The sequence below is a fragment of the Mammaliicoccus sp. G-M28 genome (genome assembly GCF_022386595.1).
Taxonomy (GTDB): domain Bacteria; phylum Bacillota; class Bacilli; order Staphylococcales; family Staphylococcaceae; genus Mammaliicoccus; species Mammaliicoccus fleurettii.
Genome location: NZ_JAJNIF010000002.1, coordinates 288,356 through 384,838, shown reverse-complemented (window position 1 = coordinate 384,838; position 96,483 = coordinate 288,356). Strand labels below are relative to the sequence as shown.

96 protein-coding genes and 2 pseudogenes are annotated in these 96,483 nt (G+C 31.7%); 67 read left to right on the top strand and 31 right to left on the bottom strand.

Features of this window, described 5'->3' with window-relative positions; genetic code table 11:
• On the top strand, positions 1-383 hold a 383-nt coding region (locus LQ609_RS03760; protein WP_239734339.1), incomplete at its 5' end, for a transposase.
• Positions 384-784: 401 nt separating this feature from the next.
• Here the strand turns inward: LQ609_RS03760 and LQ609_RS03755 are convergent.
• Entirely contained in the window at positions 785-1,684 is a 900-nt protein-coding gene (locus LQ609_RS03755) for an ABC transporter substrate-binding protein (RefSeq protein WP_078357288.1), read from the bottom strand.
• A 137-nt stretch (positions 1,685-1,821) separates the two neighbouring features.
• Here LQ609_RS03755 and LQ609_RS03750 point away from each other — a divergent pair, with 137 nt between their 5' ends.
• Positions 1,822-2,721 carry a DNA-3-methyladenine glycosylase family protein gene (locus LQ609_RS03750; RefSeq protein WP_239734338.1) on the top strand — a complete coding sequence of 300 codons (900 nt, stop codon included), beginning with the start codon at positions 1,822-1,824 and terminating at the stop codon, positions 2,719-2,721.
• 54 nt (positions 2,722-2,775) lie between these two features.
• Here the strand turns inward: LQ609_RS03750 and LQ609_RS03745 are convergent, their stop codons facing one another.
• Positions 2,776-3,192, bottom strand: coding sequence for an OsmC family protein (locus LQ609_RS03745; protein WP_239734337.1), 417 nt, complete (start codon positions 3,190-3,192; stop codon positions 2,776-2,778).
• Positions 3,193-3,421: 229 nt separating this feature from the next.
• On the opposite strand from LQ609_RS03745, the gene LQ609_RS03740 reads away from it, so the two are divergent.
• Together LQ609_RS03740 and LQ609_RS03735 are read left to right on the top strand one after the other, a co-directional pair.
• On the top strand, positions 3,422-4,474 hold the full coding sequence (locus tag LQ609_RS03740) for an ABC transporter permease (protein ID WP_107510068.1): 1,053 nt from the start codon (positions 3,422-3,424) through the stop codon (positions 4,472-4,474).
• A gap of 2 nt (positions 4,475-4,476) precedes the next feature.
• Entirely contained in the window at positions 4,477-5,154 is a 678-nt protein-coding gene (locus LQ609_RS03735) for an ABC transporter ATP-binding protein (RefSeq protein WP_239734336.1), read from the top strand.
• Between the two features lie 347 nt (positions 5,155-5,501).
• Here LQ609_RS03735 and nfsA read toward each other — a convergent pair whose 3' ends face one another.
• Positions 5,502-6,257: an oxygen-insensitive NADPH nitroreductase gene (gene nfsA / locus LQ609_RS03730; protein ID WP_208144099.1), complete on the bottom strand. Its 756-nt coding sequence runs from the start codon at positions 6,255-6,257 to the stop codon at positions 5,502-5,504.
• A gap of 95 nt (positions 6,258-6,352) precedes the next feature.
• Between nfsA and LQ609_RS12750 the strand changes: the two genes are divergently transcribed.
• From LQ609_RS12750 to LQ609_RS03705, 6 genes are all read left to right on the top strand, one after another.
• Positions 6,353-6,448: an HTH domain-containing protein gene (locus LQ609_RS12750; RefSeq protein ID WP_107510071.1), complete on the top strand. Its 96-nt coding sequence runs from the start codon at positions 6,353-6,355 to the stop codon at positions 6,446-6,448.
• A gap of 322 nt (positions 6,449-6,770) precedes the next feature.
• Positions 6,771-7,637 carry a LysR family transcriptional regulator gene (locus LQ609_RS03725; protein WP_239734335.1) on the top strand — a complete coding sequence of 289 codons (867 nt, stop codon included), beginning with the start codon at positions 6,771-6,773 and terminating at the stop codon, positions 7,635-7,637.
• Between the two features lie 126 nt (positions 7,638-7,763).
• Positions 7,764-9,257 (top strand): FAD-dependent tricarballylate dehydrogenase TcuA, encoded by a 1,494-nt coding sequence (tcuA, locus tag LQ609_RS03720; RefSeq protein WP_078357295.1) that lies wholly within the window; start codon positions 7,764-7,766, stop codon positions 9,255-9,257.
• 301 nt (positions 9,258-9,558) lie between these two features.
• A complete protein-coding gene (locus tag LQ609_RS03715; RefSeq protein WP_239734334.1) occupies positions 9,559-10,539 on the top strand; it encodes a tripartite tricarboxylate transporter substrate binding protein in 981 nt (326 codons plus the stop codon).
• A 13-nt stretch (positions 10,540-10,552) separates the two neighbouring features.
• Positions 10,553-10,996, top strand: a complete 444-nt coding sequence (locus LQ609_RS03710) for a tripartite tricarboxylate transporter TctB family protein (RefSeq protein WP_078357297.1) — start codon at positions 10,553-10,555, stop codon at positions 10,994-10,996.
• Between the two features lie 13 nt (positions 10,997-11,009).
• Positions 11,010-12,515, top strand: a complete 1,506-nt coding sequence (locus tag LQ609_RS03705) for a tripartite tricarboxylate transporter permease (RefSeq protein WP_078357298.1) — start codon at positions 11,010-11,012, stop codon at positions 12,513-12,515.
• A 135-nt stretch (positions 12,516-12,650) separates the two neighbouring features.
• On the opposite strand, the gene LQ609_RS03700 is transcribed toward LQ609_RS03705, so the two are convergent.
• Positions 12,651-13,223, bottom strand: a complete 573-nt coding sequence (locus LQ609_RS03700) for a flavin reductase family protein (RefSeq protein ID WP_078357299.1) — start codon at positions 13,221-13,223, stop codon at positions 12,651-12,653.
• Between the two features lie 113 nt (positions 13,224-13,336).
• Between LQ609_RS03700 and LQ609_RS03695 the strand changes: the two genes are divergently transcribed.
• The 3 genes and pseudogenes from LQ609_RS03695 to LQ609_RS12745 all read left to right on the top strand — a co-directional run.
• Positions 13,337-13,678: a winged helix-turn-helix transcriptional regulator gene (locus LQ609_RS03695; RefSeq protein WP_239734333.1), complete on the top strand. Its 342-nt coding sequence runs from the start codon at positions 13,337-13,339 to the stop codon at positions 13,676-13,678.
• Positions 13,679-13,779: 101 nt separating this feature from the next.
• Positions 13,780-14,511 (top strand): class I SAM-dependent methyltransferase, encoded by a 732-nt coding sequence (locus LQ609_RS03690; protein ID WP_239734332.1) that lies wholly within the window; start codon positions 13,780-13,782, stop codon positions 14,509-14,511.
• 29 nt (positions 14,512-14,540) lie between these two features.
• A pseudogene (locus LQ609_RS12745) lies at positions 14,541-14,624 on the top strand (recombinase family protein); the annotation flags it as partial.
• Positions 14,625-14,828: 204 nt separating this feature from the next.
• Here LQ609_RS12745 and LQ609_RS03685 read toward each other — a convergent pair.
• The 3 genes from LQ609_RS03685 to LQ609_RS03675 form a co-directional block, all read right to left on the bottom strand.
• Positions 14,829-14,924, bottom strand: coding sequence for a type I toxin-antitoxin system Fst family toxin (locus LQ609_RS03685; RefSeq protein ID WP_115337737.1), 96 nt, complete (start codon positions 14,922-14,924; stop codon positions 14,829-14,831).
• Between the two features lie 485 nt (positions 14,925-15,409).
• Complete coding sequence (locus LQ609_RS03680; RefSeq protein ID WP_107510030.1) at positions 15,410-15,505, bottom strand: type I toxin-antitoxin system Fst family toxin; 96 nt, start codon at positions 15,503-15,505, stop codon at positions 15,410-15,412.
• Positions 15,506-15,724: 219 nt separating this feature from the next.
• Complete coding sequence (locus LQ609_RS03675) at positions 15,725-17,008, bottom strand: homocysteine synthase (RefSeq protein ID WP_239734331.1); 1,284 nt, start codon at positions 17,006-17,008, stop codon at positions 15,725-15,727.
• A 189-nt stretch (positions 17,009-17,197) separates the two neighbouring features.
• Between LQ609_RS03675 and LQ609_RS03670 the strand changes: the two genes are divergently transcribed.
• From LQ609_RS03670 to LQ609_RS03645, 6 genes are all read left to right on the top strand, one after another.
• Positions 17,198-17,944 carry an amino acid ABC transporter ATP-binding protein gene (locus tag LQ609_RS03670; protein WP_078357309.1) on the top strand — a complete coding sequence of 249 codons (747 nt, stop codon included), beginning with the start codon at positions 17,198-17,200 and terminating at the stop codon, positions 17,942-17,944.
• Between the two features lie 10 nt (positions 17,945-17,954).
• Complete coding sequence (locus tag LQ609_RS03665; protein ID WP_078357310.1) at positions 17,955-18,782, top strand: transporter substrate-binding domain-containing protein; 828 nt, start codon at positions 17,955-17,957, stop codon at positions 18,780-18,782.
• 11 nt (positions 18,783-18,793) lie between these two features.
• Positions 18,794-19,489 carry an amino acid ABC transporter permease gene (locus LQ609_RS03660; protein WP_239734330.1) on the top strand — a complete coding sequence of 232 codons (696 nt, stop codon included), beginning with the start codon at positions 18,794-18,796 and terminating at the stop codon, positions 19,487-19,489.
• Between the two features lie 5 nt (positions 19,490-19,494).
• On the top strand, positions 19,495-20,199 hold the full coding sequence (locus LQ609_RS03655; RefSeq protein ID WP_411815217.1) for an amino acid ABC transporter permease: 705 nt from the start codon (positions 19,495-19,497) through the stop codon (positions 20,197-20,199).
• Between the two features lie 116 nt (positions 20,200-20,315).
• Positions 20,316-20,843 (top strand): GNAT family N-acetyltransferase, encoded by a 528-nt coding sequence (locus tag LQ609_RS03650; protein WP_107510027.1) that lies wholly within the window; start codon positions 20,316-20,318, stop codon positions 20,841-20,843.
• Between the two features lie 186 nt (positions 20,844-21,029).
• Positions 21,030-21,422, top strand: a complete 393-nt coding sequence (locus LQ609_RS03645; RefSeq protein ID WP_142242926.1) for a hypothetical protein — start codon at positions 21,030-21,032, stop codon at positions 21,420-21,422.
• 218 nt (positions 21,423-21,640) lie between these two features.
• Here LQ609_RS03645 and LQ609_RS03640 read toward each other — a convergent pair whose 3' ends face one another.
• On the bottom strand, positions 21,641-22,324 hold the full coding sequence (locus tag LQ609_RS03640) for a DUF1129 family protein (protein WP_078357314.1): 684 nt from the start codon (positions 22,322-22,324) through the stop codon (positions 21,641-21,643).
• Positions 22,325-22,464: 140 nt separating this feature from the next.
• Here LQ609_RS03640 and LQ609_RS03635 point away from each other — a divergent pair, with 140 nt between their 5' ends.
• The 10 genes from LQ609_RS03635 to LQ609_RS03590 all read left to right on the top strand — a co-directional run bounded on the left by LQ609_RS03635 (position 22,465) and on the right by LQ609_RS03590 (position 32,249).
• The gene (locus LQ609_RS03635; RefSeq protein ID WP_088368997.1) at positions 22,465-23,220 is read left to right on the top strand and encodes a sulfite exporter TauE/SafE family protein; all 756 of its coding nucleotides are present in this window, start codon (positions 22,465-22,467) and stop codon (positions 23,218-23,220) included.
• 12 nt (positions 23,221-23,232) lie between these two features.
• The gene (locus LQ609_RS03630; RefSeq protein WP_115337735.1) at positions 23,233-23,670 is read left to right on the top strand and encodes a GNAT family N-acetyltransferase; all 438 of its coding nucleotides are present in this window, start codon (positions 23,233-23,235) and stop codon (positions 23,668-23,670) included.
• Positions 23,671-23,688: 18 nt separating this feature from the next.
• Positions 23,689-25,731 (top strand): cation:proton antiporter, encoded by a 2,043-nt coding sequence (locus LQ609_RS03625; RefSeq protein ID WP_239734329.1) that lies wholly within the window; start codon positions 23,689-23,691, stop codon positions 25,729-25,731.
• A 70-nt stretch (positions 25,732-25,801) separates the two neighbouring features.
• Positions 25,802-26,650 carry an SA0632 family lipoprotein gene (locus tag LQ609_RS03620; RefSeq protein ID WP_078357318.1) on the top strand — a complete coding sequence of 283 codons (849 nt, stop codon included), beginning with the start codon at positions 25,802-25,804 and terminating at the stop codon, positions 26,648-26,650.
• Between the two features lie 68 nt (positions 26,651-26,718).
• Positions 26,719-27,012, top strand: a complete 294-nt coding sequence (locus LQ609_RS03615; RefSeq protein ID WP_078357319.1) for a hypothetical protein — start codon at positions 26,719-26,721, stop codon at positions 27,010-27,012.
• A gap of 64 nt (positions 27,013-27,076) precedes the next feature.
• Entirely contained in the window at positions 27,077-28,651 is a 1,575-nt protein-coding gene (locus LQ609_RS03610; protein ID WP_239734328.1) for a GldG family protein, read from the top strand.
• A gap of 653 nt (positions 28,652-29,304) precedes the next feature.
• Positions 29,305-30,825 carry an acetaldehyde dehydrogenase ExaC gene (exaC, locus tag LQ609_RS03605; protein ID WP_078357321.1) on the top strand — a complete coding sequence of 507 codons (1,521 nt, stop codon included), beginning with the start codon at positions 29,305-29,307 and terminating at the stop codon, positions 30,823-30,825.
• Entirely contained in the window at positions 30,826-31,158 is a 333-nt protein-coding gene (locus LQ609_RS03600) for a DUF779 domain-containing protein (RefSeq protein WP_078357322.1), read from the top strand. It begins immediately after the preceding gene.
• Between the two features lie 68 nt (positions 31,159-31,226).
• Complete coding sequence (locus LQ609_RS03595) at positions 31,227-31,766, top strand: GNAT family N-acetyltransferase (protein ID WP_239734327.1); 540 nt, start codon at positions 31,227-31,229, stop codon at positions 31,764-31,766.
• Between the two features lie 12 nt (positions 31,767-31,778).
• Positions 31,779-32,249, top strand: a complete 471-nt coding sequence (locus LQ609_RS03590; RefSeq protein WP_078357324.1) for a 2-thiouracil desulfurase family protein — start codon at positions 31,779-31,781, stop codon at positions 32,247-32,249.
• Here the strand turns inward: LQ609_RS03590 and LQ609_RS03585 are convergent.
• The gene (locus LQ609_RS03585) at positions 32,224-32,793 is read right to left on the bottom strand and encodes an LOG family protein (protein WP_078357325.1); all 570 of its coding nucleotides are present in this window, start codon (positions 32,791-32,793) and stop codon (positions 32,224-32,226) included. The two genes, LQ609_RS03590 and LQ609_RS03585, sit on opposite strands and share 26 nt — an antisense overlap.
• 77 nt (positions 32,794-32,870) lie before the next feature.
• Between LQ609_RS03585 and LQ609_RS03580 the strand changes: the two genes are divergently transcribed.
• Positions 32,871-33,125: a hypothetical protein gene (locus tag LQ609_RS03580; RefSeq protein ID WP_078357326.1), complete on the top strand. Its 255-nt coding sequence runs from the start codon at positions 32,871-32,873 to the stop codon at positions 33,123-33,125.
• Positions 33,126-33,231: 106 nt separating this feature from the next.
• On the opposite strand, the gene LQ609_RS03575 is transcribed toward LQ609_RS03580, so the two are convergent.
• The 3 genes and pseudogenes from LQ609_RS03575 to LQ609_RS03565 form a co-directional block, all read right to left on the bottom strand.
• Entirely contained in the window at positions 33,232-33,672 is a 441-nt protein-coding gene (locus tag LQ609_RS03575; protein ID WP_078357421.1) for a YaiI/YqxD family protein, read from the bottom strand.
• 254 nt (positions 33,673-33,926) lie between these two features.
• Positions 33,927-34,508 (bottom strand): annotated as a pseudogene (locus LQ609_RS03570) (hypothetical protein); the annotation flags it as partial.
• An 84-nt stretch (positions 34,509-34,592) separates the two neighbouring features.
• Positions 34,593-35,438 (bottom strand): undecaprenyl-diphosphate phosphatase, encoded by an 846-nt coding sequence (locus LQ609_RS03565; protein ID WP_208144091.1) that lies wholly within the window; start codon positions 35,436-35,438, stop codon positions 34,593-34,595.
• A gap of 160 nt (positions 35,439-35,598) precedes the next feature.
• Between LQ609_RS03565 and LQ609_RS03560 the strand changes: the two genes are divergently transcribed.
• Both LQ609_RS03560 and cydC read left to right on the top strand, forming a co-directional pair.
• A complete protein-coding gene (locus LQ609_RS03560; protein WP_239734326.1) occupies positions 35,599-37,212 on the top strand; it encodes an ABC transporter ATP-binding protein/permease in 1,614 nt (537 codons plus the stop codon).
• Positions 37,209-38,876 carry a thiol reductant ABC exporter subunit CydC gene (gene cydC / locus LQ609_RS03555; RefSeq protein ID WP_239734325.1) on the top strand — a complete coding sequence of 556 codons (1,668 nt, stop codon included), beginning with the start codon at positions 37,209-37,211 and terminating at the stop codon, positions 38,874-38,876. The genes LQ609_RS03560 and cydC overlap by 4 nt, the downstream gene beginning before the upstream one ends.
• Before the next feature lie 35 nt (positions 38,877-38,911).
• Here cydC and LQ609_RS03550 read toward each other — a convergent pair whose 3' ends face one another.
• Complete coding sequence (locus LQ609_RS03550; protein ID WP_239734324.1) at positions 38,912-39,358, bottom strand: MarR family winged helix-turn-helix transcriptional regulator; 447 nt, start codon at positions 39,356-39,358, stop codon at positions 38,912-38,914.
• Between the two features lie 202 nt (positions 39,359-39,560).
• Here LQ609_RS03550 and LQ609_RS03545 point away from each other — a divergent pair, with 202 nt between their 5' ends.
• A complete protein-coding gene (locus LQ609_RS03545; RefSeq protein ID WP_078357331.1) occupies positions 39,561-40,490 on the top strand; it encodes a CobW family GTP-binding protein in 930 nt (309 codons plus the stop codon).
• Positions 40,491-40,501: 11 nt separating this feature from the next.
• Entirely contained in the window at positions 40,502-41,410 is a 909-nt protein-coding gene (locus LQ609_RS03540) for an aldo/keto reductase (RefSeq protein WP_078357332.1), read from the top strand.
• Between the two features lie 537 nt (positions 41,411-41,947).
• On the opposite strand, the gene LQ609_RS03535 is transcribed toward LQ609_RS03540, so the two are convergent.
• The gene (locus tag LQ609_RS03535; protein ID WP_115337730.1) at positions 41,948-43,144 is read right to left on the bottom strand and encodes a M20 metallopeptidase family protein; all 1,197 of its coding nucleotides are present in this window, start codon (positions 43,142-43,144) and stop codon (positions 41,948-41,950) included.
• 175 nt (positions 43,145-43,319) lie between these two features.
• Here LQ609_RS03535 and LQ609_RS03530 point away from each other — a divergent pair, with 175 nt between their 5' ends.
• From LQ609_RS03530 to LQ609_RS03495, 8 genes are all read left to right on the top strand, one after another.
• Entirely contained in the window at positions 43,320-44,078 is a 759-nt protein-coding gene (locus tag LQ609_RS03530) for a DeoR/GlpR family DNA-binding transcription regulator (RefSeq protein WP_239734323.1), read from the top strand.
• On the top strand, positions 44,078-44,989 hold the full coding sequence (gene pfkB, locus LQ609_RS03525) for a 1-phosphofructokinase (RefSeq protein ID WP_239734322.1): 912 nt from the start codon (positions 44,078-44,080) through the stop codon (positions 44,987-44,989). Before LQ609_RS03530 ends, pfkB begins: the two co-directional genes overlap by 1 nt.
• An 18-nt stretch (positions 44,990-45,007) precedes the next feature.
• Complete coding sequence (locus LQ609_RS03520; protein ID WP_239734321.1) at positions 45,008-46,942, top strand: PTS fructose transporter subunit IIABC; 1,935 nt, start codon at positions 45,008-45,010, stop codon at positions 46,940-46,942.
• Positions 46,943-47,610: 668 nt separating this feature from the next.
• Positions 47,611-48,402 carry an alpha/beta fold hydrolase gene (locus tag LQ609_RS03515; protein WP_107509557.1) on the top strand — a complete coding sequence of 264 codons (792 nt, stop codon included), beginning with the start codon at positions 47,611-47,613 and terminating at the stop codon, positions 48,400-48,402.
• A gap of 193 nt (positions 48,403-48,595) precedes the next feature.
• The gene (locus LQ609_RS03510; RefSeq protein ID WP_239734320.1) at positions 48,596-49,942 is read left to right on the top strand and encodes a hemolysin family protein; all 1,347 of its coding nucleotides are present in this window, start codon (positions 48,596-48,598) and stop codon (positions 49,940-49,942) included.
• 153 nt (positions 49,943-50,095) lie between these two features.
• A complete protein-coding gene (locus LQ609_RS03505; RefSeq protein WP_078357339.1) occupies positions 50,096-50,818 on the top strand; it encodes a pseudouridine synthase in 723 nt (240 codons plus the stop codon).
• 13 nt (positions 50,819-50,831) lie between these two features.
• Positions 50,832-51,659, top strand: a complete 828-nt coding sequence (locus LQ609_RS03500) for an aldo/keto reductase (protein WP_239734319.1) — start codon at positions 50,832-50,834, stop codon at positions 51,657-51,659.
• An 84-nt stretch (positions 51,660-51,743) separates the two neighbouring features.
• Entirely contained in the window at positions 51,744-52,466 is a 723-nt protein-coding gene (locus tag LQ609_RS03495; protein WP_078357341.1) for a YwiC-like family protein, read from the top strand.
• Positions 52,467-52,559: 93 nt separating this feature from the next.
• Here the strand turns inward: LQ609_RS03495 and LQ609_RS03490 are convergent, their stop codons facing one another.
• A complete protein-coding gene (locus LQ609_RS03490) occupies positions 52,560-52,808 on the bottom strand; it encodes a GlsB/YeaQ/YmgE family stress response membrane protein (RefSeq protein ID WP_078357342.1) in 249 nt (82 codons plus the stop codon).
• Positions 52,809-52,856: 48 nt separating this feature from the next.
• Entirely contained in the window at positions 52,857-53,432 is a 576-nt protein-coding gene (locus tag LQ609_RS03485) for a hypothetical protein (RefSeq protein ID WP_239734318.1), read from the bottom strand.
• A 252-nt stretch (positions 53,433-53,684) separates the two neighbouring features.
• Between LQ609_RS03485 and LQ609_RS03480 the strand changes: the two genes are divergently transcribed.
• Both LQ609_RS03480 and LQ609_RS03475 read left to right on the top strand, forming a co-directional pair.
• Complete coding sequence (locus LQ609_RS03480) at positions 53,685-54,032, top strand: PadR family transcriptional regulator (RefSeq protein ID WP_078357344.1); 348 nt, start codon at positions 53,685-53,687, stop codon at positions 54,030-54,032.
• On the top strand, positions 54,016-54,684 hold the full coding sequence (locus LQ609_RS03475; RefSeq protein WP_078357345.1) for a DUF1129 family protein: 669 nt from the start codon (positions 54,016-54,018) through the stop codon (positions 54,682-54,684). The genes LQ609_RS03480 and LQ609_RS03475 overlap by 17 nt, the downstream gene beginning before the upstream one ends.
• Before the next feature lie 142 nt (positions 54,685-54,826).
• Here the strand turns inward: LQ609_RS03475 and queE are convergent, their stop codons facing one another.
• The 3 genes from queE to queC are packed head-to-tail and all read right to left on the bottom strand — an operon-like array spanning position 54,827 to position 56,629.
• Positions 54,827-55,537, bottom strand: coding sequence for a 7-carboxy-7-deazaguanine synthase QueE (gene queE / locus LQ609_RS03470; protein WP_078357346.1), 711 nt, complete (start codon positions 55,535-55,537; stop codon positions 54,827-54,829).
• Entirely contained in the window at positions 55,530-55,961 is a 432-nt protein-coding gene (gene queD / locus LQ609_RS03465) for a 6-carboxytetrahydropterin synthase QueD (RefSeq protein ID WP_078357347.1), read from the bottom strand. The genes queE and queD overlap by 8 nt, the downstream gene beginning before the upstream one ends.
• Positions 55,961-56,629 (bottom strand): 7-cyano-7-deazaguanine synthase QueC, encoded by a 669-nt coding sequence (gene queC, locus LQ609_RS03460; RefSeq protein ID WP_078357348.1) that lies wholly within the window; start codon positions 56,627-56,629, stop codon positions 55,961-55,963. Before queC ends, queD begins: the two co-directional genes overlap by 1 nt.
• A gap of 203 nt (positions 56,630-56,832) precedes the next feature.
• Between queC and LQ609_RS03455 the strand changes: the two genes are divergently transcribed.
• From LQ609_RS03455 to ltaS, 6 genes are all read left to right on the top strand, one after another.
• Positions 56,833-57,435, top strand: coding sequence for an anthranilate synthase component II (locus LQ609_RS03455; protein ID WP_107508999.1), 603 nt, complete (start codon positions 56,833-56,835; stop codon positions 57,433-57,435).
• Positions 57,413-59,161, top strand: a complete 1,749-nt coding sequence (pabB, locus tag LQ609_RS03450) for an aminodeoxychorismate synthase component I (RefSeq protein ID WP_239734317.1) — start codon at positions 57,413-57,415, stop codon at positions 59,159-59,161. The genes LQ609_RS03455 and pabB overlap by 23 nt, the downstream gene beginning before the upstream one ends.
• A 61-nt stretch (positions 59,162-59,222) precedes the next feature.
• Complete coding sequence (locus LQ609_RS03445) at positions 59,223-59,438, top strand: hypothetical protein (protein WP_078357351.1); 216 nt, start codon at positions 59,223-59,225, stop codon at positions 59,436-59,438.
• Between the two features lie 36 nt (positions 59,439-59,474).
• Positions 59,475-60,176 (top strand): carboxyltransferase domain-containing protein, encoded by a 702-nt coding sequence (locus LQ609_RS03440; protein WP_078357352.1) that lies wholly within the window; start codon positions 59,475-59,477, stop codon positions 60,174-60,176.
• Positions 60,167-61,171 (top strand): 5-oxoprolinase subunit C family protein, encoded by a 1,005-nt coding sequence (locus tag LQ609_RS03435; RefSeq protein WP_078357353.1) that lies wholly within the window; start codon positions 60,167-60,169, stop codon positions 61,169-61,171. The genes LQ609_RS03440 and LQ609_RS03435 overlap by 10 nt, the downstream gene beginning before the upstream one ends.
• 203 nt (positions 61,172-61,374) lie before the next feature.
• The gene (gene ltaS, locus LQ609_RS03430; RefSeq protein ID WP_115337719.1) at positions 61,375-63,315 is read left to right on the top strand and encodes a polyglycerol-phosphate lipoteichoic acid synthase LtaS; all 1,941 of its coding nucleotides are present in this window, start codon (positions 61,375-61,377) and stop codon (positions 63,313-63,315) included.
• Between the two features lie 673 nt (positions 63,316-63,988).
• On the opposite strand, the gene LQ609_RS03425 is transcribed toward ltaS, so the two are convergent.
• Positions 63,989-64,804 (bottom strand): ZIP family metal transporter, encoded by an 816-nt coding sequence (locus tag LQ609_RS03425; protein WP_078357355.1) that lies wholly within the window; start codon positions 64,802-64,804, stop codon positions 63,989-63,991.
• Between the two features lie 85 nt (positions 64,805-64,889).
• Between LQ609_RS03425 and LQ609_RS03420 the strand changes: the two genes are divergently transcribed.
• From LQ609_RS03420 to LQ609_RS03395, 6 genes are all read left to right on the top strand, one after another.
• On the top strand, positions 64,890-66,761 hold the full coding sequence (locus tag LQ609_RS03420) for an ABC-F family ATP-binding cassette domain-containing protein (RefSeq protein ID WP_107508994.1): 1,872 nt from the start codon (positions 64,890-64,892) through the stop codon (positions 66,759-66,761).
• A 22-nt stretch (positions 66,762-66,783) separates the two neighbouring features.
• The gene (gene recQ / locus LQ609_RS03415; RefSeq protein ID WP_078357357.1) at positions 66,784-68,562 is read left to right on the top strand and encodes a DNA helicase RecQ; all 1,779 of its coding nucleotides are present in this window, start codon (positions 66,784-66,786) and stop codon (positions 68,560-68,562) included.
• Positions 68,563-68,651: 89 nt separating this feature from the next.
• Positions 68,652-69,611 (top strand): ABC transporter ATP-binding protein, encoded by a 960-nt coding sequence (locus LQ609_RS03410; protein WP_078357358.1) that lies wholly within the window; start codon positions 68,652-68,654, stop codon positions 69,609-69,611.
• Positions 69,611-71,125 carry an ABC transporter permease/substrate-binding protein gene (locus LQ609_RS03405; RefSeq protein ID WP_119634286.1) on the top strand — a complete coding sequence of 505 codons (1,515 nt, stop codon included), beginning with the start codon at positions 69,611-69,613 and terminating at the stop codon, positions 71,123-71,125. Before LQ609_RS03410 ends, LQ609_RS03405 begins: the two co-directional genes overlap by 1 nt.
• Positions 71,126-71,232: 107 nt before the next feature.
• The gene (gene hisC, locus LQ609_RS03400) at positions 71,233-72,291 is read left to right on the top strand and encodes a histidinol-phosphate transaminase (RefSeq protein WP_078357360.1); all 1,059 of its coding nucleotides are present in this window, start codon (positions 71,233-71,235) and stop codon (positions 72,289-72,291) included.
• Positions 72,292-72,364: 73 nt separating this feature from the next.
• The gene (locus LQ609_RS03395; RefSeq protein ID WP_239734316.1) at positions 72,365-72,946 is read left to right on the top strand and encodes a 5' nucleotidase, NT5C type; all 582 of its coding nucleotides are present in this window, start codon (positions 72,365-72,367) and stop codon (positions 72,944-72,946) included.
• A 228-nt stretch (positions 72,947-73,174) separates the two neighbouring features.
• Here the strand turns inward: LQ609_RS03395 and LQ609_RS03390 are convergent, their stop codons facing one another.
• The 4 genes from LQ609_RS03390 to LQ609_RS03375 form a co-directional block, all read right to left on the bottom strand.
• The gene (locus LQ609_RS03390) at positions 73,175-74,680 is read right to left on the bottom strand and encodes a peptide MFS transporter (RefSeq protein WP_481817182.1); all 1,506 of its coding nucleotides are present in this window, start codon (positions 74,678-74,680) and stop codon (positions 73,175-73,177) included.
• 663 nt (positions 74,681-75,343) lie between these two features.
• Entirely contained in the window at positions 75,344-76,858 is a 1,515-nt protein-coding gene (locus tag LQ609_RS03385; RefSeq protein ID WP_078357363.1) for a peptide MFS transporter, read from the bottom strand.
• An 870-nt stretch (positions 76,859-77,728) separates the two neighbouring features.
• Positions 77,729-78,229, bottom strand: coding sequence for a preQ(1) synthase (gene queF / locus LQ609_RS03380; RefSeq protein ID WP_078357364.1), 501 nt, complete (start codon positions 78,227-78,229; stop codon positions 77,729-77,731).
• Positions 78,229-79,113: a DMT family transporter gene (locus tag LQ609_RS03375; protein WP_078357365.1), complete on the bottom strand. Its 885-nt coding sequence runs from the start codon at positions 79,111-79,113 to the stop codon at positions 78,229-78,231. The genes queF and LQ609_RS03375 overlap by 1 nt, the downstream gene beginning before the upstream one ends.
• A gap of 374 nt (positions 79,114-79,487) precedes the next feature.
• Between LQ609_RS03375 and nrdI the strand changes: the two genes are divergently transcribed.
• The 8 genes from nrdI to LQ609_RS03335 all read left to right on the top strand — a co-directional run bounded on the left by nrdI (position 79,488) and on the right by LQ609_RS03335 (position 87,994).
• Complete coding sequence (gene nrdI, locus LQ609_RS03370; RefSeq protein WP_078357366.1) at positions 79,488-79,886, top strand: class Ib ribonucleoside-diphosphate reductase assembly flavoprotein NrdI; 399 nt, start codon at positions 79,488-79,490, stop codon at positions 79,884-79,886.
• Positions 79,849-81,954, top strand: a complete 2,106-nt coding sequence (gene nrdE / locus LQ609_RS03365) for a class 1b ribonucleoside-diphosphate reductase subunit alpha (protein WP_115337712.1) — start codon at positions 79,849-79,851, stop codon at positions 81,952-81,954. The genes nrdI and nrdE overlap by 38 nt, the downstream gene beginning before the upstream one ends.
• 27 nt (positions 81,955-81,981) lie before the next feature.
• Positions 81,982-82,953 carry a class 1b ribonucleoside-diphosphate reductase subunit beta gene (nrdF, locus tag LQ609_RS03360; RefSeq protein ID WP_078357368.1) on the top strand — a complete coding sequence of 324 codons (972 nt, stop codon included), beginning with the start codon at positions 81,982-81,984 and terminating at the stop codon, positions 82,951-82,953.
• 618 nt (positions 82,954-83,571) lie between these two features.
• Entirely contained in the window at positions 83,572-83,988 is a 417-nt protein-coding gene (locus LQ609_RS03355) for a FixH family protein (protein WP_078357369.1), read from the top strand.
• A 136-nt stretch (positions 83,989-84,124) separates the two neighbouring features.
• Complete coding sequence (locus LQ609_RS03350; RefSeq protein WP_078357370.1) at positions 84,125-85,096, top strand: ABC transporter permease; 972 nt, start codon at positions 84,125-84,127, stop codon at positions 85,094-85,096.
• On the top strand, positions 85,086-86,051 hold the full coding sequence (locus LQ609_RS03345; RefSeq protein WP_239734314.1) for an iron chelate uptake ABC transporter family permease subunit: 966 nt from the start codon (positions 85,086-85,088) through the stop codon (positions 86,049-86,051). Before LQ609_RS03350 ends, LQ609_RS03345 begins: the two co-directional genes overlap by 11 nt.
• Complete coding sequence (locus LQ609_RS03340; RefSeq protein ID WP_078357372.1) at positions 86,048-86,848, top strand: iron ABC transporter ATP-binding protein; 801 nt, start codon at positions 86,048-86,050, stop codon at positions 86,846-86,848. The genes LQ609_RS03345 and LQ609_RS03340 overlap by 4 nt, the downstream gene beginning before the upstream one ends.
• 105 nt (positions 86,849-86,953) lie before the next feature.
• Positions 86,954-87,994: a ferrated catecholamine ABC transporter substrate-binding lipoprotein SstD gene (locus LQ609_RS03335; protein ID WP_078357373.1), complete on the top strand. Its 1,041-nt coding sequence runs from the start codon at positions 86,954-86,956 to the stop codon at positions 87,992-87,994.
• A 228-nt stretch (positions 87,995-88,222) separates the two neighbouring features.
• On the opposite strand, the gene murB is transcribed toward LQ609_RS03335, so the two are convergent.
• A complete protein-coding gene (gene murB / locus LQ609_RS03330) occupies positions 88,223-89,143 on the bottom strand; it encodes a UDP-N-acetylmuramate dehydrogenase (protein ID WP_078357374.1) in 921 nt (306 codons plus the stop codon).
• A gap of 70 nt (positions 89,144-89,213) precedes the next feature.
• Complete coding sequence (locus LQ609_RS03325; protein WP_078357375.1) at positions 89,214-89,735, bottom strand: GrpB family protein; 522 nt, start codon at positions 89,733-89,735, stop codon at positions 89,214-89,216.
• A 95-nt stretch (positions 89,736-89,830) separates the two neighbouring features.
• Here LQ609_RS03325 and LQ609_RS03320 point away from each other — a divergent pair, with 95 nt between their 5' ends.
• Positions 89,831-90,718, top strand: a complete 888-nt coding sequence (locus LQ609_RS03320; protein WP_078357376.1) for an EMYY motif lipoprotein — start codon at positions 89,831-89,833, stop codon at positions 90,716-90,718.
• A gap of 35 nt (positions 90,719-90,753) precedes the next feature.
• On the opposite strand, the gene LQ609_RS03315 is transcribed toward LQ609_RS03320, so the two are convergent.
• Positions 90,754-90,990 carry a hypothetical protein gene (locus tag LQ609_RS03315; protein ID WP_239700461.1) on the bottom strand — a complete coding sequence of 79 codons (237 nt, stop codon included), beginning with the start codon at positions 90,988-90,990 and terminating at the stop codon, positions 90,754-90,756.
• 164 nt (positions 90,991-91,154) lie between these two features.
• Between LQ609_RS03315 and ytxJ the strand changes: the two genes are divergently transcribed.
• Both ytxJ and LQ609_RS03305 read left to right on the top strand, forming a co-directional pair.
• The gene (gene ytxJ, locus LQ609_RS03310; protein WP_078357378.1) at positions 91,155-91,475 is read left to right on the top strand and encodes a bacillithiol system redox-active protein YtxJ; all 321 of its coding nucleotides are present in this window, start codon (positions 91,155-91,157) and stop codon (positions 91,473-91,475) included.
• Positions 91,476-91,577: 102 nt separating this feature from the next.
• Entirely contained in the window at positions 91,578-92,699 is a 1,122-nt protein-coding gene (locus tag LQ609_RS03305; protein ID WP_078357379.1) for a glycerate kinase, read from the top strand.
• A gap of 70 nt (positions 92,700-92,769) precedes the next feature.
• Here LQ609_RS03305 and pepT read toward each other — a convergent pair whose 3' ends face one another.
• From pepT to gdpS, 4 genes are all read right to left on the bottom strand, one after another.
• Positions 92,770-93,996 (bottom strand): peptidase T, encoded by a 1,227-nt coding sequence (gene pepT, locus LQ609_RS03300; RefSeq protein WP_239734313.1) that lies wholly within the window; start codon positions 93,994-93,996, stop codon positions 92,770-92,772.
• A 36-nt stretch (positions 93,997-94,032) separates the two neighbouring features.
• Positions 94,033-94,497: a threonine/serine exporter family protein gene (locus LQ609_RS03295; RefSeq protein WP_078357381.1), complete on the bottom strand. Its 465-nt coding sequence runs from the start codon at positions 94,495-94,497 to the stop codon at positions 94,033-94,035.
• 13 nt (positions 94,498-94,510) lie between these two features.
• Positions 94,511-95,278 (bottom strand): threonine/serine exporter family protein, encoded by a 768-nt coding sequence (locus LQ609_RS03290; RefSeq protein ID WP_078357382.1) that lies wholly within the window; start codon positions 95,276-95,278, stop codon positions 94,511-94,513.
• Between the two features lie 97 nt (positions 95,279-95,375).
• Entirely contained in the window at positions 95,376-96,446 is a 1,071-nt protein-coding gene (gdpS, locus tag LQ609_RS03285; protein WP_078357383.1) for a GGDEF domain-containing protein GdpS, read from the bottom strand.
• Positions 96,447-96,483: the final 37 nt, after the last annotated feature.

The following is a 96,483-nucleotide window of genomic DNA, read 5'->3' as shown; positions in this document are numbered from 1 at the left end:
TTGTTGAACGTTTCCCTAAGAAAAATTCTGAAGATGCAAAACTGTTACTTAAATCTATTTTTAAAGCACCTACTTATCAACATGCATTACAACTTAAAGAAGAACTGATAACTAAATATCAAAATAATCCAAAGTATTCAGAAGCACTCAATATATTAGATCAAGGCTTCGAAGATGCTGCTCAGTTCTATAGGTTCCCAGCACAACATCATAAAAGTTTACGTACGACTAATTCTATTGAGAACATCAATATGCAAGTTAGAAAAAGAGAGAAAGTCATTAAGACTTTCCCTAATTTAGACTCTGCTTTTAGATTAATTGGTGCTGTACTTATGGATATCCAAGAAAATTTTGATAGTTCAAAACGACCTTTTATTACTTAGAATTACTACTAATTTTTTTTTAAAATTAGTAGAGATTAACAAAATATATCAGCTAAAAACCAAGCAGATATATTTTGTTAATACCCTAGAAAAACCAAAGGTTGATTACATCTAAAGATATTACACAAAATTATGGACTTGACTTAAAACGCACGAAGACTCCAGAGATATCGTGCGATTCAGGTCAAATCAGGCTAAAATGCACGAAGACTCCAGAGATATCGTGCGATTCAGGCAAAATCAGTCTAAAACGCACGAAGACTCCAGAGATATCGTGCGATTCAGGCAAAATTCGGTCAAAACGCACGAAGACTCAGAAGATATCGTGCGATTCAACACATATCATATTAAATATAAAATAATGAGGCTAGGACACATTAAATGTCCTAGCCTCCTATTTATTATTTTGTTAGCATATTTTTTAAATACTCAGTTTGTTTCTCTATTGAAATTGGGTCTGAATACATAAATTCATTTTTTGGATAATAATAAACGTGATCTTCTTTAACTGCTTTTGTGTTTTTCCAAATGCTACCGTCGATTAATGAAGAGGTTGGTTTTTTACCGTCTTCAGTTGGTATGAGTAAATAATCACCTGTATATTTGCTGAAGTTTTCAAATGAAGTTGTTAACCAGCCTTCTTTTGGTATATCTTTTTCTGCGGCTGCTGGGTGTTTAAATCCAAAGCCTTGATAGATGACTTCTGAACCTCTGCCAAAGTTTTTACCTATTAAAGTTAATTCTTTTGGACCAACTTCCATAATCGAAACTGTGCTATCTTTACCGATTTCTTCTTTTACTGTTTTACCTTCTTTAGACATTAAGTCTTCTAATTCTTTTACTTGTTCTTTTGCTTTATCTTCTTTACCTAGTAATTTCCCGATTTCAACGTGCACTTCTTTAAATGTACGTTTACTATGATCAAATGGAACTGTAGGTGCTATTTTTTCGAATTTTTTAATTTGAGGATTTGCGTTATACGTGATGATTAAATCAGGTTTTAATTTTGTTACAGCTTCGATGTCTTCTGATCCAACGCGTTTAGCATCTTTATCGTCTACATATTTAGATTTAGGGAAATCAGCGTCTGTCCCAACTGGATCTACACCAAGCTTTTGGAAGCTACCTTGATCCGTTGTTAATACAACAACTCGTTTTGGCTTATCTGGAATTTCAACAGTTTTACCTTCGTCTGTTTTGTATTTATGTGTATTACTTTTTGATGAATCGTCATCTTTATTTCCACAAGCTGCTAAAATAAGTAACAATGTAGTGATTAATACGAATAATTTTTTTGACATATTTTTCTCTCCTAATTGGTAATTACTTGCAATTATAACATGTAATTTCTATGAATTGATTTTATGTTTTAAAATTTCTAATTTGTTTATTAAAAACATATGATTCATAATATGAGTAATTAAGGAAGTGATGCTTTATGGAAGAAATTAGAATTGAGTGTCCAGATATTTTCGACTATGAACAATGTTTAGCTTATTTAAAAAGGGACGAAAATGAAGTGCTCTTTGATATAGTGGATGACAAAATTTATCGTGCAATAAAGATTGATGATATTAAATTGTTGTTGTCTATTTCTTATGAACGCCACTATTTAATAGTAGAAATTTTAAATGATATATCTATCTCACCTGAAAATACAGAAAGGTTAGTAAATTTTATTGAAGAATGGTTTGATTTTTCTGCAGATTTATCTTTATTTTATCAATATGGTAGAAAAAATGAGATATTGGAACCTTTAATAAATGAATTATATGGATTGAGATTAATCAGAATACCTGACTTTTTTGAAGCTATTTCCTGGGGGATAATTGGACAGCAGATTAATTTAACTTTTGCTTATCAACTGAAGAAGAGATTAGTAGAAAGTTATGGTGAAAAAATGACGTTTGAAAATAAATCATATTATATTCACCCAACAGTTGATGTGATATCCAAAATTACTGTAAAAGAATTGATGGATTTAAAATTTTCTAGAAGAAAAGCTGAATATTTAATCGATGTAGCAAAGATAATCCATTCACAAATGTTAACTAAAGATATGCTATTGAAAATGGAAGATGAGGTAGAAATTGAAAAAACACTTGTTAATATTAGAGGCATTGGGCCGTGGACTGCACATTATGTCATGATGAGGTCAATAGGAGTTAAGAATGCTTTTCCTATTGGAGATGTTGGTTTACAAAATGCTTTGAAAGCTATATTAAATTTAGAGCAAAAGCCTTCAAAAGAACAAATGATTGCTCTGAATAAAGGATGGGAAATGTGGAGTTCTTACGCAACATTTTATATTTGGCGAGCACCATATATTAAAAAATAACAGTTTGGATAGGGAAATCGTTTAATAACGTAGATCCCAGTCCAAACTGTTTTTTTATAAAGTTTCCTCTTTACCATTAAATATAAGTTTCGGTTCAATTGTAGCTTTTAGTGAATGTGCAACTGTACAATACTTTTCTACACTTAATGTAATTGAGCGTTTTAATTTTTTTAAATCAACTTCGCCTTCAACATCAAAAATTAAATTTACATGTTTAACTGCACGAGATGTTATATCTTCTCTCTCATCATCTACTGTAATTTCCAATTTCGTAACATTGGCTAATCGTTCTTTCATAAGATTTGTAACATCTATACCCGTACATCCAGCTAAACCACTTAACATTAATTCAACTGGTGAAGGGCCATTGTCATCTCCACCAGATTCAGTAGGGGCATCAGAAACTATATTATGACCGAATTTTGATTGTGCTTTAAAAGTTTTCTTACCTTGCCATGTAGATTTAATCATAAAGATAACCTCCATATCATTCATATTTGCTTTAATTGTACCAACTTAAAGTAAGGCACACTAGTAAATTGTCTATAAATGAACATTAATTAAATCGCTTGTATTATATCTATCTTCAAAGTTTTTAACTTTTTATAAAGTTTTTTTGTTTTATGTCTTATTGTTCATATTCAGTTCACATTGGGTCGTTATTATAAGTTTATACATTAAGAGAGAGGAACGGATAAACATGAAATTAGCACTTAAAGAACTTACTTATTACAAATTTAAATACTTACTTGTAACTTTAATTCTATTCTTATTAGCATTTTTAGTATTATTTATTTCAGCATTAGCACAAGGGTTAGCGAAAGAGAACGTTTCAGGAATTGAACAATGGAATAAAAGTGAATATGTCATAGCGAGTGACGCAGACAATAATTTAAGCCAATCAAATATCACTGATAAATCAGATGAGGCAATTAACAATGTAGCAAAAGGTGACACAATCAAGACAGCAATGCAGAAAGTTGAAACAGATAGTGGTAAAACAGATTTAATGTTTACACAACTTACAGATAACATTAAACCTGATCCTTCAGAAGGTCACATACCGAAAAGTGACAATGAAGTATTACTAAACGAGAAATTGAAAGCTGAAGGATTTGAAGTAGGGGACAAAATTAAAATAGCAGATAAAGATCAATCATTTAAAATCTCTGGATTTGCTAACAATATCATGTTCTCACATACTTCAATGGCATACGTTAATGAAGATGGAATGAACGATTTAAAAGGTAATCACATTTCAGTTGTTGCTTACGATAGTTTAAGTGACAGCCAAAAAGATGAAATCAACAAATTAGATGACGTAAAAGTTATTTCACAAGATGATATGTTAAATTCAATTCCAAGTTATAATGCAGAACAACAACCATTAAACTTGATGATCGTATTCTTATTCGTAATTTCAGCAATCGTTATTACAGCATTCTTCTACGTAATGACAATTCAAAAAACTAGTCAATTCGGAATTTTAAAAGCAATCGGTACGAAAAATAAAAATTTAATATCTTCATTAATGCTTCAAATATTAATTATTACATTAATCGGAGTTGCATTAGCAATCGCAGTAATTTTAATTTTAGGTGGCGTGATGCCAGTAACAATGCCATTCTTCCTAAATACGAACTTGATGTTATTGATGGTTGCAGTATTCATTGTCGTTTCATTAATCGGAGCAGTATTATCACTTGTTAAAGTTATGAAAATTGAACCACTAGAAGCTATAGGAGGAGAATAATTATGGGATTAGTCGTTGAACATGTTACAAAATCATTCGGTGAAAAAGAAGCAAAAACTCAAGTATTAAATGATATTACATTTACAGCAGATAAAGGTGAATTAATCGTATTAAACGGTGCATCTGGATCAGGAAAATCAACATTATTATCAATCATCGGTGGACTTTTAGGTAAGAGTTCAGGAGAAATCACTTTAGATGATTTAGATTATGTGAATTTATCAGATAAAAAACTTACAGATATGAGATTAAACCAAATAGGATTTATCTTCCAATCATCACATTTAATACCTTATTTAAATGTAACAGACCAATTAACTTATGTAGGTCAAATGGCTGGAATGGGTAAAAAAGCTGCAAAAGAAAGAGCAGAAAAATTATTAACAGAAATAGGTTTATCACATAGATTGAAATCATATCCAAACGCATTATCAGGCGGGGAAAAGCAACGTGTAGCTATAATGAGAGCGTGGATGAACCAACCAAAAATGATTTTAGCAGATGAACCAACTGCAAGTTTAGATTCAAAACGAGCAAATGAAGTAGTTAAAATGATCAAAAATAATGTAAAAGAAAATAATTCAATCGGTATTATGATTACACATGATGAAAGAGTATTTGAATTTGCAGATAAAGTGATCAAATTAAGTGATGGCAGAATAGAAGATAAAACATCATAAAATAAAAAACACTAGTATTATAATGAAAAGAGGCGGAGACAAATAATTTGTCTCCGCCTCTTATTTTTAGTACTAAAATAGAATATGTTGAATGTGAAATCGCGCTAACGAGCAAGAAAATGTAAACAAGCACGTTAGAAAATCTAACGTGCAAGACTAGAAAAACAAGCTCGTTAGCGACTAAAAAGGCATTAGAAAAGTATAAAATAACACTAAATAAAGATGATTTAGTGTTCTAACGAGCAAGAAAATGTGAACAAGCACATTAAAAAATCTAACGTGCAAGACTAGAGAAACAAGCTCGTTAGCTTACTGTTAACCAATCAACTTAGCCAATTTATACGATATTATTTTTTCATAAACCCTTTAATATTCAATTTCTCTAATATATCTGGTCTTGTTTTTTGACTCATCATTTTTCTAATTTGTTCGGACCATGATTCAGATCGTTTGCCGTTAGAGCGTTGTTCATAATACTCTTTAATATCATTGTCATATTGTTTGATTTGTTCAAGTTGTTGTTCTTTGTCTGAGTTATATTGATTCTCATGAAAAACATGTTCGAAAGGTAATCGTTGTTTTGGTGAACCTTGTTCATCGTCACTTGGCACGCCTACAGCCATACCGAATAATGGGAAGACATGCTCAGGTAAGTCTAATATTTCACTTACACGACCAACATCATTTCGTAAAGAACCTAAAAATACAATTCCAAGACCCATATCTTCAGCAGTTAGTGCTACATTTTGTGCTGCTAATGCAACATCAATTGTGCCTACTAAAAGACCTTCCGCTGATTCAAAGCTTGTTTCCATATTTCCATTTGTTTCTTTATTAATTAAACTATGTCTATAATAATCAATTACATAAACGAATAAGTAGCCATTGTCTACAACATGTTGTTGTCCAGAAATTTCTTTTAAAGCTTTCTTAATTTCAGGGTCAGTAATACCGATAATAGAATACGCTTGTACATAGCTAGATGTAGAAGCCATTTGTCCAGCTTCGACTAATTTTTGGACAGTTTCTTTAGATAGAGGTTCATCTTTAAACTGGCGAATAGATCTATGTTGTTGAGTTAAATCATATACAGATTGTTTCATTACTTAGTTCTCCTTTTTGATACATATGATATATAAATGTTATCAAATTTATAAGAATTATTCATTTTAGCTGACTTATGATTAAAAAATAAAGGATTGGAAGCTGCAAGAGCAATAGGCTCAACGGCGAAGAAATTGCTAAACAAATAGGAGTTAGTAGATCTACAGTGTATCGGGTTATTAATCATTAAATCCTATTCTATTATGTACTTTTCATTCCAAATCACGATGATGTTATAATGTATGTAACGAAAATAAGTATACACTTATACACCAATCCACTCACTATTAACTTTTCTTTTTTAGGTGTATATATTAAGTAAAGTCAGCCGTTTCATTAATAATACTGAAATTTTAAACCTAGCTTTTACTTTTAAATTTTTATGTACTATTATATTAGCACTTTTTATACATAATGAAGTTATATGGTTTTTATGGATAATCCCTTTATCTATTTCTTCGTTATTTGATAATTTTATGGCACCACTTGTTTACGCGAAAGGGGAACTAACTATGGATTTTAGAGATTTAGAAATAATAAAAACGCTGAATGATGAAAGAAATATTACAAGGGCTGCGACAAAGTTATATGTATCTCAACCTTCGTTAAGTTACAAAATTAATACTATTGAACGAGAGCTTGGAGTGTCTTTAATAATACGTACTAAAAAAGGCATTAGATTTACTCCTCAAGGTCTTCATCTCGTTGAGTATGCTAAGAAAACTTTGAATGGATTCAATGAGATGAAGGATAATCTTCATAGCATAGATAACGAAAATGAGGGCGTAATCAGACTTGGTGTTTCTCATAATTTAGCGAGATATGATTTGCCTGAAATACTTAGTAGTTTTACGAATGATTTTAATAAAATTCAATTCAAAATTATTACTTCTTGGAGCCAATCTATTTATAAATTAATAGCATCTGATGAAGTTTCGCTTGCAATAGTAAGAGGAGATGTATCTTGGAAAGGCTATAAAATTCTATTAGATCAAGAACCTATATGTATAATCAGCAAAGATGAGATTGATATAGAAAACTTACCTTCAAAGTCAAGGATAGCTTTTAAGACTGATATAGGATTACAAAATACTATTGATAACTGGTGGAAAGAATCTTACAATGAGCCTCCGAATGAAGCGATGTTAATTGATAACATAGAGTCTTGTTTGAAGCTAGTAGAAAAAGGCATGGGTTATGCAATTGCTCCCAATATCGGTATCAGAGACCATGAAAATTTAAATATAATACCTATAAAAAACAAAAAGAATGAAATAATTTATAGGGATACTTGGTTATTATATAGGGAAGAAGTGGATTATCCATTAATGCAAAAGTTTATTAGACACATTAAATCATATTATAAGTATATTGATTAGTATAAGCAAAGTGTCATAAAAATATTTTATGATAGTGAATAGAATATATGTATTTCCTTTCTACTATTTTATTATGTAATCTAAATTTAAATACTTTTAGATTACTTTTTTTATGGAGGGATATTTTTGAAAAAATATGACGTAATTGTAGTTGGAACAGGAAATGCTGCACTAAGTTCAGCGATATCAGCAAAAGAGAATGGTAGTGAAGTGCTTGTATTAGAAAAAGCTCCCAAAGAAAAAAGAGGAGGAAATTCAATATTTACTGATGGAGCAATAAGGTTTGCTTACAATGATTTACAAGGAATCAATGAAGTTGTCACAGCACTATCAGAAAGTGATTTATCAAAAATACAAATGCCTGATTATAATACTGAAGACTTTTATGAAGATATTTTAAAAGTAACTAATGGTGAGAGTAATCCAGAATTAGCAAAATTTTTATCAAATGAATCATTTGAAACTATTTTATGGATGAAAAAACAAGGAGTAGAGTTTCAATTAAATGAAAATCAGTACTTTGAAATTAATGGAAATAGAAATTTTTGGGGTGGCTTGCCTATAAAGACAGTGGATAAAGGGATAGGATTAATGAACACTTTATTTGAAAGATCCCAAGAACTAGGTATCGATATTATATATAGTGCTGAAGTTAATAAAATAAAAATGGATCATAATAAAGTATCAGCAGTAACTTACCTGGATAATAATAAGCAAGGGGTAACTGTAAATACTGAGGCAATTATATTAGCATGTGGTAGTTTTGAAGCGAGTATAGAAAAAAGAGTTGAAAACTTAGGTGAAGAATGGGAAAAAGCAATTGTTAGAGGTACTGAATATAACACAGGTGACGGAATAGAAATAGCTACAGCAATTGGAGCTAAAAAAGCAGGTCACTATGATGGTTGTCATGCTCATACTACAGATTATAACGCTCCTAAGGTGGGTGATTTTTCAAAACCTGGTGATATTTATAAAAAATCATCTTATCCACTGGGCTTAATCATTAATAAAAATGGAGAAAGATTTGTAGATGAAGGTGCTGATTTTAGAAATTATACTTATGCAAAATATGGAAAAGAGACTTTGAGACAACCTGATCAAAAAGCTTTTCAAATTTTTGATTCTCAAGTCAGCCCTATGTTGAGAAAAGAATATAATTTAAAAGAAGCGACTAAGATTGTAGCGGACACTTTAGAAGAACTAGCTATAAAAATGGAGATAAATCCTGATAATTTTATTAAAATGATTGAGAAATATAATTCTAGTGTTCAAGATGGAGACTACAATCCAAGTGTGAAAGATGGTAAATCTACAAAAGGTATTAGCCCAGAAAAGACGAATTGGGCATTAAAATTTGACCAAGCACCTTATTATGCTTTCCCTATTACATGCGGCATTACTTTTGCTTTTGGAGGTATTTCTACAAATACTAAAGCTGAAGTTTTAGATGAACAAAACAATCCTATAGATGGATTATTTGTAGCAGGAGAAATGGTAGGGGGATTGTTTTATCATAATTATCCAGGAGGATCTGGTTTAATGTCAGGTTCAGTTTTTGGTAAAAGAGCTGGGAAATCAGCTGCTGAGTATGTACAAATGAACAAATTAGAAAATTGAGCATAGTTTTTTATATATTGTAAAAAAACAAGTTTTATTTTGCTTTGTAATAGCCCAATTGAATAGATGTTACAAATAAATATCCAATAGCGACAAGCGTGCATAATGAATTCTATAGAAGCATTTGCCCTTGATCGCTCTGGATGTTTTAATAAATAATCTAATTATATTAGCATACATAGCTAACATTTTACTATTATAAAAAATCACTGTATTTAATGACTGATTATGTTCTGGTTAACATTTTTAATAAAGTATCATACAAATATTTGTAAACGCTTTCAAAATAAGGGGTGGTTCGATGAAAAGATGGGGTATTTTAATCATCGTTTTTTCAATTATATTAGCAAGTTGTGGCAAAGGTAATAATTCAAAGGCGTCAAATAATCAATTTCCCAATGAAACGGTAGAAATTGTTGCACCGGCTTCACCTGGAGGCGGCTGGGATACAACAGCTCGTGCTATCCAAAAAATTATGATGGATGAAAACTTAACCAAGCAAAACGTCAATGTTATTAATAAACCTGGAGGTGGCGGAGAAATAGGTTGGCAATATTTAAAAACACGTTCACCGAACACTATATCTATTAATTCCAGTTTATTATTATCTAATAACGAATTAGGATTAAGTGATTTAAGTACAGATGATCTCACTCCTATTGCTATTTTAGCAACTGAATGGATTAGTTTAACAGCATCCAATAAATCTAACTTAAGTTCTGGTAAAGAAGTGATGGAAAAACTAAAAGATGATCCAGAATCTTTAACTATAGGTGTTGCACCAGGTTTAGGCAACAATGATCACTTAGCTTTTGTACAGGCAGCTAAGGCGTATGGCGTTGATGTAGATAAAATAGATTTCCTTGTATATAAAAGTGGTGGAGACTTACAAACCGCTTTATTAGGAGGACATGTAGATGTTGCCTCTACTTCTGTCTCTGAAGTAAAAGAACAACACCAGATTGGAAAGTTAAAAATATTGGCAGTGACTTCTGATGAACCTGTTGAAGGTATTGAAGAGGTACCTACATGGAAAGAACAGGGTGTTGATGTTGTCTTTCCACATTGGCGTGGTGTGATGGGGCCGAAAGATATGACACCAGAACAAATTGCCTATTGGGATAAAACTATGAAAAAAGTAGTGAAATCGAAAAGTTGGCAAAAAATAAGAAAGAATAATGATTGGCAAAACTTTTACAAAGACAGTAAAGAAAGTAAGGAATTTTTAGAAGATCAACGTAAGAAATATAAAGGATTAGTCAAAGATTCAGGAATGAAATAAAGGGGGAGTATAAATGTCACGACTTGTCTTTCCAATATTATTAATATTATTTGGCGTTATTTATTTAGTGTTGACTTTAAATATACCTAAATCAAATATTGGTAATCCAAATAGCCCAATGTATTTTCCAATGTTAGTTGGATTATTACTTCTTATAATGAGTATTGCTTATTTCTTTCAAGAATTTAAAAAACGTAACGAATCATTTATAGCATTTTCGCAATTACTAGAGAGAAAAACATTCATACGTATCATCTTAACAATTGTATTAACAGTAATATACGCTTTAATATTCGAACGTCTCGGTTTTTTAATTTCAACAATTGTGTTCTTAGGTGCCATTATGTTCTTAATTAATGGATATAAAAGATGGTTACAAAATATTTTAGTTACGGTGATTTTTTCTGGCATTGCATGGTACACATTTTCACAATTATTGGATGTCAGCTTACCTTAAGGAGGTAATTTAAATGGGAATTGATGCAGGAAGTTTTTTAGAAGGACTATCAACTGCGTTTCATCCAATGAATATATTATGGGTGCTTATTGGTGGTTTTCTAGGTACAGTGGTAGGTATGCTACCAGGATTAGGACCTGCGACTGCGGTTGCAGTACTCATACCTATGACATTTGGTATGGAACCAGTGAGCGCATTGATTTTAATGGTTTCAATTTATTATGGTGCCATGTACGGTGGATCGAGAAGCTCTATTTTATTAAATACGCCAGGTGATGGTTCAGCGATTGCAGCTACATTTGACGGTTACCCAATGACCAAAAATGGAGAGGCTGGTAAAGCACTAACGATCTCAGCCATAGCTTCATTAATTGGGGGTATTATTGCAGTATTTGGTTTTATTATATTGGCTAAGCCGTTGTCTGACTTTGCTTTAAAATTTGGTCCACAAGAATATTTTTTACTATTCTTATTTACACTTTCAGCAATTGTAACTTTATCGGCTGGGAAGATGGTCAAAGGCTTTATTGCTACAAGTATCGGTTTAATTATTAGTACAATAGGTGTTGATTTACAATCAAGTATTTATCGTTTCACTTTTGACAATCCTCACTTAAGTGAAGGTATCGACTTCTTAGTTGTTATCATTGGTGTATATGCAGTAGCAGAGGTATTATATAATTATTTGCATTTAGATGCATTGAAACCACCTAATGCTGATGTAGGATCAATGAAATTATCAAAAGAAGATTGGAAACGAACAAGAGGTACTATGTTTCGACAAAGTCCAGTTGGATTTCTAATCGGTGTTTTACCAGGAGCTGGTGGTGCTATTGCGGCAATGTTAAGCTATTCATCAGAAAAACAAATATCGAAAAATGGTAAGAATTTTGGGAACGGCCAAATAGAAGGCGTAGCTGCACCAGAAGCTTCTAATAATGCGGCTGCAGTAGGCGCTTTAATCCCCTTATTAACGATGGGCGTACCAGGATCAGGGACAACAGCTGTAATTTTAGGTGCGGTGGTTATGTTAGGCTTACAACCGGGACCTTTATTATTTGAAAACGAACCTGAAATGATATGGACACTCATTAACAGCATGTTTATCGGTAATTTATTTTTAGTTATTATAAACATTGCTTTAATAGGCTTATTACTAAAGATATTACGTACACCACCTAAAGTTTTATATCCAATTATTTTGGTGCTAGCGTTTATCGGTACATATACATTAGGATATAGTATAACTGATTTCTATATTTTAATTATTTTCGGCATTATTGGATTAGTTATGAAATTATTAGATTTTCCACTTGCACCTTTGATTTTGGCAGCAATTATAGGTTCAGATATGGAACAGAATTTTCGTAAAAGCTTAATAGTAAGTAATAATAATGTAGCAGATATATTTTTGGGATCCCCAATTAGTATCGTGTTATCATTGATGACTATTTTTGCATTGTTTTATCCACTGATTATACAATTATCTAAAAGAAAGAAAATGAAAAAAATAGGATAATTAGCATAGTATTCACTTATACACCAATCCCCTCATTACTCGCAGTAGTGAGGGGTTTTTTTTGACTAAGTTGCTTTTTATAATGAAATACGATTTGTAAGAGAACTATGAATATATAATATTTTCATTTATTCTTTAGTCTTTTCCTGGACCATGATTGAATTTTGTTCCTTTACCTATAGCATAAAATTGTCCTCCAGCTACGTAGTGTACGGTACGTAATTCATCAGGAGCATCATCAAAGATCCAATGACCATTGTTAAAGACACGATCGTCACTCCAAGCACCAACAATTTCGCCCATAAACAAGTCGTGTTCTTGTTCATTCTGCTCATTTGGCATTACTTTACATACAATCCAGCCAGCACTACCTTCAACTAATGGGATGTCAACGTCATCTTGATAAAATATAGAAAGGTTATCAAGTTTATTATCCATTTCTTTAGAGCTGTGTTCACCAACATATAAGACTGTTTCCATTTGTTTAACGGTTGGTATATGCACTACAAAATAACCACTCTGCTCAATAAGTTCACGTGTAAAAGCTTGTTTGCCAATATACGCCATAACTTTATAGTTTCCAACAAGGCCAACCCAAGCTGCCGCCATTACATTTTCAACGTTATCGTGCTTGGCAGAAATCATTGTTGTTGGTCCTACTTGTAATAAACGGTAAGCTTTAGATCTTTCAATAGGTTTAATTGCCATTATATATTCTCCTCTTTTATTTCAATTTATTTCTAATTGCTAGTATAATATGATGATATAAAAAAACTAGTATGCACTTTTTAGTAAGATACTATCAAAAAGGAGAGTATTGTATGAATTACTCTAAAACTACAAATGGACAAGTACTCAACAATAAAGGCTTTGATTATACGTTATCGCTTATAGGAGGGAAGTGGAAAATGCACATACTATTCTGTTTATTAACAGAAGAAATTATGCGTTATGGAGAACTGAAAAAATTACTTCAAGGCATTACTCACAAAATGTTGAGTAATCAATTAAAAGAGCTAGAGTTCGATGCACTTATTATCCGCCACGAGTACCCACAAGTCCCACCCAAAGTAGAATATTATTTATCAGAACGAGGTAAGTCATTAATGCCTGCGTTACAGGAACTTTGTAAATGGGGTTCAGAACATATAGAAGATGAATAATTAAGAGACTCCTTATTGAAAAAGGAGTCTGATATATATTGTGTGTCTTTTGTTATACTTATAAACACTATTAAGTATGCTAATAAGGAGGTATATTAAAAATGGATAATATTTATGATAACTCAGCATTTTTTGAAGGGTATAAGAATAAAAGGAATAGCCATTTAAGTTATAATGAGGTAGTGGAAATGCCTGAAATGAAACGCTTAATGCCTGACTTATTTGGAAAGCAAATACTTGATATTGGATGTGGGATGGGAAATCTTATAAACTACATGTTAACGTATAATCCAAACCATATAATAGGTGTCGAACAATCAAAAAACATGATAGATGAAAGCAGTAAGAAATTTAAAGATAAACCTGTGACATTATATCATGAGGATTTTATGAAACTTAATATAGATGAAACCTTTGATGTCATAGTGTCTTCACTAGTATTTCATTATATAGAAGACTTTAAAAAATGTTGTCAGAAATTAAATCAATTATTAAAAAGCGAAGGAACTCTTTTATTTACTATGGAACATCCAATACAAACCGCTACAATGGATCCAGAAGTTAGCAAAGAAGATGAAAACGGCATTTATTTGCGAATGGAACACTATTTTGATGAAACTATACGTTCTGCTAACTGGATAGGACAAGACGTCTTCAAATACCATCATACGATTGAGACTATTTTCAATAGTTTAATAAATAGTGGCTTTGAAATCGAATGTATTAAGGACCTTGGACAATCAGAAGAAGTATTTAAATACTATGATGAAGAACGTATCAACAAGTTAAAACAGTTTCCTCCGTTTATATTAATTAAAGCGAAAAAGAAATAAAGTAGCACTTATTTTCATTTTTTATGGATATTAAAGATATGAATGTATCGGTCAAAGATACAATGGGCGAGAAGTTCTTTACTATGATGAGTGCAATTGCAGAACTGGAAGCTGCAAGAGGAATCAAAAGAGACAGGAGTTAGTAAGTTTACAGTGTATAGGGTTATTAATCATTAAATCTTATTCTATTATGTACTTTGCATTCGAAACCACTATGATGTTATAATGTATTTAACAAGAATATCTGCATTTGATGCACCAAACCCCTCACTACTGAGAATAGTGAGGGGTTTTTTGGTGTGACTTGGTCGCCTATTTTACTTATCGCCACGTTTGCGAAGCCAATACGCAAAGAATGCGACAATGCAACCACTTGCTGTCGTGGTCATGATGTGAACAAGAATATCTATCATTTTCTGCACCTCCTCTCTACGTCAAATAGACGCCTGAGAGATAGGCGATATCATTATTATATCATCTGTAAATACACAAGCATATGCACTTTTGATAAGGCTTATGTATGTTAATTATTTTGTTTTTTATAAGGAATTTATAGATCGATTTTTAGTATCTAAAGTGGTATTAGAGTCCTTTTTACTCTTAGGTTAGAATTTCAAAAATCTGTATGAGATAATAACTAAATATAAATAGAAGCAATCAATATTATTCTTCACTCTAAAATAAATAACCCGTTAAGTATATTTAATAAAAGTGACAGAAGTCAGTAGGTCTAAGTACAAAGGATTATTAATAATTATATCCTATTCTATTATGTACTTTGCATTCCAAACCACTATGATGTTATAATACACATAACAAGGAACTAGCATAGATACACCAATCCCCTCACTACTCCCAATAGTGAGGGGATTTTTGTTGGTGTGACTAGTCGCCTATTTTACTTATCATCGCGTTTGCGTAGCCAATGCGTGAATAACGCGATAATACAACCACTGATGACTGCAATCGTGATCTGAACAAGGATTTCTAGCATAGATTAACACCTCCTCTCTACGTCAAATAGACGCCTGAGAGATAGGCGACATCAGTATTATATCATCTGTAAATACACAAGCATATGTACTTCTCACATTCTTGTATATCTTACCAACAGCATAAATAAGAAAATAAAAAAGTAGTGAAGATTATCTGCTGTCGTAGATTTCTTCACTACTTTTTTTAGTATATTTTCAGACGTATTCGCCAACAAATATTATTTAATTTTATTTAAAGCTTGTTCTAAGTCTTTGATAATATCATCACTTGATTCTGTTCCTACTGAAAGACGGACTAAATCTTTTGTTACGCCTGATGCAACTTGTTCTTCTTCGGACAGTTGTTGGTGGGTTGTGCTTGCTGGATGTATTACAAGTGATTTAGAGTCTCCTACATTTGCTAATAATGAGAATAGTGATAGGGCTTCTACAAAGTCTGGAATTGCTTCGGAATCGCCTTTAACTCCAAATGTTAGTATTGCTCCTTGTCCTTTTGGTAAATACTTCTTAGCGAGTTTATGATATTGATTTGATTCAAGTCCTGGATAGTTCACCCAGCTTACTTTATCATGTGATTCTAAAAATTCTGCTACTTTTTGAGCATTTTCAGAGTGACGTTCTATTCTTAAATGTAATGTTTCAAGACCTATTAAGAATTGTTGGGCATTAAATGGTGATAGTGCTGGTCCGAGGTCTCTTAGTAGTTGAACACGTGCTTTCGTAATATAAGCAGCTGGACCTACGTCATTAACGTAAGAAACGCCATGATAACTTGGGTCAGGGTCTACTAATCCTGGGAATTTACCGTTATCCCAATTGAATTTACCACTATCTACAATTACGCCACCGATAGACGTTCCGTGACCACCAATGAATTTAGTTGCTGAATGTACAACAATATCTGCACCATATTTAATTGGTTGTAGTAGGTGAGGTGAAGCAAATGTATTATCTACTATTAAAGGAATGCCATTTTTATGTGCTACTTCAGCGACACCTTCAATATCCAGTACATCAATACGTGGATTACCGATAGTTTCAGCGAAGATCAGTTTAGTATTGTCATTAATTGCAGCTTCGAAATTTGCTGGATCATCTGGATCTACAAAATGTACTTTAATGCCAAATTTCTTTAATGTAACTGCAAATAAATTATATGTACCACCATATAAATTAGTAGATGCAACAACTTCAGAGCCACTTTCGGCAATGTTTAAAATACTTAATGTAATGGCAGCTTGTCCACTACCTACACTTAATGCAGCTAAACCTTCTTCTAATAATGCGATACGTTTTTCAAAGACATCATTAGTCGGATTCATAATTCGAGAATATATATTACCTTCTTCAGCTAAGGCGAATAAGTTTTTAGCATGTTCAGTTGATTTAAATGTAAATGACGTAGTTTGATGAATAGGAACGGCTGTTGAACCAGTAACTGGATCAGGTACTTGACCACCGTGAATTGCAAGCGTTTCTTTATTCCAATTTTCTTGTGTCATTAATAAATACCTCCTTAAGTTATATATGTCATTATAGTCAGACAATTTTAAAAATTCAATCTAATCCGAGTAAAAAGATAAGAAAATTTTATAAAAGGCGTGAATTAGGGATTTTAAATTAAAACCGACTTTACTTATAGGAATAGTTGTGATAAATTCAACTTAATATTTTGTTCGGGAGTGAATGACTTGATAACAGTTGAAGGGTTACACCATAAGTTTGGGGATAATGAAATTTTGAAAGATATTAATTTTGAACAAGAAAAAGGGACAGTTACAGCAATTATAGGACCAAGTGGTTCAGGAAAAACCACTTTATTAAGAAGTTTAAATATGCTCGAAACACCATATAAAGGTGTAATTGAATTGGGAGATACGTTATTTAATATTGAAAATTTTAATAAAAATGATGTAGCAAAATTAAGAAAACAGTCGGCTATGGTATTTCAGCAATATAATTTATTTAAAAATCGTACAATTTTAGAAAATATTACTGAAGGTTTGATCTATGGACAAGGCATGAGTAAGAAAGAAGCAAATGCTAAAGGTATGGAATATTTAGACAAAGTTTCACTAAAAGATAAGGCAAATGCATACCCAGTACAATTATCAGGTGGGCAGCAACAACGTGTAGGTATCGTAAGAGCATTAAGTATTGAACCAGAAGTGCTTTTATTAGATGAACCAACTTCAGCATTGGACCCTGAATCTGTACAAGGCGTGCTAAATATTATTCAAGAAATTGCTAGTGAAGGTAGAACGATGGTTATCGTGACACACGAAATACAGTTTGCTAAAGAAGTTTCAGACCAAGTCATATTCATGGATAATGGAGAAATTATTGAAAGCGGTAGTCCTGAGGATGTAATTGATAATCCATCATCGGAACGTACAAGAAAATTTTTAAGTCGTTTAACTTCAACAGTTGGGGCATAGGAGGTATGAAATGAAGTATATCAAATTTCTAATTGTAAGTGCATTAATCATTTCATTATCTGGTTGTGGTCAAATTTCTAAAGAAAATAATGATAAAAAAGTTATAAAAGTAGCATTATCAGCTGAAGTAAATCCGCCGTTTTTATATACAGACAGTGATAACAATCCAGTTGGCTATGATATGGATTATATGAAAGCTCTTGAAAAGAAGTTGCCACAGTATGATTTTCAATATGAATTTGGTGAAGAGGAATCAAACGTCGTCGGAATTGGTGTAGGTAAATTTGATATGGGGATCAATTGGTTCTTCAAAACGCCAGAACGTGAAGAAAAATTTTTATATCAAAAAGAACCTTACGTATATTCTTTAACGACTCTAATTGTACATAATGATACAAATGATATTGAGACATTGGATGATTTACATAATAAGAGACTTACACCTATGGCTCCAAGTGGTGGGCTTTATTCTATTCTTTCTGGGTATAACAAGTCTCATAAACAACAGATAGATATTGATGAAATTCAAAAAGTATCTAATGGTGAAAATTTTAAAATGATTGAATCAAAACGTCGAGATGCAATGTTCTTAAATTTAACAACATATCAAGCGATTCAAAAAGAATTAAATGCTGATGTTAAAGTAGGTGGCGTTGTTTCAAAAGAATCTATTCATATCTTATATAACAATAAAAATACGCAATTACAAAAAGATATTGATAAAGCGACTAAAGAATTAAAAGAAGATGGTACGCTTGTGAAATTATCTAAAAAATGGTTTGGATTTAATGTATTTGAAGACAGAGATTCATTAAATGACATTAAAGATAGATTATAAGGAGGAGAAAAATGGGAACGACAACTTGGCCAGATTTGTTTATGCAAATTTTAGATAAATTACCAATTACGCTATTCATCATTATTATTTCTCTTCTATTTGCTTTAATTTTAGGGCTGGTTTTAGCAGTTATAAGAATAAAAGAAATACCGATATTAACTCAAGTTGTGAAACTGTATGTTTCTTTCGTGAGAAGTACACCGCTTATTTTGCAATTATTTTTAGTTTATTTTGCATTGCCGATTGTCTTGCAATGGATTTACATTGAAATTAATCATTTTAGTCGTCTATTTTTTGTCATATTAACCTTCACTCTGCATACAGGTTCATACTTATCTGAAGTGATGAGAGCTGGGTATAATTCAGTTGATAAAGGACAGATTGAAGCAGGAAAAACAGTTGGTTTACGTGATAGAACAATATTGACGAGAATTATTATTCCTCAAGGATTTAGAAATAGTTTACCAAACATCGGTAATCAAGTAATAGAACTGATTAAGGATACTTCACTTGCATTTACTATCGGACTTATTGACATGATGGGGCAAGTTAACTTAATTATAGGGAATAATTACGGTTTAGGAATGTTTCCTGTATATGTGGCGATATGTATTATTTACTGGGTTATTTGTATATTAGTAGAATTTATCGTCATGCTTTTAGAGAAAAAATATAATATACCATATCAAACTGAACAAATGAGGTGAATAAATTGTCTATAGATTTTCCTTTTATGTATGAACATGTTGGAGATATATTAAAAGGTGTTCCAACAACATTATTAATTGCAGTTATAAGTATGGTGTTTGGTTTAGTAATAGGTACTATATTTGCGTTAATTCGAAAAAGAAAGATACCTGTTATCAATCAAGTTATAGTTGTATTTGTGTCATTCTTTAGATCAACACCTCTCATTGTTCAGTTGTTTGCATTTTACTATGGTACGCCTGTACTAATAGAATGGTTGAATAAAGTTTGGCAATTGAGTTTAGACCCTGATGGCGTCAGTTCATTAACAATCGTTCTCTTTGTATTCACATTACATTCAGCAGCATACTTAACAGAAGTTATGCGAAGTGGATTGAAAAGTGTAGACGATTCGCAAATAGAAGCGGCTATAACAGTTGGTCTAAGAAGACAACATATCTTGATGAGAATTGTAATTCCACAAGCACTAGGATATGCGATACCGAATTTAGGGAATCAATTTATAGCTTTAATAAAGGGAACAGCAATTGCATTTGTTGTTCAAGTAACAGAAATATTAGCGATTAGCCAAATTATAGCTAATGACGGTTATAGATTTGTCGAAGTGTATATCATCGCAAGTGTAATATATTGGATTATGGCGCTGTTTTTCGAATGGGTTTTCGGAAAAATGGAAGCAAGAGTTGGGAAATACTTATATCAAACATAAAAAAACGAGGTCAGCATTACGTTTGTGCGAAAATAGTAATGTAGGACCTCCTTTTTTTATAAATTTTTTCATTTGATGTGTATACTAATATTATAAATATAAGTTGGAGGTACATCATGATTGAAATTCGACCAGTTAAAATAGAAGATGCAAATGAACTTTTAGAAATAGATATTAGAAATAGAGAACTATTTGAAACATATTCAGCAGCAGATAGAAAAGACTCAGATTATCAACTATATAATTATAGAAAAAATATAGAAAAATACTTACAAGATATGAAAAATGACGATGGTTACCATTACGTAATCATACAAAAAGAAGAAAATAAAATAATAGGTACGATCGACTTATTCGCAGTGGTTAGACATAATATCCAAAGTTGCATGATGGGATATGCATTAGACGAAGCATATAGTGGGCAAGGAATTACGACAATCGCTGCAAAAAAAGTAATCAAAATAGCATTTAATGAGCTAGGATTTCATAGAGTAGAAGCAGGCGCACAACCAACAAATGTAGGATCAGTAAGAGTATTAGAAAAAGCAGGAATGATAAGAGAAGGACTAAACAGATCAAACGTTAGAGTCAAAGGAGAATGGAAAGACCATTATTTATACGCAATCGTAAATGAGAACTTTTAAGGATGTGGAATAGTATTGTGGATGGTGTTATCAGGATTAATAATCTATTTAGTATTATTTTTATATTCTAAATATCTCATTAAAAATGAGAAATTCATGCTTATTCACTTAATGTTTACCTTGATTTTTATATGTTTTAGTCAAGTATCCATTATATATTTTGAAAATTTAAATGGACAATTGAATGTGTATACTTTAGTACTTGGTTTGTTATTTATATTTATGATGAGTGTATCTATGTTCTTACAAGTGATATGTGATATTTTATTAGCTACACAACTTGTAAGAAATGAAATAGTAGATAAAATATTCAAAATTGTATCAGACCCTATTGAAGTTATGAGTCATATAGTGAAATCAATTTGGTTGTTGAGTTTGGGAATGTTAATGATTCAAAATCATTATTATATTTTAGGAGTTATAACATTAATATGGGGATTATTGATAATTTATTACTTCAATATTTTAATTAACTATTATACTAAACAAAATAAAGGAATAAGACCTAATACAGTATTTATAAATGTAGAAACTTTATTGATTTTTACTATTTTGTTTATAGGTATATTAGTGATATAAAGTTTTCAGGCCGATAAAAATAATTATCGACCCGAAAACGCAAAATACAGGCCGATAAAAATAATTATCGACCCGAAAACGCGAAATACAGGCCGATAAAAAAATTTAGCGACCCGAAAACGCGAAATACGGACCGATAAAATAAAATAACGGTCCAGAAATGCGAAATACGGACCGATAAAATAAATTATCGGTCCGTATTTTTCCTATTTTCCTCTCTACCTTGTATCGGGTTGGTCGATTTTTCTATGATGGTCTATATAAAGTCCTAGTGGTGTGAGTATGAGTGCGATAATGATGTATGCCCAATTGGATGTATAAATTTTTGGTCCTAGTTGCAAGTAAAATCCTGGTAAGTAGAATGCTAATATTGTTAGTACGAATGTGCCTGATATTAAAATATTCGTTATTGTTGTGGTCCAATTTGATTCGCTATATATCCTTATTTGTACTACTTTGAATATCATCCATATAAAAATGAATATCATCGTAAATCCTGTTACAAACGTTATAAGAAATGTATATAGGTAAGTGTATTCTATTTGAGTGAAGAATCCTGTAAATCCTCGTATAAATGAAAATACGCCTAATAACATTAATATGTGTAAGCCTATAAATTTAAAGATATTTTGAAAAGTACGGTTAGGCATGTTTTTAATCATATTATCTGCATGTTGTTTTGGGTCATGATCAAAGAATTCCATTGCATGCATGCCGTCTTTTTCTGCACTTAATAAATGATTAAGTATGTTAAGTAACATTTTTTCTGAATCATGTTCGTTAATACTTAAGTTAGCACGGACATATGTTATATAGTTTTCATATACTTCTCTATCGTGACTATTTAATCTTAGTCGTTTTACATTGTTTTCAATTATAAGGTCGCGTGTTGATTTTTTCATCAGCGTGTTCCTTTCTTTGTTCAATAATTTCATTTTACCAAGTATTTTATTATAAAACATCACTAATTTGAGGTTTATACTTTTTACAGATGATTAAATTTCCGATATTATTAAATATGACAGGTGGTGAATGCTTGGAGATGTTGACTTTATTTATTGTATTTTTAGTAGGTATTTTTGCTGGAACGATTAATATAGTTTCAGCAGGTGGATCGTTAATTGTTTTACCATTACTTATATTTTTTGGATTACCTACTACAGTTGCGAACGCTTCGAACAGAGTTGCAATTTTAGTTCAGAATATACTAGGTTTATATGTATTTTACATAAAAGGAATGCGCAACGTTAAGTTAAGTCTTATCTTGAGTATACCCGCTATTATTGGCTCTTTTATTGGCGTACATTACGCAATTAATCTCCCAGACGCAATTTTCAACCGCATGTTAGGTATTATTATGCTTCTCGTTTTAATTATTATGATCATTCCAACTAGATGGAAAGGTGCAAACAAGCAAACTGAAAAATTATCCATCTTTAGAATTGTTCTTCTCATTATTGTATTTCTAGCATTAGGTATATATGGTGGCATTGTTCAAGCTGCTGTAGGATTTTTATTCATTATAGCTTTAAATTTAATTATGCCGAAATTAAATTATGCTGAAGTTCAGTGTATGAAAACTTTAGTCATAACGATTTACTTATCGCTATCGACATTTGTATTTATTTTTCAAGGGTATGTTAATTGGCCATTTGCAATCAGTTTGGCACTTGGATCAGGTATTGGTGGACTTATAGGTGGTCGTTTGACTGTTTCGTTGCCTGAAAAGAAATTAAAAATCATTATGTTTATCGTTATATTTATTTTAGCAATTAAATTATTGATAGAGAACAATTAGGTAGGTAGAACAATGTTTATCATAAAATACATTCAAGATGATGCAAATATTTATAAGATTAGCCAAATGGCTGCAAAGGCTTTTAAAGATGAGAGATATAGTATGAAATTGGCAGTGTCTCTAGAATATGAAGCAATCAAAGGCTCTCTTGAATACGAAAAAAGTATCTTGATTGGTGCTTTTATTGAAGAAGAATGTGTTGGCTTCATATGGGCTAAATTTGATTATAAGGATAAAGAAGTTAAAATTTATAACCTTCTTGTTACTGAAAATCATCGAAAAAAAGGAATCGCTAAAACTTTAAAGCGAGAAGTAGAAAAGTGGGCTCAACAAATGGGTGCATATTCCATAGTTTCAACTGTCCATGCCCACAATGAAAATATGATTCATATTAATGAATCAATGGACTATGAAGTTGAAAAAATTATTATGCGTAAAAAGTTATTTTAAATAGAAGAGAGGAATTCTATGGCCATATTCGAAGGTTTCTTATGGTTCATTATGGGAATTATCCTAAGTTCAATTATTCATCATTACATTTCTAAAATACCATTAAGTTTTGTTCAAATTATTATTGGTTTTGTTATATTTCTATCTCCAATTCCAGTTGAATTAAACTTTGAATCAGAAGTGTTTATGGTGGGCATTATCGCGCCATTACTATTTTTAGAAGGTATTTCAGTTTCGCGTGTCCATTTAGCTCGGTATTTAAAACCCGTTATGTCAATGGCACTTGTACTCGTATTTACAACAGTTCTAGGGGTCGGATTCTTATTACATTTAATCTGGCCAGAACTACCATTAGCAGCGTGTTTTGCTATTGGTGCAATTGTTTCTCCAACTGATGCGGTGGCAGTTCAAGCTATTGCAAAAGGTAAGATGTTACCAAAAGGTTCTATGACAATATTAGAGGGTGAATCTTTATTAAATGATGCAGCAGGTATCTTATCATTTAAGATTGCTTTAGCAGCTTTAGTAGGTGGATCATTCTCATTAACAGGAGCAGTTGGACAATTTCTTATCACGGCAGTCGGAGGCGCAATTGTTGGTCTTATACTTGGTTATGGTGTAGTACAATTGCGCGTTTACTTAACTAGAAATGGTATTAATAATGGGAATATGTTGACGTTTATACAGGTTATAACACCATTTTTAGTATATATCGTTGCAGAAACATTCCATTCATCAGGCATTATTGCAGCTGTTGTCGCTGGTTTAATTCATGGTGTTGAAAAGGATAGAATCGCACAAGCAACTACGAAGGAACAAGTTACTTATAATCATACTTGGGATTTATTAAGTTACTTATTAAATGGATTTGTATTTATTTTATTAGGTTTCTTAATACCAGAAGTATTATTTAACATTTTAGAAGAACCAAAACAGGAAGTAATGCATGTTATTGGCATGACACTGTTTGTAGCAGCATTAGTTTATACATTTAGATTCATTTGGGTGCTTATTTCATACCCGTATTTCTACTTACCTGAAAGTAGATTTTCTAGAATGTTAAATAGTGGGAAAGATATAGAACCACAATCTCAAATAGATAAGCCGAATCGTTTTAAATATGCATTTATTATGACGATATGTGGGGTGCACGGTACAATTTCATTGGCAATCGCTTTAATGCTACCATTTAAATTATCCGAACACACAGACTTTATTTATAGAGATAATTTACTATTTATAGCGACAGGTGTTATTTTGATCAGTTTAGTATTAGCACAATTAGTACTTCCACTTGTAACGCCTAAAACTAAACCGAAAGAACAAAGCTTACTAACGTTTAATGAAGCTAAAGTCTTACTTATAGAAAGTGCATTAGAGAACTTACAAGAATTTTACAGTAAAGAAACAAGTTATATTTACGGGAAAATTACACGTAGTTATCATATGCAATTATCATTCTTAAGAGAGAACGATGAAAAAGATGAAGATATTAAAGAATTAGAGCGTATGCAAAGAATCGCTATTGATACAGAATTTAGAACGTTAGATAAATTGATTAAAGATGATAAAATTTCACAAAATACATTTGATAACTATAGACAAATTACTGAACGTTCAACTACCTTTAAGAATGCATCACTGTATACGAAAGTTAAACTAATGGTGAAGTTATTTGTTCGACGTAGAAAAATTAAAACATTTGTCAATGCAACAAGTTCACTTTCAATTGAAGCAAACTTAAAAGAGATGAGATTTATGACTAGAGAAGTTCATTTCCAAGTTGTAAAAAGATTAACTGAAGAAATGAATGATGATAATGAGTTTGAAATTAGCATCGTTTGTGATTCTTATTTAAATAAAGTTGAAAGATTAACACCTAATCATTTTAAAGGTAACCATTCAGCTGTCTATACAGAAATGGAAATATACGCTTTAAGAATTCAAAGAGAAATGATTAATGAGTTAACTGAAGAAGGTAAAATTGGGCGTGCAATGGCTATAAAATTAAGAGAATCCGTTAATTACGATGAAATGATAGTACTAGGCAATAGTATCTAATTTGTTTTCAATAGATAGCTTACATGTAGTGTGGTAAAATATTTAAGACTATATATAGGAGGCGACACCTATGAAGAAAGCACTTTTACTGATGGTGAGCTCATCAATTATTTTAGCTGCATGTGGCAATGATGATGAACAGAAGAATTTAGAACAAGAAATTAAGTCTTTAGAACAATCATCTAAAGATTATCAAAAAAATAAAAAGTCTTTAGAAAAAGAGAATGAAAAATTAAAAGATAGTATTAAAGACAAAGAAGATGAGTTGGAAAAACTCAAAGATGAAGTTAAAGCAAATCAATCTGATACAGAAGAGTCAAAGAGCAGTAAAGAAGATTCTAAAGATAAAAAGGAAACATCAAGTACAGAAAAAGAGCAATCAGCAAAAAAGCCTTTTCCTAATACAATTCGTACTTCAACAAATGGTGAAGTTGAAGTAGTAGATGACATTGATGGTAAACATTTTCAATTTGAAGATAGTGGTATGAAGGTAAGCATTGACCATTTACAGATTTTCCAAGTGAATAATATGCCAGAAGGTCAGGTGTTGCTCTTCAATGGAGCTAAAGATGGTTATGTTGTCATGTATGAAGTCGTAACTGAAAATACAACAAATGATAAGTTATTCTATGACAACACAGCATCTATCCAACATGGAGAACAAACACAACGTTCTGACTATGCTTCATTTATACCAGATTCTCATAACGAGAAATATATGAAGAAATCTAAAGAAAACACTGATGAATATCAACCAGGTGAAAAGACTAAAAGTTTAAAGTCTATTCCTATTTCTGAAAAAGTGTATCAAGCAATTAAAGATAATAGTGCAACATTCAATATTCATGGCGGTGTGAGTAAGACATCTACATATGATGATGCGTCTGACAAAGTTAAATCTTTTAAATTGAATATATAGGTTTGGTTTAGTTTGAATTGTATTAGGGAATAAACTATAAATGATTATTTGAAAAGAGGGATGTTATCGTGCATGAAAAAGAATTTGTTCTCATAGAAGGAAAGAAAATAACATTATTAGAATTAGGCAAAGAAATCGAGAATATAACGGGTCGTACTTTGAAAGTAACAACAGGTGAAGTGAGAAGTTGGCCATCAGAAGCAGTTGTTTTCGATCGCAAATCTAACGTTAATCAAGTAACATATCGATTTAATGATGTTAATGATATAATTGATGCAACGATTGAAGTTCCTAGAGGATTTAAAGACTATGATACAGACCCTGTAACAGTTAAATTGTTGACTTATATTAGAAGAGCATAGAATATGAACAAACCTCTAACATAATGAGTTGTTAGGGGTTTGTTTTATACATAAGGAGATTATAATGAAATCAAAAATCATCATGATTAGTTTAATAGGATTAATGGCATTTGTAATAGTTGGTTGTTCAAATAATGTTAGTGAAGACAAAGGAAAAGATGGAAAAATAGTTCTATCACCAAACAGTGATGATATAAAGGGTAAAGTACTTTTTGATAGTGCTCACGGTCAAACTGCAGGCAGTGCAGATTGGGTTATTAATGGTGGATTTTCTGATTTTGCAGATGCATTGACGAAAGAGAACTATGAAGTGACAGATTTAGGATTTAATCAATTATTAGAATATAACAAAATGAAAAATTATGACTTAGTTGTAATACCTGAAGCAAACAATCCTCTTAAAGCAAGTGAACAAGATGCTATTGAGCAATATGTGAAGTCTGGTGGAAGCATTTTGATGGTTAGTGATCATTATAATGCTGATCGAAACTTTAATCGATATGACTCATCTGAAGTAATGAATGGCTATAGGAGAGGGGCTTTTGATAATCCTACAAAAGGTATGACTTCTGAAGAAAGTGCTTCTGAAAAAATGAATGGCGTTGAAAGTAGAGACTTTTTAAATGAAGTATTTGGTTTAAGATTCAGATATAATGCTTTAGGAAATATAAAAGTAGATGATTTAGCTGATGAAAAAGATAGCTTTGGAATTACAAAAGGTGTTAATGCGGTATCGATGCATGCGGGATCTACCATTGCAATTACGGATCCTAATAAAGCAAAAGGTATAGCATTTGTTCCAAATTTATCGAAAGATGATGCGTGGAATCATGCAGTCGACCAAGGTATTTATAATGGCGGAGGAAAAGATGAAGGTGCTTATATAGCAATTAGTAAAGCTGGAGAAGGTAAAGGTGCATTTATAGGGGATTCTTCCATGGTAGAAGACAAATCACCAAAGTACAAACGTGAAGACAACGGTGAAACTAAGAAAACATATGACGGCTTTAAAGAAGAAGATAATCAAAAAATGATAATGCAAATTGTTGAATGGTTAAATAACAAAGAAGACAATAAAGATTTTTCTTCAATGGATATACAACTAGATGACAAGACACCATTATTAAATTTTGAAGAACCTGAAAATAGTAGTGAAGCTGAGAAAGAACCTTGGGGAACACCAAAGCAAGGTTATAAATGGTTTGATGCTTCCACATATGCATCAGGCAGTTATGGCGCTACTGATGAAAAACAAAGTAACGAATCAAATAGTGACAGTAAAGATTCATCAACAAGTAGTAATAGTAATAAACAAGAGGATCAAGGAAATCAAAGTGAATTCGATATGCCAACATCTGTTCAAAAACAAGAGAAATTCGAAATAACAGTACATGTAGACGAATCAAAATTAGTTAATCAAAAATTTCAATTATCTATTAAGAATAAAGATGGACAAGAAGTTGGGATGTTTAATGGACAAGCACCAGGCGTATCTGATTCAGTAAATCCTAAAATTAATAACGGAGTAACAGATTGGTATTTCAAAACTAAAATCGCCAATGAAGCTGATAATGAAGTAGACGTTGAAGTCTTATCAGGTGGAAACGTTATAGCTAAGACAACAATGCAAGTAGAATGAAAGACACCTCTAAAGTTGAATTTAAATCCAACTTTAGAGGTGTCTTTTTATGTTTGAAAGTGGAATAAGTGGAAATGTAATGAATATGAGGGAGATTAAAGTGACCGAATGTTGCTAGTCGAGGTCAACAAGCTAAATAGTGGGGCTGAATGTTGCAAGACAGGTGCGACTAGCAACATAGAGCGACTGAATATTGCAAGACGAGGTCGACTAGCAACATAGAGCGTCTGAATATTGCAAGACAGGCTCAACATGATAAATAGAGCGACTGAATTTATCAAGACGAGCCCAACATGATAAATAGAGCGACTGAATATTGCAAGACAGGTCAGACTAGCAACATAGAGCCCTTGAATTTATCAAGACGAGCCCAACATGATAAATAGAGCGACTGAATTTATCAAGACTGGCACAACATGATAAATAGGCCCGTGAATTTATCAAGACTGGCACAACATGATAAATAGCACGTCTGAATTTATTAAATCTCATTTCTCAATATCTTATTTCAAATAATTACCTGAAATGTGGACAGTGATATTTGTAACTATTTATATAATTTTGTATTAATATTGTAAAATGCTTTTTAGTTGATGAAAGCGCTTGCGTCAATTAAAATTAATATGTAATCAATTTAAGGGAGGCGTTTTAATATGGCTTTTGAATATCCAACTGCAACAAATGCAAAATACAAAGTAAAAGATAAGTATCAAAACTTTATTGGTGGTAAATGGGTTGATCCAAAAAACGGTGAGTATTTTGATAATGGATCTCCGGTAACTGGTGAAGTTTATGCTAAAATGCCGCGTTCAACTAAAGAAGATGTAGATGAAGCGGTAAAGGCAGCACATAAAGCACAAGTTGAGTGGGCTAAAAAGTCACCTGCTGAACATTCGCAATTACTCTTAGATATAGCAGATCGTATAGAAGAAAATTTAGAAGAACTAGCTGTAATTGAAACATTTGATAATGGTAAACCGATTAGAGAATGTCTAGCAGCAGATTTACCATTAGTTGTAGATCATTTTAGATATTTCGCTGGTGTAGTGAGAGCAGAAGAAGGATCAATTTCACAAATTGATAATGATACTGTAGCTTATCATTTTAAAGAACCAATCGGAGTAGTTGGTCAAATTATTCCGTGGAACTTCCCATTATTAATGGCAACATGGAAATTGGCGCCAGCAATCGTAACGGGTAATGCTGTTGTTCTTAAACCAGCTGAACAAACGCCTGTATCTATTCTTCATTTAATGGAATTAATTCAAGATATATTACCTGAAGGGTTAATAAACGTAGTAAATGGCTTTGGTGCAGAAGCAGGTCAAGCTTTAGCAACTCATGAAGATATTAATAAGGTAGCATTTACTGGCGAAACAACTACAGGTCGTATTATCATGCAAAATGCAAGTCAAAACTTAATTCCTGTAACGCTAGAATTGGGTGGTAAGTCACCAAATATCTTTTTCAAAGACATTATGGATGAAGATGATGACTTCTTAGATAAAGCTGTTGAAGGTTTAGTCATGTTCGCATTAAACCAAGGTGAAGTATGTACATGTCCTTCTAGAGCATTAGTTCATGAAGATATTTACGAAAAATTTATCGAAAAATGTATAGCACGTGTAAAACAAATTAAAACAGGTAATCCACTTGATACTGAAACAATGCTTGGTGCACAAACTTCTCAAGAACAATCTGAAAAAATTAAAAGTTATTTAGATATTGGTAAACAAGAAGGTGCAGAAGTATTAGTTGGTGGTAACGTTCGTGAAGAATCTGGAGATTTAGAAAATGGATTCTATATTGAACCAACAATATTTAAAGGTACTCAAGATATGAGGATTTTCCAAGAAGAAATATTTGGACCAGTCTTATCATTAGCTACTTTCAAAGATGACGACGAAGCATTAGAAATGGCAAATGATACTTTATATGGATTAGGTGCAGGTATTTGGACAAGAAACCAAAATAAAGCTTATCGTTTTGGTAGAGGTATCCAAGCAGGTCGTGTATGGGTAAATAACTACCATACTTATCCAGCACATGCGGCATTTGGAGGATACAAAATGAGTGGTATTGGCCGTGAAAACCATAAAATGATGTTAGATCATTATCAACAAACTAAAAACTTACTCGTTAGTTATGACGAGAAGCCAGCAGGACTGTTCTAAATGACTGAACAAGTCACTGCTACAGAAAAAGCCAAATCACTCATTAGAGATTTAAAAAAGACACATGGTGAAAATCTTATTTTTCATCAATCAGGTGGATGCTGTGATGGTAGCTCTCCAATGTTATTCGTTGAAGGAACATTGATTATTGGAGATGTAGATGTGAAGTTAGGTGAAATTGAAGGTGTACCTTTCTATATGAACAAGAAGCAATACGAATATTGGAAACATACTAACTTAGAGTTAGATGTTGTAGATGGTAAAGGTGGAATGTTTAGTATAGAAGGCCCAACTGGTAAGAGATTTCACATTAGAAGTTCAGTAAGGTCATAATTTTTAGAAGGATGTGCTAAAATAATAGTACATCCTTTTTTTAATTTGATAAAGGTTGGGTGAAGAAAATGAGTTATTACATTGAAACAAAACGTTTAATACTAAGAAATTGGAAAGACGAGGATGTAGCTAAATTTCAAAGCATGAATGCAAATCCCGAAGTGAGAAGATACTTTCCAGATATACTAAGTTATGATGCAACTAAAAATGTTGTTGATCAAATGAAAGCGATTATTGACCAACATGAGATTGGTTTATTTGCTGTGGAATTAAAAGAAACAAAGTCTTTCATAGGTATGGTAGGGCTTAACTTTATACCAGAGGGTAGTGAATTGAGTTTTCCTGAGTTGCCTTTTTATGAAATTGGATGGCGAATTGATAAAGATGTTTGGGGAAATGGTTTGGCAACTGAAGCGGCAGAAGCTGTCTTAACCTACGCAAAAGAACAAGGTATTGATGAAGTTTATAGCTTTACATCTGAAATTAATAAACCTTCTAGAAGAGTGATGGAAAAGTTAGAAATGGAGCATATTAGAGATTTCTTACATCCTAAAGTAGTACATGATGAACGATTAGCGGCTCACGTTTTATATCATAAAGTGTTATAAGGAGAAGATTATATGATCGTTATTAGTGCATGCTTAGTAGGTGAACAAGTAAGATACGACGGCAATCATAAATTAGATATATTTTATAAGAATTTAATAGATGAAAAAAAGGCGATAAGTATTTGTCCGGAAATACTAGGCGGACTTCAAGTGCCGAGAGAGCCTGCAGAGATTACTGGAGGAGATGGCTATGATGTCTGGAATAATCAAGCTAAGGTTATGACAGTAACTGGCCAAGATGTTACGCATCAGTTTAAAGAAGGCGCCAAAAGAGCACTTTCCATAATAAAGGACTTAGATGCCCAAACAGTAATATTAAAAAGTGATAGTCCATCGTGTGGATCAACTGTCGTTTACGATGGAACATTTAAAGGAATTAAAAAAGAAGGTGTCGGTGTAACGACAGCCCTCTTTAAATTAAATGCTATTGAAGTTTATGATGAAAAATCATTTCATGCTACTTTTGATAATCACGAAGTTTAACAGGTTGAGCAACTTTCATTGAATCAAACATGCTTTGAATATCATCTTTAATAATAGCTAAATTTTTATAGTCTTTACTAACAAATCCAGTAGAAACCAAGTGTTCAATCATTGAGGATAAAGGATTGAAAAATTGTTTAATGTTCAATGCGGCAATAGGTTTATGATGTAAACCTATTTGCGACCAAGTATATATTTCGAAAAATTCTTCTAATGAACCCGCTCCACCCGGTAACATGACAAATGCATCAGCCATATCAGACATCATTTGTTTTCTTTCATGCATCGTTTCTACAACATGATATTCAGTTAAGTTTTCATGTGCTATTTCACGTTCTCCTAAAAATCTAGGCATTATACCAATTGCAATCCCATCATGGTCTAATACACCATTTGCTACAGCACCCATCATTCCAGTCGAACCAGCTCCATAAATTAATTCATATTTATTTTCTGCTAAGTATTTACCTAACGCATAAGCTTGTTCTGTGAAGATAGGGTCGTTACCTTTACTAGCTCCACAAAATACAGCAATTCTTTTCATATATATTACTCCTTTCACATATGTAGTATAATGATTTTAAATAGAGAATTCCATTTATTTTAAAGGGGGTCTATCAAGTGGACGTATTTCTAATGGTAGTACTTATCGTGCTCATTTCAACTACAGCCGGACTTGTCAAAAATCATCAATCGAAAGCAGTTAAAATCGAAAAAATTAAATCACAACGAGTTAAAGATGAATTAGAACTAGAAAAAATAAAACATGAAAATTATTTATTAGAAACAGACAAAATGCGTATAGAACTAGAACAAATGAAAAATACTGATAATATTAATTTAGAGAAAGCTAAGAGCCAGCTCATAGAAAGATAAAGTAGATAATATATTAAGTTGTAATGAGCTAGTTCACAAAGTCTTGCCCGTTAGTCGGGAAAAGCTTCATCTATAAAATAAGACAATGTCACAAACTGACATTGTCTTATTTTATGAGGTTAGTTAGAAATTCCGAAAAAACTAAATGATCTTCTTGGGTAAGTTTTTTTGGTCCTTTTGTTCTACCACCTTGTTGTCGTACTTGTGCTGAAACATGTCTTTGTGTTAACAACTGTTCTATATTGTTTGTTGTGTATTCATAACCTTTATGATGAATAACGTGTTGGGCTTTATTTAATATAAGGCTCGCAAGTCCATAATCTTGTGTGACAACGATGTCGCTTGATTTTGTTAGTTTAACAATCCTAAAGTCAGCACTGTCTACACCATGATCTACATAAGTGGTTGTGACATTTTCAGGGTATTCTTTTAAAGAGAAATGGTTAACACTTCTTATTATCAGAACGGAGATGTCTGTATCTTGAGTTATACGTATGACATCATCCGTAACTGGACATGCATCCCCATCTATAATGATTCGATTAATCATTTATTGCGACGTAAATTTTTTTTATATTTTTTATGTTCAACTGTATGTTCGTCATATGGAAACTGATCGATATGTTGTTCCATTGATATTTTATGTTGATTAAATAGTTTGTAGCTTGATTTTTCTTTTTTCTCATTTCTAACTCGTTCGTTAACTAATTCTTGAATATTCGGCTTAGCTTGTTTTGAGCTAACATCAGCTAATGATTTTGGTTGAGTGCTTTCAGAAGATTTCTGTTTGTTTTCTTTTTCTTGATACTTTTTGATTTCTTTAATGCGTTGTTCTTTGTTTTCAGCTTCTAACTTTTGCTCTTCTTCTTCACGTGCTTCGATATTATCTTGTAGCTTCTTATCTAGCTTAGATACATCTTTTTTGTTTTCTTTTTCAAGCTTTTCGCCTTTTTTCGCTTGTTTCTTTTCAAGCTTTTGATAATACTCTAGTTCTTTAATACGGTCTTTTTTGTTTTCTTTACGCGCTTTTTCTTCTTCTTTATGTCGTTCATCAATATTTTTTTGTAGTTTTTTATCTAGGTGGTCAATTTGTTTTTGCAATTCTTTTTCCTCTTTCTTCTCTTCTTTAAATGGTTGTTTCATTTGTTTGTTATAGTCGTGTAAACGTTTCTTTTGGACAACATAAGATTTAACAGGTTGTGATTTTTCCGCAACTTTATCTTTTGTTTCAATCGTTTTATCTTTAACTTTATGAGAAAGGTCAACTGTTGTTTCAGTTACGTTTTTCACATCTGGGTGTTCTTTGATTTTTTTACGTTCTTTAATTAATGGTACTAGTACTAATGGTAGTGTATTGACGATTAATTTTACTTTATCATTCATGAGTCATTCCTCCGTATTAATTTCTAATTATATATCTTATTTAAATACCCTTTAACAACGACTTCAAACTGTAGTTTCTAAGTATTAACCAATGTTTTGGCCAATACCGAAACCGAAATAAGCAATAGCTATAATGATAACTAAGATAATTCGATAAATAGCAAAGGGTATTAATTTGACACGATTGATAAGTTTTAAGAATAATTTGATAGATATAAGACCAAATATAAATGATGCTATAAAGCCAACAACATAAAATGGTATTTGGTCTAAAGTGATAAATTGTATATTACCTAAAAGTGCTTTTGCACTGGCAGCAAACATAATTGGAACTGCCATAATAAATGTAAAGTCAGAAGCTGCTTTATGATCTAATTTTAAAAATACACCTGTTGAAATTGTAGAACCTGAACGGCTAAATCCTGGCCATAAAGCAATCGCTTGTGATAAACCAATAACAAACGCTTTTGGATAGTTCATATCGTCTACTTTATGTGGATTTGGAACGCGCTTAGAATAAATATCTGCTCCAATCATATAGATAGCACCTAGCAATAAACCAATTAAAACGGTTGGAACGCTAAATAAATGCTCCTCTATAAAATCATCAAATAATAAACCAAGTATTCCAGCTGGTACTAAACCAACAATAATGTGTGATAACTTTAATCGATGTTTCTTTTGTTCATTCTTTTTAATATGTAACATTTCTATATATCGACTTCTAAATATCCATGCTGCTGCAAGAATAGAGCCTAATTGAATGACAACTTTAAATGTAAATGCAGATTCACTTCCGAGAAATGATGTAGACTTTAACCACATATCATCTACTAATATTTGATGACCTGTAGATGAAACTGGTGCAAACTCCGTTAAGCCTTCTACAATACCTAAAATTATTGCTTTTATTAATTCGATTATAATCATATTTTAGCTCCTCAAATTTTCTGAAAGTCTGTGGTTATTAGTAGACAATCACTGTATCATTATTGTACCAAATATTACATAATAATATGTGAATAATTAATAATACATTTTAGTTTATTTTTTAATTAAAGACGTTATAATAGAAAAAGGTGGTGAGATTGTGAAAGAATTAACAAAGTACAGTATGCAGTATAAACGCTTGCAAATTTTTATGTTTTTAGCATCATTATTACTTAGTTTAACTGTCATATTTCAAAATATATATTTAGGAAAAATTATAAATCAAATGCTCGTTGTTAAATCAAAGTATGAGCAGCTTTACTTATGGCTAGTGATATTATTAGTTGTGCTGTTATTAAGAGCATGCTTTAACTATTTGAATCAATTATCCGGTCAGAAACTTTCTTTTAAAGTTAAAAAAGATGTAAGAAATAAATTGATGGATAAAGATACAAAACGATCAAAAGTCACAATATTAACAGAAGTAGTTGAAGGTATACATCCATTTTATGAATCCTATTTGCCTCAAGTCTTTAAATCAACCATTATCCCAATTGTTATTATTATCACTTTATTTTTCATACATTGGCCGGCCGCTGTAATTATGATGATTACTGCACCGTTCATTCCATTGTTTTATATTGTGTTTGGTTTAAGAACACGTGATAAAGCGAAAGATCAAATGCAATCTTTAGACCGTTTTGCAAGTGAGTTCATAGATTTAACGAAAGGACTCGTTTCATTAAAACTATTTAATAGAACAAATCAAACGACTGAAAAAATTCACAAATCTAGTACTTCATTTAGAGATTTAACGATGGAAATTTTAAAGAGTGCTTTTTTATCTGGATTAATGTTGGAATTTATTTCAATGCTAGGTATAGGTATTGTTGCATTAGAGGTAGGTTTGAGACTCATCGTATTCCATGATGTATCATTTGTTGTAGCAATTACGACATTATTATTAGCACCTGAATTTTATAATGCTATTAAAGATTTAGGACAGGCATTTCACACTGGTAAACAAAGTGAAGGCTATATAGAAATGATAGAAGAAATGAATAACGAAGAACAAACGAAACAATCATCTATTCAAATTAATCCAAATATGGACAATCAAGATATTATTCAATTTAACAATGTATCTTTTTCTTACCCTAAGCGTGACGATTTTTCTTTTGAAAATATTAACTTAAATATAAAAGAAAATAGTCATACTGCAATTATAGGTCCGAGTGGTGCAGGTAAATCGACATTGATTAAATTGTTATTAAATGAATTGAGTCCCAAAAAAGGTGACATCAGTTATAAGAAATCTTTAAAAATTGGTTATCTGTCCCAAAGACCTTACATTTTTAGCGCTTCTTTACTAGAAAATGTCACGATGTTCCTAAAATATGATGAGCATCATGTATTAAATGTATTAGATGAAGTGGGTCTTACGGAAAAAGTGTCTCAATTATCTAAAGGTATCAATACAATGATAGGTGATGGATATGAATTGTTATCTGGTGGAGAAATGAGAAGAATAGAACTTGCAAGATTGCTATTGCTTAATCCAGACGTTGTTATTTTTGATGAACCTACTACAGGGCTAGATATAAAAACAGAGCAGCTTATTGTTGATTCAGTTAATCAATTTGCACATGAAAAAACAGTTATAACAATAGCACATAGAAAAGCAGTTCTGAAATATGCCACTCACTATATCGAAGTACTTAATGGAGAGGTTCATGAAATAGATTTGCCTAGAAAAGGTGGTGTCATACAATGAAAAGATTATCTATAAAATTTGATAAAGATTTCTATCTATCTATTATAATAGGTGTCTTTGGTATGTTGACCGCCTTAGGTATGTTTGCGTTAAGTGGTTATATGATTTCTAAAAGTGCACTTGGAACACCACTATATGCTTTAATGATTTTAATCGTAACGATTAAATTATTTGGTTTTGTTAGAGCGATAACTAGATATTTCGAAAGATTATATTCACATAGATCTACTTTTACAATGTTAAGAGATATACGGGTGGAATTATTTAATCATTTAATACCAATCGTTCCAAACGTGTTTAGAAGATATCGTTCAAGTGACTTGCTTACTCAAATGGTTAATAATGTCGAGCGATTACAAAATATATTACTAAGAGTGTATTATCCACCAATTGTCATTATTTTAACGACTGTAATCACGATTTTAGTTATGATTAATTTCAACATTTATGCCGGTATCATCATTGGTATATCAATGTTTATTTCAGTTATTTTAATTCCATATTTATCAGCAAAAAGAGCAAATATTCTCGCGGTGCAAGTTCAACAAAGTGAAGAGGACTATGTAGCAGAATATTTTGATTTCGAAAATGGTCGTTCAGAATTAAAAAGATTTCAGCAATTTTTACCTTTTAAAGAAAAAGTATTAAATAAACAAAATCAATATGAAGCAAAAAAATATAAAGAACAGAAATTTTTAAGTACGTATGATTTTATGTTGAACTTATCTTCAATGGTAAGTATATGGTGTATGACCATCTTATGCATATGGCAAATTCAAGATGGCGTATTAAATGCTGTATTCTTTGCAAGTATATTAATGATTACAATAACATTATTTGAACAAGCAATTCCTATGACGAACGTTGCATTTTATAAAGCAGATACAGAAAGAAGTCTTCAAAGTATCGAAGAAGTCATTAATCAATCATTTGATGAAACAGATGAAAGTTCGGTAGTAAATAAAGCTTTATTCAATGCTGAAAATTTAACTTTTAAATATGATTTTCAAGAAAGACCAACTTTAAAAAATATAGACTTTAATATTCAAAAAGGACAACATGTTGCAATCATTGGTCCATCAGGTTCAGGTAAAACAACATTGCTCAATTTACTAATGGGATTATATAGTGCGAATCAAGGTGCTTTATCTTATAACGGAGCATTATTATCACGAATAAATAAAGAAGCATATGTAGACGAAATTAATACAATGTTGCAACATAATCATTATTTTGAAGGCACAGTGAGAGAGAATTTATTAAATGAAGCTGAAGATAAAGAAATGAAACAAGCATTATCAACAGTAAACTTAAGCTATTTAGATTTAGACCAATATTTAACACAAAATGCAGAAAATATCTCTGGAGGAGAAAGACAACGGTTATCAATGGCAAGATTACTATTAAGAAGTGCACAAATCTGGATGCTTGATGAACCAACAGCATCATTAGATGAACAAAATGAAGAGAACATTATGAATGTATTATTAAATAAAGAAGATACAATTATCATTGTTACGCATAACTTAAAATATTTACGAAACTTCGATCATATTATTGTCATGAATGAAGGAGAGATTCTAGAGCAAGGTGATTATGAAACATTGATAGAAGACCGAGGATATTTGTATGATGTAATCCATTATAATGAGCAGTTAGTGTGAAATGAGAAAACCCAAGACATTATGTCCTGGGTTTTCTATTTCTCATGATTAATTTTATCTACATTATTTATCAATTTTTGTAATAAGCTATTGAGTTGCTTTGTTTCTTCATCATTTAATTCAGATACATCTTGAATAAGTTGAGATGCTTGGTGTAAATGTTTTTTCATTTGTTTGCTTTTCTCTGTTAAATGAACAAATACTTCTCTTTGATCTAATTCAGAACGTTCACGTTTAATGAGGTCTAAATTTTCCATTCTTTTTAATAGAGGGGATACTGTTCCTGTATCTAAGGCTAAGTCAGTTACTAGCTTTTTGACATTGACTGGTTCGGTTTCCCATAAAACGGTTAGTACTAAATACTGTGGATAAGTAATGTTGTACTCTTTGAAAATTTTGTTTGAATAATAACGATTGACTTGTCGCTGTGCATTATACAAATTAAAACACAATTGGTTATGGATATTTAAATTATCCGCCATAATCTTTCCCCCAAACTACAAATACAATGGTTCATATTTTTATAAGCTTCCTATTCATTATATAATGAATAAATTTAGTTTGTAAATATGTTTAAAAATATGTGGATTAAATGTACTAATTATAAGGTGGAACAACGTATAAATTTGAAGTCTTTGTAGTTTATTAGGTTATATCATATAATTACAGAAAGGTGGTTTGAACATGAGTCAAAGAAATGAAAATAAAAACAAAATGGCTGTTACAATTTTGACGGGATTTTTAGGAAGTGGTAAAACAACTTTACTTCAAAGGTTGATTTTAAAAGCGAAAGATTCTGGACAAAAAGTCGCAATTATTATGAATGAATTTGGTTCTTTTGATGTCGATAGTAAATTGTTAGGTGATGATGTTTCTACTCAAAGCTTATTAAATGGCTGTATATGTTGTTCATTAAAAGATGATATTGAAGTAGTCTTACATAATTTATATCATAAAGAGAATCCTGATTTAGTATTAATTGAAGCTACTGGAATTGCGCATCCTGTTGAGGTGGTAGATGCATGTCAAAATCCAACTTTAATTGATAAAGTTGAAATGCCCTCAATTATCGGCGTGATGGATGGTAAAAGATACTTAGAACGAACACGATATACTAAACAAACGAAACATTTAATGGAAGAGCAAATGTTGTATTCGCATATTGTCGTTATAAATAAATCTGATGCGTTATCAGCAAATGAAAGAGAAGAACTAGAACAATCTTTGCTATCTTTTAAGCATCCACCTAAACTTCACTTTACGAATTACTCGAATATAGATGGAATTGAAATACCTGTGAATGAAGTGTTATCTATTGAAGGTAAACATAGTCATCATCACGGTATTCAGTCAATGAACTATACATTTAGTGGACCAATAGATATGCAATTATTAATTCAGTTTTTGAGACAGTTACCTGATTCTATACTTAGAATAAAGGGATTTCTTAAATTTGATGAAGAACCAGAACAAACCTATTTATTTCAATATGCATTTGGGGTTCCTCAATACGAACCAGAAATAATGAATATGCCTTTAACTATTGTCATAATAGGAGAAGAGCTAGATAAAGCGCATTTACGTAATAAATTAGATATGTTGAATTTTTCATAGGAGATGATGGGATGGAACGTATTCGTATAAATAAACATGTTAGTTATTCAAGAATTGTACATGGATTTTGGAGATTAAATGAATGGGGATATAGTAATCAGCAGTTGAATGATTTTTTACATGAAATTGTAGATAGAGGTATCACGACGATGGACCATGCAGATATTTATGGTAACTATACGTGTGAATCTTTATTTGGTGATGCACTAGCCCTAACACCGAATTTAAGAGAGAAACTTGAAATTGTTACTAAATGTGGCATTATTTTGCCGAATGAAAATAAACCTAAAAACACAGGACATCGATATGATCAAAGTTATGAACATATTATTGAATCGGTTGATCAATCTCTATTAAATCTAAAAACAGACTATATAGATACATTACTTATACATCGTCCATCACCATTAATGGACCCAGATGAAATGACAAGAGCAGTAATGCATCTAGTAGATCAAGGTAAAATTAAAGCATTTGGCGTTTCTAATTTTAAATGTAATCAATATGAGTTGTTAAATGAAAGTCTGAAAAAAGAAATGTCACATATCTCAGTCAATCAAGTAGAAGTATCACCATATCAACTAGAAAATATAGAAGATTGTACATTAAATAGAATGCTTCAACATGACGTTAAAGTGATGGCGTGGAGCCCATTAGCAGGTGGTAAAATATTTGATGCTAACGACGAAAAATCTAGACGCATATTAGAGGTTATACAACCATTAGCTTCCAAATATAATGTGAGTGTTAGTACAGTAGTATATAGTTGGTTATTAAAATTACCATCAAACGTAATGCCTATTGTAGGATCAAGCAAAATAGATAGAGTAGATGAAGCGGTTAAAGCAACTAAGTTACAACTAACTGACCAAGAATGGTTTGATATATACGTCGCTTCACGTGGCGAAGATATATTATAGTTTTTTTTATAGAGGTTAGAGGTGCTGTAAGGGACAAAATTACGGTAAGAGGTGTCGTTAGGGACATAATTCTGAGAAATGTCCGTAAGAGGTAGTGTAAGGGACATAATTCTGAGAAATGTCCGTAAGAGGTAGTGTAAGGGACAAAATTCTGAGAAATGTCCGTAAGAGGTAGTGTTAGGGACATAATTCTGAGAAATGTCCGTAAGGGGTGTCGTTAGGGACATAATTCTGAGAAATGCCAGTAAGCGCAACCTAAGGAGCATAATTCGTAATTCTGCCAGTAAGAACAGTCTAAGGAGCAAAATCAAGAATTCTGCCAGTAAGAACATTCTAAGGAGCACAATTCAGAATTCTGCCACTAAGCGCAACCTAAGAACTGCAAATCGATTAGCTACTCACAATATAACGAAACAGGCTGGGACTTTTTAAAGTCTCAGCCTGTTTTTAATAGTTTTTATTATGTTGTTCATTAGCTTTGTTCACACAACTCAGAAGAAGTGTAATTAATTCCTGACCTCAATAACAAATCTACTGCTATTTATTTTCTAATCTATTTAACGTAATTTCAGCTAGTGATTTGGCAGCTACGAGCATGCAATCTTCATTCACATCAAATTTAGGGTGATGATTCATATATGGCTCGGTTACGCCTTCTGGTTTGCTTCCTACGATATAAAATGATCCAGGGATTTTTTGTAAATAATAAGCAAAGTCTTCTGATCCTGTTACTTGAGGGATTTCAACTAATTGTTGGAAGTAATCTCCTTTGCTTTCTGATAAAATTTCAGCTACTTTTTCTGTTTGTTCTATATGGTTGTAAAGTACTGGATAACCATATTGATAATCTAGGTCATATTCGATATCAAATCCTACTGCTATGCTGTCTGCAATTTTTTTAATTTCTTGATACATTGTTTCTTCTAGTTCTGGATTTAAATATCTTGCTGTACCTTTAATTGTGACACTATCTTGAATAACGTTATAGCCTCCAGGTGCTTCAAATGCTCCGATTGTAACAACACCCATATCTAAAGGATCGATACGTCTTGATACGATTGTTTGAATAGCGTTTACAAAATTTGTTCCTGCTATTAAAGCATCATGTGTTTTATGTGGGCTGGCAGCATGACCGCCTAAACCATTGATAGTCAATTTGAATGTAGAACTTCCTGAGAAAGATGGCCCTTTATTATATCCAATAAATTCTGGTCCAGCTACTGGCACAATATGAATACCATAAACTTCGTCTAAATCATCTAGTACGCCTGATTCTACTATTGCTTTAGCGCCACCAGGAGGTTTTTCCTCAGCGTGTTGGTGAATTATTTTAACTGTGCCTGGTAATTCTTCTTTACTTTCAATTAATGCATCTGCAAGTCCCATTAAATATGCTGTATGTACATCATGTCCACAAGCGTGCATAACGCCTTCATTTTCTGATTTAAATGGAACGTCTGTTTCTTCTTCGATTGGTAAAGCATCGAAATCTGCTCTTAATCCAATTGTCTGTCCTTCGCGTCCGCCATTTATTTCAACAATGATTGCATATTCATCATCTAAAGGTTGAGTCACTTTAACGTCTTTGTCTTTATAAAATGATTTAATATAGTCAGCAGTTTGCACTTCTTCAAATGATAATTCTGGATGCTGGTGCAAATGTCTTCTAATTTCAATCATTTCACTTTCTTTATTTTCGATAAGTTTAAATAGCTTTTCTTTTAAATTATTCATGTTTTTCCTCCTAAAAATATACTAAAGAAGTATAACAGTAATCTTTTTCTGCATAAAATATTTGAACTTATAAATTTGAAAGAAATTTTTGATTGATTTTGAATGTTTATGATTGAATGTGATTGACATTTTAATGAAAACGTTTTATTATTTAAAATTGAACAGGGGAGATTGTATGTTAACGACTGAAAGACACCAATTAATTATAGATGAGATTAATCAACGGGAAACGGTTACACTGCAAGAACTTATTAATTTAACGCATTCAAGTACTTCTACGATTAGGAGAGACTTATCGCAACTTGAACAAAGAGGTTTACTTAAAAGAGTTCATGGTGGTGCTACTCAAATTGCGAAGCGTCATGAAGAAAGAAATATGACCGACAAGGAATTGCGATTTCAAGATGAAAAACAAGAAATTGCTCGTTTAGCAGCAAGTCTTATTGCTGATGGAGATACTATTTACTTAGATGCTGGAACAACTACTTTAGAAATGATTCCATTTATTACACAACAAGACATTATAGTAGTTACAAATGGTTTGACACATGTGAGACCATTATTAGATAAAGGCATTCCAGTTTATATGACTGGTGGAGAAGTAAAATCAACTACATTTGCCAATATAGGCGTAAATGCAGTTAAATCACTTGAAAGATATCGTTTTGATAAAGCTTTTATCGGTATGAATGGAATTGATTTAAACTACGGATTATCAACACCAGATCCGAATGAATCTGAAATGAAAGAAAAGGCTATCCACTTAGCATCACAAGTGTATGTTCTACTTGATCATTCTAAATTTAATGAAGTCTCGTTTGCAGAAGTAACTTATGAAAAATCAATAGAACTACTGACTTCTGAAAAAGCAATTCAAACTATAAGTAATTTCGATCAATTTAAAGAAAAATATAATATTAATGGAGGACTATGATGATATACACTGTTACGTTTAATCCATCAATTGATTATGTGATGTTTACTAATCAATTTGAAGTTGGTGAATTGAACAGAGCGCATGAGACGAATAAATTTGCTGGTGGAAAAGGGATTAATGTATCTCGAGTTCTTAAAACGTTAAACGTCAATAACACAGCTACAGGATTTGTTGGAGGGTTCCCTGGAGAGTTCATCAAAGATGCACTCGCTAAATCAGACATTCTAACAGATTTCGTAGAAGTACAAGATGACACTAGAATAAATGTGAAGCTAAAATCTGGACTGGAAACAGAAATTAATGGACCTGGGCCAAATATTGAACCAGAACATTATGAACAGTTTTTAACTAAAATGAGAAGAACAAATTCAGAAGATACTGTGATTATTGCTGGAAGTGTTCCGAGTACACTTGAAAAACCCGTTTACCAAGAAGTTGCAGAGGTACTTAAAGAAACCGGAGCAAATTTAATAGTAGACGCTGAAAAAGATTTAATGAAATCTATTCTTGCTTATAAACCTAAATTTGTGAAACCTAACAAGACAGAATTAGAAGAAATATTTGATAAGCAAATAGATACGGAACAAGAAGTTATAGAATGTGCTCAGTCATTATTAAAAGAAGGTGCAGAAGCTGTGATTGTATCACTTGGTGGAGAAGGTGCTATTTATGTAGATAATAATACAAAATTAAAGGCAAATGTTCCAAATGGACAAGTGGTCAATACTGTCGGGTCTGGAGATAGCACTGTGGCAGGTATGGTAGCTGGATTAGAGACAGGTAAAGATATAGAATCAGCTTTTAAATTAGCAGTAAGTTGTGGAACGGCAACAGCTTTCAATGCTGATTTAGCAGAATATCAAGATATAGAAAAAATAACTTCAGAAGTGGTTATTAAACATATTTAAAATAAGGAGGTCATTAAAATGAGAATTACTGAACTATTGACTAAAGAAACGATAACAATGGATTTATCAGCTACTAGTAAAGATCAAGTAATAGATGAACTTGTTACACAGTTAAATAAAGCAGGTAAATTAAGTGACGAAGCTACTTTTAAAGAAGCAATTCATAGTAGAGAATCACAAAGTACGACTGGTATTGGTGAAGGTATAGCAATTCCTCATGCAAAAACAGATGCTGTTCAATCAGCAGCTATTGCATTCGGTAAATCGATTGATGGTGTTGATTATCAATCTTTAGATATGCAACCAGCACACTTATTCTTTATGATTGCAGCTCCTGCAGGTGGTGCTCAAACGCATTTAGATGCATTAGCAAAACTTTCTGGAATTTTAATGGACGAAGATGTAAGAGCAGAATTATTACAAGCGAAAAATGAAGAAGAAGTATTAAACATTATTAACAAGCATGATGACGAAGCAACGGACGAACAATCAGAAGAACCAGCTGTTGCATCTAATGGAACAGCTTCTCAAGAAGAAGGATTAGTACTAGCTGTAACTGCATGTCCTACAGGAATTGCACATACTTATATGGCTGCAGATTCTTTGAAAAATCAAGCTAAAAAAATGGGCGTTCCTATTAAAGTAGAAACAAATGGTTCAGGTGGTATTAAGAATCATTTAACAGACGAAGAAATTGAAAAAGCTTCAGGTATTATTGTAGCTGCAGATGTACATGTTGAAACAGCTCGTTTCGATGGTAAGAATGTTGTGCAAGTTCCAGTAGCTGATGGTATTAAACGACCAGAAGAACTTATAAATATGGCACAAGATACTTCACGTAAACCATTTGTTGCAAAAGGTGGAAAACAAAGTAGTTCTACAAGCAATGAAAAGCAAAGTGTATCTAAAACAATTTATAAACACTTAATGAATGGTGTTTCTAATATGTTACCACTTGTAATTTCTGGTGGTATATTAATGGCAATTGTATTTTTATTTGGAGAGAATTCATTTGATCCTAAGAGTGATCAATACAATGAATTCGCTGCAAATTTATGGGCTATTGGTAGTGAAAGTGCATTCCAATTAATTGTACCTATATTAGCTGGTTTTATCGCTCGAAGTATTGCTGATAAACCAGGATTCGCATCTGGTCTTGTCGGTGGTATGTTAGCAGTAGCCGGTGGTTCAGGATTCTTAGGTGGTATTATTGCAGGTTTCCTTGCAGGTTATTTAACTGAAGGTGTTAAATATGCATTTAAAAATCTACCTCAAATGTTTGAAGGTTTAAAACCAACTTTAATTTATCCAATCTTATCAGTTTCATTAACTGGACTATTAATGGTGTATGTTATAAATCCACCAACATCTTGGTTGAATAATTTATTATTAGATGGATTAAACAATTTATCAGGCTCAAATATAGTGTTACTTGGCTTAGTATTAGGTGCCATGATGGCAATTGATATGGGTGGACCATTTAACAAAGCAGCTTATGTATTTGCTACAGCAGCCTTAACAGAAGGTAATGCAGCTGCGATAACAGCAGCTATGGTTGGTGGTATGATTCCACCAATCGCTATCGCAACAGCTATGCTTATCTTCAGAAGAAAATTTACAAAAGCACAAAAAGGTTCAATCATTCCAAACTATGTAATGGGATTATCCTTTATAACTGAAGGTGCCATTCCATTCGCAGCAGCAGATCCATTACGTGTAATACCATCAATGATGGTAGGTTCAGGAATCGGTGGTGCAATTGCTTTAGGATTAGGTTCAAGTATTCAAGCACCACACGGAGGAATATTTGTAATATTTGCAACTGACTTTGGACACGTACTACAAACATTATTAGCAGTAGTAATTGGAGCATTAGTAGCTGCCATAATGTACGGATTACTTAAACCAAAATTAACTCAAGAACAATTAGAAATGGTTGAAGAAGTAGAATAATAAAATCAAAAAAGAGCAGAAATTCATTGTGAAAATGAAATTCTGCTCTTTTTTTTATAAGAACCATTCACACTTCTTCCAACTTGTGTGAATATAGATACCTATGCTTACACTTCTTCTGACTAGTGTGAACATAGATGCCCATACTTACACTTTTTCTGATTTGTGTGAATATAGATACCCATGCTTACACTTCTTCTGACTTGTGTGAATATAGATATCCATGCTTACACTTCTTCTGACTAGTGTGAACATAGATACCCATGCTTACACTTCTTCTGACTTGTGTGAATATAGGTACCCATGCTTACACTTCTTCCAACTTGTGTGAATATAGATACCTATGCTTACACTTCTTCTGACTAGTGTGAACATAGATGCCCATACTTACACTTCTTCCAACTTGTGTGAATATAGGTACCCATGCTTACACTTCTTTTGACTAGTGTGAATATAGATACCCATGCTTACACTTCTCCCAACTTGTGTGAATATAGGTGGTCTATAAATAATTTTGTATTGTAAACATGCAAATACATTCGTCTCAGTCAAAAGTATGATACTAAAATCACGTGTTTAAAATTGAATTCTCAGGGAATATTTTATATGATTAATTTAAAATATTCTCATTTAAGTAGAATATGGTAAATATAAGGAAAGAGCGAAAAATGTTATATTACAAGACGATAATAAAATCAAATGAATCAGAGTGGGTTACATTATTACATGGAGCAGGTGGTAGTTCTTCGATTTGGTTTAAGCAGATGAGATATTATAGAAAGCATTTTAATATTTTATTAGTTGATTTGAGAGGCCATGGAAAATCTGCAAATAAAGAATGGAAGAAAAATGATTCTTTTAAACATCTGGCGAAAGAAGTTGTAGATGTATTAGATTATTTAAAAATTGATAAAACTCATATTATTGGTATGAGTCTAGGTACAATAGTTGGTCAAGCAATGGCTGAATCTTATCCAGAAAGAATTTCAACTTTAGTGTTAGGCGGAGCCATTATAAATGTGAATTTAAGAACAAAGTTTTTACTTGCTGTAGGACGTACAATAATGAATTTTGTACCTTACATGTTACTTTATAAACTTTTTGCATACATTATTATGCCGAAAAAAGCACATGAAGAATCAAGATTAAGGTTTGTGAACGAAGCTAAAAAAGTTTCCCAAAAGCATTTTATTAAATGGGTTAAGCTGACAAAACTAGTGAATCCATATTTAGCCCATTTACAAGTTGCTACGAGAGACATTCCAACTTTATTTATAATGGGTGAGGAAGATTATTTATTTATGCCACCAGTTGAGAAACTAGTTAAAGAGAATGAAAATTTTACTTTAGAAATAATAGAAGAAGCTGGTCATGTATGTAATATTGATCAGCCTGAAGCTTTTAACCAAGTAAGTTCTGAATTTATTATGAAGCATTTAGCAAAGCCTATTCTTTTATAGATTATTTAAATTGAGATTAAATTGTGATATACTGGAAATAATATGCTAATATCGGGGGAGGTGACACTCAATGGGAAGGATTTAGTTTTAAATTCATATTTTATTATAAAACCTATAGAAAAACGTAATAAAAAGGTGGCCATAGTGTCACCGCAAAATATTTGGAGGTGAATCCCTAGAAATAGGGAACTAATTGGAAATTTCGACCATAATGAACTTTATTGTATTCTTTATATTAATTGCATTTACAATGGTATTTGTAGGATCTGAATTCGCACTTGTTAAAGTACGTATGACTAGAATTGAACAGTTGATATCTGAAGGTAGTAAAACAGCTAAAATTGTTCACAAGATGGTAAAAGAACTAGATTATTATTTATCTGCATGTCAACTTGGTATTACAGTTACATCACTTGGATTAGGTTGGATTGGTGAACCAACATTTGAAGTACTTATTCATCCAGTACTAGATTTCTTTAGTTTACCAGATGCATTAACAACAACTTTTTCCATCGTAATCAGTTTCTTAATTGTTACATTCATTCATGTTGTAGTTGGTGAATTAGCGCCTAAAACGGTTGCTATACAACAAGCTGAAAGATTAACACTAGTTTTTGGTAGACCGCTATATTACTTTGGTATTGTTATGAAGCCATTAATTTGGTCTATGAATGGAACAGCACGTATTTTAGTAAGAGCAATAGGTATTCAACCTACTAACGAAGAACAGGCAATGTCAGAAGAAGAACTAAAGCTTATCATGACTCAAAGCTATCAAAGTGGTGAAATTAACCATACAGAATTAGCTTATATGCAAAATATTTTCTCATTCGATGAAAGATTAGCCAAAGATATCATGGTACCTAGAACGCAAATGGTTACTTTAACTGAACCATTTAATATCGAAGAATTATTAGAAATTATAAACGAACATCATTATACACGTTATCCAATTTCTGAAGATGGCGATAAAGACCATATTAAAGGCTTTATTAACGTTAAAGAATTTTTAACAGAATATGCTTCTGGTAACTCAATTAAAATTAATAGCTATATACATGATTTACCACTTATTCACGAAGTTACGAGAATCAGTGATGCATTAGTGAAAATGCAGAAAGATCATGTCCATATGGCATTAGTAATCGATGAGTACGGTGGCACTGCTGGTGTCATTACTATGGAAGATATTCTAGAAGAAATTGTTGGGGAAATACGAGACGAATTTGATGATGATGAGGTAAATGACATCATTAAGACTGGCGAAGATACTTACCAAATTAATGGTCGTGTAACTTTATCAGAACTTGAAGAAAAGTTCGGAATTGAATTTGAAGATTCAGATGATATAGATACTATCGGTGGATGGTTACAAGCACATAAACCAGAAATTGAAAAAGATGATTACGTAGACACTGAATATGACAAATGGGTTGTAATTGATGTTGAGAATCACCAAATTAAAACGGTAGCATTACACAAAGAATTCATGAAAGAACGTAGAAGTATTTTTGATGACGATGAAGAAGATGAAGATTAAAAAATAGTTTAATTATCAAGCAGTAGAAATCCATAATAATTGGACTTCTACTGCTTATTTTAATTAAATACAAACGTGTCTTTTTTGTCTTAACGATGCGCATCATGTAAAATAGAAATCATAGTAGATTGTTTGAGAGAGGAACACATGTGTATGAGAATTAATAAATATTTAAGTGAAGCAGGCGTTTGTTCAAGGCGTGGTGCAGATAAATGGATAAGTGCTAATCGTGTAAAGATCAATGATGAGTTGGCAACCTTAGGATCAAAAGTAGAAGAATTCGATATTGTTAAGGTCGATAATGAAATCATAACGATTGATAAAGGCTATGTTTATATCGCATTAAATAAACCTCGTGGTATTACATCCACTACAGAACGACATATTAAAGGTAACGTTGTTGACTATGTGAATCATCAAGAAAGAATTTTTCATATTGGTAGACTTGATAAAGATTCTGAAGGGCTGCTGTTGCTTACGAGTGATGGAGATATCGTAAATGAAATATTACGTGCTGAGAACAATCATGAAAAAGAATATGTCGTTTCAGTAGATAAACCAATCACTAAAGATTTCGTTAAACAAATGTCTGAAGGGGTAGAAATATTAGAGCAGAAGACGCTTCCAGCCAAAATAGAGCAACTAAATGATAGAACATTTAAAATTATTTTAACACAAGGATTAAATCGTCAAATTAGACGTATGTGTGAGGCTTTAGGATATGAAGTTAAAAAATTAAAAAGAATACGTATTATGAATATTAAACTTGAAGGAATTAAATATGGTGAATGGAGAGATTTAACAAAAGAAGAATTTGAAGAACTAACGCAGTCACTTTCCTATAAACCAAAAAGAGAGCGAATGATATCTAAATAAAGGGGTTATTAAAATGGTCAAATTAAATAATGATGTAAATATTCCAGAATTAGGATTAGGTATTTATAAAATAGATGAAGCAGATGTTGAGAGAGTATTGAATACGGCAATTGAAACAGGTTATAGAGCAATCGATACTGCTTGGTTCTATAAAAACGAAAAAGCATTAGGTCAAGCATTAAATAAAATTAATATAGACCGTGAAGAACTTTTTATAACGACTAAATTATGGAATGATTTTCAAGGATATGAAGAAACAATTAAAGCTTTTAATGACTCTTTAGAATCGTTACAACTAACATATATAGATATGTATTTAATTCATTGGCCGTGTCCAGAAGATGAATTGTTCATTGAAACATACAAAGCGATGGAGCAATTGTATAAAGAAGGCAAAATTAAAGCTATAGGTGTATGTAATTTTAAAGAGCATCACTTAGAAAAATTATTAGCCGAAACAGAAATCGTACCTGCAGTAAATCAAGTAGAATTCCATCCAATATTTAATCAAAAGGATTTACAAGCATATTGCGAAAGTAAAGGTATTAAAATTACAGCGTGGAGTCCGTTAATGAGAGGAGGAGAATGGCTCAATAACCCAGTATTGAAAGAAATAGCAGACAAATATAATAAAACTGCAGCACAAGTCATCATTAAATGGCACTTACAACAAGGCAGAATCGTTATTCCAAAATCACAAAATGACCAAAGAATTATAGAAAACTTTGATGTATTTAACTTTGAATTAACTGAAGAAGATTTAGCTGAAATTGATAGTCTTCATACAAACGAAAGACAATTTAGAGATCCTGATGAAGTTAAAATTGGAGATATGAAATAATATAAAAAACTTTCACATATTTGTTTGAATTAAGATGTATTTCATATATATCTTTTAGTAGAATAAGTGTGTGGAGGTGTTTTTTTGTTTAAATTTAAGAAACCAAATCAACATGGCGTTTGGTCAATGATTATATTGCCCATCGCATTCGGTATAGCAGTAAGCGGTTTTACATTTTTACATATATTATTATATTTGGGCGTATTAGCAGCTTATTTCATGAGTGATCAAGTGTTTTTCTATTTAAAGAAAAGAAAAAAAGAAATTGGCTACATCTATACAGCGAGTTTATTTGGAATAATAGTACTCATATCATTTATACCTATAGTACTTTATAAATTTGAAACATTTTGGATATTTTTATTAATGATTCCATTATCGTTAATCAATGCATTTTTCGCTAAAAAGAAAAACGAGAGAGCATTTACAAATGATTTAATAGCTGTCATTATCTTTTGTTTGTTTGGCGTAATAAGTGTATTATTAAATACAGCATTATCTAATATTAATGCTTGGTTACCTGTATTTATATTGAGCTTTTTGTATTTCTTTGGAACAATCTTATATGTAAAAACAATGATAAGAGAGAAAAAATCAATTAAATATAAATGGAGTTCTTGGATTTATCATTTATGTATCGTAGTTATAGGATTAATAGTAAACCCTTTAATAATGATAATGTATTTACCTAGCTTAATTCGTGCAATAGTTTTATATGGAAAGAAAATAAAAATAATGCATGTAGGGTTGATAGAAATAGCAAACTCTATATTCGTGTTAATCATTGGATCGATTTATTTACATTAATGACTATATTGAACCAGTTAACGAACACAAAAGAGCAATCATCTGTATGGATGATTGCTCTTTTGTGTTTTCTTTTATTTAAAATTATAAATATTATTTTCTAATCAATTTTAAGATAAATGATAGTACGAGTATCAATATAATTGAACCGATAAGTGCTGGTATAATTGCTACTCCACCCCATACTGGACCTAAATCGCCTAGTAAAGAACCACCAATTACTGAACCTATTAACCCGGCAATAATGTTACCGATAATACCGCCTGGAATATCTTTACCTAAAATAACACCTGCTAGCCAACCTATAAGTCCGCCTACGATTAACATTAATATAAAGCCCATTGAGTGTACCTCCTTATTATATTTCTATTTCTATAATTAAGTACCCAGTTATTTTGCATTTGAAACATAATAAGATGTTTTAAATAACTTTTGCCATAAAATAAACAAAATATAAAACAGGAATACTGGTATTAATATAAACCAGTGTGGAGTAAGTACAATCATACATATTATTGCTACAATTGATAAGATTTCTCCTACTAATCGAGGATGTATAAAGTATCTGTATATACCTTTTTGGTAGATTTTTGAAAGTCTTTTACCATCTGCTTCGATTGCTTGAGTAAACAATGAAAGGTAAGCAATGATTTGCCCCAATATAAATAAACTGACACCAAAATATGGCACAGATTGATATATTGAAAGTTTACTGTCTAAATAAACGACATTTAAAGACACACTAAATACAATAGTAATGATATAAAGTACAAAAAATTGATTTTCAATATAGTTTGGAGCATATTTAATTTGAATCCATGTATGCAAGAATGCCCATATAAGTAACATAATTGTTACAGCTATCGTGATGAAGTTAATTTCTTTGATGATTATAAAGGAAACTAAACCATTCAAAGCAATTGTTATTGAAATAGCGAAATGATTTATACGCTTTTTCTTATTCATTACTATAAAGTTATATGACATTAGGACGATACACAGAATGATATTAATTGAAACGAGAAATGCCATATCTGTCTCCTACCTTAAACTAGTCTCATCTACGAATTATAACAATTCCTTAACATTTAATCACTAAATATATATTTATGTAAAGATTTTGCAAGAGTATTTGACATTATAAGTGTAATTTACTAGTATTGAAGCAAGCTATCTTGTAATACAAAGTAGTAGTAAAAATTGGAAGAGGTTATTACTATGTCGTCTATAAAGACACAAATGAGAAAAGGTTTGTTAGATGCTTGTATCTTGTCTATTATTCAATCTCAACCAGTATATGGTTATGAATTATCTCGTAAACTAAATGAACATCAATTTACAGAAGTAAGCGAAGGAACGATTTATCCGATTTTACTGAGGTTGTTGAACAAAGAATTTATTTATAGTGAATTTAAACATAGTGAACAAGGACCAAAGAGAAAATACTACTATATAACTGATAAAGGAAGAGAAGAGTTAGAAATAGTTAGTAACGAATGGCTAAAAATAAAAGACCCAATTACTAAATTGTTAAAAGGGAGTACTGACGATGACAAGAACAACTAAACAATTGATTGATGAAAATAATACTAAAAGAAAGCAATTAAATGAAGAAGATTTAGAAGTATATGAAGACTTCTTATTATATGTAAGAACAGACTTAAGAGTTAGTGAACATGAGACAGAAGTTATTTTGATGGATGTATTAGATCATTTATTAGAAGCTACTTCTCACGGTACATCAGCTATAACATTTTTTGGACATGACGTTAAAGGACATGCTGATGAAATTTTAGAAGAGCTGCCTAATGAATCTAACAAAGCAATTATGAAGATGGTAATGATGGGTGTTGCTTACTTCTATAGTATTTATTTTATTGTCTCAGGTATAGCTGGTATTTTTGCAGACTATAAGACACCGATAATATCCATGATTTCGCTATTAATACTAGTTCCAATAGGTGGATTCTTTATAGTGAAAATTCTATTCAATATTATTCAAAGATATATATTTGATAAATCTAAATATAAGACACTGAAAGAAACAGTTTATGCAGGTTTATTAGTTGGCGTAATTCCAGCTTTATTAATATTAACACCAAACATTATATTTAAAGATATGATGAAAGTTTATATTCCATGGTGGATATTCATGTTAATAGGTATCGCTATTTTTGGACTATATAAAATGTCGCAGAATAAAAAGAAAATAGCATAAAAGAGGGTTGGACAGAAGTCTAATCTCAATATAATGAAAGCCTGAGACAAAATAGTTGTCCCAGGCTTTCGTCTTATCTCATTTTTTCAAGAATCTTAATTCTAGCCCACTTACATCATTAAAAATTATTTCCTGAGAAATATTAAACGCCTTTTTTATTACTCCATAATAAAGTGTGCAGTTGTGGTAAGACGTAAATGTCATTTAATGTATCGTTCATGACTTTATCTATTAATTGTTCGTATTTTTCTAATAGTTTTTCTGTATGATTTGAAACGCTGTCGTCTAAATATGGGTTACCAACTTGTAGATAAAATGGTATTGAAGGGTAACGGTTGTGTATGTCTTTCGCGAATTGATAATCGTCTTCATCGAAAATGACAACTTTAAGTGAAAGACTGTCTTGAACGCATTGTGTTATAACTTCATCAAGAATTGGTAAATTTGGTTTCATTCCAGAACTAGGTGGCTTTGGACTAATTGTTAAGTCATCGATTAGTGTCATCCAAGCTTGGAATTTTGATCCTTGTGTTTCGAGTGCAGTCTTAATACCTCTGTCGTTAAGAGTTTCTACTAATGGACCTATATTTTTTATTAGTGCTGGATTACCACCTGATATAGTTACGTGTTGATATTTGTTTGGAGCAAGTGCGTCTAATTCAGATATAATATCTTCTGGTTCAAGTAGTCGAATATCATCTTTAGCTGAACCATCCCAAGTGAAACTAGAATCACACCAGCTACATCTATAATCACAGCCACTTGTTCTAACAAACATCGTTTTTCGTCCGATGACTGATCCTTCACCTTGAATGGTAGGACCGAAAATTTCTAATACAGGTATTTTAGGCATTATTGTCACCGTTTTTTAAAGGACGATAAACGACATAACTTGTTGGTGTTTCTCTGACAAAGACTTGCACACATTTAGGTTTGTTTACTCTTTTGTCTAAAGATTCTTGTACGATATTGTATATTGTTTGTGCAACTTGTTCGGTAGAAGGACTGTTATCTTTAAATTCTTCAAAGTCATTTAATAGTCTATGGTCATATCTTTTATGGATTAATGTCTTAAGTTCGCTGAAGTTTACTAAAAATCCCATCTTATCTAGCTCGTTACCTGCGATTGTTAAGTTTACAAAGTAAGTATGACCGTGGATGTTTTCACATTTTCCAGCTTCTTCATAAGGAATGTAATGAGCACTAGAAAAGTTGAAATCTTTATTGAGTTCAAAGGCATAAGGATGTTGAACACTTGGATAAATTTGTTGTAGCATTATAAACTTCCTTTCGTTTGTAGGTATTGGTCTAGACCTTGGTTTCTTAATTTACAAGCAGGACATTCACCGCAACCATCACTCATAACACCGTTATAACATGTTAATGTTTTTTCTCTAACATAGTCTAGTGCGCCTAATTGGTCACTTAATGCCCATGTTTCTTTTTTATTTAACCACATAAGTGGTGTATGTATAACGAAGTCTTTATCCATTGATAAGTTAAGTGATAAATTCATAGATTTGATGAAACTATCTCTACAATCAGGATAGCCACTAAAATCTGTTTCGCAAACACCTGTAATAATGTGTTTAGCACCTATTTGATAGGCTAACGCACCAGCAAATGATAAGAACAGTAAGTTTCTAGCAGGTACAAATGTATTTGGAATTCCATTTTCATCATTTTCTATTTTCATATTATGATCTGTTAATGCGTTTGGAGAAAGTTGTGAAAGTAAAGACATATCAAGTACGTGGTGTTTTAATCCTTGTTCTTTAGCAATGTCCTCAGCAACCTTAATTTCTAAATCATGTCTTTGCCCATATTGGAACGTAACTAATTCTACTTCTTTAAAATGTTCTTTTGCATAAAATAAGCATGTTGTACTATCTTGTCCTCCACTAAATACGACAAGTGCTTTTGCATTTTTTAATGTTTCTGACATAATGTTTCTCCTTTATAAAGGCATAAAAAAAGCCTGCCTTCTATAAAAAGGTAGACGTAGGAGTCTAGTTTTTTATAGAGGGTGTAAGCTAGTAACCTCTTAGTTTATTGAATATACAAATGATAATATAATCATTTTGTAAAAGCAAGTTTATGATATGGTATGATTAATTTGAAATTAAGGAAAGAAGAGCGTGTAAACTTATGATCATGATGATAGATAACCACGATTCATTTACATATAACATTATTGAATATATAAAAATAATTACTAAAAATATTGAAATAAAAGTTTTGAAGTCTGAAGAGGTAACTGCAGAAATAGTTAAGGCTATTAATCCGGACGTGATTATTATTTCGCCTGGACCTGGGCATCCTGATGATTATACACAGTTAAAGTCTTGTATCTACAATATTTATAAAGATGTACCGATACTTGGCGTATGTCTAGGTTTTCAATTGTTAATTTCTACATTTGGAGGCAAAGTGATAAAAGGTGAACGACCAGTTCATGGGCATACTGCTCAAATAACACATGATGGAATGGGGTTGTTTAAAGACTTACCTCAATCATTTCAAGTTACTAGATATCATTCTTTAATAGCTGATAATCAACAGATTCCGCAAGAATTTATTGTCACGGCGCGTACAAAGAGCGGAATACCAATGGCAATTCGACATCAGTCTTTACCAATTGAAGCTGTTCAATATCACCCTGAATCAATATTAAGTGAATTTGGTTTAGAACAATTAGCGAACTTCTTAAGGAAAGCAGGTATTCAAATTGAAAACACATATTCAGTTTAAATATATTAGTGACTTGCAAAATGAAGAAAAATTAGACCTAAAATTTCAAAATCCAATTGATACACTTACTGCTAATAGTATAGATGAAGTGCAATCATTAGTTGATAAAGCGAGTTATTATCAACGTAAAGGATTCTACGTTGTGATAACTTTGCCATATGAAAGTGCTATAGCGTTTGATCCATCTCTAGAGGTGTACGGAACTGGGGATAATTATGGCTCAATTCAAGTGTATGACAAACCTGTTCAACAATTTAGTGAATTAGTTAGTCATAATCAATCCAATAACAATATTGAATGGCATGCAATGAACACTAATGACGAGTTAGCTCATAATATACATGCTATACAAGATGAAATAAGATTAGGTAATACATATCAAGTGAACTATACGACGCAATTAACTTCTAATTCAATTCAAGATGGGTATTCTTATTTTAAATCATTAACTGAAGAATCTAATGGTGATTACCAAGCATATATTGAACACGATAATGAAACGATTATTTCTATTTCTCCAGAACTCTTCTTTCAACTTGGGCCGCATCAGCATTTAGCAAATTCATTGTTAACTAAACCAATGAAAGGTACGATTTCTAGAGGTAATAATGAAACTGAAGATCAAGAAAATCTCAATACATTAAAGCATTCTAAAAAAGATAGAGCAGAAAATGTAATGATAGTTGATTTATTAAGAAATGATTTAAGTAAAATTTCAAAAGTTGGAACAGTGGAAACGATAGATTTATTTAAAATCGAAAAATATAAAACGGTTTATCAAATGACGAGCACAATACGTAGCCAAATAAAAAATGAACTTACTTTGTTTAATATTCTTCAAGCGCTATTCCCATGTGGATCAATAACGGGAGCGCCTAAAGAATCAACTATGCAAATTATTAAAAGTTTAGAGAAAAAGCCTAGAGGTATTTATTGTGGGGCAATTGGTGTATTATTACCAGATGGGAAAATGATTTTTAATGTGCCTATTAGAACGATACATAATAATGAGCATAGAGCTATTTACGGAGTTGGTTCAGGTATAACAATTGATTCAGTTGCTAAAGCGGAAATCGAGGAATTTAAATTGAAAACTAGAATTCTAAATATACCTAAAGTGAATTTGATAGAAACGATGAGAATAGAACAGGGAATTATACAAAGACGTTATAAGCATACAGAAAGAATTTTAAAAAGTGCTAAAGATTTGGAAATACCATTTGAACTTGAAAAATGGAACGAATTACTTGATGATGCCGAACAAAGTCAAAGAGATGGAACGTATAAATTAAGAATAGAACTGACTTCAGATGGTGTATTTAATATGGAAACTAAAGAGTTAGTTGAATCTAAGAAACCACTAACAGCAAAATTAAAACAAGCTAAGCCAATCGCTTCTAAATATATTAGAAATAAAACAACTGAACGTAATCATTTTATTCATGAACATGATACTGATGTCATATTATATTATAATGAAGAGAATGAAATAACCGAATTTGATATAGGTAATGTTGTTATTAAAGATGGAGAAACTTACATAACACCCTTATATAAAGAACAAATTTTAAATGGTTGTATGAGACAACAATTGCTAGAAGAAGGATACATTAAAGAACAAACCATTGATAAGAATACAATGTTAAAACATATAAAAAATGGTAATTACGAAGTATTTATGATTAATAGTTTGAGAGAATGGACTAAAATAGATTTTAAATTTTGATGGTAATCTAAAGATACAAATAGTAAAATAGTAAACATCATATAAGGACGGGTGAAAAGATATGTTCTTAGCATTATTATATTTAGTAATAGTGATCTTAATAGCATTTTACTTAAAACGTGTAGTCTTGAGTCAATTAAGACAAGAAAAAAATAAGCAAAGTTTTGCGTATTTATATATTGGATTTGCCGTAGCAATTGTTTTTGTAGGCTTATTTGTTAATCAGTTAACGCATGTTTTTATTGATTTAACAGATGTATTTTATCGTAAACAATGATGCTTTATATAGCAAAATAGAATGAGGTGTCTTTAAATGCGCATATATCCTAAGGGGGATTCTGCACTCACAGTAATGAGTGATCGTGAACCTTCAAGACAGTTAACGCATGAAATAAATGAATTTAGATTAGAAATATTGAATCAAGAAATGCCTTTTATAGATGAGGTCATTCCAAGTGAGAATAGTTTAATGGTTGTTTACCATCCATATAGTATGATGATGAATCATCAAATCAATGAGCCATATAAATATATGACAGAATTTGTTGAACGTATTATTTATCAGAAGAAAAAGGATTTAAATAATAGAGAAATTATAAAAAAATCTATTGCAATAGATGTCGTAATTGGTGGTAAGTACGGTATTGATTTTGACCATTTAACAGATTTATCAACAGACGAACAATTACAAGTACTCGAATCGAGAACTTATTTTGTTTCCATGATAGGGCACACACCAGGATGCCCTTATTTGTCTGGGTTAAGTCACCGTTTATTTTCGGACAACTGCAATTACAAACAATTTATTCCTAAAGGCTCATTATGTATAGAACGAGATAAGTTATTTATCACTACTACTGATACGAGCGGAGACTGGCCAGTTATTGGTTGGACGAACGTTGAGATCTTTGACAGACAGAGTAGTGAATGTAAACTTAATTTTGGTGATGATGTCATTTTAAATGTAGTTGAAGAATTAGAAAGCAAGGATGGAGGGTATAACCCATGTCAGTAATTATTAGAGAGTCTGGATTATACACTTCATTACAAGACTTAGGTAGACAAAAGTATCAACATATTGGGATTGTTAAAAATGGTTCTATCGATCAATTTAATCATAGATTAGCTAATATGCTAGTTGGAAATGATGAAGATGAAGCATTAATTGAAATGACATTTAAGTTACCAGCCATTCAATTTACTGAACCAACTTTAATTGCTTTTACTGGCGCTAATTTCCCCGCATATAAAGATAATGAAAAAATAACTCCATATAAGATTCATTTAATGAATAAAGGTGAGGTACTAAGTTTTGGTGAAGGCGCAAAAGGCACAAGAGCATACTTAGCGATTGCTGGTGGCATTGTAGCAGAAGAATGGTTAGGTTCTAAGTCAACGAGTATACGCTTGCAAATGGGTGGCCACAACGGTCGTATACTGCAAGTAGGTGATGAGATAGAAATGTGTAGAAATTATACATCATTACAAAAGAAACTATTCGAGAACTTAGAAGAAACTAAGACTGCTGATTGGGGTGTTGATCAATATACGTTAGCCTTAAATTATTTTACAGATATATTCCATGTAGTTTCTGGAGAAGGCATGACGCACTTTAATGAAGCAGAAATAAAGCATCTTGAAAATCAAGTTTATAAAGTAACAAATCGTTTTAATAGAACAGGATTAACATTAGAAGGTAAATCTGTTATCAATCGTAAAATTGTGGATCAACCATTCTTAAGTGTAAAAAAAGGTACTGTTTTATTAAATCAAGAAAATCAACCTGTTGTAATGTTAAACGATCATCAATCATTATCAAGTTATCCTCAAATAGGTACAATTGCTTCTTATCATATTGATAAATTAGCGCAAAAAAAACATAACTCTAAAATGATTTTTAAGAAACTAACAATTCAAGAAGCTGAATTAAATTTAAAAAAACACGCTCAGTTTATAAAACAAATTAAAACAGGGATAAAATATAAGTTAAATGAAGAATTAAATAAATAATGCACATGTGTAAATTGTGTCTATTGTATGCACTTTTTACACATTTTTTGGATTAATTTATGGTTATTAGTTGAAATTTATTGTAAAGTAGTATAAATTATAATACTGAACATAAATAAATATTACGAGAATATTACAACCTTCAATAATATGTAATGAAATAATAATGATAATTGATATGAGTTGAGATACGGAGGAAAGGTATGAAAACTAAAAATAGGAAGATAGGCGTCTTTACATTCTTCTTGCTAACGATTTTAGCAATAGCATTAAAGACTTATTTTGCCTATTATGTAGACTTGTCACTCGGGGTAAAGGGACTCGTACAGAACTTGATTTTATTAATGAACCCATATAGCTTAATTGCGTTAATTCTAAGTGTGTTCTTATTCTTTAAAGGGAAGAAGTCATTTTGGTTTATTTTTATAACGGGATTTGTATTATCGTTCTTGCTTTATGCAAACGTTGTATACTTCAGATTCTTTTCTGATTTCTTAACATTCAGCACTTTAAACCAAGTGAGTAATGTTGAATCTATGTCTGGTGCAGTATATAGCTCGTTCTCTTGGTACGATTTTATATATTTTACAGATACAATTGTGTTTTTATTTGTACTTATCTTTAAAAGCAAATGGTTTACTACAAAAGCATTTCCGAAAAAATTCGTCCCAGTTGTTATGGGCGTAGCAGTTGCACTATTTTTCTTAAACTTAGCTTTTGCTGAGTCAGATAGACCAGAATTATTAACAAGAACGTTTGACCATAAATATTTAGTTAAATATTTAGGGCCTTACAACTTCACTGTATATGACGGTGTTAAAACGATTCAAAATAATTCACAAAAAGCTTTAGCAAGTGAAGATGATTTAACAGAAGTTAAAAACTTTACGAAACAAAAATATCAAGAACCAAACAAAGAAACATTTGGTATCGCAAAAGATAAAAACGTTATTAAGATTCATTTAGAAAGTTTTCAATCTTTCCTAATTGATTTTAAAGTAAATGGGGAAGAAGTAACACCTTATTTAAACTCGTTAGCAAAAGGTAATAAAGGTTATAAATATTATCCAAACTTCTTCCATCAAACCGGTCAAGGTAAAACTGCCGATTCAGAATTAACGATGGATAATAGTATTTATGGCTTACCACAAGGATCAGCGTTCTCGTTGAAAGGCGACAATACTTATCAATCCTTACCAGCAATATTAAATCAAAAGCAAGGCTATGAAACATCAGTCATGCACGGCGATTACAAAACATTCTGGAACAGAGATCAAGTGTACAAACATTTTGGTGTAGATAAGTTCTATGATGCAACTTATTACGATATGCAACAAAAAAATCTTGAAAACTTAGGTTTAAAAGATGAAGTATTCTTTGATGAATCAATATCACATTTAAAAGAACAAAAACAACCTTTCTATTCTCATTTAATTACGTTAACAAATCATTACCCATTCACAGTGAGTAAAGAAGACGCAACTATTGAGAAACCAGATACTGGTAGTACAACATTAGATGGTTATGTACAAACAGCACGTTATTTAGATGAGTCATTAGAGAAATTTATGACACAACTTAAAAAAGAAGGCCTGTATGATGATTCAGTTATCATCATTTATGGTGACCATTATGGTATTTCAGAGAACCATAATAAAGCAATGGCTAACTTATTAGGTGAAGATGAAATCACACCAGCTAAATTTATGGACTTAAACAGAACACCGTTCTTTATGAAAGTTCCAGGTTTAGAAGGTGGAGTTGATGAAACATACGGTGGTCAAACTGATGTTATGCCTACTTTACTTGATGTTTTAGGTATAAAATCAAATAACTACTTAATGTTTGGTACAGATTTATTATCTAAAGGACATGATGAAACAGTCGCATTTAGAAATGGTGACTTTATCACACCAGAATATAAATCGATTGGAACGACAACATACGACAACAAGACCAATAAACCTATGAAGACTAAACCTAAAGATTTAGAAGAAAACAAGAGTAATGTTGAAAAAGAACTAGAATTATCCGATCAATTATTACACGGAGACTTATTCAGGTTCTATGACAATCCAGACTTCAAGAAAATCAAGCCATCAGACTTTGAGTATAAATCAGGTAATGGCTATCAAGAAGAATAAAATTAATATTAAAAAGCCGGGACAAATTAATTTGTCCCGGCTTTTCTATTGTGAATAAATGAATTTATCAAGACAGGTCCAACATGATAAATAGAGAGGCTGAATGTTGCAAGACAGGGCCAACATGATAAATAGAGCCCGTGAATTTATCAAGACTGGCACAACATGATAAATAGAGCGGTTGAATATTGCTAGTCGAGACAAACATGATAAATAGAGCGGTTGAATATTGCAAGACAGGGCCAACATGATAAATAGAGCGGTTGAATATTGCAAGACAGGGCCAACATGATAAATAGGGAGGCTGAATGTTGCAAGACAGGATCAACATGATAAATAGAGCGGTTGAATATTGCAAGACATGGCAAACATGATAAATAGAGCGGCTGAATGTTGCAAGACATGGCAAACATGATAAATAGAGCGGTTGAATATTGCTAGTCGAGTCAAACATGATAAATAGAGCGGCTGAATGTTGCTAGTCGAGACAAACATGATAAATAGAGCCCATGAATTTATCAAGAGTGGCACAACATGATAAATAGACGAGCTGAACTTATCAAGACTTGCCCAACATGATAAATAGAATACTATTTCCATACTGAAATCTCTAGTTACAGCATATATTTATAAAAAATCCCCGAAGTTTTGATCAAAACTTCGGGGATTGTCTTTATCCTAATGCTACGTCTAGAATCATCATAATAGTGAATCCACCCATTAGACCTAATGTGGCTAAGTCTGTGTTATTTCCAGACTGTGATTCGGGTATTAATTCTTCTACAACTACAAATATCATAGCACCAGCTGCAAATGCGAGTGCATATGGTAAAACTGGTGTCGCTACAACGACTAATAATGCACCTAACATTGCAAATACAGGTTCAACTAATGCCGATGCTTGTCCGTAGTTAAAGGATTTCCATCTTGTTAAACCTGAGGCACGTATTGGCATTGAAAGTGCTGCACCTTCAGGGATATTTTGGATACCGATACCTATTGCTAAACCAAGTGCGCCTAATAATGTAGCACCATCATTACCAGTTGCTACTCCACCAAAAGCAACACCTATTGCTAGACCTTCTGGAATATTATGAAGTGTGATTGCTAAAAATAGTAATGTATTTTTACCTAATTTAGTATCAGGTCCTTCGACTTTTTGACTTTTGTCTACAGCATTTTGGTGTGCGTGTGGTATAACAAAGTCTAATAATCTAATGAATAATCCACCTAATAAAAAGCCAATTGCCGCTGGTAACCATGGCATTGCCGAGTCAGAACTTTGCTCAATTGAAGGTTGTAATAGTGACCAAAAACTAGCTGCAATCATCACGCCAGCTGCGAAACCTTGCATCGTATTGATTACTTTTGTGTCTATATTTTTAAACAAATAAACGAATGATGCACCGAATGCAGTTAACAGCCATGTGATAATACCTGCGAATAATGCTTGTAAATATGGGGGTAGTTCTGTAAAAAAGTCTTGCATAGTTTTTGCTCCTTCGTATCTTTTGTTTGAAAAAAAGTGTATAATATATTAATTGAAAACTGAGAAAATTAAAGGATGTTAATTCATGGAAGCATATAAAATTGAAAAACTTAATAAGCAATATGGTGATAAAGTTATTTTTAATGATTTAGATTTATCCGTATCTTACAAAGAACGCATTGGACTAGTTGGTATTAATGGAACAGGTAAGAGTACTTTGCTTAAAGTTATAGCAAATATTGATGATGATTATGATGCAAAGACATCTTATCCTAACCAATATCAAATAGCATATGCAAGCCAAAAGCCTGAACTTGATGGATCTTTATCTGTAATAGATGAAGTATTAAATAATGAAACTGAAATGACAAAAGTCATTGCCCAATACGAAAGCGCTTTAAATCGATATCAGCAAACTGGTGAATCTAAAGATTTAGATCTTATGATGCAATACCAATCTGATATGGATCGATTAAATGCTTGGGATTACAGTGCAGACGTTAAAACTATTCTATCAAAACTAGGTATAAATGACTATCTTAAAAAGGTTTCTACTTTGAGTGGTGGACAACAAAAGAGAGTTGCACTAGCTAAAGAATTGATACGTAAACCTGATTTATTATTGTTAGATGAGCCTACAAACCATTTAGATATTGAAGGAATAGAATGGCTCGTTAATTATATCAAACAATACCCTCATACAATCATGTTTGTTACACATGATCGTCACTTCTTAAATCAAGTTTCAACTAGAATTGTTGAACTTTCAAATGGTAAATTAACAAGTTATCCCGGTAATTATGAATCTTATATTGAAGCAAGAGCTGAAAAAGAAGAAATAGAAGCTCAGCAACATGTTAAGAAAAAAGCACTGTATAAGCAAGAATTGCATTGGATGAGACAAGGTGCAAAAGCTAGATCAACTAAACAACAAGCGAGAATTCAAAGATTTAATAATTTAGAAGATGATTTGTCTAACAAGAAGACACAAGGAGAAGCGAGCTTGAATTTAGCACATTCTCGATTAGGGAAACAGGTCTTCGAATTAGATGATATCTCGAAGTCCATCGGTGACAGAACTTTATTCGAGGACTTTACGACAATTATACAAAAGGGCGATAGAATTGGAATTGTTGGAGAAAACGGTGCTGGTAAGACAACACTCCTTAACATTATAAGTGGCTTAGACCAGACTTTTGATGGTAACTTGATTACTGGTCAAACAGTAAAAATAGCTTATTTCAAACAGCAAGATGAAAGCTTGACGTCTGATGACAGAATGATAGATTACTTGAGAAAAGAAAGTGAAGTAGCTAAAGAGAAAGATGGTACTGTTGTGTCAGTTACACAATTGTTAGAAAGATTCTTATTTCCAAGTCAAACACATGGCACACAAATTAATAAACTATCAGGTGGAGAGCAGAAGAGACTTTACTTACTTAAATTATTAGTACATGAGCCTAATGTTTTAATTTTAGATGAGCCAACAAATGATTTAGACACTGAAACATTAACAATTTTAGAAGCTTATATTAATGAGTTCGGTGGAACAGTTATCACTGTAAGCCATGATAGATATTTCTTAAATAAAGTGGCTAATAAATATTGGTATATCCATGATAAGCAAATAGAACCAATGCTAGGTACTTTTGAAGATTATTTAGCATATAAAAAAACAGTCGATAAAAAAGCAACACAACAATATAAAGAAGCTCAAAAAGCTGAAGTAAAATCTAAAACAACTACTAGATTGTCATTTAAAGAAAAACGAGAACTTGAACAACTAGAAGAAAATATTGAATATATAGAATCAAGATTAGTAGAGCTTGAGCAAGAAATGGTTGAACATGCGACTAATTATGAAAAATTAAACGAACTAACAAATGAAAAAACATCGATTGAAGCGCAATATGAAGAAGATTATATGCGTTGGTCATCCTTATCAGACAGATTATAAGCGTATAGAGGTGTATATATAGATGCAAAATATTTTAAAAGAGTATTTCGGATATCAGCAATTTAGAGATGGACAGAAAGAAATTATAGATAAAGTTATCAATCATCGTCCCACTTTAGGTGTTATGCCTACTGGTGGAGGTAAATCAATTTGTTATCAAGTGCCAGGTCTATATTTAGATGGACTTACAATTGTCATTAGTCCGTTGATTTCTTTAATGAAAGACCAAGTTGATAGCTTGAGATCGATGGGTATTAAGGCTGAATTTTTAAATAGTACTTTAACGAGTAAAGAAAAGAAAAGAGTTGAGAGCGAGCTCATTTCAGGACAGTTAGATTTTCTATATATTGCACCAGAACGATTTAACCAACCACAGTTTATCCAAATGATTAATAAGTGTGATGTTCAACTTATAGCATTTGATGAAGCACATTGTATTTCTAAATGGGGACATGACTTTAGACCAAGTTACCAAGAAGTAATCACACACGTCATGAGTTTACCTCATCACTTTAGACTAGTGGCTTTAACTGCAACGGCTACAAAAGAAGTTCAAGCAGATATCTCTCAAAAATTAGGGATTGCTGAAAATGATATTATTGAAACATCTATTAAACGTGAAAATTTAACATTTAAAGTGAACAATACATATCAAAGACTTAATTTTGTTAAAGACTATGTGAGAACAAACATTAACCAATCAGGAATTATTTATTGCTCCACACGAAAGCAAGTAGAGCAGTTGAGTGAAACGCTTGATGATATGAATATTAAAAATGTTATGTACCATGCAGGGCTTCCTAAAGAAGAAAGAGAACGTGCCCAACGTAAATTTATTGAAGATGACATAAAGTTAGCAATCGCTACAAATGCATTTGGGATGGGGATAGATAAATCCAATGTAAGATTTGTCATTCATTACAATATGCCTCAAGATATAGAATCTTATTATCAAGAAGCGGGTAGAGCTGGTCGAGATCAATTAGATAGTGAATGTATTCTATTGTTCTCAGATAGAGATATTGACCTACAAAAATTCTTTATATCTTCTAGCCCTGCTGATGATGAGTATAAAGAAAAACAAGGTGAAAAGCTTAGACAAATGATTCAATATACTAAGACAACTAAATGTCTTGAAGCAATGATGATACATTATTTCAACCCTGATGAGAAATTAGAAGAATGTGGTAGATGTTCAAGTTGTATTCAATCTGAAAAATCATACAATATGACAACAGAAGCACAAAAAATATTGAGTTGTGTAGCAAGATTAAAACAAAAAGAAAAAAGAAATATGATTATACAAGTATTAAGAGGTGAACAAACCCCTCAAATTTCATCACTAGGATACGATGAATTAAGTACGTATGGTATATTAAAAGACTATACAACAAATGAATGTCATCATTTATTAGATGAATTACGTTATAAAGGTTATTTAAATGAGCATAAAGAAATATTAAGCGTAGACCAAGATGCTATGGAAGTACTTAGAGGAAATGTCGAAATTATGACCACACCATTCAAGACTAAGCCAAAAGAAATAGTAGACATACAAACAATTACAGATGTTGACCGTTCTTTATTTGAACGCTTAATTGAGGTTAGAAAAGATTTAAGTAAAGAGCTAGAAGTGTCACCTTTATCTATCTTCTCAGATCAAATTTTAGAACAATTTGCTAAGAAGTTGCCAGAATCTAAAAAAGAAATGATTTTAATTGATGGAATTGGAAGTTATAAGTTGAAACATTATTGTCCAATTTTTATTGATACTATTAAAAATTATAAACAACCAATATAAGGCGTTATAGGCATTTTATTGTGACATTAGGGTAAATAATTAAAAAGTAATTTAGTTACAGACAATAAAAAGAAATGTGGTGTCTATGAATGATCCAATTTGAAGAGGTTTCAAAAATATACGGGGATAAAAAAGCAGTAGATAATATAAGTTTCAATATTAACGAAGGAGAATTTTTTGTTTTAATTGGGCCATCAGGTTGTGGAAAAACAACAACTCTTAAAATGATTAATAGACTCATTTCATTATCGGAAGGATATATATATTTTAATGATAAACCGATTAGTGATTATGATGTTTCTGAAATGAGATGGGATATTGGATATGTACTCCAACAAATAGCGCTATTTCCACATATGACGATTAAAGAGAATATAGCTCAAGTTCCAGAAATGAAAAAATGGAAAAAGAAAGAAATCGCTAATCGAGTAGATGAATTGTTAAATATGGTTGGTTTAGATCCAGAAACTTTTAGAAATCGATATCCAAGCGAATTATCTGGTGGTCAACAACAGCGTATTGGTGTAATACGTGCACTTGCTTCAGACCCACCAGTTGTATTAATGGACGAGCCATTTAGCGCATTGGATCCAATCAGTAGAAAAAATTTACAAGATGATTTATTAGAACTTCAGTCTAAAATTAAAAAAACAATCGTCTTTGTAACACATGATATTGAAGAAGCGATGAAAATGGGAGACCGTATTTGTTTGTTAAATCAAGGTCATGTAGAACAAATTGGAACGGCAGATGATTTTATTCATCGACCTAAAAATGATTTTGTAAAATCATTTATTGGTAATGTAGATGCACATGTATTAAAGCAAGTTAAGTTAGGTGATATAGCACAACCGATATCAGAAGTACATACAGATTCAATTGAACAATATCCAAAAGTAGACCCATCTAAAACAATTGATGATATATATGGGCTATTAGCTGAACACGAAGCTATCATAATGGATAAAGGCGACAATGTCCCTAGCCATATCGTGACTAGACAATATGTATTTAGCTATTTGGCAGAAAAGAATAGAGGTGTTTCATAATGAATGCATTATTTGAGACACTTGCAAGTAGAAAAGGTCAGTTATTAGAGACATTATTAGAACATATTCAACTATCATTTATTGCATTGCTAATAGCAGTTGTAATAGCAGTGCCATTAGGTATTTTACTAACTAAGACTAAAAAATTAGCAGAAGTCATTATTAATATAGCTGCAGTATTACAAACAATACCGTCTCTTGCTTTATTAGGTTTAATGATTCCGCTATTTGGTATCGGACGTATTCCTGCAATTATTGCACTTGTAATTTATGCTTTATTGCCGATATTAAGGAACACATATACAGGTATTAAAGAAGTCGACCCATCTCTTATTGAAGCGGCACGAGGCATTGGTATGAAAACAGGAAGAAGATTGTCTAAAGTTGAACTACCACTTGCTATGCCAGTTATGATGGCAGGTATAAGAACTGCCATGGTACTTATCATTGGTACTGCAACTCTAGCTGCTTTAATTGGTGCTGGTGGATTAGGGGATTTAATACTTTTAGGTATTGATAGAAATAATACTTCGTTAATATTATTAGGTGCTATTCCAGCGGCAATATTAGCTATTTTCTTTGATGTATTTTTAAGAATATTAGAGAAAATCTCTTATAAAAAATCATTAATTATTTTAGGCACAATATTGTTGATATTCTTATTATCCGTAACGATTCCATTATTTGCTCAAAAAGGTGACAAAATTACTTTAGCAGGTAAACTAGGCTCTGAACCTGAAGTCATTACGAATATGTATAAAATATTAATCGAAGAAGAAACTGATAATACAGTAGAAGTTAAAGCAGGTATGGGTAAAACGTCATTCTTGTTCAATGCATTAAAATCTGATGAAATAGATGGTTATTTAGAATTTACAGGTACGGTGCTAGGTGAATTAACTAAAGAAACGCCAAAATCTACATCAGAAAAAGGCGTCTATGAGCAAGCAAATAATGGCTTAGACAAAAAGTTTGATATGCAATTGCTTGAACCGATGAAATATAACAACACTTATGCTTTAGCTGTTAAAAAAGAGTATGCAAAGAAACATGATATCAAAACAATTTCTGATTTGAAAAAAGTTGAAAATGATATTAGACCTGGTTTTACATTAGAATTCAACGACCGTGAAGATGGTTATAAAGGCATTCAGAAGAAATATGATTTGAACTTTAAAGATGTAAAAACTATGGAACCTAAATTGCGTTATCAAGCACTTGAAAGTAAAGATATTGATTTGATTGATGCGTATTCTACAGATGCTGAGCTTAAAGAATATGGTATGGTTGTTTTAGAAGATGATAAAAAGCTCTTCCCACCATATCAAGGTGCGCCTTTGATGAAGAAAGAAACTGTAAAAGAGCATCCTGAAGTTGTTAAAGCAATGAATAAATTAAAAGGCAAAATTTCTGATGAAGAGATGCAAGAAATGAATCATAGAGTAACGATTAAAGATGAAGATGCGTATCAAGTAGCAAAAGAATATTTAGAGAAGAATGATCTGATTAACTAAATACCATTGATTTATGAAAATGATTAGGTCTATAATACTAATAAATTAAAAAAAACGGTAAATTTCGATTTACCGTTTTTTATATTTCAATTTGGAGGTCTTAGATTATGAAGCAACAGTTAAGTGAATTACAGGCATATCAACCGGGATTATCACCGAGACAATTAAAAGAAAAGTATGGCATAGATAGAGAAATGGTCAAGCTTGCTTCAAATGAAAATTTATATGGTCCTTCACCAAAAGTTAAAGAAGCCATTAAAAATAATTTAGATGAATTATTTTATTATCCAGAAGTAAAACAGTTTGAAGTAAAAGAAACATTAAGTACATTCCTCAACGTAAAAAAAGAGCAAATCTTTTTCGGTTCAGGTTTGGATGAAGTTATCATGATTATTTCTAGAACTGTATTAGAGCCTGGAGATGAAATATTAACGAGTGATATGACGTTTGGACAATACAAACATCATGCCATCATAGAAAGCGCACAAGTTAAAACAACACCTCTTAAAGATGGTTATTTTGATTTAGATGCTATGTATGAACAAATTACAGATAAGACAAAATTAATATGGATATGTAATCCTAATAACCCAACTGGTACTTATTTATCACATGATGATATAGAAGCTTTTATTAAAAAAGTGCCTGACGATATTATTGTGTTGATTGATGAAGCGTACATAGAATTTGCGGTTGCTGATGATGTTCCAAACAGTTTAGAATTGTTGTCACAATATAACCAAGTGGTCCTATTAAGAACTTTATCTAAAGCGTATGGATTAGCATCGCAACGTATAGGATATGCAATAGCAAACGAATCTTTATTAGACCAGCTAGATATAGTAAGACTACCATTTAACGTAACATCATTATCAGCAGTTGCGGCAGATGCAGCAATAAAAGATCAAAGCTATTTAAAAGATATTACACAAAGAAACAGACAAGAAATCGAGAAATTTTTAAATGCTTCTTTCAAAGAGCATATATATGATAGTCAGACGAATTTTATCTATGTAAATACTGACCAACCTCAAGTATTATATGATTATTTACTTAAAGAAGGATTTATAACAAGACCATTTCCGAATGGTGTTCGAATCACGATAGGATTTAGTGAGCATAATGATAAAATGTTACAAGTATTAGAAACTTTTTTTGAGGAGTAGGGGTCATAAGAAAGGAAAGTCAGTAACTTCTTTGATATACTAGTAGACATTGATATATAAAGGAGAAGGTACAATGACGAAGCAAACAATCGGTATTGATATGGATGAAGTCCTAGCTGACACTATTAAAAAATTACTAAGACGTTACAATGAAGAAACATCTTCAAATGTTACAATGGAAGAACTTAAAGGTACAAAAATCCGTAATATGATGCCTGAACATCAAGGCGTTCTTACTGAGATTTTAAGGGAAGGTGGATTTTTTAGAGATTTAGAAGTATTTCCAAATGCGATTGAAGTGGTTCAAAAATTAAACGAATATTATGATGTATATATTGTTACAGCTGCAATGGACGTACCAACATCATTTGCAGATAAATATGCTTGGCTTAGAGAACATATGCCATTTTTAAGCCCACAACATTTTGTATTTTGTGGTGATAAAGGCATCGTCAATACAGACTACCTAATTGATGACAATCCTAAACAATTAGAAAGCTTTAACAATCACTCTATTATGTATGCAGCAGATCATAATAGAGATTATAATAAATGGCCAAAAGTTCATAGTTGGAAAGAAGTAGAAGAATATTTCTTAGGCGAGAACGGCGAATATGCTAAATCTAATGAAGCAGTATCAGAAACATCAAAATAAATAAAAGCACGACATCGGCACATTCAGGCTGATGTCGTGCTTTTTTGATATAGGTGGATGACGATTCCATTCCGGCAAAAACGCACGAAGACTTTCGAGATATCGTGCGATTCAGACTAAATCAGGCAAAAACGCACGAAGACTCAGAAGATATCGTGCGATTCGGACTAAATCGGGCAAAAACGCACGAAGACTCACGAGATATCGTGCGTTTTAAATTAAAATATACTAATGTATACCTTGCATAAGTTTTTTGATTTTTGGTGTCATGGATAATACGATTAGTGACACGACGATTGCAATTGCACCAATCAATCCAAAGTAATTTTGTTGTCCTAGTGGTTCTATAAGTTTAACGAGTTGTCCGTTAATACCTTGTGCAGTTGCATTTGTTAAGAACCATAGACTTAACATTTGGGCTGAGAATGCTTTTGGTGCAAGTTTAACTGAAACACTTGATCCAGTAGGTGATAAACAAAGTTCCCCAATAACACATAAGAAGAAGCTAAGTATTAACCATATTGGGTTCATAAGTTCTGCTTGTTGCATAGACATTGCAATCATCATTGCAATAAATGAAATACCTGCAAATGCTAAACCAATTACAAATTTAAGTGGGGTAGAGGGATTGTATTTCCCTAACTTTTGCCACAAGAATGAGATAACTGGTGCAAATATAACAATAAAGAATGGATTTATAGATTGGAACCAACCTGCTGGTATAACAAAATTAATACCATAAGCGTTTAAATCTAATTGAGTATGCTCTTGCGCAAATACGCCCAGTACATTTGACCCTTGTTCTTGAATGCTCCAGAATAACACGGAAGCTAAGAATAATGGTACATATGCTAACAGTCTTGATTTTTCAGTTCCATCAATATCAGGACTTCGATACATAATTGACCAATATATAAATGGTACAACTATACCAACGATTAATACGATTAAACTGATTGAATTAAATGTAAGTTGTCCAACTAGATATAAAATACCTAGTAGGATAATGATTCCTATCGTGCTATATGTAAAAATTTTAGCATATTTTACTTTTTCTTTATGATTCAATGGGTTTGAAGGATGATTTTCAACTTCTCCAAGACTTTTTCTTTGGAATAATACGTATGCTATTAAAGCTAGAAGCATACCAAAGGCTGCGATAGAGAAACCTTGATGGAAGCCTACGCTTACACGTACTTTGTCAATAATAAGTGGTGATAGTAACGCACCCATATTAACTGACATATAAAATATAACGAATCCTGCATCTAATCTATTATCGTTCTTGTGGTATAAACCTCCAACAACGTTTGAAATATTAGGTTTCATTAATCCTGAACCTACGATTATAAGTATCATAGATATTAAAAAGGCACCTAAACCGAATGGTAAAGATAAGACTAAATGACCTAACATGATTAATACAGCACCATACATGAGTGATCTACGAGAACCGATTAATCTATCGGCAACCCATCCACCTAAAATACCTGTCATGAATATAAGTGAACCGTACATTGCCATAATTTGTTGCGCTGTTATTTTATCTAATCCAAGTCCGCCTTGACTTACAGAAAAGTATAAATAATAAAGTAGTATTGCACGCATTCCATAATAACTAAAACGTTCCCAAAATTCTACAAAGAATAAAATTCCTAGCCCGCGTGGATGACCAAAAAATCCATGCTGAGGAACTGTTTCTACCATTTCCTCTCGCGTCATTTTGCTCATAATAAATCGCTTCCTTTCCAAACTTCTCCGAAAATTCAAGTGAGTTTACTGAACATTTTAACCCTATAATTTAGAAAATTCAATAAAATTTTAATAAGTTCTAAAATTGTGAATAATCAAAAATTAATTATAATTATAAATTAAAAAATATGAAAAATTACTCATTCATTTTGATTTCTTTAAGTTTCCAGTGATATGCATATTTTTAATATTTTACGATTTTGTACGTGCATGCTTGCCTAGGGGTATGGTTCGATCCTGTAGTCTCTCACGCATACCATTCCCTCAGGCGTCCGCACTTTACAAAATCGTGATAAATAGCTATTTTTTATAAAGTCTTAAGATTTTATACGTGCATGCTTGCCTAGGGGTATGGTTCGAGCCTGTAGTCTCTCACGCATACTATTCCCTCAGGCGTCCGCACTTTACAAAATCGTTACCAATATCTATTTAAATACAATCTTACGATTTTGTACGTGCATGCTTGCCTAGGGTATGGTTCGAGCCTGTAGTCTCTCACACATACTATTCCCTTAGACGTCCGCACTTTACAAAATCGTTACCAATAGCTATTTTTATACAAAAAATAAGAGCAGCAATTCATTATTAAAAATGAATTGCTGCTCTTTATGCTCATAACTAGCAAGATACTAGCTTCGATAAAAATTATTTTACGCCGGCCATCAATGTTTTGATTTTTGGACTAGCGATTAATAATAATACTGCAATGACAATTGCTATAATACCAGAATATAAGAAGTAATCATTAGAACTGATACTTGTATAAACTTTAACCATTTGAGCATTTAACCCTTGTGCCATAGCATTTGATAAGAACCAAACACTCATCATTTGAGCTGTAAATGCTTTTGGTGCTAATTTTGTTGTTGTTGATAAAGCGATAGGTGAAATACAAAGTTCACCAAGTGTTACAAGTAAGAAACTAGCGAATAACCAAAATGGGTTAATTAATGATGCGTCACTTGATAAAGGTACAACCATAATAATGTATGAAAGACCTGCTAAGAATACACCAATTGAGAATTTATAAACTGTTGGTGGATTGAATTTACCTAATTTAACCCATAAGATTGAGAACAATGGTGCAAATAAAATGATGAAGAACGGGTTAAGTGATTGGAACCAAGCTGCTGGTATAGAGAAATCAATTGCGCCACCAGTTAACTTAGACATACTTAATTGTGTTTTAGTATCAGCGAATTGTGCTAATACTGTAGAACCTTGTTCTTGAATCATCCAAAATGCTACTGCTGCAATAAATAATGGTATGTACGCATAAACTCTTGAACGTTCGTAATCTTCTGTTTTTTTACTAGCTGTAATTTTAACAAAGTAATAAATTGGTAATAGAACACCTAGAACCGAAATGAAGTTTGCAAAGTTCGGTAATGTTAATTGACCAAATAAACTTAAAATTACGCAAACAATAGCTATTATAACTACGCATATTGCAACGATTTTTGTGATTTTTTTCTTTTCTTCTGCATTCAATGGATCAGGTACTTCGATACCAGCAAGACCTAAATATTTTTTGTTAGTTAAGAAATAAATAACTAAACCAAGAAACATACCTACTGCTGCTACTGCGAAACCAGCATGGAAGCCTACATTAACTTGTAACCAACCGATTAATAGTGGTGATAATAATGCACCTAAGTTAATTGACATGTAGAAAATTGTAAATGCTGAGTCTAATCTTGGATCGTTCTTTTCGTATAATAAACCAACAGTTGAAGAAATGTTTGGTTTTAATAATCCAGTACCAATAATTAAGAATAGTAGTGCGACTAATAATAATGTGAAATTACTAGGTAATGATAATAGTATATGACCAATCATGATGAGTATTCCACCATAGAACAGTGCATGTCGAGTACCTGTAATTCTATCAGCAATCCATCCTCCGATTACACCACTCATGTAAACAAGTGCACCGTAAATAGATACAATTTGTAATGCTAAACCTTGGTCAATGCCAAATCCACCTTTTGCTACTGAATAGTAAATGTAGTAGGCGAGAATTGCTTTCATTCCATAATAACTAAATCTTTCCCAAAATTCGGTTAGGAATAATGTTGACAACCCTTTAGGATGACCAAAGAAACCAGTACGTGGTGTACTTTGAATAATTTCCTCTTTTGTATAATGTTTGTTACCCATTTTTTACTTCCCCTCATAATAAACTGTATTCATTTTAGATGTACTTAAAAATAGCACATGTTAAATTGTAATCGTTTCATAAAATAAACACAAGTTAAAGATTACTAATATTCATACAATAATGATTATTTGCAATAATTAAAACCAGTAGTATCAAGGGATGTAGAAAATAGAATTATTTCTTTAAAAATGTAAACGCTTTCTTATGATAAAGAGTAATAAGTTTATATATGTGAAAAAATAAAATAAGACGTAGATTAAGTCGGAAGTTAATCGAAGAGATAGGGCAAGTTGTAGATTAATTCGGGAGTTAATCTAAGAGTTCAGTCAAGTTGTAGATTAATTCGGGAGTTAATCTAAGAGTTCAGTCAAGTTGTAGATTAATTCGGGAGTTAATCGAAGAGTTCAGCCAAGTTGTAGATTAATTCGGAAGTTAATCTAAGAGTTCGACTAAGTTGTAGATTAATTGGGAAGTTAATCTAAGAGTTCAGCCAAGTTGTAGATTAATTGGGAAGTTAATCTAAGAGTTCAGTCAAGTTGTAGATTAAGTCGGGAGTTAATCGAAGAGATAAGCCAAGTTGTAGATTAAGTCAGAAGTTAATCTAAGAGTTCGACTAAGTTGTAGATTAATTCGGAAGTTAATCGAAGAGATAGAGCAAGTTGTAGATTAAGTCAGAAGTTAATCTAAGACATACTCAAATTCAACACCATACACTGAAAAGCTCATAGGGCATCAATGACTTTCATAAAAAATAAGAGCAGAGATTCATTTTTAATAATGAATTTCTGCTCTTATTATATTTCTGTGCCACTCACTGTATATGCTACTATCTGTTATCTATATTTCTGTTCCACTCCCTGTATATGCTACTATCTGTTATCTATATTTTCAGGGTATAGGTCATGGTTCATCATGCGATATTCTGCCATTTTTTCATATTTTGAGTCAGGTCTTCCATAGTTAGTGTAAGGGTCTATTGAGATGCCACCACGTGGTGTGAATTTACCTAAAACTTCAATATAATGTGGATCCATTAATTCTATTAAGTCATTCATAATAACGTTCATGCAGTCTTCATGAAAGTCTCCATGATTTCTAAAACTAAATAAGTACAATTTTAAAGATTTAGATTCTACCATTTTAACATTTGGAATGTATGATATATAAATCGTAGCAAAATCTGGTTGACCAGTTATTGGGCATAAAGAAGTGAATTCTGGACAATTAAATTTAACGAAGTAATCTCTACCTTGATGTTTATTGTCGAATACTTCTAACACTTCTGGTTTATATTGATCATGGTATTGATTGTTTTGGTTTCCTAATAATGTGATATCTTTTAATTCTTCTTTATTTCGTCCTTCTGACATTATGATTCTCCTTTTGTAATTGATTCTTTAGGTTTTGGATTTCTTTGAGCTTTTTTGAACATATAATATCCTGCAAGGAATATAATGATGTATCCTAAATAACTTAATAAATCTGGAACTTCTTTAAATATGATGAAACCGAGTAAAGCACTAAATATGACAGATGCGTATACAAATATTGAAATGTCTTTAGCAGCTGCATGACTATATGCGATTGTTATACCAAACTGTCCAACTGTAGCGAATACACCTGACATTAATAATATGATGATTTGTGATAAAGTCATTGGTTCAAATGTGAAAATGACAAATGGGATTAATGCTACTGTTGAAAAGAATGAAAAATAAAATACTGTAGTATAGGATTTCTCACGTTGTCCTAATGGTCGCAAAGCAGTATATGCACCAGCTGCAAAGATTCCGGATAATAAACCGATAACTGCGGGCATTGTATCTGAATCCAATGAAGGCTTAATGATGAAAATTGAACCAGCAATTGCAATAACCATTGCAATAATTTGATATTTCCGAGCTTTTTCATTTAAAAACAACGCACAAAGTAGTATAGTCCAGAATGGATTTAATTTCATTAACATATCCGCATCACTCAATACCATATGATCGATTGCATATATGTTGAGTAAAACACCAATTAAGCCCAGTGTAGAACGTAAAATAAGTAATGGTTGGTTTTCTAATTTTCCGAAAAATGGTGCTTTATATTTGATGACGAAGTAAATAGGTACAATCATCGCGATGAGGTTTCTAAATAGTGATTTTTGAAAAACTGGTAAATCACCAGAAAGTCTGAAGAATACAGCCATTAAACTAAAACCAATTGAAGAAATGAGTATTGCAATGATGCCTTTAACTGTAGAGTTCATTTAAACACCTTCTATTTTTTATCAATGAACATATATTATCATAATTCACTTTAAAAAGTATATGTCATGTTGACTGAAATCATTTTTGAAACTTAATTTTATGAAAGTAATTTTCAAATGTTGATTTATCAACGATTGTCATATGTGGATGGAAAGTCAACCCTATTTTTTTTAAAAAAATAAGGTAATATAAGTGTTATGAATCATTTATAGTGTTATAATAAATCACATAATATAGTATCTACATAAAAAAGCAGACACAATATCTTGTGTTTTGCACATTTAGAATAAAATTGAATAAAGTGTTGGATTTTTTGTATTTTTATTTTATAAATGCAATTTATTAAGTATATATATGTGGCAGGTGAAAGTTAATGAAGATAATTTATTACTCTTTAACAGGTAATGTAAGACGATTCATTCAGAGGGCTGGGTTGTCTGATACAATGGCTCTCACTGAGGCAAACAAAACAAATGCAATTAATGAACCATTTATAATTGTGACAGGTACAATCGGATTCGGACAAGTTCCTGATACTGTACAAGATTTTTTGAATGTAAATCATCAACATCTGAGAGCAGTAGCAGGTAGTGGAAATAGAAATTGGGGACAGAATTTCGCGAAAGCAAGTGAAGAAATCGCGAATAAATATCATGTCCCTTTATTGATGAAGTTTGAATTACACGGTAACCAAGAAATAGCAGATGAATTTAAAGAAAAGGTGGTTAATCTCTATGAAAATGATAAACAAACAGAAGCAAAATCATATTGAATTAAACAATAAAGTGACAAAGAGAAGAGAAGATGGATTTTTTGATATTGAAAAAGACCAAGAAGCATTAGAAGTATATTTAGAAGAAATTGCAGAAAAAACAATTCAATTTAATGACCCAATAGAGCGTTTGCACTTTTTAGTAGATCAAGACTTCTATTATGATCTATTTAAAGAATATAGCGAAGAATCACTAAAAGAGATAAACCAATTTGCAGATTCAATTCCTTTTCAATTTGCAAGTTATATGTCAGCAAGTAAATTTTTCAAAGATTACGCTTTAAAGACGAATGATAAATCAGAATATTTAGAAACTTACAAAGAACACGTTATTATTGTGTCTTTATATTTAGCAAAAGGTAATGTTGAACAAGCTAAGCAGTTTGTTGAAGGTATGATTGAACAACGTATTCAACCAGCTACACCAACATTCTTAAATGCTGGTAGAGCAAGACGTGGGGAACTAGTAAGTTGTTTCTTATTAGAAGTGGATGATAGTTTGAATTCAATTAACTTTATTGATTCAACTGCTAAACAATTAAGTAAAATTGGTGGCGGCGTAGCTATTAATTTATCTAAACTACGTGCTCGTGGTGAAGCAATTAAAGGTATAAAAGGAGTAGCTAAAGGTGTACTTCCAGTTGCAAAATCACTAGAAGGTGGATTTAGTTATGCTGATCAACTTGGTCAAAGACCTGGTGCAGGAGCAGTTTATTTAAATATCTTCCATTACGACGTATTAGAATTTTTAGATACTAAAAAAGTTAACGCAGATGAAGACATTAGACTTTCAACAATCTCTACAGGTTTAATCGTTCCTTCTAAATTCTTTGATTTAGCTAAAGAAGGTAAAGATTTCTATATGTTCGCACCACATACTGTTGAACGTGAATACGGTGTAACACTTGATGATATTAACCTTGACGAGTATTACGATGAACTTGTAGCAAATCCTAACATTATCAAAAAAGCTAAAGATGCTCGTGATATGTTAAATACAATTGCGCAAACTCAATTACAATCAGGTTATCCATACTTAATGTTCAAAGATAATGCGAATAAAGTACACCCAAACTCTGAAATTGGCCAAATTAAAATGAGTAATTTATGTACTGAAATTTTCCAATTACAAGAAACATCCATTATTAACGATTATGGAACAGAAGATGAAATCAAACGTGATATTTCATGTAATTTAGGATCATTAAACATTGTAAATGTAATGGAATCTAAGAAATTTAAAGATTCAGTCCATACAGGAATGGATGCTTTAACAGTTGTGTCTGATGATACAGAAATTAAAAATGCTCCAGGAGTTAGAAAAGCGAACAGTGAATTGCATTCAGTTGGCTTAGGAGTAATGAATTTACATGGTTATTTAGCTAAAAACAAAATCGGATATGAATCAGAACAAGCAAAAGACTTTGCTAATGTATTCTTTATGATGATGAACTACTATTCTATTGAGCGTTCAATGGAAATAGCTAAAGAAAGACAAGAAACATATGCTGATTTCGAAAAATCTGATTATGCTTCAGGTAAATATTTTGAAAAATACATTCAATCTGATATTAAACCACAATACGACAATGTTGCAGCATTATTTGAAGGCATTGAAATGCCAACTGCTGAAGATTGGAAAGCATTAGCAGAGGCAGTTAAAGAAAATGGATTATATCATGCTTATAGACTTGCTATTGCACCAACTCAAAGTATTTCATATGTACAAAATGCTACAAGTTCAGTAATGCCAATCGTAGATCAAATTGAAAGAAGAACTTATGGTAATGCAGAAACATTTTACCCAATGCCATTCTTATCACCAGAAACTATGTGGTATTACAAATCAGCATTTAATACAGATCAAATGAAATTAATTGATTTAATTGCAACAATTCAAGAGCACGTAGACCAAGGTATTTCTACAATCTTATATGTTAATTCAGAAATTTCTACGCGTGAACTTTCAAGATTATACGTATATGCTCATCATAAAGGTTTGAAATCACTTTACTATACACGTAATAAATTATTAAGTGTAGAAGAATGTACAAGTTGTTCAATTTAATCATTTTAATAAGATAGGAGATCTAACATGAAGGCAGTAAATTGGAATACACAAGAAGATATGACGAATATGTTCTGGCGTCAAAACATCTCACAAATGTGGGTTGAGTCAGAATTCAAAGTATCTAAAGATATGGCAAGTTGGGAAACACTGACTGAAGCAGAAAAAAACACATTTAAAAAAGCATTAGCTGGACTTACAGGTTTAGACACACATCAAGCAGATGATGGAATGCCATTAATCATGATGCACACTCAAGATTTAAGAAAAAAAGCTGTATATTCATTTATGGGAATGATGGAACAAATACATGCGAAAAGTTATTCTCATATATTTACTACATTATTGCCATCTAGTGAAACAAATGAATTATTAGATACTTGGGTTGTGGAAGAACCACATCTAAAATATAAATCAGATATGATCGTTGGAAACTACCATAAACTATGGGCTAAAGAAGCATCAATATATGATCAATATATGGCTAGAGTTTCAAGCGTGTTCTTAGAAACATTCTTGTTCTACTCAGGTTTCTATTATCCTTTATATTTAGCAGGACAAGGTCGTATGACAACATCAGGTGAAATTATTCGTAAAATATTATTAGACGAATCAATTCACGGTGTATTTACAGGTTTAGATGCACAAAGCCTGAAAAATGAACTTTCACAAGATGAACAAATTAAAGCAGATAGAGAAATGTATCGCATGCTAGATTTACTATATAAAAATGAGTATGAATATACAAAAACTTTATATGATGATATTGGTTTAACAAACGACGTAATGAATTACGTAACATATAATGCGAACAAAGCATTAGCAAACTTAGGATTTGACCCATATTATGAAGAAAAAGCATTCAATCCTATAATCGAGAACGCATTGAATACAAGCACTAAAAACCACGATTTCTTTAGTGTTAAAGGTGACGGTTACGTTATAGCATTAAACGTAGAAGCCCTAAAAGATGAAGACTTTATCTTTGAAGAAAAATAAGAATATAATGATCGTAGCCGAGACAAGTGAATTGTCTCGGCTCTTTTTTGTGTGGAGAAAGTGGGCTTTATAGGGGTGGGCTAGATTATGGGGCGTGGTTGCGGGAGATGATTGTGCGCTAACTGGCAGAATTCCGGATTATGCTCCTTAGATTGCGCTAACTGGCAAAATTCCGAATTATGCTCCTTAGAAAGTTCTAACTGGCATAATTCTGAATAGTGCTCCTTAGAAAGTTCTAACTGGCATAATTCTGAATAATGCTCCTTAGAGACAGCACCTCATACGGACATTATTCGGAATTATGTCCCTAACAGCACCTCATACGGACATTACTCAGAATTATGTCCCTAACAGCACCTCATACGGACATTATTCGGAATTATGTCCCTAACAGCACCTCATACGGACATTACTCAGAATTATGTCCCTAACAGCGCCTCATACGGACATTACTCAGAATTATGTCCCTAACGACCTCATGCTTTTCATTAATCTGTATTACAAAATAACAACTATTATCTTTTGCCATAAAAAGTTAACATATTTTTCAATATTAATTGATTTTAATAGAAAGTAATTGTTTATAATGAAGGTAATAGATGAAAGGTGGGTTTAATCTTGAAAAGAATTTTACTTGGCTTATTAACAGTATTAGTTATATCTGTGTTAGCTGCATGTGGAAATGATAAGAAGGAAGAAGAGCATAATCATTCGGAGCATAAATCGTCTGATAAACCTCAAGCTTTGGAAGTAGCATTAAATGTACCGAAAGAGGCGGAAAGTGGAGAAGAGGTTGAATTATCAGCTGAAGTTACACTTGGTAAAGAAAAGGTTAAAGATGCAGATGAAGTAATGTTCGAAATTGTGAAAGATGGAGACAAAGGTTCTTCTGAGATGAAGAAAGTTAAAGAAAATAAAGATGGCGTTTATAAATTGAAATACAAATTCAAAGATGCTGGTAAATACAATGTAACCAGTCATGTAACAGCTAGAGATCAACATACAATGCCTAATAAAGATATTGTTATAAAATAATTTTTAAAGAGGCTGAGACAAATTAAATTGTCTCAGCCTCTTATCATTTTTTGAAATAGCATTGCTTTTAATTTTATTCTTCATTACAATAGAGATAATGATAATCGTTATCAACTAATGAGAAGTAGGGTGTGACATGGGAAAATTTTTAATGCGTTTAGATGTTTTGATTGTATTATTAGTTATCACGACATTCTTCTCGATTTTTATAGGTGTGTCCGAAGTAAAACCGTTACACATATTTAACTTATCTGATGAACAAAAAAATATATTAGTATCGAGTAGAATTCCAAGAACAGTGAGTATTATAATTTCGGGTAGTTCTTTAGCAATTTGTGGTCTTATTATGCAACAGCTTACCCGTAATAAATTTGTTTCACCAACAACAGCTGGAACTATGGATTGGGCTAGATTAGGAATCTTAATTGCGCTCATCGCTTTTCCAGACGCAAATATATTAGTCAAATTACTATTTGCTACATTGTTGAGTTTGTGTGGAACAATGTTGTTTATGCAAATTCTTCAACGAATTCAATTCAAAGATGTCATATTCATCCCACTAGTTGGTATTATGCTCGGAAATATTGTTTCTAGTTTTTCTTCTTTTATTGCTTTAAGAACAAATACAGTTCAAAGTATTGGGAACTTTATGCAAGGTAATTTTTCAATTATTACTAGCGGTAGATATGAAATTCTATACATAAGCATTCCTTTTTTAATACTTGCATTTATATTTGCGAACCAATTCACGATTGCCGGAATGGGTAAAGATTTTAGTGTAAATTTAGGGCTTAACTATCAAAAAGTCGTAAATATCGGGCTGATTATCGCTTCGATTATTACTGCATTAGTTGTTGTAACAGTTGGAACAATGCCATTCTTAGGTTTAATTATTCCAAACTTAATTTCTATATTTAGAGGTGATCATTTAAAAAATGCTCTACCACATACTGCTGTATTCGGGGCGTTGTTTGTTATGATTTGCGATGTGTTAGGTAGATTAATCATCTTCCCATATGAAATTACAATTGGATTAACAATTGGCGTAATTGGTAGTTTTATTTTTATAGTAATGCTGATGAAAGGACGTTCAAGAAATGCTCAATAAATTATCGCCCATACATAAATTAATCCTTTTATCCGTATTAACTGCTCTAATTGCAGCTTTGTATTTATTTTATAATATTAATCCGAATATTTTAGAGTACCAATTAACCGGTCGTGTAAGAAAAGTAATCGCTATGTTGTTAGTAGGAGGAAGTATTGCTGTTTCTACAGTGATTTTTCAAACGATAACCAATAACAGAATTTTGACACCATCCATTATCGGTTTAGATGCTGTATATATGTTTATTAAGACTTCACTAATATTTATATTCGGTTCAACTTCATCAATTGTATTAAACTATCATTTGAATTTCATTATTACACTTGTTGGCATGATTTTATTTAGCTTGTTTTTATTCCAAATATTATTTAGATCTAAAGATCAAAATGTATTCTTTATACTATTGCTTGGTATTGTTTTCGGAACATTCTTCTCCAGTTTATCTAGCTTCATTGAAATGATGATTGATCCTGAAGAATTTTTATCTATACAAAGCGCGATGTTTGCAAGTTTTAATGCTATTAATGAAGAATTGCTTACAATATCAGGTGCGGCATTGTTAATTATGATCATTATAGCGTTCAGAATTAGACCATATTTAGATGTATTATCATTAGGAAAAGATCATGCAATAAACTTAGGTGTTAATTATACAAATGTTACGAGATGGCTGATGGTTATGGTTGCATTGCTTGTAACAATTTCAACTGCGTTAGTAGGACCTATTACATTTTTAGGTTTACTCGTAGTTAATCTCGCACATGAATTTATTAAAGAATTTGAACACAAATATATATTGCCAGCTTCTATACTCATAAGTTGGATTAGTTTGTTTCTAGGTCAATGGGTTGTCGAACATTTATTTGAAGGTAATACAGAAATTAGTATCATGATTAACTTTATTGGAGGTATTTACTTTATATTCTTAATTTTAAAGGAGCGTAATGTAGCATGATAAAAGTCGAAGGATTAACAAAAACTTATCATCAAAATAAAGTCGTAGATGATGTTGATATAGAAATTGAAAAAGGCAAAATCACTTCTTTTATAGGTCCTAACGGCGCTGGGAAAAGTACGGTATTAGCTATGGTCAGCCGATTGATTGAAAAAGATAAAGGAAAAATTAAAATAGATAATCAAGATATTGCTTCAATGAAAAGTAACGAACTTGCTAAAAAGCTCGCTATTTTAAAACAAACGAATCATACGGAATTAAAAATTTCTGTAAGACAACTCGTTAGTTTTGGTAGATTTCCATACTCAAAAGGTAAATTAAAAAGACAAGACAATATTATGATTGATAAAGCACTCGATTATTTAGGGTTAACAAATATTCAAAATAAATATTTAAGTGAATTATCTGGTGGACAGAGACAAAGAGCATATATTGCTATGACGATTGCTCAAGATACTGATTATATATTGTTAGATGAGCCATTAAATAATTTAGATATGAAACATTCTGTACAAATTATGAAAATTTTAAGAAGACTTGTTAAAGAAATGAATAAAACGATTGTAATTGTTATACATGATATAAACTTTGCTTCTTGTTACTCGGATAGAATTATCGCGATTAAAGATGGAAAAGTAGAAATCGCTGGTTTTAAAAACGAGGTCATCAATGAACCGGTATTGAGTGATATTTACGATCTAGATATCAAAATACAAGAAATAAATGGACAACGTATATGTGTTTATTTTGATAATGAATACATTGAAGTAGATGAAATTAAAACTTTAGCTATGTAGTTAATAATACTTTAATCATTGAAAGGAGTGATGCTTGATTTTACATGGGCAGATAGGTTCTTGGACACATTTTATATCATTTAATCAGAAGGAGAATCATGAACTATGAAGAAAGTATTTGGTTTTATTATAATTAGCTTGTTATCAGTAGTGCTTGTAGCTTGTGGAAGTAACTCAAACAGCAAAGACGAAAAGTCATCAAAAGATGATACTAAAAGTGGTTCTCAAACTATAGAAATTCAATCGAAATATGAAGTTAGTGGCGAGAAAAAAGACGGCAGTGACTCTAAAAAAATTGAAGAAAAAGTAAAAGTACCAGTAAATCCTAAAAAAGTAGTCGTATTAGATTATGGTGCTTTAGATACAGTAGAAGCTTTAGGTGCTAAAGATGCAGTTAAAGGTGTGCCAAAAGGGGAAAATGGCGCGTCATTACCTGGATTCTTAGACACGTTTAAAGGCGATGACGTTGTGAACACAGGTTCAGTAAAAGAAGTGAATTATGACAAGATTGCTGAAATTCAACCAGATTTAATCTTATTCTCTGGTCGTACAGCAGGTACAGAAGTACAAGATGAATTGAAAAAAGCAGCTCCAGATGCAGCTAGATTATACGTTGGCGCTGATGATAAAAACTTATTAAAATCAGTGGAACAAAATACAACTAATTTAGGTAAAATCTTTGATAAAGAAGATAAAGCAAAAGAATTAATTGCTGGTTTAGATAAGAAAGTAAAAACAGCAAAAGAAAAAGCTGAAAAATCAGATGACAAAGCAATGTACTTACTAGTTAACGAAGGTGAACTATCTACATATGGACCTGGTGCTAGATTTGGTAGCTTAATTTATGATGTACTAGGCGTTAAACCAGTTGATAAAAATATTAAATCAAGTGGTCACGGTCAACCAATCAGTTATGAATATGTAACTGAGAAGAATCCAGACATTATTTACGCAATGGATAGAGGTAAAGCAATCGGTGGTAAAGAAAGCTCAAACAAAGCATTATCAAACGATGTCATTAAAGATGTAAAGGCAATTAAAGATAAAAAAGTAGTTAATGTTGATCCACAATTATGGTACTTAGCTTCAGGTGGCGTAAGAACAACTGAAAAACAAGTAGACGAAGTAATTAAAGGTTTAGAATAAATAAAAAGAGGCTGGCACATAAATACCCATTCTCAAATAAAAAGAGCTAATCCATATTTTCGGATTAGCTCTTTTTTCTTTATTTATAAAATCTACGATTTTGTACGTGCATGCTTGCCTAGGGTATGGTTCTAGCCTGTAGTCTCTCACGCATACTATTCCCTCAGGCGTCAGCACTTTACAAAATCGTGACAAAATATCCATTCTTATACAAAAAATAAAGCACTTTTAATCTTCTAACTGTTCTCCTATAATTCTTACTTCTCTTTTTAATTCTATGTCGAATTTTTCTTTTACTACATTTTGTACATGTTTTATTATATTTTCATAGTCTGTAGCAGTACCGTTATCTACATTCACTATAAATCCGGCATGTTTTGTAGAAACTTCTACTCCGCCGATTCTATGACCTTGTAAATCTGCATCTTGAATAAGTTTGCCTGCAAAATGATTAGGAGGTCTTTGGAATACACTTCCACATGAAGGATATTCTAATGGTTGTTTATCTTCACGACGTTGTGTTAAGTCATCCATCGTAGCTTGGATTGAATTAATGTCACCGTCTTTTAATTTAAATGTTGCTTCTAATACAACTAAATGTTTACGTTGAACGATACTTGTACGGTAGTCTAATTCTAAGTCTTCACCTTTAATTACATGTAATCGGCCTGTGTCATCAACAGCTTTAATGTGATCTATACAATCTTTCACTTCGCCACCATATGCACCAGCATTCATATAAACTGCACCACCAACAGAACCTGGTATACCACAAGCAAATTCTAGTCCTGTTAAATGATGATCTCTAGCACGTCTTGATACATCTATTATAGCTGCGCCACTTCCACAAGTAATTGTTTGATTATTAACGGTTATTTCGTTGAATTGTAATAAGCTTATTACGATACCTCTTATACCACCATCTCGAATGATGATGTTAGATCCATTTCCTAAAAATGTGAGAGGGATTTGATTGTTATATGCAAACTCTATAATTTTTTGAACTTCAATATGTGAAGTTGGTGATAAATAAAAGTCAGCTTTACCGCCTGTTTTAGTGAATGTATATTTTTTTAGTGGCTCGTTCACTTTTATAAGTGATTTAGGGAGGAAAGTAGATAACGCCTCCAAAATTGTATGATTGTCCAACGTACGACGTCCTTTCTATATTGTGCTCATATTACTATTATATCAAGATTTATAATCTTAAGCGAATAGGTTAATTTTTATGCTCATTTAATAATTGTTGAAACCATTTTTGTTTTTGATTTTCATAGTCTTTAATGCTAAATGAGCTATGTAGTGCTGCTAATTTAAATGAGTCATAAGTTTGTATAATATTTTTATCATTTGTTAAAAGTGACTCTACAGTTAAATAATCATAAAGCATTTGGTTGTTTTGTTCAAGAATATGTAAACGCGTAATTTGTTTTAAGCTGATCAAATCTTCAAATTGAGCCATCATAACTTTTTTGTTATAGCCATTATGTAATCGATATATACGGTGATAGTTCAGTCTTTTTTCATCTAAGCTAGTAATGTCATGTAAAGATTTTACAGTTACAAGGACATCAACTATTGGCTCAGTAGAATAATTCGTTTGCTTTGTCCCACCTATATGGTAAACATCTAAAACAGGTGTATCTAATAAATGAATTAATAAATGTTGAATTCTTTCAAAATTTAGTTTAAAATCATCAGTTGACTTTAGTTGAATAAAAGGTTGAGGAAGTTTTAACATAAAGACTCCTTTCTTTAATCATAATTGAATATACAATATAACATTTTAATTATCCATGAAATTAGGTATAATACAAGTGAAACAGAGGTGCAATGATGAAAATTAAATTACTTTATTTAATGATGTTTGTTCTTGTCTTTATTATTGCAGCTTGTGGTAATGAATTACATTCAGATCTTCAAAATTATAAAAAGGATATGAAACCTATTTATAAAAAAGAAAATTCAATTCTTAATGATATAGATAAATTAAACTTAAACCGGTTAGATCAACTTATTGGCACGGAAGTAACAGTTGAGAAGCGTAAAGAGTTGGATGAACTTCAAAATAAGCTTGAAAAGCAGATAATACCTGAAGTCAAAGATCTAAAAAAACAAGCTGAAAATATAGATGCAAAGACAAATGATGTTAAAGATGCTCATAATATATATGTGAGTAACGTAGCAAAGAAAGAAAAAACAATAACAGAATTAAATGAATATATTTCATTGTTCAAAAAATCTATTGAGTCTAATGAAAAAATATTAGAATATACAAGTGTTTTTGAACAAAATAAATCTGATGCAGAGAAAAATGCAAAGCTAGCCAAAAATAATGCAGAAGAAAAAGAAGATTATGAAGCACTCGTTTCAGTTATTGATAAAAACAGTGAAGAGTTAAGTAGTAAAGCAAAATATTTAAATGAAACTCAGAATGTTCAAGATAGAGCAGATTATATTGAGAGTGAAATTATTCCATTGTTTTCTAAAAATGTTAAATCATTAAATCAAACGAATATCTCATCTAAAAGAGTTAATCAAATGAGACAAGCTCAAATAGAGGTATATTATACGCTCATTAATTATTATAAAGAACGTAAAAAAGGGATTGTAATTGAAGATAAACTTCAAAAAATACAAGTATCAAACGGTATGAATGCTCAATTTACTTATCTAGGTAAAGATGAAAAGTATGACAAAGCAATCGAAAGGTTAGATAAATAAAACACACCAAATACATTAATTTTGGTGTGTTTTCTTCATTTTTTATTTATGGTATCTTCATTTTTACGATTCTTTGATAAATATATGTTTTTGCCTACTAATGATACGAACCAAATAGAAAATGCGATTATAAGAATAAACGATAATGCAGGTTGATTTGTAAAATCAAATAAAAACAGTATAGAAATAATAAGTAAACATGCATTAATCGTATCAATCATGCCCCATCTTTTAATAAGTGTGGGTTTAGCATCTTTGGACAAAACTGGCACCTCCTTAATATATAACTAGTATACCAAAATTGTCTTGTGGTTAATATTATAGTTTAAGGGTAAAGATAATAAAGCCAATTATTAAAAATAGAATTTGCCATATAAATGGATAGATGATATAGTGTTCAATTGTATTGGTTAAATTATGATAGAGGTGAATTAAAATGGTCGTGAAATTAACTTCCATCGATCAATTTGAAAAAGTACTCAATGATAATCCAAACGTATTTGTTATGAAACATAGCGGTACTTGTCCTATTTCAGCAAGTGCATATGATCAATTTAACAAATTCTTATATGAAAGAGACATGGATGGTTATTATTTAATTGTTCAAGAAGAAAGAGAATTGTCTGATTATATAGCTGACAAAACTGGAGTCAAACATGAATCGCCACAAGCATTTTACTTTGTAAATGGGAATGCTGAATGGGATGCGAGTCATGAAAATATCACAGTAGCAAGTTTATCGAAAGCAGAAGAGTAATATTGATAATAAGCAAACAGTCAAAAAAGACTGTTTGTTTTTTTGTTAAATGTGTAAAAAAACAGTATAATGAATTATGATAAAAAGCATGAGGTGAAAATTATGAGAGTATTAGTTGCGATGGATGAGTTTGATAGTATTTTATCTAGTTACCATGCAAATCGATTTGTCGAAGAAGCAATAAAGTCTCAATTTAATGAAGCGGATATTGTACAAGTTCCATTATTTAATGGGCAAAGAGAAGTTATAGATTCAGTATTATTATGGCAATCCGGAACAAAATATTCAGTAGATCATCATGATGCATATATGAGACCGAAATCATCTGTATATGTAGTGACTGAACAGAATATAACAGTTATAGAAGCAGGGGATATACTATCTTCAAGTGAAGAAATCATTAGTCCACTTAATACAAGTTCGTATGGATTAGGTGAAGTCATTTTAGAAGCACTGAATGAAGAAAGCAAAGAAATGTTGATATCAGTAGGGAATGTAGCAAGTTATGATGGTGGGCTTGGTATGTTACAAGCGTTAGGTGCTAAATTCTATGACGCAGAAGGCGCTTTAGTAGATGTTAGTAAAGGCGCTAAATGGATGAAATATATTAGAACAATTGATTTATATGATTTAGATAAAAGATTAAAAGATAAAAATATTAAAGTCATTACAGACTTTGAATCTAAATACTATGGTAAAGACAGCCGAATTATGAAAGAGCAAGAATTAAATCAAATTGCTAAAGACGATGCTGTTTCAATCGATAATGCATTGTGGTATATCAGCGAATTATTTAAAAGTCAGCATAAAATATTATTAGGTAAAGAAGAAAGAGGCGGATCAGGAAGCGGATTAGCTGCTTTATTTAATAGTTTATGGGATGCCCAACTTGTTACTGGTGGGGATGTAGTCAATGAGCTTACGTATTTAGATCAATTAATAGAGCAAGCAGATTTAATTGTATTTGGTGAAGGTTTACAACCTAATCAACAATTGTTGGAGACAACTTCAGTGAGAATAGCAGAATTATGTAAAAAACATCAAAAAATAAATATTGCGATATGTGCAACAGATGAAAAATTCGATCAATATTTAGAACAAGATGTTACTGCAATGTTTAAAGTATTTAATAAAGACCAATATACGATGAGTGATTTAGAAATGGGCATTGCCTTGAGACATTTAACAACGCAGTCACTTAGATTACTAAAATCATCGTTATAATTAAAAGATTAAAAAAACCATGCATAGCCGTTAAGTAAGTCTTAACAGGTATGCATGGTTTTTTGATTTATTATGATTGCTTTTCAAATTCAGAAACGATACCGATAATTGTGTGGACTGCTTTTTTCATGACATCTATTGAAGCATATTCAAATGGTCCATGGAAGTTTGCTCCGCCTGTAAATAAGTTTGGCGTTGGTAAGCCCATATACGATAATTGTGAGCCGTCAGTTCCGCCTCTTATTGGTTCAATGATAGGCGTTATATCTAATGACTTGATAACTTTCTCTGGTATGTCAACAAGCTCAGGATGTGGCTTGATTTTTTCACCCATATTGAAATATTGATCATGGATCGTTACATTAATCAATTCACTATCATATTTATGATTTAAAATTTTGGCTATATCTAATAAATGATTTTTTCTTCGTTCGAATTGTGCTTTATCATGATCACGAATAATATATTGAAGTGTTGCTTTTTCAACTGTGCCAGACATATCTGTTAAATGGTAAAAACCTTCGTATCCATCCGTTTGTTCTGGTACTTCATGATTAGGAAGTTGATCATTAAAAGCCATGGCTAAAGTATTAGCGTTAACCATAACATCTTTAGCTGAGCCTGGATGAACATTGACGCCATTCACTTCTACTATTGCAGCTGCAGCATTAAAACTTTCAAATTGTAATTCACCTTCAAGACTGCCGTCTAATGTATAAGCAAAATCTGCATTAAATCGTTCAACATCAAAGTTATGTGGACCTTTGCCTATTTCTTCATCTGGTGTAAAACTAAATCTAATGTCACCATGTTTAATTTCAGGATGTTCATTCAAATAAATAATGGCTTCCATAATTTCAACGACACCTGCTTTATCATCTGCACCAAGTAAAGATGTACCATCTGTCGTCATCAAAGTATGTCCAATTACTTTGTTTAATTGTGGAAATGTTTTTGGACTAAGTATTTTATCTGAATTTCCTAATTGTATATCTTGACCGTCGTATTTTTCGACTATTAAAGGTTTAACATTTGATGCGTTATAGTCTGGAGAAGTATCGATATGAGCTAATAAACCTATAGTTGGAACCTTTTTATCGGTATTTGATGGAAGTGTTGCCATTAAATAACCTTTATCATCTACATCTACTTCAAGGTTTAATGCTTTTATTTCTTCTTGAAGCAGATTAATTAAGTCCCATTGCTTCTCAGTAGATGGTGTAGTTTGGCTAGATGGATCAGCTTGTGTATCTATTCTTACATATCTTTCTAATCGATCAATTAGACGTTGTTTCAAATTGCTCGCTCCTTTTTACTTCTATTTACGTATTTATTATACGCTCTTTTGTTTCCTAGAAGCAAAAGAATGCTTTGAACGAACATAGATTTGGAAGATGATTTCTGAACATAAAATACCAAATGCGATAGCACCAGAAATCAATGTAGCTTGTAACGTTGTATTGATTGCAACGTCATAATTATTTATAACTAAATTTTTAGTAGCGTCATATGCTAGACCACCTGGTACAAGAGGAATAATACCGGCTACTATAAATATGATCATTGGTCGTTTGTAATAACGGCTCATAATATGACTCATTAAAGCTAATGCAAAGCTACCATAAAATGAAGCTTGTACTTTATCTATACCAAAATCTAACGAAATTGTGTAAATCATCCAACCCATTGCGCCAACGATACCGCAAGCTATTAAAAGTCTCTTAGGTGCATTGAAAATGACAGAGAAAAATAACGTTGCTGTAAAACTTAATAAAATTTGATATATATAATCTAACATTTAAAGCACCTCCTTAACTTAGTAATAACACGATTGCAACACCAGCACCGATAGCAAAAGCCGTTAGTGCCGCTTCAACGCCTTTTGAAATACCTGCAAGCAGTTGACCAGCCATTAAATCTCGAATTGCATTTGTAATAAGTACACCAGGTACTAGAGGCATTACTGAAGCAATTGTTATTAAGCTTAAATTTACGCCTATAAAGAAATTAACACTTATGGTTGCAATTGTAGCGATAATCAATGAACTTATGAACTCAGTAAAGAATTTAATTCTAATTGTGTTATGAACAATAGACATAGTTAAATATCCTGTACCACCAGCTATAAATGATGGAATCACTTCAGCTTGTTTACCACCAAACATAGGTAAGAAACAAGCTGAAGCAATCGCTGCAGCTAATACTTTTAACCAAAAAGGAAACTGCAATGAAGCATGATGCAAATGTATGAGTTCCGATTTAGCTTCGTCTATCGATAATTCATTATTCGCTATTTTTCGTGAGATTTGATTCGTTAATGAAATTTTTTCTAAATCTGTTGTACGTTCATCTATTCTTATTAGACGAGTGTTTGTTCTGTCGTTAAGAGAAAAGATAATAGCAGTAGAAGTTACGAAGCTATGTGTGTTTTCTAAGCCATAGCTTGTTGCGATTCTTGCCATTGTATCTTCAACTCTATACGTCTCAGCGCCACTCTCTAAAAGTATTCGACCAGCTGTCATGACAACATCAATTATTTTATTTTCATCTATAATAGTGAAGTCTTGTATCTCTTCCATATTAACCTCCAGTTTCACATTGAATTAATGTTAATACATATAATAAAAACTTTCCAACAAAAAACATAGAATTGCTATAGGCAATTCTATGTTCATTTTATAATTTAATAATTGGATTGAACATTACTTTGTTTTGACCTTGTAATTTTGCTTCATGTAACATATCATCGGCATCTTTGAAGACACGACGTTTAGATTTGTTGTCTTGTTCACTTAAGTAACCTACGCCAATAGAAACAGATAACTTTATCGTTTCTTTATTTGGTAAATGGAACGTAGACTGTTGAACACTATCACGAATGCTTTCAGCTAATTTAATCGCACTGTCTAACGTCTCACCAACAATTATAATCGAAAATTCTTCTCCACCGTTACGAAAAGCCTTAACATCTTTTGGTAAATAATTTATCAATAACTGTGACATTTGTTTAAGAACAGCGTCTCCAGCTTTATGACTATATGCATCATTTACATTTTTAAAGCCATCTATATCAATTAATAATAAAGCCATAGATTGATCATTTTCAGTAATTTGTTCTGTAGTCTTGTTTAAATAACGATCAAATTCTTTAACATTTCCTAATCCTGTTAAATAATCTACTGATTCTTCGTTTTCATATCTTGAAATTAAATTTTTCAATATCCAAATGTCTCGATAAACACTTGCACTTATAATACTAAGAATAAAGGAAACGGGTACAAGAAACAACCACTCATTTAGCCATGAGTCTGGATTTAAAAAGATAAGCGTTATAGCTATAATAATGATGCTTATCAAATATAATAATTGAATACTAACGAAATCACTTTGTTTAAGAAATGGACCAATCACACCAACTACAACTGCTATAATAAGCAAATGCAGATTATCTAAAAATGGTGTTCCAAATGCGAACATGTCAACAAGTAATACAACACCTGCACTTAAAACAGAATAAAATAAATTAGTAAACCTTCCTAAGAAGAGAATTGGAATAAAACTTAAAGTAATAACATATTCATGATATTGTATAGGATTTGATACTAATAATATAGAAACACCTGTCATTAAAAGGGTGATATAATTTTGAGAAAAAGTCACTGTTCTTGTTTCGTTATATTGCATTCGATGGTATAGATAAAATGCTGCAATAGTCACTGATATATTAAATATAATTGCTTGTATCATTTAACACCATCCTTCTTTTAGTAAGCCATATGATATT

What these genes read in the sequence shown, in the direction of transcription:
- LQ609_RS03755 (WP_078357288.1), bottom strand. Translation starts at nt 1,684, where the DNA reads ATGTCAAAAAAATTATTCGTATTAATCACTACATTGTTACTTATTTTA.
- LQ609_RS03750 (WP_239734338.1), top strand. Translation starts at nt 1,822, where the DNA reads ATGGAAGAAATTAGAATTGAGTGTCCAGATATTTTCGACTATGAACAA.
- LQ609_RS03745 (WP_239734337.1), bottom strand. Translation starts at nt 3,192, where the DNA reads ATGATTAAATCTACATGGCAAGGTAAGAAAACTTTTAAAGCACAATCA.
- LQ609_RS03740 (WP_107510068.1), top strand. Translation starts at nt 3,422, where the DNA reads ATGAAATTAGCACTTAAAGAACTTACTTATTACAAATTTAAATACTTA.
- LQ609_RS03735 (WP_239734336.1), top strand. Translation starts at nt 4,477, where the DNA reads ATGGGATTAGTCGTTGAACATGTTACAAAATCATTCGGTGAAAAAGAA.
- nfsA (WP_208144099.1), bottom strand. Translation starts at nt 6,257, where the DNA reads ATGAAACAATCTGTATATGATTTAACTCAACAACATAGATCTATTCGC.
- LQ609_RS03725 (WP_239734335.1), top strand. Translation starts at nt 6,771, where the DNA reads ATGGATTTTAGAGATTTAGAAATAATAAAAACGCTGAATGATGAAAGA.
- LQ609_RS03715 (WP_239734334.1), top strand. Translation starts at nt 9,559, where the DNA reads ATGAAAAGATGGGGTATTTTAATCATCGTTTTTTCAATTATATTAGCA.
- LQ609_RS03710 (WP_078357297.1), top strand. Translation starts at nt 10,553, where the DNA reads ATGTCACGACTTGTCTTTCCAATATTATTAATATTATTTGGCGTTATT.
- LQ609_RS03705 (WP_078357298.1), top strand. Translation starts at nt 11,010, where the DNA reads ATGGGAATTGATGCAGGAAGTTTTTTAGAAGGACTATCAACTGCGTTT.
- LQ609_RS03700 (WP_078357299.1), bottom strand. Translation starts at nt 13,223, where the DNA reads ATGGCAATTAAACCTATTGAAAGATCTAAAGCTTACCGTTTATTACAA.
- LQ609_RS03695 (WP_239734333.1), top strand. Translation starts at nt 13,337, where the DNA reads ATGAATTACTCTAAAACTACAAATGGACAAGTACTCAACAATAAAGGC.
- LQ609_RS03690 (WP_239734332.1), top strand. Translation starts at nt 13,780, where the DNA reads ATGGATAATATTTATGATAACTCAGCATTTTTTGAAGGGTATAAGAAT.
- LQ609_RS03685 (WP_115337737.1), bottom strand. Translation starts at nt 14,924, where the DNA reads ATGATAGATATTCTTGTTCACATCATGACCACGACAGCAAGTGGTTGC.
- LQ609_RS03680 (WP_107510030.1), bottom strand. Translation starts at nt 15,505, where the DNA reads ATGCTAGAAATCCTTGTTCAGATCACGATTGCAGTCATCAGTGGTTGT.
- LQ609_RS03675 (WP_239734331.1), bottom strand. Translation starts at nt 17,008, where the DNA reads ATGACACAAGAAAATTGGAATAAAGAAACGCTTGCAATTCACGGTGGT.
- LQ609_RS03665 (WP_078357310.1), top strand. Translation starts at nt 17,955, where the DNA reads ATGAAGTATATCAAATTTCTAATTGTAAGTGCATTAATCATTTCATTA.
- LQ609_RS03660 (WP_239734330.1), top strand. Translation starts at nt 18,794, where the DNA reads ATGGGAACGACAACTTGGCCAGATTTGTTTATGCAAATTTTAGATAAA.
- LQ609_RS03650 (WP_107510027.1), top strand. Translation starts at nt 20,316, where the DNA reads ATGATTGAAATTCGACCAGTTAAAATAGAAGATGCAAATGAACTTTTA.
- LQ609_RS03640 (WP_078357314.1), bottom strand. Translation starts at nt 22,324, where the DNA reads ATGAAAAAATCAACACGCGACCTTATAATTGAAAACAATGTAAAACGA.
- LQ609_RS03635 (WP_088368997.1), top strand. Translation starts at nt 22,465, where the DNA reads ATGTTGACTTTATTTATTGTATTTTTAGTAGGTATTTTTGCTGGAACG.
- LQ609_RS03630 (WP_115337735.1), top strand. Translation starts at nt 23,233, where the DNA reads ATGTTTATCATAAAATACATTCAAGATGATGCAAATATTTATAAGATT.
- LQ609_RS03625 (WP_239734329.1), top strand. Translation starts at nt 23,689, where the DNA reads ATGGCCATATTCGAAGGTTTCTTATGGTTCATTATGGGAATTATCCTA.
- LQ609_RS03620 (WP_078357318.1), top strand. Translation starts at nt 25,802, where the DNA reads ATGAAGAAAGCACTTTTACTGATGGTGAGCTCATCAATTATTTTAGCT.
- LQ609_RS03610 (WP_239734328.1), top strand. Translation starts at nt 27,077, where the DNA reads ATGAAATCAAAAATCATCATGATTAGTTTAATAGGATTAATGGCATTT.
- exaC (WP_078357321.1), top strand. Translation starts at nt 29,305, where the DNA reads ATGGCTTTTGAATATCCAACTGCAACAAATGCAAAATACAAAGTAAAA.
- LQ609_RS03600 (WP_078357322.1), top strand. Translation starts at nt 30,826, where the DNA reads ATGACTGAACAAGTCACTGCTACAGAAAAAGCCAAATCACTCATTAGA.
- LQ609_RS03595 (WP_239734327.1), top strand. Translation starts at nt 31,227, where the DNA reads ATGAGTTATTACATTGAAACAAAACGTTTAATACTAAGAAATTGGAAA.
- LQ609_RS03590 (WP_078357324.1), top strand. Translation starts at nt 31,779, where the DNA reads ATGATCGTTATTAGTGCATGCTTAGTAGGTGAACAAGTAAGATACGAC.
- LQ609_RS03585 (WP_078357325.1), bottom strand. Translation starts at nt 32,793, where the DNA reads ATGAAAAGAATTGCTGTATTTTGTGGAGCTAGTAAAGGTAACGACCCT.
- LQ609_RS03565 (WP_208144091.1), bottom strand. Translation starts at nt 35,438, where the DNA reads ATGATTATAATCGAATTAATAAAAGCAATAATTTTAGGTATTGTAGAA.
- cydC (WP_239734325.1), top strand. Translation starts at nt 37,209, where the DNA reads ATGAAAAGATTATCTATAAAATTTGATAAAGATTTCTATCTATCTATT.
- LQ609_RS03550 (WP_239734324.1), bottom strand. Translation starts at nt 39,358, where the DNA reads ATGGCGGATAATTTAAATATCCATAACCAATTGTGTTTTAATTTGTAT.
- LQ609_RS03545 (WP_078357331.1), top strand. Translation starts at nt 39,561, where the DNA reads ATGAGTCAAAGAAATGAAAATAAAAACAAAATGGCTGTTACAATTTTG.
- LQ609_RS03540 (WP_078357332.1), top strand. Translation starts at nt 40,502, where the DNA reads ATGGAACGTATTCGTATAAATAAACATGTTAGTTATTCAAGAATTGTA.
- LQ609_RS03535 (WP_115337730.1), bottom strand. Translation starts at nt 43,144, where the DNA reads ATGAATAATTTAAAAGAAAAGCTATTTAAACTTATCGAAAATAAAGAA.
- LQ609_RS03530 (WP_239734323.1), top strand. Translation starts at nt 43,320, where the DNA reads ATGTTAACGACTGAAAGACACCAATTAATTATAGATGAGATTAATCAA.
- pfkB (WP_239734322.1), top strand. Translation starts at nt 44,078, where the DNA reads ATGATATACACTGTTACGTTTAATCCATCAATTGATTATGTGATGTTT.
- LQ609_RS03520 (WP_239734321.1), top strand. Translation starts at nt 45,008, where the DNA reads ATGAGAATTACTGAACTATTGACTAAAGAAACGATAACAATGGATTTA.
- LQ609_RS03515 (WP_107509557.1), top strand. Translation starts at nt 47,611, where the DNA reads ATGTTATATTACAAGACGATAATAAAATCAAATGAATCAGAGTGGGTT.
- LQ609_RS03505 (WP_078357339.1), top strand. Translation starts at nt 50,096, where the DNA reads ATGAGAATTAATAAATATTTAAGTGAAGCAGGCGTTTGTTCAAGGCGT.
- LQ609_RS03500 (WP_239734319.1), top strand. Translation starts at nt 50,832, where the DNA reads ATGGTCAAATTAAATAATGATGTAAATATTCCAGAATTAGGATTAGGT.
- LQ609_RS03490 (WP_078357342.1), bottom strand. Translation starts at nt 52,808, where the DNA reads ATGGGCTTTATATTAATGTTAATCGTAGGCGGACTTATAGGTTGGCTA.
- LQ609_RS03485 (WP_239734318.1), bottom strand. Translation starts at nt 53,432, where the DNA reads ATGAATAAGAAAAAGCGTATAAATCATTTCGCTATTTCAATAACAATT.
- LQ609_RS03480 (WP_078357344.1), top strand. Translation starts at nt 53,685, where the DNA reads ATGTCGTCTATAAAGACACAAATGAGAAAAGGTTTGTTAGATGCTTGT.
- LQ609_RS03475 (WP_078357345.1), top strand. Translation starts at nt 54,016, where the DNA reads ATGACAAGAACAACTAAACAATTGATTGATGAAAATAATACTAAAAGA.
- queE (WP_078357346.1), bottom strand. Translation starts at nt 55,537, where the DNA reads ATGCCTAAAATACCTGTATTAGAAATTTTCGGTCCTACCATTCAAGGT.
- queD (WP_078357347.1), bottom strand. Translation starts at nt 55,961, where the DNA reads ATGCTACAACAAATTTATCCAAGTGTTCAACATCCTTATGCCTTTGAA.
- queC (WP_078357348.1), bottom strand. Translation starts at nt 56,629, where the DNA reads ATGTCAGAAACATTAAAAAATGCAAAAGCACTTGTCGTATTTAGTGGA.
- LQ609_RS03455 (WP_107508999.1), top strand. Translation starts at nt 56,833, where the DNA reads ATGATCATGATGATAGATAACCACGATTCATTTACATATAACATTATT.
- LQ609_RS03445 (WP_078357351.1), top strand. Translation starts at nt 59,223, where the DNA reads ATGTTCTTAGCATTATTATATTTAGTAATAGTGATCTTAATAGCATTT.
- LQ609_RS03440 (WP_078357352.1), top strand. Translation starts at nt 59,475, where the DNA reads ATGCGCATATATCCTAAGGGGGATTCTGCACTCACAGTAATGAGTGAT.
- LQ609_RS03435 (WP_078357353.1), top strand. Translation starts at nt 60,167, where the DNA reads ATGTCAGTAATTATTAGAGAGTCTGGATTATACACTTCATTACAAGAC.
- ltaS (WP_115337719.1), top strand. Translation starts at nt 61,375, where the DNA reads ATGAAAACTAAAAATAGGAAGATAGGCGTCTTTACATTCTTCTTGCTA.
- LQ609_RS03425 (WP_078357355.1), bottom strand. Translation starts at nt 64,804, where the DNA reads ATGCAAGACTTTTTTACAGAACTACCCCCATATTTACAAGCATTATTC.
- LQ609_RS03420 (WP_107508994.1), top strand. Translation starts at nt 64,890, where the DNA reads ATGGAAGCATATAAAATTGAAAAACTTAATAAGCAATATGGTGATAAA.
- recQ (WP_078357357.1), top strand. Translation starts at nt 66,784, where the DNA reads ATGCAAAATATTTTAAAAGAGTATTTCGGATATCAGCAATTTAGAGAT.
- LQ609_RS03410 (WP_078357358.1), top strand. Translation starts at nt 68,652, where the DNA reads ATGATCCAATTTGAAGAGGTTTCAAAAATATACGGGGATAAAAAAGCA.
- LQ609_RS03405 (WP_119634286.1), top strand. Translation starts at nt 69,611, where the DNA reads ATGAATGCATTATTTGAGACACTTGCAAGTAGAAAAGGTCAGTTATTA.
- hisC (WP_078357360.1), top strand. Translation starts at nt 71,233, where the DNA reads ATGAAGCAACAGTTAAGTGAATTACAGGCATATCAACCGGGATTATCA.
- LQ609_RS03395 (WP_239734316.1), top strand. Translation starts at nt 72,365, where the DNA reads ATGACGAAGCAAACAATCGGTATTGATATGGATGAAGTCCTAGCTGAC.
- LQ609_RS03385 (WP_078357363.1), bottom strand. Translation starts at nt 76,858, where the DNA reads ATGGGTAACAAACATTATACAAAAGAGGAAATTATTCAAAGTACACCA.
- queF (WP_078357364.1), bottom strand. Translation starts at nt 78,229, where the DNA reads ATGTCAGAAGGACGAAATAAAGAAGAATTAAAAGATATCACATTATTA.
- LQ609_RS03375 (WP_078357365.1), bottom strand. Translation starts at nt 79,113, where the DNA reads ATGAACTCTACAGTTAAAGGCATCATTGCAATACTCATTTCTTCAATT.
- nrdI (WP_078357366.1), top strand. Translation starts at nt 79,488, where the DNA reads ATGAAGATAATTTATTACTCTTTAACAGGTAATGTAAGACGATTCATT.
- nrdE (WP_115337712.1), top strand. Translation starts at nt 79,849, where the DNA reads ATGAAAATGATAAACAAACAGAAGCAAAATCATATTGAATTAAACAAT.
- nrdF (WP_078357368.1), top strand. Translation starts at nt 81,982, where the DNA reads ATGAAGGCAGTAAATTGGAATACACAAGAAGATATGACGAATATGTTC.
- LQ609_RS03350 (WP_078357370.1), top strand. Translation starts at nt 84,125, where the DNA reads ATGGGAAAATTTTTAATGCGTTTAGATGTTTTGATTGTATTATTAGTT.
- LQ609_RS03345 (WP_239734314.1), top strand. Translation starts at nt 85,086, where the DNA reads ATGCTCAATAAATTATCGCCCATACATAAATTAATCCTTTTATCCGTA.
- LQ609_RS03340 (WP_078357372.1), top strand. Translation starts at nt 86,048, where the DNA reads ATGATAAAAGTCGAAGGATTAACAAAAACTTATCATCAAAATAAAGTC.
- LQ609_RS03335 (WP_078357373.1), top strand. Translation starts at nt 86,954, where the DNA reads ATGAAGAAAGTATTTGGTTTTATTATAATTAGCTTGTTATCAGTAGTG.
- LQ609_RS03325 (WP_078357375.1), bottom strand. Translation starts at nt 89,735, where the DNA reads ATGTTAAAACTTCCTCAACCTTTTATTCAACTAAAGTCAACTGATGAT.
- LQ609_RS03320 (WP_078357376.1), top strand. Translation starts at nt 89,831, where the DNA reads ATGAAAATTAAATTACTTTATTTAATGATGTTTGTTCTTGTCTTTATT.
- ytxJ (WP_078357378.1), top strand. Translation starts at nt 91,155, where the DNA reads ATGGTCGTGAAATTAACTTCCATCGATCAATTTGAAAAAGTACTCAAT.
- LQ609_RS03305 (WP_078357379.1), top strand. Translation starts at nt 91,578, where the DNA reads ATGAGAGTATTAGTTGCGATGGATGAGTTTGATAGTATTTTATCTAGT.
- LQ609_RS03295 (WP_078357381.1), bottom strand. Translation starts at nt 94,497, where the DNA reads ATGTTAGATTATATATATCAAATTTTATTAAGTTTTACAGCAACGTTA.
- LQ609_RS03290 (WP_078357382.1), bottom strand. Translation starts at nt 95,278, where the DNA reads ATGGAAGAGATACAAGACTTCACTATTATAGATGAAAATAAAATAATT.
- gdpS (WP_078357383.1), bottom strand. Translation starts at nt 96,446, where the DNA reads ATGATACAAGCAATTATATTTAATATATCAGTGACTATTGCAGCATTT.